The 105,171-nt window shown below is 36.6% G+C and carries 96 protein-coding genes, 2 tRNA genes and 3 rRNA genes (1 of these 101 cut by a window edge); 67 read left to right on the top strand and 34 right to left on the bottom strand.

Features of this window, described 5'->3' with window-relative positions; all coding sequences use genetic code 11:
- Positions 1-322 precede the first annotated feature (322 nt).
- From SFA27_RS20430 to SFA27_RS20385, 10 genes are all read left to right on the top strand, one after another.
- A 16S ribosomal RNA gene (locus SFA27_RS20430) occupies positions 323-1,839 on the top strand.
- A 196-nt stretch (positions 1,840-2,035) separates the two neighbouring features.
- A tRNA-Ile gene (locus SFA27_RS20425) sits at positions 2,036-2,109 on the top strand.
- A 92-nt stretch (positions 2,110-2,201) separates the two neighbouring features.
- Positions 2,202-2,275: transfer RNA gene (locus SFA27_RS20420), tRNA-Ala, on the top strand.
- A 153-nt stretch (positions 2,276-2,428) separates the two neighbouring features.
- Positions 2,429-5,186: ribosomal RNA gene (locus SFA27_RS20415) — 23S ribosomal RNA — on the top strand.
- 156 nt (positions 5,187-5,342) lie between these two features.
- A 5S ribosomal RNA gene (gene rrf / locus SFA27_RS20410) occupies positions 5,343-5,450 on the top strand.
- The 16S, 23S and 5S rRNA genes sit together here with 2 tRNA genes alongside, the layout of an rRNA operon.
- Before the next feature lie 921 nt (positions 5,451-6,371).
- Positions 6,372-7,538, top strand: coding sequence for a T9SS type A sorting domain-containing protein (locus tag SFA27_RS20405; protein ID WP_407294559.1), 1,167 nt, complete (start codon positions 6,372-6,374; stop codon positions 7,536-7,538).
- 126 nt (positions 7,539-7,664) lie between these two features.
- The gene (locus SFA27_RS20400; protein WP_407294557.1) at positions 7,665-10,319 is read left to right on the top strand and encodes a 4-alpha-glucanotransferase; all 2,655 of its coding nucleotides are present in this window, start codon (positions 7,665-7,667) and stop codon (positions 10,317-10,319) included.
- A 139-nt stretch (positions 10,320-10,458) separates the two neighbouring features.
- Entirely contained in the window at positions 10,459-11,436 is a 978-nt protein-coding gene (locus SFA27_RS20395; protein ID WP_407294555.1) for a hypothetical protein, read from the top strand.
- 187 nt (positions 11,437-11,623) lie between these two features.
- Complete coding sequence (locus tag SFA27_RS20390; RefSeq protein ID WP_264519597.1) at positions 11,624-12,073, top strand: hypothetical protein; 450 nt, start codon at positions 11,624-11,626, stop codon at positions 12,071-12,073.
- 127 nt (positions 12,074-12,200) lie between these two features.
- Positions 12,201-12,710 (top strand): ferritin, encoded by a 510-nt coding sequence (locus SFA27_RS20385; protein WP_047374012.1) that lies wholly within the window; start codon positions 12,201-12,203, stop codon positions 12,708-12,710.
- An 87-nt stretch (positions 12,711-12,797) separates the two neighbouring features.
- On the opposite strand, the gene SFA27_RS20380 is transcribed toward SFA27_RS20385, so the two are convergent.
- Positions 12,798-15,938 (bottom strand): UvrD-helicase domain-containing protein, encoded by a 3,141-nt coding sequence (locus SFA27_RS20380; RefSeq protein ID WP_407294552.1) that lies wholly within the window; start codon positions 15,936-15,938, stop codon positions 12,798-12,800.
- A gap of 182 nt (positions 15,939-16,120) precedes the next feature.
- Here SFA27_RS20380 and SFA27_RS20375 point away from each other — a divergent pair, with 182 nt between their 5' ends.
- The 4 genes from SFA27_RS20375 to SFA27_RS20360 all read left to right on the top strand — a co-directional run bounded on the left by SFA27_RS20375 (position 16,121) and on the right by SFA27_RS20360 (position 19,329).
- The gene (locus tag SFA27_RS20375) at positions 16,121-16,867 is read left to right on the top strand and encodes a hypothetical protein (RefSeq protein WP_047374044.1); all 747 of its coding nucleotides are present in this window, start codon (positions 16,121-16,123) and stop codon (positions 16,865-16,867) included.
- Positions 16,868-17,686 (top strand): hypothetical protein, encoded by an 819-nt coding sequence (locus tag SFA27_RS20370; protein ID WP_264519595.1) that lies wholly within the window; start codon positions 16,868-16,870, stop codon positions 17,684-17,686. It begins immediately after the preceding gene.
- A gap of 12 nt (positions 17,687-17,698) precedes the next feature.
- Positions 17,699-18,511 (top strand): carboxypeptidase regulatory-like domain-containing protein, encoded by an 813-nt coding sequence (locus SFA27_RS20365; RefSeq protein ID WP_407294549.1) that lies wholly within the window; start codon positions 17,699-17,701, stop codon positions 18,509-18,511.
- A gap of 83 nt (positions 18,512-18,594) precedes the next feature.
- Positions 18,595-19,329, top strand: coding sequence for an SIMPL domain-containing protein (locus tag SFA27_RS20360; RefSeq protein WP_047374007.1), 735 nt, complete (start codon positions 18,595-18,597; stop codon positions 19,327-19,329).
- Between the two features lie 53 nt (positions 19,330-19,382).
- On the opposite strand, the gene SFA27_RS20355 is transcribed toward SFA27_RS20360, so the two are convergent.
- From SFA27_RS20355 to SFA27_RS20335, 5 genes are all read right to left on the bottom strand, one after another.
- Positions 19,383-19,895 carry a GNAT family N-acetyltransferase gene (locus tag SFA27_RS20355; protein WP_047374005.1) on the bottom strand — a complete coding sequence of 171 codons (513 nt, stop codon included), beginning with the start codon at positions 19,893-19,895 and terminating at the stop codon, positions 19,383-19,385.
- Positions 19,896-19,898: 3 nt separating this feature from the next.
- Complete coding sequence (locus tag SFA27_RS20350; protein ID WP_034695702.1) at positions 19,899-20,120, bottom strand: PspC family transcriptional regulator; 222 nt, start codon at positions 20,118-20,120, stop codon at positions 19,899-19,901.
- Between the two features lie 93 nt (positions 20,121-20,213).
- Positions 20,214-21,470, bottom strand: a complete 1,257-nt coding sequence (locus SFA27_RS20345) for a DUF2851 family protein (RefSeq protein WP_407294546.1) — start codon at positions 21,468-21,470, stop codon at positions 20,214-20,216.
- 28 nt (positions 21,471-21,498) lie between these two features.
- The gene (gene bshA, locus SFA27_RS20340; RefSeq protein ID WP_047374001.1) at positions 21,499-22,647 is read right to left on the bottom strand and encodes an N-acetyl-alpha-D-glucosaminyl L-malate synthase BshA; all 1,149 of its coding nucleotides are present in this window, start codon (positions 22,645-22,647) and stop codon (positions 21,499-21,501) included.
- Between the two features lie 4 nt (positions 22,648-22,651).
- A complete protein-coding gene (locus SFA27_RS20335; RefSeq protein ID WP_407294543.1) occupies positions 22,652-24,370 on the bottom strand; it encodes a glycoside hydrolase family 3 protein in 1,719 nt (572 codons plus the stop codon).
- Between the two features lie 116 nt (positions 24,371-24,486).
- On the opposite strand from SFA27_RS20335, the gene SFA27_RS20330 reads away from it, so the two are divergent.
- Complete coding sequence (locus SFA27_RS20330; RefSeq protein ID WP_047374000.1) at positions 24,487-25,035, top strand: hypothetical protein; 549 nt, start codon at positions 24,487-24,489, stop codon at positions 25,033-25,035.
- Between the two features lie 267 nt (positions 25,036-25,302).
- On the opposite strand, the gene ribA is transcribed toward SFA27_RS20330, so the two are convergent.
- The 8 genes from ribA to SFA27_RS20290 form a co-directional block, all read right to left on the bottom strand.
- Entirely contained in the window at positions 25,303-25,899 is a 597-nt protein-coding gene (gene ribA, locus SFA27_RS20325; protein WP_047373998.1) for a GTP cyclohydrolase II, read from the bottom strand.
- 18 nt (positions 25,900-25,917) lie between these two features.
- Entirely contained in the window at positions 25,918-26,376 is a 459-nt protein-coding gene (locus SFA27_RS20320; RefSeq protein WP_047373996.1) for a hypothetical protein, read from the bottom strand.
- Entirely contained in the window at positions 26,373-26,987 is a 615-nt protein-coding gene (locus SFA27_RS20315; RefSeq protein WP_047373995.1) for a DUF4254 domain-containing protein, read from the bottom strand. The genes SFA27_RS20320 and SFA27_RS20315 overlap by 4 nt, the downstream gene beginning before the upstream one ends.
- A gap of 15 nt (positions 26,988-27,002) precedes the next feature.
- Complete coding sequence (locus SFA27_RS20310; protein WP_407294540.1) at positions 27,003-27,215, bottom strand: twin-arginine translocase TatA/TatE family subunit; 213 nt, start codon at positions 27,213-27,215, stop codon at positions 27,003-27,005.
- Between the two features lie 31 nt (positions 27,216-27,246).
- Entirely contained in the window at positions 27,247-28,809 is a 1,563-nt protein-coding gene (locus tag SFA27_RS20305; RefSeq protein ID WP_047373993.1) for a peptidoglycan DD-metalloendopeptidase family protein, read from the bottom strand.
- Complete coding sequence (locus SFA27_RS20300; protein ID WP_047373991.1) at positions 28,806-29,657, bottom strand: DUF4292 domain-containing protein; 852 nt, start codon at positions 29,655-29,657, stop codon at positions 28,806-28,808. Before SFA27_RS20300 ends, SFA27_RS20305 begins: the two co-directional genes overlap by 4 nt.
- Positions 29,658-29,763: 106 nt before the next feature.
- Positions 29,764-30,780 (bottom strand): sugar phosphate nucleotidyltransferase, encoded by a 1,017-nt coding sequence (locus SFA27_RS20295; protein WP_047373990.1) that lies wholly within the window; start codon positions 30,778-30,780, stop codon positions 29,764-29,766.
- Between the two features lie 133 nt (positions 30,781-30,913).
- Complete coding sequence (locus tag SFA27_RS20290) at positions 30,914-32,341, bottom strand: oligosaccharide flippase family protein (RefSeq protein ID WP_407294537.1); 1,428 nt, start codon at positions 32,339-32,341, stop codon at positions 30,914-30,916.
- Between the two features lie 100 nt (positions 32,342-32,441).
- Between SFA27_RS20290 and SFA27_RS20285 the strand changes: the two genes are divergently transcribed.
- Entirely contained in the window at positions 32,442-33,779 is a 1,338-nt protein-coding gene (locus SFA27_RS20285; RefSeq protein ID WP_264519588.1) for a dihydroorotase, read from the top strand.
- A 324-nt stretch (positions 33,780-34,103) separates the two neighbouring features.
- Complete coding sequence (locus tag SFA27_RS20280; RefSeq protein ID WP_407294535.1) at positions 34,104-35,054, top strand: tetratricopeptide repeat protein; 951 nt, start codon at positions 34,104-34,106, stop codon at positions 35,052-35,054.
- A gap of 119 nt (positions 35,055-35,173) precedes the next feature.
- On the opposite strand, the gene SFA27_RS20275 is transcribed toward SFA27_RS20280, so the two are convergent.
- The 3 genes from SFA27_RS20275 to SFA27_RS20265 form a co-directional block, all read right to left on the bottom strand.
- The gene (locus SFA27_RS20275) at positions 35,174-37,471 is read right to left on the bottom strand and encodes a GH92 family glycosyl hydrolase (protein ID WP_407294532.1); all 2,298 of its coding nucleotides are present in this window, start codon (positions 37,469-37,471) and stop codon (positions 35,174-35,176) included.
- Positions 37,472-37,548: 77 nt separating this feature from the next.
- A complete protein-coding gene (locus tag SFA27_RS20270; RefSeq protein WP_407294530.1) occupies positions 37,549-38,232 on the bottom strand; it encodes a response regulator transcription factor in 684 nt (227 codons plus the stop codon).
- A 2-nt stretch (positions 38,233-38,234) separates the two neighbouring features.
- Entirely contained in the window at positions 38,235-39,497 is a 1,263-nt protein-coding gene (locus SFA27_RS20265) for a sensor histidine kinase (RefSeq protein ID WP_407294528.1), read from the bottom strand.
- A 157-nt stretch (positions 39,498-39,654) separates the two neighbouring features.
- Here SFA27_RS20265 and SFA27_RS20260 point away from each other — a divergent pair, with 157 nt between their 5' ends.
- The 9 genes from SFA27_RS20260 (at position 39,655) to SFA27_RS20220 (ending at position 48,059) form a co-directional block, all read left to right on the top strand.
- Positions 39,655-40,065, top strand: a complete 411-nt coding sequence (locus SFA27_RS20260; protein WP_047373981.1) for a DUF1573 domain-containing protein — start codon at positions 39,655-39,657, stop codon at positions 40,063-40,065.
- Positions 40,066-40,241: 176 nt separating this feature from the next.
- On the top strand, positions 40,242-41,123 hold the full coding sequence (locus SFA27_RS20255) for an SDR family oxidoreductase (RefSeq protein WP_047373979.1): 882 nt from the start codon (positions 40,242-40,244) through the stop codon (positions 41,121-41,123).
- An 84-nt stretch (positions 41,124-41,207) separates the two neighbouring features.
- Positions 41,208-43,148: a M1 family metallopeptidase gene (locus SFA27_RS20250; RefSeq protein WP_407294525.1), complete on the top strand. Its 1,941-nt coding sequence runs from the start codon at positions 41,208-41,210 to the stop codon at positions 43,146-43,148.
- Positions 43,149-43,510: 362 nt separating this feature from the next.
- A complete protein-coding gene (locus SFA27_RS20245) occupies positions 43,511-44,398 on the top strand; it encodes a DUF2589 domain-containing protein (RefSeq protein ID WP_407294523.1) in 888 nt (295 codons plus the stop codon).
- Positions 44,399-44,413: 15 nt separating this feature from the next.
- Entirely contained in the window at positions 44,414-45,112 is a 699-nt protein-coding gene (locus SFA27_RS20240; protein WP_264519582.1) for a hypothetical protein, read from the top strand.
- Entirely contained in the window at positions 45,112-45,690 is a 579-nt protein-coding gene (locus tag SFA27_RS20235) for a hypothetical protein (protein ID WP_047373974.1), read from the top strand. The genes SFA27_RS20240 and SFA27_RS20235 overlap by 1 nt, the downstream gene beginning before the upstream one ends.
- Positions 45,691-45,702: 12 nt before the next feature.
- Positions 45,703-46,965, top strand: coding sequence for a S8 family peptidase (locus tag SFA27_RS20230; RefSeq protein ID WP_407294520.1), 1,263 nt, complete (start codon positions 45,703-45,705; stop codon positions 46,963-46,965).
- Entirely contained in the window at positions 46,962-47,165 is a 204-nt protein-coding gene (locus tag SFA27_RS20225) for a hypothetical protein (protein ID WP_047373970.1), read from the top strand. The genes SFA27_RS20230 and SFA27_RS20225 overlap by 4 nt, the downstream gene beginning before the upstream one ends.
- Before the next feature lie 66 nt (positions 47,166-47,231).
- Positions 47,232-48,059, top strand: coding sequence for an endonuclease/exonuclease/phosphatase family protein (locus SFA27_RS20220; protein WP_047373968.1), 828 nt, complete (start codon positions 47,232-47,234; stop codon positions 48,057-48,059).
- Between the two features lie 6 nt (positions 48,060-48,065).
- Here the strand turns inward: SFA27_RS20220 and SFA27_RS20215 are convergent, their stop codons facing one another.
- Positions 48,066-48,752, bottom strand: coding sequence for a response regulator transcription factor (locus SFA27_RS20215; RefSeq protein WP_407294517.1), 687 nt, complete (start codon positions 48,750-48,752; stop codon positions 48,066-48,068).
- The gene (locus tag SFA27_RS20210) at positions 48,742-50,064 is read right to left on the bottom strand and encodes a sensor histidine kinase (protein ID WP_407294515.1); all 1,323 of its coding nucleotides are present in this window, start codon (positions 50,062-50,064) and stop codon (positions 48,742-48,744) included. Before SFA27_RS20210 ends, SFA27_RS20215 begins: the two co-directional genes overlap by 11 nt.
- A 118-nt stretch (positions 50,065-50,182) precedes the next feature.
- On the opposite strand from SFA27_RS20210, the gene SFA27_RS20205 reads away from it, so the two are divergent.
- The 3 genes from SFA27_RS20205 (at position 50,183) to SFA27_RS20195 (ending at position 55,534) form a co-directional block, all read left to right on the top strand.
- Positions 50,183-51,016 (top strand): GLPGLI family protein, encoded by an 834-nt coding sequence (locus tag SFA27_RS20205; RefSeq protein ID WP_407294513.1) that lies wholly within the window; start codon positions 50,183-50,185, stop codon positions 51,014-51,016.
- 176 nt (positions 51,017-51,192) lie between these two features.
- On the top strand, positions 51,193-53,562 hold the full coding sequence (locus SFA27_RS20200; protein ID WP_407294511.1) for an outer membrane beta-barrel family protein: 2,370 nt from the start codon (positions 51,193-51,195) through the stop codon (positions 53,560-53,562).
- A gap of 106 nt (positions 53,563-53,668) precedes the next feature.
- Positions 53,669-55,534, top strand: a complete 1,866-nt coding sequence (locus SFA27_RS20195; RefSeq protein ID WP_407294509.1) for a M1 family metallopeptidase — start codon at positions 53,669-53,671, stop codon at positions 55,532-55,534.
- A 36-nt stretch (positions 55,535-55,570) separates the two neighbouring features.
- On the opposite strand, the gene SFA27_RS20190 is transcribed toward SFA27_RS20195, so the two are convergent.
- From SFA27_RS20190 to clpB, 8 genes are all read right to left on the bottom strand, one after another.
- Positions 55,571-56,983, bottom strand: a complete 1,413-nt coding sequence (locus SFA27_RS20190; protein WP_407294507.1) for a phosphatase PAP2 family protein — start codon at positions 56,981-56,983, stop codon at positions 55,571-55,573.
- 104 nt (positions 56,984-57,087) lie between these two features.
- Positions 57,088-58,101: a zinc metalloprotease gene (locus SFA27_RS20185; protein WP_407294505.1), complete on the bottom strand. Its 1,014-nt coding sequence runs from the start codon at positions 58,099-58,101 to the stop codon at positions 57,088-57,090.
- Positions 58,102-58,601: 500 nt separating this feature from the next.
- The gene (locus tag SFA27_RS20180; RefSeq protein WP_047373958.1) at positions 58,602-59,615 is read right to left on the bottom strand and encodes a zinc metalloprotease; all 1,014 of its coding nucleotides are present in this window, start codon (positions 59,613-59,615) and stop codon (positions 58,602-58,604) included.
- A 248-nt stretch (positions 59,616-59,863) separates the two neighbouring features.
- The gene (locus SFA27_RS20175) at positions 59,864-60,505 is read right to left on the bottom strand and encodes a response regulator (RefSeq protein WP_407294503.1); all 642 of its coding nucleotides are present in this window, start codon (positions 60,503-60,505) and stop codon (positions 59,864-59,866) included.
- Positions 60,502-61,233, bottom strand: coding sequence for a sensor histidine kinase (locus SFA27_RS20170; RefSeq protein WP_407294501.1), 732 nt, complete (start codon positions 61,231-61,233; stop codon positions 60,502-60,504). Before SFA27_RS20170 ends, SFA27_RS20175 begins: the two co-directional genes overlap by 4 nt.
- Before the next feature lie 32 nt (positions 61,234-61,265).
- On the bottom strand, positions 61,266-61,913 hold the full coding sequence (locus SFA27_RS20165; RefSeq protein WP_407294499.1) for a hypothetical protein: 648 nt from the start codon (positions 61,911-61,913) through the stop codon (positions 61,266-61,268).
- A gap of 26 nt (positions 61,914-61,939) precedes the next feature.
- Positions 61,940-62,497 (bottom strand): hypothetical protein, encoded by a 558-nt coding sequence (locus tag SFA27_RS20160; RefSeq protein ID WP_407294497.1) that lies wholly within the window; start codon positions 62,495-62,497, stop codon positions 61,940-61,942.
- 499 nt (positions 62,498-62,996) lie between these two features.
- Complete coding sequence (gene clpB / locus SFA27_RS20155) at positions 62,997-65,591, bottom strand: ATP-dependent chaperone ClpB (protein ID WP_407294495.1); 2,595 nt, start codon at positions 65,589-65,591, stop codon at positions 62,997-62,999.
- 313 nt (positions 65,592-65,904) lie between these two features.
- On the opposite strand from clpB, the gene SFA27_RS20150 reads away from it, so the two are divergent.
- The 19 genes from SFA27_RS20150 to SFA27_RS20060 all read left to right on the top strand — a co-directional run bounded on the left by SFA27_RS20150 (position 65,905) and on the right by SFA27_RS20060 (position 82,503).
- Positions 65,905-66,537, top strand: a complete 633-nt coding sequence (locus SFA27_RS20150) for a TetR/AcrR family transcriptional regulator (RefSeq protein ID WP_407294493.1) — start codon at positions 65,905-65,907, stop codon at positions 66,535-66,537.
- Positions 66,538-66,708: 171 nt separating this feature from the next.
- The gene (locus SFA27_RS20145; protein WP_407294491.1) at positions 66,709-68,025 is read left to right on the top strand and encodes a phenylacetate--CoA ligase family protein; all 1,317 of its coding nucleotides are present in this window, start codon (positions 66,709-66,711) and stop codon (positions 68,023-68,025) included.
- Positions 68,025-69,110, top strand: coding sequence for a 2Fe-2S iron-sulfur cluster-binding protein (locus SFA27_RS20140; protein WP_407294489.1), 1,086 nt, complete (start codon positions 68,025-68,027; stop codon positions 69,108-69,110). Before SFA27_RS20145 ends, SFA27_RS20140 begins: the two co-directional genes overlap by 1 nt.
- Before the next feature lie 77 nt (positions 69,111-69,187).
- Entirely contained in the window at positions 69,188-70,126 is a 939-nt protein-coding gene (gene paaA, locus SFA27_RS20135) for a 1,2-phenylacetyl-CoA epoxidase subunit PaaA (protein ID WP_407294487.1), read from the top strand.
- A gap of 113 nt (positions 70,127-70,239) precedes the next feature.
- Positions 70,240-70,521, top strand: a complete 282-nt coding sequence (gene paaB, locus SFA27_RS20130) for a 1,2-phenylacetyl-CoA epoxidase subunit PaaB (RefSeq protein ID WP_002981782.1) — start codon at positions 70,240-70,242, stop codon at positions 70,519-70,521.
- A 111-nt stretch (positions 70,522-70,632) separates the two neighbouring features.
- A complete protein-coding gene (paaC, locus tag SFA27_RS20125) occupies positions 70,633-71,382 on the top strand; it encodes a 1,2-phenylacetyl-CoA epoxidase subunit PaaC (RefSeq protein ID WP_407294485.1) in 750 nt (249 codons plus the stop codon).
- 6 nt (positions 71,383-71,388) lie between these two features.
- Positions 71,389-72,198, top strand: a complete 810-nt coding sequence (locus SFA27_RS20120) for an alpha/beta hydrolase (RefSeq protein ID WP_407294483.1) — start codon at positions 71,389-71,391, stop codon at positions 72,196-72,198.
- A gap of 3 nt (positions 72,199-72,201) precedes the next feature.
- Positions 72,202-72,666, top strand: a complete 465-nt coding sequence (paaD, locus tag SFA27_RS20115) for a 1,2-phenylacetyl-CoA epoxidase subunit PaaD (RefSeq protein WP_047373936.1) — start codon at positions 72,202-72,204, stop codon at positions 72,664-72,666.
- A gap of 142 nt (positions 72,667-72,808) precedes the next feature.
- Positions 72,809-73,609, top strand: coding sequence for an enoyl-CoA hydratase/isomerase family protein (locus SFA27_RS20110; RefSeq protein WP_047373933.1), 801 nt, complete (start codon positions 72,809-72,811; stop codon positions 73,607-73,609).
- Between the two features lie 93 nt (positions 73,610-73,702).
- The gene (locus SFA27_RS20105) at positions 73,703-74,833 is read left to right on the top strand and encodes a 3-hydroxyacyl-CoA dehydrogenase NAD-binding domain-containing protein (protein WP_047373931.1); all 1,131 of its coding nucleotides are present in this window, start codon (positions 73,703-73,705) and stop codon (positions 74,831-74,833) included.
- Between the two features lie 269 nt (positions 74,834-75,102).
- Positions 75,103-75,411 (top strand): hypothetical protein, encoded by a 309-nt coding sequence (locus tag SFA27_RS20100; protein ID WP_264519563.1) that lies wholly within the window; start codon positions 75,103-75,105, stop codon positions 75,409-75,411.
- 9 nt (positions 75,412-75,420) lie between these two features.
- Entirely contained in the window at positions 75,421-75,834 is a 414-nt protein-coding gene (locus tag SFA27_RS20095; protein WP_047373927.1) for a PaaI family thioesterase, read from the top strand.
- Positions 75,835-75,864: 30 nt separating this feature from the next.
- The gene (locus SFA27_RS20090; protein WP_407294479.1) at positions 75,865-76,560 is read left to right on the top strand and encodes a DUF6624 domain-containing protein; all 696 of its coding nucleotides are present in this window, start codon (positions 75,865-75,867) and stop codon (positions 76,558-76,560) included.
- Between the two features lie 51 nt (positions 76,561-76,611).
- On the top strand, positions 76,612-77,817 hold the full coding sequence (pcaF, locus tag SFA27_RS20085; RefSeq protein ID WP_407294477.1) for a 3-oxoadipyl-CoA thiolase: 1,206 nt from the start codon (positions 76,612-76,614) through the stop codon (positions 77,815-77,817).
- Between the two features lie 76 nt (positions 77,818-77,893).
- Entirely contained in the window at positions 77,894-78,487 is a 594-nt protein-coding gene (locus tag SFA27_RS20080) for a transferase hexapeptide repeat family protein (protein ID WP_047373921.1), read from the top strand.
- A gap of 81 nt (positions 78,488-78,568) precedes the next feature.
- Entirely contained in the window at positions 78,569-79,396 is an 828-nt protein-coding gene (locus SFA27_RS20075) for an alpha/beta hydrolase (protein ID WP_407294475.1), read from the top strand.
- Positions 79,397-79,407: 11 nt separating this feature from the next.
- A complete protein-coding gene (locus tag SFA27_RS20070; protein WP_407294473.1) occupies positions 79,408-79,683 on the top strand; it encodes a hypothetical protein in 276 nt (91 codons plus the stop codon).
- An 8-nt stretch (positions 79,684-79,691) separates the two neighbouring features.
- The gene (gene paaZ / locus SFA27_RS20065; protein ID WP_047373915.1) at positions 79,692-82,187 is read left to right on the top strand and encodes a phenylacetic acid degradation bifunctional protein PaaZ; all 2,496 of its coding nucleotides are present in this window, start codon (positions 79,692-79,694) and stop codon (positions 82,185-82,187) included.
- Between the two features lie 154 nt (positions 82,188-82,341).
- A complete protein-coding gene (locus SFA27_RS20060; RefSeq protein ID WP_264519556.1) occupies positions 82,342-82,503 on the top strand; it encodes a bacteriocin-like protein in 162 nt (53 codons plus the stop codon).
- 56 nt (positions 82,504-82,559) lie between these two features.
- On the opposite strand, the gene SFA27_RS20055 is transcribed toward SFA27_RS20060, so the two are convergent.
- Positions 82,560-83,237, bottom strand: a complete 678-nt coding sequence (locus SFA27_RS20055) for a CPBP family intramembrane glutamic endopeptidase (RefSeq protein WP_407294470.1) — start codon at positions 83,235-83,237, stop codon at positions 82,560-82,562.
- A gap of 233 nt (positions 83,238-83,470) precedes the next feature.
- On the opposite strand from SFA27_RS20055, the gene SFA27_RS20050 reads away from it, so the two are divergent.
- Together SFA27_RS20050 and SFA27_RS20045 are read left to right on the top strand one after the other, a co-directional pair.
- Positions 83,471-84,241 (top strand): DUF4241 domain-containing protein, encoded by a 771-nt coding sequence (locus SFA27_RS20050; RefSeq protein WP_407294468.1) that lies wholly within the window; start codon positions 83,471-83,473, stop codon positions 84,239-84,241.
- A 2-nt stretch (positions 84,242-84,243) separates the two neighbouring features.
- The gene (locus tag SFA27_RS20045) at positions 84,244-84,939 is read left to right on the top strand and encodes an SMUG2 DNA glycosylase family protein (RefSeq protein WP_407294466.1); all 696 of its coding nucleotides are present in this window, start codon (positions 84,244-84,246) and stop codon (positions 84,937-84,939) included.
- Positions 84,940-85,015: 76 nt separating this feature from the next.
- Here the strand turns inward: SFA27_RS20045 and SFA27_RS20040 are convergent, their stop codons facing one another.
- Together SFA27_RS20040 and SFA27_RS20035 are read right to left on the bottom strand one after the other, a co-directional pair.
- Positions 85,016-85,837, bottom strand: a complete 822-nt coding sequence (locus SFA27_RS20040; protein ID WP_407294464.1) for a T9SS type A sorting domain-containing protein — start codon at positions 85,835-85,837, stop codon at positions 85,016-85,018.
- A gap of 35 nt (positions 85,838-85,872) precedes the next feature.
- Positions 85,873-86,424, bottom strand: coding sequence for a phage tail protein (locus tag SFA27_RS20035; RefSeq protein WP_047373909.1), 552 nt, complete (start codon positions 86,422-86,424; stop codon positions 85,873-85,875).
- 253 nt (positions 86,425-86,677) lie between these two features.
- Here SFA27_RS20035 and SFA27_RS20030 point away from each other — a divergent pair, with 253 nt between their 5' ends.
- The 13 genes from SFA27_RS20030 to SFA27_RS19970 all read left to right on the top strand — a co-directional run bounded on the left by SFA27_RS20030 (position 86,678) and on the right by SFA27_RS19970 (position 98,339).
- Positions 86,678-87,442, top strand: a complete 765-nt coding sequence (locus SFA27_RS20030; RefSeq protein ID WP_407294461.1) for an enoyl-CoA hydratase/isomerase family protein — start codon at positions 86,678-86,680, stop codon at positions 87,440-87,442.
- Between the two features lie 425 nt (positions 87,443-87,867).
- The gene (locus SFA27_RS20025) at positions 87,868-90,810 is read left to right on the top strand and encodes a SusC/RagA family TonB-linked outer membrane protein (RefSeq protein WP_407294459.1); all 2,943 of its coding nucleotides are present in this window, start codon (positions 87,868-87,870) and stop codon (positions 90,808-90,810) included.
- Between the two features lie 11 nt (positions 90,811-90,821).
- Positions 90,822-92,324, top strand: a complete 1,503-nt coding sequence (locus SFA27_RS20020) for a RagB/SusD family nutrient uptake outer membrane protein (protein WP_407294457.1) — start codon at positions 90,822-90,824, stop codon at positions 92,322-92,324.
- A 179-nt stretch (positions 92,325-92,503) separates the two neighbouring features.
- Positions 92,504-93,121 (top strand): hypothetical protein, encoded by a 618-nt coding sequence (locus SFA27_RS20015; protein ID WP_407294454.1) that lies wholly within the window; start codon positions 92,504-92,506, stop codon positions 93,119-93,121.
- A gap of 94 nt (positions 93,122-93,215) precedes the next feature.
- Positions 93,216-93,506 carry a transcriptional regulator gene (locus SFA27_RS20010; protein ID WP_047373901.1) on the top strand — a complete coding sequence of 97 codons (291 nt, stop codon included), beginning with the start codon at positions 93,216-93,218 and terminating at the stop codon, positions 93,504-93,506.
- A gap of 65 nt (positions 93,507-93,571) precedes the next feature.
- A complete protein-coding gene (locus SFA27_RS20005) occupies positions 93,572-93,862 on the top strand; it encodes a hypothetical protein (RefSeq protein WP_407294451.1) in 291 nt (96 codons plus the stop codon).
- A 33-nt stretch (positions 93,863-93,895) separates the two neighbouring features.
- Positions 93,896-94,225 (top strand): hypothetical protein, encoded by a 330-nt coding sequence (locus tag SFA27_RS20000; protein ID WP_407294449.1) that lies wholly within the window; start codon positions 93,896-93,898, stop codon positions 94,223-94,225.
- Between the two features lie 11 nt (positions 94,226-94,236).
- A complete protein-coding gene (locus tag SFA27_RS19995; RefSeq protein WP_407294447.1) occupies positions 94,237-94,722 on the top strand; it encodes a Coq4 family protein in 486 nt (161 codons plus the stop codon).
- A 12-nt stretch (positions 94,723-94,734) separates the two neighbouring features.
- A complete protein-coding gene (locus tag SFA27_RS19990) occupies positions 94,735-95,028 on the top strand; it encodes a hypothetical protein (protein ID WP_407294445.1) in 294 nt (97 codons plus the stop codon).
- 66 nt (positions 95,029-95,094) lie between these two features.
- Complete coding sequence (locus SFA27_RS19985) at positions 95,095-96,465, top strand: DUF4153 domain-containing protein (RefSeq protein ID WP_407294443.1); 1,371 nt, start codon at positions 95,095-95,097, stop codon at positions 96,463-96,465.
- Between the two features lie 6 nt (positions 96,466-96,471).
- Positions 96,472-97,176 (top strand): DUF1361 domain-containing protein, encoded by a 705-nt coding sequence (locus SFA27_RS19980; RefSeq protein ID WP_407294441.1) that lies wholly within the window; start codon positions 96,472-96,474, stop codon positions 97,174-97,176.
- A gap of 51 nt (positions 97,177-97,227) precedes the next feature.
- On the top strand, positions 97,228-97,767 hold the full coding sequence (locus SFA27_RS19975; protein WP_047374027.1) for a hypothetical protein: 540 nt from the start codon (positions 97,228-97,230) through the stop codon (positions 97,765-97,767).
- Between the two features lie 59 nt (positions 97,768-97,826).
- The gene (locus SFA27_RS19970) at positions 97,827-98,339 is read left to right on the top strand and encodes a hypothetical protein (protein ID WP_062672154.1); all 513 of its coding nucleotides are present in this window, start codon (positions 97,827-97,829) and stop codon (positions 98,337-98,339) included.
- Positions 98,340-98,421: 82 nt separating this feature from the next.
- On the opposite strand, the gene SFA27_RS19965 is transcribed toward SFA27_RS19970, so the two are convergent.
- The 4 genes from SFA27_RS19965 to SFA27_RS19950 all read right to left on the bottom strand — a co-directional run bounded on the left by SFA27_RS19965 (position 98,422) and on the right by SFA27_RS19950 (position 101,851).
- A complete protein-coding gene (locus tag SFA27_RS19965; RefSeq protein WP_407294439.1) occupies positions 98,422-100,080 on the bottom strand; it encodes a S8/S53 family peptidase in 1,659 nt (552 codons plus the stop codon).
- A gap of 253 nt (positions 100,081-100,333) precedes the next feature.
- Entirely contained in the window at positions 100,334-100,927 is a 594-nt protein-coding gene (locus SFA27_RS19960) for a hypothetical protein (protein ID WP_047373886.1), read from the bottom strand.
- A gap of 10 nt (positions 100,928-100,937) precedes the next feature.
- Positions 100,938-101,387 carry a D-aminoacyl-tRNA deacylase gene (dtd, locus tag SFA27_RS19955; RefSeq protein ID WP_047373884.1) on the bottom strand — a complete coding sequence of 150 codons (450 nt, stop codon included), beginning with the start codon at positions 101,385-101,387 and terminating at the stop codon, positions 100,938-100,940.
- Between the two features lie 8 nt (positions 101,388-101,395).
- On the bottom strand, positions 101,396-101,851 hold the full coding sequence (locus SFA27_RS19950; protein ID WP_047373882.1) for a hypothetical protein: 456 nt from the start codon (positions 101,849-101,851) through the stop codon (positions 101,396-101,398).
- A gap of 109 nt (positions 101,852-101,960) precedes the next feature.
- Between SFA27_RS19950 and greA the strand changes: the two genes are divergently transcribed.
- The 4 genes from greA to SFA27_RS19930 all read left to right on the top strand — a co-directional run.
- Positions 101,961-102,431: a transcription elongation factor GreA gene (gene greA, locus SFA27_RS19945; protein ID WP_047373880.1), complete on the top strand. Its 471-nt coding sequence runs from the start codon at positions 101,961-101,963 to the stop codon at positions 102,429-102,431.
- A 55-nt stretch (positions 102,432-102,486) separates the two neighbouring features.
- The gene (locus SFA27_RS19940) at positions 102,487-102,876 is read left to right on the top strand and encodes an HIT family protein (RefSeq protein ID WP_002981730.1); all 390 of its coding nucleotides are present in this window, start codon (positions 102,487-102,489) and stop codon (positions 102,874-102,876) included.
- A gap of 68 nt (positions 102,877-102,944) precedes the next feature.
- The gene (gene clpX, locus SFA27_RS19935; protein WP_309436509.1) at positions 102,945-104,132 is read left to right on the top strand and encodes an ATP-dependent Clp protease ATP-binding subunit ClpX; all 1,188 of its coding nucleotides are present in this window, start codon (positions 102,945-102,947) and stop codon (positions 104,130-104,132) included.
- 74 nt (positions 104,133-104,206) lie between these two features.
- Positions 104,207-105,171, top strand: the beginning of a protein-coding gene (locus SFA27_RS19930) for a T9SS type A sorting domain-containing protein (protein WP_047373875.1). 1,018 nt of this gene lie beyond the right edge of the window; 965 of the gene's 1,983 nt are visible here — the first part of the coding sequence; its start codon is at positions 104,207-104,209; the stop codon falls past the right edge of the window.

Below are 105,171 nucleotides of genomic sequence, written 5' to 3'. Positions count from 1 at the left end.
ACTTAAAAACTTTTGACAAAAAAAGTTGTGAGATTAAAAAGAGTTTGTATCTTTGCAGTCCCAAATAAAGGGAGCGCAGGAGTTGATGGATTGAGGTTAATGAAGAGATTAAGGTTACTTAAAAAACTTTAAAATTTTCTTCAGAAACATTTGGTCAATTAAAAATAAAGTTTTACTTTTGCACTCGCAAATACGGAGCGACACTGACAGAGAGATTGCTTCGTTAAAAAGCGGAAGATATAAAGATCATTGACATACAATATAACAACCAAGTAAGGAAAAACTAAAGCGTTAAGAAACTTTGAGTGAGTCAGACAAACATACAATGGAGAGTTTGATCCTGGCTCAGGATGAACGCTAGCGGGAGGCCTAACACATGCAAGCCGAGCGGTATTGTTTCTTCGGAAATGAGAGAGCGGCGTACGGGTGCGGAACACGTGTGCAACCTGCCTTTATCTGGGGGATAGCCTTTCGAAAGGGAGATTAATACCCCATAATATATTAAGTGGCATCACTTGATATTGAAAACTCCGGTGGATAGAGATGGGCACGCGCAAGATTAGATAGTTGGTGAGGTAACGGCTCACCAAGTCTACGATCTTTAGGGGGCCTGAGAGGGTGATCCCCCACACTGGTACTGAGACACGGACCAGACTCCTACGGGAGGCAGCAGTGAGGAATATTGGACAATGGGTGAGAGCCTGATCCAGCCATCCCGCGTGAAGGACGACGGCCCTATGGGTTGTAAACTTCTTTTGTATAGGGATAAACCTACTCTCGTGAGAGTAGCTGAAGGTACTATACGAATAAGCACCGGCTAACTCCGTGCCAGCAGCCGCGGTAATACGGAGGGTGCAAGCGTTATCCGGATTTATTGGGTTTAAAGGGTCCGTAGGCGGATCTGTAAGTCAGTGGTGAAATCTCACAGCTTAACTGTGAAACTGCCATTGATACTGCAGGTCTTGAGTGTTGTTGAAGTAGCTGGAATAAGTAGTGTAGCGGTGAAATGCATAGATATTACTTAGAACACCAATTGCGAAGGCAGGTTACTAAGCAACAACTGACGCTGATGGACGAAAGCGTGGGGAGCGAACAGGATTAGATACCCTGGTAGTCCACGCCGTAAACGATGCTAACTCGTTTTTGGATTTTCGGATTCAGAGACTAAGCGAAAGTGATAAGTTAGCCACCTGGGGAGTACGTTCGCAAGAATGAAACTCAAAGGAATTGACGGGGGCCCGCACAAGCGGTGGATTATGTGGTTTAATTCGATGATACGCGAGGAACCTTACCAAGGCTTAAATGGGAAATGACAGGTTTAGAAATAGACTTTTCTTCGGACATTTTTCAAGGTGCTGCATGGTTGTCGTCAGCTCGTGCCGTGAGGTGTTAGGTTAAGTCCTGCAACGAGCGCAACCCCTGTCACTAGTTGCCATCATTAAGTTGGGGACTCTAGTGAGACTGCCTACGCAAGTAGAGAGGAAGGTGGGGATGACGTCAAATCATCACGGCCCTTACGCCTTGGGCCACACACGTAATACAATGGCCGGTACAGAGGGCAGCTACACTGCGAAGTGATGCAAATCTCGAAAGCCGGTCTCAGTTCGGATTGGAGTCTGCAACTCGACTCTATGAAGCTGGAATCGCTAGTAATCGCGCATCAGCCATGGCGCGGTGAATACGTTCCCGGGCCTTGTACACACCGCCCGTCAAGCCATGGAAGTCTGGGGTACCTGAAGTCGGTGACCGTAACAGGAGCTGCCTAGGGTAAAACAGGTAACTAGGGCTAAGTCGTAACAAGGTAGCCGTACCGGAAGGTGCGGCTGGAACATCTCATTTTAGAGCGTCATTAGACGATAAACAAAATTAGTACGCAAGTACAAAGCACTTACTTAAAGTTCAAGCTTTAGTTTTTTGTTTGGTTGGTTATATAAAAAAATACAAAACCCACTAGAAATTAGTATAGGGAAAGAGATTGAGAAATGAAGAAGAGGAAAAGGAATAACTTATTACTCATCACCCATTACTCATACAAAGTCTCGTAGCTCAGCTGGTTAGAGCGCTACACTGATAATGTAGAGGTCGGCAGTTCGAGCCTGCCCGAGACTACTAATTAAAGGAGTTAGGATGTAGGTTGCAGATATTAGGGAATAGCATATAAATGGTATGAACTAGCAACAGACAACTATCAACTACTAGAGGGGGAATTAGCTCAGCTGGCTAGAGCGCCTGCCTTGCACGCAGGAGGTCAAGGGTTCGACTCCCTTATTCTCCACAGTTTTGGAAGATTGATTTAAAAGTTACGGATGGAGCCAAAAACAACATCTGTTCATCAATTGGACAAGAAGATATTAAGATCATTGACATTAACGGTAAAGACATCACAAAGAGAAAACCGAGCGCATAAAGCGCTTGAGTAACCAATAGGAAAGAAATCGTTAAGGGCGTATGGCGGATGCCTAGGCTTTCAGAGGCGAAGAAGGACGTGGTAAGCTGCGAAAAGCTGCGGGGATTGGCACACACGAATTGATCCGCAGATGTCCGAATGGGGCAACCCGTCTGGTTGAAGACCAGTCATCCCTTAGGGGAAGCAAACCCGGAGAACTGAAACATCTAAGTACCCGGAGGAAAAGAAATCGAAGAGATTCCGTAAGTAGTGGCGAGCGAAAGCGGATTAGCCCAAAAGTCGTTATATGTTTAATAGAATGTTCTGGAAAGAACAGCCGTAGAGGGTGATAGCCCCGTATATGAAAGGCATATATTGATGATAAATGAGTAGGGCGGGACACGTGAAATCCTGTCTGAATATGGGGGGACCATCCTCCAAGGCTAAATACTCCTGAAAGACCGATAGTGAACAAGTACTGTGAAGGAAAGGTGAAAAGCACTTCGAATAGAAGGGTGAAATAGAACCTGAAACCGTACGCCTACAAGCGGTCGGAGCAGCATTAAGCTGTGACGGCGTGCCTTTTGCATAATGAGCCTACGAGTTAATTTTACTAGCGAGGTTAAGGTATTAAGTACCGGAGCCGGAGCGAAAGCGAGTCTGAATAGGGCGGATAGTTAGTAGGATTAGACGCGAAACCTTGTGATCTACCCATGGGCAGGTTGAAGCTCTGGTAACACAGAGTGGAGGACCGAACCGGTTGACGTTGAAAAGTCTTCGGATGACCTGTGGGTAGGGGTGAAAGGCCAATCAAACTGGGAGATAGCTCGTACTCTCCGAAATGCATTTAGGTGCAGCGTCGTATATAAGTTTATTAGAGGTAGAGCTACTGATTGGATGCGGGGGTTTCATCGCCTACCAATTCCTGACAAACTCCGAATGCTAATAAATGTTCTACGGCAGTGAGGGCATGGGTGCTAAGGTCCATGTCCGAGAGGGAAAGAACCCAGACCAACAGCTAAGGTCCCAAAATATATGTTAAGTTGAAACAACGCGGTTGGACTGCATTGACAGCTAGGATGTTGGCTTGGAAGCAGCCATTCATTTAAAGAGTGCGTAACAGCTCACTAGTCGAGCGGTCCGGCATGGATAATAATCGGGCATAAACATATTACCGAAGCTATGGATTTATATTTTAGATATATCTGGTAGGAGAGCATTCTATTTGCGCCGAAGCAGTATCGTGAGGTATTGTGGAGCGGATAGAAAAGAAAATGTAGGCATAAGTAACGATAAAGCAGGCGAGAAACCTGCTCACCGAAAGACCAAGGCTTCCTCAGCCATGCTAATCAGCTGAGGGTTAGTCGGGACCTAACGCGAACCCGAAAGGGGTAGTGGATGGACAATGGGTTAATATTCCCATACTTGCTCACACTAAAAAGGGGACGGTTGGATGTAGCTGCTAAAGACTGACGGAATAGTCAAGGCCTAGCCTTCGGGCGAAGCTGCTGTAGTGTAATCTGATCCAAGAAAAGCCGAAGTGAAGCAACCCGTACCAAAACCGACACAGGTGGTCGAGGAGAGAATCCTAAGGTGCTCGAGTGAGTCGTGGCTAAGGAACTAGGCAAAATAGTCTCGTAACTTCGGAAGAAGAGACGCCATCAGCAATGGTGGCCGCAGTGAAGAGGCCCAGGCGACTGTTTATCAAAAACACAGGACTCTGCTAAATCGAAAGATGCTGTATAGGGTCTGACACCTGCCCGGTGCTGGAAGGTTAAGGAAGGTGCTTAGGGTTAAACCGAAGGCATTAACTGAAGCCCCAGTAAACGGCGGCCGTAACTATAACGGTCCTAAGGTAGCGAAATTCCTTGTCGGGTAAGTTCCGACCTGCACGAATGGTGTAACGATCTGGGCACTGTCTCAGCCACGAGCTCGGTGAAATTGTAGTATCGGTGAAGATGCCGATTACCCGCAATGGGACGAAAAGACCCTGTGAACCTTTACTATAACTTCGTATTGACTTTGAGTAAGTAATGTGTAGGATAGGTGGGAGGCTTTGAAGCTTGCACGCTAGTGTAGGTGGAGCCAACGTTGAAATACCACCCTTTACTTACTTGGAGCCTAACTTCTTTTAGAAGGACATTGCGTGGTGGGTAGTTTGACTGGGGTGGTCGCCTCCAAAAGAGTAACGGAGGCTTTCAAAGGTACCCTCAGCACGCTTGGTAACCGTGCGTAGAGTGTAATGGCATAAGGGTGCTTGACTGTGAGACCTACAAGTCGATCAGGTGCGAAAGCAGGACATAGTGATCCGGTGGTTCCGTATGGAAGGGCCATCGCTCATAGGATAAAAGGTACTCCGGGGATAACAGGCTAGTCTCCCCCAAGAGCTCACATCGACGGGGAGGTTCGGCACCTCGATGTCGGCTCGTCACATCCTGGGGCTGGAGAAGGTCCCAAGGGTTGGGCTGTTCGCCCATTAAAGTGGCACGCGAGCTGGGTTCAGAACGTCGTGAGACAGTTCGGTCTCTATCTATTGCGGGCGTTAGATGTTTGAGAGGGCTTGATTCTAGTACGAGAGGACCGAATTGAACAAACCTCTGGTGTATCAGTTGTACCGCCAGGTGCACCGCTGAGTAGCTACGTTTGGAAGAGATAAGCACTGAAAGCATATAAGTGCGAAACTCGCCTCAAGATGAGACATCTTTTAAGGGTCGTTGGAGATGACGACGTTGATAGGCTACAGGTGTAAAGACAGTAATGTCATAGCCGAGTAGTACTAATTACCCGTAGATTTATAGTCTATGGTTACTAATATAAACCAAGTGCTTTATGTGCATTGAAGGTTTTGTCTTTGTGAAAGTTTTTATCGCTTAAAACAGGTAGCAGATGGTAGCTATCAGGGAGCAGGAATGCCTGTCACCTATAACCAACATCCTGCAACCTTATATACCTTCTTTAGGGTGGTTTTAGCGGTGGGGCTCACCTGTTCCCATTCCGAACACAGAAGTTAAGCCCACCAGCGCCGATGGTACTGCGAAAGCGGGAGAGTAGGCCGCCGCCAGTTTTTATTTTATTTTTAAAAAATCCTTTATCTGATGATAAAGGATTTTTTTTGTTATATACCTAATCCAGCTAAATAAGCAACTACATCCCAAAAACATAAGTAATGAGCAATAAGTAATGAGCAATAAGTAATAAACAATAGTCATCACTCATCACTATGTCATCGCAGATGTTATTATTACCTATTCATCATCCATTACTCATTACTGATTATTCATTACCCATTATTGCTTTTCTCTTCCTGATCTTCCTGCTGACTTCTTATTTGTTGTCTCCATTACCGTTTATCACCCCCGGTTTGTCACTCCGCAGGAGTCTAAACAACCAATTTTAAAGTTCTATCATCAACCATATCTAAGATTACCAAATCACTTAAGTATTAAAAAAAACTGTAGCGATATTCCTTTGAATCCTTTAGACCCTAATAAATGTGGCTGGATTCCTACGGAATGACATAGTTGGGATATTAGATCTTACTATGTAAAATTGACTCTTCCTAATCTGGATGGGCCCCGCAACTTATAACTCATAATTAATAATTCATAATTCATAATTCATAATTTGTTTTAGCCTAGCCCCGATAGCAATGGCTACCCCGCAACTTGGGTTAGAGAGCATGTGGGTTTGAGTGTGGGAGCGCAATGGCGTGAGGAGTATGAATGGATAGCGGGTGAATGCTCCTGAAATATAATAAACCATGAGTCATTTATTACTTCTTAATTATTATGTATAATTTAGGCTATTAATTATTTTTATATTCTTCTATCAACTGATTAAACAGGATGAAGAAATGACTGACAAGAGCTGTTTATTCATTAATTTATCATCAACTTTATTCAAATAGCCGGGATTTTTGTTTTTTAACTTGAAAATTGTGTAACTTAGTCATATCAAAATGATTACGAATCTAAAAATATATAATATGAAAAAACATTTATTCCCTCTATTTTTATTGTTATTCGGTGTGAATGCACAAGCACAGCAAGATTTCTTTGCGATTGTAGGAAAAGAGACTCAGAGTATTACTTTCAATGATTTTCGGGCAATTGATGCAGCAAATGGAACTTCTGGTGAGAAAGTTTTTACAGCTGATTCTTCAACCAAAGTATTTTCGCAGGCTAGAAGAGGTATTGTAGCTGAAGATAAAAACTCTTACAGTAATTCTCAAGCAATAACTATGGCTGCCCTGGCTTATGATTCTTCAAATAATAATCTGGTGTATATGCCGATGTTTTCCTCTAATATCTATATTTTAAACCCACAGACTAAAGAGATTACACTGGTAGAAAATACTGTTGCAAGAGTATCGTCATGTGATATCAATTCTCATATTACAAGAATGGCAACAGGGTATAACGGTAGTATTTATGCTGTGAATAATGCCGGGACACAGTTTCTGGAAATTAGCAAAAAAGCTGGACAATATATAGTAAATGATCTTGGGATTATCAAGGATGTTCCATCTAACGGTAGAAATTCATTTACAGCTATGGAAACGGGGTTTGGCGGAGATATGATTGCTGATGCAGATAATAACTTCTATGTTTTTGCAGCTTCAGGAAATGTTTTTAAGGTTCTGACAAAAGAACTGAAAGCTAGGTTTGTTGGTAAAATTACCGGAATTCCGAATAACTATTCTGTTAATGGATCCGCTGTAAATGCCCAGGGAAAAGTGGTGATTGCAAGTGCAAAAGGAGCTGCCTTATATGAGGTAGATCTTGCCACTTTACAGGCTAAGCAGCTTCCTGGAGAACAGGGATTGCATATTTATGATTTGGCAAGTAAATATTTTGCAAATGATAAAGCTTCCGGGATCAATGCTATGGCAGCCAATCTGGATATTTATCCTACAAAGGTGGATGAGCATTATATTAACGTTCATGCTAATAAGAATCTGAAAGGTAATATTAAACTGAATATTTTCGATATGTCAGGAAAAAATGTGATGACTCAGGATCTGTCTGTAAAAGATGCTTCGATAGATGAGAAAGTATATCTTAAAGGATTGGTGAGTGGAGCTTATATTGTAAATATTACTGATGAAGCCGGGAAAACAATATTTAATAAGAAGATTCTCGTAACAAGATAATTACAAAATATATTTAAGAATATGAAGACCTTCTCAAATTGATTTGAGAAGGTTTTTTAATGATTATTTGATATTTAATAAGTTTTATTTTTCGATATTAAAATGTATTTTTATAAAAAAATATAGATGAAACTATACTTTAATGTAGGATATATTGTAAAGGCTGGAGAAAATTTGCAGTTGGTCATTGGAGAAGAGGGAGGAGCTGCAGTACATATCCATACAATGTTTTATGCTGAGAATGGATTGTGGAAATGTGAAGTTGATAATTTCTCAAAATCGATTTCTTATCAATACCGTGTGGTCAATGAAAAAGGCAATGTATTAAGAGAGGAATTTGTTCCGCATCATCTTAGTTTTCCTCATAATTATAAGGAATTTATAGTTTTTGACGAATGGAATAACAAAAATTTCCCCGAAAACTATTTAAACAACAAGATTCTTTACAATAAACTGCATGATTTTGTTCCCGAAAAAATAACGGTTTTAAAAAAACATACCCATCTATTCAGAATAGAAGCTCCTATTTATAATCCGGATTGGAGGATTGTACTTTTTGGAAGTACGGCATCCTTAGGAAATTGGAGTTATGAAAAAGTTATTCACCTGCATCAGACAGATTTCGGAATGTGGGAAACTTCTGTAGAAATTCCGGAGAATGAATTTATCCAATTCAAATACTGTATTTTTGATACTAAAGAAAATAGAGTTATTGATGTAGAAACCGGAGAAAACAGATTTACGGTTGCTAATCTATTGAGTGATGTTCTGCAGATTGTTTCCAATCATTATTTTAGATTTAAAGGGTATCAGATGTATCATGATGCCGGAGTTGCTGTTCCCGTATTCTCATTGAGAAGCGAAGACGGATTTGGTGTAGGAGAATTTGCAGACATTAAAAAATTAGCAGATTGGACTAAAGAAACGAATCTTGGTATTATTCAGATTCTTCCGATCAATGATACAACAGCGAATTATTCCTGGACAGATTCCTATCCATATGCCGCGGTATCTGTTTATGCTCTGCATCCACAATATATTTCTTTAGAAAAGCTTGATTACTCTTTACCTAAAAAATTAGTTGAAGAGTATTTATCTGAAAAAGAGAACTTAAATGCTTTGGATCTGATTGATTATGAAAGAATGATCGAAGGTAAATGGAAATATCTTACAGCGGTTTTCTATGCAGAAAAAGATAAAATCTATAAAGACAGAAACTTCAAAAAATTCATCAAAGATAATGAGCATTGGCTTGTTCCTTATTCTGCATTCTGTGTATTGAGGGACAAATATAAAACACCCAATTTCACTGAATGGAAAACCCATAAAAAATATATTGCAGGAAAGATCTTACAGTTTTTTACAACGAAAAATAAAGATTATGATATCTCAATGCTTCATGCCTGGGTACAGTATCAATTGCATGTACAGCTGAAAGATGCTGTTGATTATGCCCATAACCTGGGAATTTCGTTGAAGGGAGACCTTCCGATTGGAATTTACAGATATTCAGTAGAAGCCTGGACAGAGCCGGAATTATTCGGAATGGACTTTCAGGCAGGAGCACCTCCTGATCAGTTTACAGAACTGGGACAGAACTGGGAGTTCCCTACTTACAATTGGGAAGCTATGAAAGCAGATGATTATAGATGGTGGAAAAACAGGTTCAAAGCGCTGGAACAGTATTTTGATGCAATGAGGATAGATCATATTCTTGGTTTCTTTAGAATATGGAGAATGCCTGTTTCAGCCGTACAAGGGATTTTAGGATACTTTTATCCGGCTGTTCCTATTGTCGCGGAGGAATTTAAGGCATGGCAGATTCCGTTTAGTTTTGACAGATATTGTAAGCCTTTTATCAACAATCAGGTCTTATGGGATTATTTTGGAAAAGATAGCGGAAAAGCCCTCGAATTTATGAACCGTAATGCAGACGGAACCTATATCTTCAAAGAAGAATTTGATACCCAGAGAAAACTGGTTAATTTCTTTAAGAAAAAATCTTATGGCCCGCTTGAAGAGCAATTGATTTCACTATGTGCCAATGTTTTGTTTTTAACAGAAGAGAGAAATGGTAAAACAGTTTATCATCCAAGATTTAATGTATACAATACAGAGTCTTACAAACATCTTCCGGAATTGGAGCAGAAAAGCATTTATGACCTGTACCATGATTATTTCTTCAGAAGGCAGGATCATCTTTGGTCTGAAAAAGCCATGGAAAAACTTCCTGTTATCCTGAATGCTACCAAAATGCTGATCTGTGGAGAAGACCTAGGAATGGTTCCGGCATGTGTACCAATTGTAATGGACGAATTAGCGATCATAGCTTTGAAGGTACAGCGAATGCCTTCTGAAAATATTCCGTTCTATAATCCCAAACATGCAAATTATATGAATGTAGTGACAGCATCTTCACACGACAGTTCAACCCTGAGACAATGGTGGAAAGAAGACCCTACCCTTACACAAAAATATTTCAACCAGCAGCTTATACAGTATGGTAAAGCACCTGCTGATCTGAATCCTCATCTTGCGGAGATCATTATGAAACAGCATTTATATAATGAAGCTATGCTGGCTATCTTCCCGATTCAGGAATTTCTGGCAACAGATGCTGAGCTTACCAATAAGAAAATTGATAATGAAAGAATTAATAATCCAGCAGTTTTCCCACATTATTGGCGCTACAGAATGCACATAAAGCTGGAAGACCTTAAAAAGAAAGAATCTTTCAATGAAAAGATTGCTTTTTGGGTAAAAGATAGTGGTAGAATGTAAATTTAACACTTGATTATCAGTTAGTTAATAATAATTTAAAAGAAGTTTGATCTTAAGATTTAACTTCTTTTTTTTATTTGTATCAAAAAGATAGAATTAAGATATTCTGCTATATATTAACCAATTAACGACTATAGAGATGAAAAAAATATTTTTAGGATTAGCTTTTGGGTTGGGCGTTTTGACGTCAGCTCAGCAGTATCCGAATAATGGTTGGGGTGATGATGGTTATTATCAGAATGGAGATGGTTATTACAGCGATGAAGATGACAGAAATTATTTCCCTGACGATTATTATTATAATTATCCTCAGGATTATTATCCAAGTGATTATTATCAGAGCTATTATAACGACTACAGAGGAAGTATCATTAATATTGACTGGAACGGATTTTTCGTACAGAACAGATTAAACCGCTGGCAGGTAGATCAGATTATGAGACTTAATAATCTGTACGCAAGTTTTACAACATGGAATAATTTCTACCGATATAATCCGGACAGATGGTACTATGACAGGTTTTATGCATTGGAAAGAATTTTAGGACCAAGAGTGTTTGTTGTTTTCCAAAATAACTATTACAGAGGTTCAAGTCCTATTGTGTATTTCCAGAATTACAGAAGATCATATTATGTACCGAGATATACTGTAATGCCAAGATATAGAAATATCAATATCAATATTTACAGGGTAGACAGATCAAGATTCCGTAGAATGGATAACCCAACTTTTGATATTGTCAGAAGAGACAATAGAGGAGGAAATGGTTTCAGAAATACGAGAACCGAAAACTCAGGCGGCTTCCGTGATAATAATGGCGGTTTTAGAAGCAGTAATGAAGGCAATAGAGGAAACGCCGACAATAACGGAGGTTTCAGAAATAATAACGGCGGAGGATTCAAAGGAAATTCTGACAATAATGGAGGTTTCAGAAACAATAACGGCGGCGGTTTCAGAGGAAATAGTGAAATGAGAAGAGAAGCTCCTAGAAGAGAAGATAACGGCGGATTCAGAGGAAATGGAGGAGGCTCCAGACAAAGATCTGAAAGTTCTGCTCCAAGACAACAGAACCGTGGTAATAATGGAGGCTTTAGAGGCAGCTTAGTAAAGAATTAATTTTCATATATTATATTTAAGTGGTGTGAAGGGCAGGTTTTTATAATCTGTCCTTTTTTTTGTTTATTTATTAATTTATTTTTATTAAAATTTAACATTATTTGTGAATTCACCAATTTAACTTATGTTTTAATTAATAATCAAAAAGGTATAATAACAAAATAACAATTAATTAAATTTTAAAAAGATGAAAAAATTAGTTTTAGCAATAGCATTTATCGGAATGGGAAGTTTTGCAATGGCACAACAGACTACAACTCCACAGGACAGACAGGCAAGAGCCGTAGAAATGAAACAAAAAATGGAGCAGAAACAACAGGAACGTCTTGCAGAAATGCAGAAAGACCTTAATCTGAACCAGTCTCAGGTAGCTCAGATAAAAGATCTTCAGGACAAAAGAAATGCTGAAAGGAAAGCTGAGTTCGAGAAAAATAAAGGAGACAGACAAGCGAAGATGCAGGAGATGATGGCCAAAAAAGCACAAATGGATGCTGACATGAAAAAAATTCTAAACCCTGAACAATATGATAAATGGCAGGCTGACAGAAAAGCAAAAGCAGAAAAAATGAAGATGGCAATGAAAGAAAGAAGAATGATGAAAAAGCCGATGAATACGGGAGCTGCTGACGTAAAATAACAGCTTGTAATTTTAGTTTTTTAATGTGTTAAGGATGGATGTTTTTCCATCCTTTTTGTATTAATTTTATTTAAAACTTTTGATTTCGGGCTTTTATTCCCTATTTTTGACTATAAATTTAATACTTATGGTTAGCGAAAAAATTGCAAAATTAATTAACGAACAAATTGCCCACGAACAATATGCCGCTCAATATTATCTTTCAATGTCTGCATGGTTTTCCGGAAAAGATCTGGATGGAATTGCCAATTATTTCAGAGTGCAGAGCAAAGAAGAATTGATGCACGCAGATAAAATGTTTGATTATTTGAATGATGTAGGCGGGGAAATTATCATCGGAGAAATTCCAAAACCTCCACATGAGTTCGAAAATGCAACAGATATTTTTGAGAAAGCATTGGCACATGAGAAAATAGTAACTAAAAGTATTTTCAATATTGTAAAAAATGCAAACGATGAAGGAGATTTTGCAACAACGTCATTCCTACAGTGGTTTATTAACGAACAGGTAGAAGAAGAAGCAAGCGCTTCTCAGTACGTAACGAAAATCAAAATGGTATGTGATAATCCATCAGCTCTATATCTTTTTGACCAGGAATTGTCTCAGAGAGTATTTGTTCCTGCTACAACAGCCTAAGACTTAAACTTCTTAAAATATAAAACCGCTATCCAAATAGCGGTTTTTATTTTTATCTGAAAATCTATTAAGGTCGGATTGGAAAATCTACAGATAAATAATCTGAGTTTTCAGAACTTTTTTACCAAGACGCTCAAGAATATTTTTATAACCTTCTACCTGTGCCTCATCTTTGGTTTTCTGCTCACCAGTCTTAAAATCAACAATGATATAACCTTCTTCACTTTTTAAAATACGGTCAGGTCTGAAGATATGACTTTCCCCGTTTTCAGAAATCATAATATCTTTCTCGTTGATCACTTCCCATTTTTCATCAAAAAATTCAGCATAAGTTTTTACGATTTCCTCTAAAGTGAACTGTATTTCATTCTTTTCCTCCAAAGTGATCTGACCTTCCAGAGCATATCCTTCCAATACCTTTCTGATATCTTTTTCAGTATTGATCTTCGATAAAAGCTCATGTACAAAAAGTCCGATTCTCACCTTTTCATTTCGTACCTGATAGTTTTTAGAAGGAGTTGCAATCTTGATAGAAGTGCTTTTTTCATTGACATTCTTCAGATTCTGGATATTCTGTGTTTTAAAAGATGAACTTTTATCTTTCGAGTACTTTTTCAACATTTCAGGATTCACTTCATATACATCAAACTCATCAGCCTGTTCCGGGTTTTTTGTTTGAAGGAATTCAAGAAGCTCAAGATTATTAGAGGTCTTATTCGCTTTCTGAAGATAGAAAAACAGCTGCTCAACAGGTCTTGTTGTAGCCACATATTGCAGGCAAAGCCTGTCAATCATATTTTTATAAGAGTTTTTAGTGTTGAAAAACAAAATTTCCTCATCATAAACTTCCAGATTCTTATTAAACTGATTGATATTGACTGATTTTAAAGCTTCATTCTCATTCGTATCAAACCAGTTGGTAAATTCATTATCCCGGTTTTTATTAATCATAGGAATGAATACAATAGGGAACTCCAGCCCTTTGGACTTGTGAATAGTCATGATCTGGATTGCATCAATATTTTCTGAAGCCTGAATGGTATAAGAAGATGCTTCTTCATCCCAATATTTCAAAAACTCTTTCGTACTGGCGCTCGCGTTCTGAGTGAAGTTAAAAAGCATTTCCAGGAAGTTCAGTAAAAAGTCCGTCTCTTTGTTTTCAACAGAAAATTCGTTGATGTAATATTCTATGAAATTATACAGATTAAACCTCGGGAAATTATCCTGCCTAAGCTGTAGTGAATATTTCTCCTGAATATATTGAAGAATCTCTTCATGGCTTTCAATATCCAGAATTTCTTTCATGTTTAAAGTAAAATCCGGCATTTGAATTTTTCCCAGAGTATTCAGATGATACATCATCATAATCAGACAATGCTTGTTCTTAGGATTAAGTTCCCATCGCAGAAATTCAATAACAGCCTTTAAGGTATTGGAAAGTTCCAGTGTAAGACCTTTATCAGAAATTGTTTTAATATTCGTTTCCTCACCGCGGTATTTAACTTTTAAACTTCCCAGTTTTTGAGAGTAGCTGAAAATATCAAAATTTCCACGGCAGAGAATAGTGATATCAGAAAATTTAAAACCATTATCCAGACATTCCTGGATGTCTTTCCGCATTCTTTCTGAAGTATCATTATAAAACTCTTCATTGGTAAGATTGTCAATCAGGTTCACCTTTACCCGTCCATCAAACTTTGATTTTGGACTTTGTTCAGCATCTTCCCCGAAAATGTTCTTATGCTCTTCCAAAAGCCCTTCAGAATGGAAACGGTACAGCTCATTGTTGAACTGTACAATATTTCTGGCACTTCTCCAGTTGTCCTTTAATACAAGAAGATCAGCTTCCTTCGGTGAAAATTCTTTTTTGTTGATAATATCCAGCATCAGTTTACTTTCTCCACCACGGAATCTGTAAATACTCTGCTTGGGATCGCCTACCAATGTAAATGAAGTATTTTCCGTAGAAACACTATGATCTCTCAGCGGAACAAAATTCTGCCACTGCAGTTCTGATGTATCCTGAAACTCATCAAAGAAATAATGCTGAAATTGTGATCCTACCTTTTCATAAATAAAAGCAGAAGGCTCATTCTTAAGATTTTCATTGATCAGAATATTAAATTTAGAAAGAAGAACAAGATCATTTTCCTCCTCAATTTTTTGAAGCTCATCCTGAATATCCTTATTTACCTTTAAGGGTAGAAGAGCAGACAAAACTTTCTCTTTCTTTTGAGTCTCAATGTACAGAAGGATGAGTTTCATTCTGTTATCAAGAAGCTGCTCAAGAATCTCAAAAATTTCAGACTCTTTATGCTTTGACTTGGAAGATGCTCCTTTTCTGTAATTGTTGATGACAGACTCTTCCTGAGTGGTAGGGAAAGGAAAACCGGTTCTTTTCTGTTGGTAAAAATCTATGACCTTCATAAAGAAACCTCCGATTCCGTTTTTGCCCTGGGCAAAATCTTCGATATCAATATTTCTGGATTTGAATAATTCAATAGAACTGGCCGCAAGTTCTGCAGACAGTTTTTTATTGAAAACAATTTCTTTACGAAGTGTATTTTTTATATTCTCATAATTCGCATCGTCAAAACTCTTATTGCTTTTCAGATGCTCATAGTGAATATCCTTTACAAATTCTTTTGCCGAATCATAAAGGTTTTTATTTAGATTAATCCTTTCGTTGTTCTCAAGACTATAATCTACATAATCCATGAAAGAATTGGAGATCGTTTCATTTTCTCCGATCTGGTCCAGCATTTTATCCACCGCTTCTATCAAAAAGGGCTCAGCTTCAATTTCAAGATTAAAATTTTTAGCCAGTCCCAATTCATAAGAAAAGCTTCTTACAAGCCTTGAATTAAAACGGTCAATGGTTCCGATATTCAATGTGGAATAATTGTGGAGAACATAATCCAGCAGCTTCTTAGAACGGTGATGAAGTTCATCAATTGTAATTTTTAGCCCTTGTTCTTCAAAAGCTTTCTGGATATTTTTCAGATCTGTATTCTCTGCATAGTCTTTAGCAGAGAAATTTCCCAACCATGATAAAATTCTTTCCTTCATCTCGTTCGCTGCCTTATTGGTAAAAGTCAGAGCGAGAATATTCCTGATCGACTGCTGTTGATTAGGATAGCGGAGACAGATCATCAGAAGCCTTTGTACCAGGGCATATGTTTTCCCGGATCCGGCAGAAGCATTGATGACTGTGTAAGAATTTTGCATTGTAAAAAGAGAATTGAGACTGCAAGTTAGCTAAAATTTAAAAGAAACTTTAACAATTTAATCGGGCTATTTAACAGTTTGGAAGGCAAAAATCAAAAAGAAATATTAAAACGCGTTAACTGTGGTTAAACTTATGGTATACATTAAAAATAATTTTAGCTTTGCTTTATAAAAAACAGCCAGTGAAACTCAAACTATTCTTTTTTTTATCCTTTATTTTTTTTATCCATACCCATGCCCAAAATTATATATTCGGAAGGATTACTTCTGAAGACGGTGCTGAAATGCAGGATGTGAATGTAATCAACATCCGGACTGATGAAATGGTGGTTTCAAACATAGATGGTCATTTTATGATTTCCGGAAGACAGGGGGACGAATTACGTTTTATAAAAGCAGGGTATGAACGGCTGGTGAGAAAAGTTTCTCAGGAAAATGTACAGTCTCCTATGAATATAAGCCTTGTTCGCCAAACCATTCAGATTCCTGAAGTGGAAGTGAAGCAGGGACTTACCGGAAACCTGAAAATAGATTCAAAACTCTATAACAAACCTAAAAAGGTAGAAAAACTGATTAAAGATATAGATCGTTATATCGCTCAAAAATCTGATCCAAGAATATTGGCAGCCAAGCCCGGAGAATTTGTACAGCCAAAAGGGCAGGGGTTCTCTATAGGAAAAGTGAAAGACAAATGGGATGATGTAGATCTGATGCAATATATCAGAGCAAGTCTTGGAGATGATTATTTTACCAATCTTAAGATAGAAAAACCTCTGATAGACCATTTTATTTACTATGTTTTTGCTGGTGGTTTTGAGAGAAAAAAAATACTGAAGTACGGCTTCTGCAGTGATGCAGATCTGAATAGGTTCCAAAGTTTTGTTCTGACAAGAATTTCATCCTACCGTGCCCCACAAACTCAAAGATAGATGGAAATAAGATATATTGGAAAGGTTTTATTTCTTGTGCTGTTTTGTATCACTTCGGAATTGTGGGCACAGCAAAAAATATCAGGAAAAGTGATCACAGGGGAAGAACTTGATTTGTCTCCTGTACTCATCGTCAATATTTCGGAAGGCAAAAGCATGTTAAGTGATATGTCCGGGAAATTTGAAATGGAAGCAAAAGAGAATGATGAGATCAGATTTGTAAAGGAAGGATACTACCGGGTTGATAAAAAGGTTACTGGAGAAGATTTCAACTCTGCGCTGAATATCATTCTGAAAAAAATGGAGATTCAGATCCCTGAGGTAAAGATAAAATATAGACCTACAGGAAATCTTGCGAAAGATAATCAGCACTTGAATGAATCCAGAAAGCTTCAGTCTTTGAAATCAGATATGGAGGAGTATATGAAAAGTCCGCTTAATCAGCCTTTGCCCACTAATACAATTTCAAAAACTTTTACAGGACATGATTACAATGCGGGGCAGGTAAACCTGTTTGGCGTATTTAATGCTGTATCAGGCTTGGTAAAGAAAGCAACAAAACCCAAAATTACCAAAGCGAATTACAATGAAACCCAGGATTTCCTTAAGAGAGTAAAAAATCAGGTCAATCTGAGTTTTCTGAAAAAATACGGAATGGATGAAGAACAGATTGATGCTTTTCTTCTTTATGCGGAAAAAACACGTTCACTGGCAAAAAGATACAGAAAGGATTTTCAGATAAGTGTGGTAGAATATGAACTTAAAATCGCCTTTGGAGAGTACAGTAAAACAAATAAACTGGAAGGAACTAAAGAATAACTTTAATAAAAATTGAATTATTTCATTAAAAATATAAAAACATTGGGGCAGAGAAAATTTCTTCTTTTCCTTATGCTTCTGTGCAGTACTTTTATTTTTTCTCAGCAGACAGTAACCGGGCGAGTAGTGGATGATAATGGGGAAAACTTGAGTAAAGTAATTGTTATTAACATGTCTTCCGACAAAAAAATATATTCTGATTCAGAAGGTGTGTTTTCTATAGAAGCCAATCCCAATGATGAACTGAGATTTGTAAAAGAAGATTTCAACAGAACATCCAGAAAAGTTCTTATCAATGGTATTAATCCTCCCTTATTCATTACACTTTATCAGATTCCGAGAGATGTAGGAGAGGTAAAGATCGTAAAAAAGCTTACCGGAGATTTGGGAGTAGATTCCCGGATTGTGGCAAAAGTAGATAAAGGAGAACAGGTGAGAGATGCTGTAGGACTTCCGCAGCCGGTTGGAAAAATGAGAGAGAAGCCTGCAGAAGTGAAAAGTGTTCTTTTGCCCATACTCTTAGGAAACCTGAATGTTCAGGGAGTATATGATCTGATAAGCGGTAAAGCCAGAAGGCAGAAAAGACAATATAGATATGATGACCTCCAGGAGCACATTGCCTGGATTCGGGATAGGATAGATGATGATTACTTTGTAAAAGCCGGAATTCCTGCTGACAGAATTTCAGAATTTATTCAGTTTTCATTTTTAGCGAAGCCTCAGGTACGAACCTATGTAAAAGCAAAAAATCTTTCTGGCGTAATGCTGAGATTAGAAGAAACGGCACCTCTTTTTATAGAAAGACTGAAAGAGAATGAAAAGTAGTTCAAATGTTAAGAAAATCTTAAAATATTGGAATAGAAATTGATACAATCTTTATCGTAACAACAACTCAATTCACAAGTTTTATGAATAAAAATATATTTGCAGTAGCTATTGCCGCGCTAGGTTTTATAATCGGGCTTGGATTTTTAGGAAATGCCATTAAAAACAGAAACAAATCTGAAAATACTATTTCCGTAACAGGGCTTGGTACAAAACAGTTTACATCAGATCTGATCACCTGGTCCGGAAGTTTTTCCAAAAATAATGCTGATCTGAAATCGGCTTATGATGAGCTGGCGACAGACCGAAAAGTAATCAATGACTATCTGCTTTCAAAAGGGATACAGCAGAAAGAGATTGTATTTTCTTCCGTAGATATCCAAAAACAGTTCAGAAGTTATAATGATGCCAACGGAAATTATGTACAGGGAGAATTCTCCGGTTATAACCTTACCCAAAAAGTCTCTATTGAAAGTAAAGAAGTCGGCAAAATAGAAAATCTTTCCAGAAATATTACGGAAATTATCAATCGCGGAATTGAATTCACCTCTTCTTCACCAGCCTATTTTTATACTAAATTGGCTACCGTAAAGCAGGAAATGATTGCCAGTGCAACAAAAGATGCCAAAGAACGTGCTGAGAAAATTGCTGAAAACTCAGGGAGCAGTTTGGGAAACCTAAAGAAAGCAACAATGGGAGTAATCCAGATTACAGCGCCCAACTCTAATGAAGATTATTCCTATGGAGGAACTTTCAATACCTCTTCCAAAGAAAAAGAAGCCAGCATCACAATAAAACTGGAGTACGAGGTAAATTAAATATAAATATCAATAAAAGAAAAACGCCGGAGAAAGATTCCGGCGTTTTTCTTTTATTGATAAATAATATCGTAAATTTCTTTTTTGGCTTCTTCTACATTTTCAGGAGTGTAGTTAGCAAGCAACCATAAATTCAAAGACTTTTTCCCTTCTCCATAACTTGGCTGAATATGAGTATCATCAATTAGACTGAAATTATTTCTCTGATAAAAAGAATAGCGTCTTGCAGCATCTTCACTCAAATCTGCAGGTTCAATTTCTAAAATGACACCTGGATAGTTTTCTGAAATGTGATTGATGATATGAGAACCCAGTTTCTTACTTCTGAATGCTTCAAATACTTCAAAATGCTCTACAAAAACAAAAGTGCTGAGCTCCCACAAGATGAGGTAGCCAATAGCTTCCGATTCATGAATGACAGACATAAACTTTACATGCGGATTTGAAAATAAACCCTCAAACTGTTCTTTGTCTCTTTGTTCGTCTACAGGAAAAGTAGTTGTGTAAGAAGCATAGATTTCCTTTATTCTATGATCCTCAGCAGATGTGATCGGTAAAAATTCCATAGTTTATAAATCAAAGACACTTGGTCTCCTGGTGATGAAAATATCTTTAATCCAAAGCGTGAATGCCAATCCTAAATAGATCAGAAAGAAAAAGCCTGCTGTGGCAAAAGTAGAGTAAATGAAGAAAATTCTCAATTTAGATACAGGAATCCCCAGTTTGGCACCCGTTCTTGTCAGTACACCAAACCACTCTCTTTCCATTTTATGACGGATATTACTCAGCATTTCCAGATTGTTATTTAAAAGTTTAAATCCAATACTGCAAGTTAAGGAATTTTTTTGATAAGGTTTTTGTGTAATGATATCTATTAAAGAAAGCTATTCTTTTAAAAGGTTAAATCCAATACCACAGGCTAAACAGTTTTTTACTTCACAATGGGTTTTGTGATGATAGATCATGCTTTGGCTTTCCAATGCATTGGTAATGTTCATGCCAAGTTTTTCCCAGCTTTTAATGATGGTGTTTTTTTCAGCTGAAACAGTTTTGTACAGTTCAATAATTTCATCTGCAATTTCTTCGCGATGGTATTTGTGATAAGTATACTTTAGAGGAAGGACAGTATTTAGAATAAGAAGATCCATAAAATCCTTGCTCAGTGTTTTAGGCTGTACTTTTGAAATATTTCCGAAATTAAAATGAAAATCCCAGTATTCAGAGGCTTTTACAACTCTGAAGATGTTATATAGCTGATTTGCATTCCTTGCTTCCATAATCTTAGAGAATAGATTCTGATGTTTGTAAAGGTCTGCCAACTGGGACAATCGGATGGTAGGAAAGTTTGGAGGTCTTAATCTTAAAAACTTAGGATGAAATTTCAGATCTGAAATCGAAAATTTGGCTTTAATAAAATCAAATTCTCTTTTCCATATTTTCATCTGTCCGTCCTGTGGCTTCTCTAGCCATCCCGAAATTCCGAAGAGTAAAGCTTCGTGCTGAAGAGGATTCTGCCGGATTTTATTAATGATGCTGTAATCCACACTTTCAGCAATCTGCCGAAAAATATGAGCATTTACTTTTAATCCGAATGAATAAGCAAAACTGTGAAATAAAACGGCTTCAAAATTATTTTTATACCGGATTAAACTTTGTTCAAGTTCTTCAGATTTTTCGTCCAGTTTTTTCAGAATGTTCTCTTCATGGAAATTTACAGGTACTTTTTTCGGATTGAATATATTTTCACAGGCAATAAATTCGTTTTCATTAATGAGTTTTTCATATTTCAGTATGATATTTTCATCAATATGATATTTCAGCTCCAAAGTTGGAACATGCTTTCCGGTAAGTTCCTGAATTTCTATGTCATGCTGAAATACAACATGCAGAATGATATTCTGATAATTGGGATCCTGGGAATGATTGTGGAAAATCCAGTCTGAGGAACGAACATGCAGTTCTATATTTCCTGCGAGAAGTAAGCGGTTGATTTTGATTTTAGCATCCAGAAAATCGGGGCCGGCATTTTTATTCCATTTTCCAAAATGGATGATCTCAACGGAATTCCCTTCAATATCCTTGAAGTCAAAATTTTTGAAAACCTTATAGTTCCAAAGATATTGAAGTAGTTTTTCCGTCATAAGTGTGACGATAAATATAATAGAAATATTATACTTTCGTCAGCTTCTTATTAAAGTTTTCTATAGTCGTTCTATACATTTTCTCATAGATAGGAAGAATGTTTTTCAAATCGAATTTTATAGCCTGATCTTTCGCGTTTTGCTTCATTTTGGTTAAAAGTTCATCATTGCTCAACAGCTTAATGGTATAGTTGCTCATCGCCTCTACATTTCCGATTTCAGCAAGATATCCTGTTTCTCCCTGAATATTCACCTCAGGAATTCCCCCTGCGTTGGAACTGATTACCGGAGTATAAGCAGCCATAGCTTCCAAAGCTGCCAGACCAAAACTTTCCTGCTCCGAAGGAAGAAGAAATACATCCGAAAGCTGTAAGATTTTATACAGATCATTCACTTTTCCTAAAAGACGGATTTTGGAGATAAGATCCGGGTTTTCTTCCAAAAACTGATTGACCTTTTCCATATCAGGGCCTTCACCAATGATGATCAGTTTGGATTTTACCTTTTTCTCCACATTCTTAAAGATCTGAAGTACTTCATCCACACGTTTTACAGGACGAAGGTTCGATACGTGGATCAGAATCTTTTCATCAGGATTGGCAAACTGTGTTCTCTGGCACTCAGAGCAGTCATCAAATTCAGAATTGTCAATAAAATTGGTAATCACCTGAATTTCTTTTTTGATGTTGAAAAATTGAAGCGTATCTTTTTTCAGACTTTCAGAAACTGAAGTAATAGCATCTGACTGGTTGATTGAAAATTCTACTGCATGTTTATAACTTGGATGCTGGCCTACAAGGGTAATATCTGTACCGTGCAGAGTAGTCACCAGCGGAATATCATTATTGTCTTCCTGAAGCATTTGCTTTGCTGTAAAAGCTGCATACGCATACGGAATGGCATAATGTGCATGAAGAAGATCCAGTTTATAAAGATTAACAACCCTGTAGATCATTGAGCTTAACGCAATATCATAAGGCTGATACTGGAAAAGAGGATAGGTCTGAACATTTACCCTGTGGAAGAAAATATTCGGGTTGGTAATGTCTAATCTTGCAGGAAGTGCAGAACTGATGAAATGTACTTCATATCCTTTATTGGCAAGAGACATTCCTAATTCTGTTGCTACAATTCCGCTTCCTCCATATGTTGGATAGCAAAGTATGCCTATTTTCATTAGATTATTGTTGTTTTGATGTTGTATTATTTGCTGAGGTAACTGTAGTAAGATCAATGCCCATTCCTGGTTTCAGCTGATCATTAACCAGTACAGGAAGTTTTCCCCATATTTTTGTTTTTCCGTTTAGAGCATCTGCAGCAGCATTCATTGAATCATCATTATTTTCATAAGAAACAAGAACCGTTGACACTCTTGAAATATCAATATCCTTTAATGCGTAAGCACTTCCAAATACATTGAGAATTACATTTTGATTTTTGGTAAGATCAGAAAGCACCTGCTTAGATTCTGCTGAAACTTTATAAGGTTTATAAGCCGTTGAATTATCTTTATGGAAACCGACAATTACTGTTGATCCTGCTGGAATAGTATTTATTTCACCTGCTTTTTTGATCATTACATTGTTACCTAACCTGCTGGCGAACGTCTGATAAGGGGCTTCTTCCAAAGGAACATAATAAATCTGTTTTCCTGTAAGAGGAAGTAATTTCTTTTCATCCTTTAATAAAGTCAATGCATTGGAATAAAGATTCTGTACCAGCTGGATATGAGAATTATTATTTAAATCTGTATTGATATTTTCCGGATTTTTTGGTGTGTATTGTGTCAGGCCAAGGAAATACTTGGTTAATAAGATTTTTTTCACACTTTCTTCTACTCTGGACTGAGGAATTTCCCCTTTATCAATGGCTTTCTGAATCAGTTTTTTACCTTCAGAAACACCTTGTGAGAAAAGCATAATGTCATTTCCTGCTTTAAAAGCCATAGCATCCAGTTCTCCTGGCTTGTATTTATTGGCTACAGCACCCATATTTAAAGCATCGGTGATGATTAAGCCTTTATACCCCAGCTTGTCTTTCAATAATCCGGTAATGATATTTTTAGAAACAGAAGCGGGAATTCCTTTCCCTGATTCTAAGCTTGGAACATATAAATGAGCAACCATTACTCCGCCGATTCCTTTATCCATCAATGCTTTGAACGGTGCAAGTTCTACTGTGTTGAGCCTTTCTATCGAGTGGGAAACTACAGGAAGATCAAGGTGTGAGTCTGTGCTGGTATCTCCGTGCCCAGGGAAGTGTTTAATTGCTGCTAAGATATTATTATCCTGAAGACCATTAGAGTAGGACAGGGCAGAGCTGATGACATTATCTACTTCAGAACCAAAACTTCTGTTCCCAATGATAGGATTATTAGGATTGGTATTGACATCCACTACAGGAGCAAAATCCCAGTTGATTCCCATTCTGTGACAATCATCAGCAATTTTTGCGGCCATCTGATACACAAGGTTTTTATCCTGAATAGCCCCTAATGTCATTGCCCATGGAAATTTGTGAGCAGTGGCTATTCTCTGGTATAGCCCCCATTCGGCATCCATACCAATCATCAAAGGAACTTTTGATTTCTGCTGAAATTCATTGACCAGATTGATTTCCCTTGCAGCATCATCCTGCATTAAGATCAGACCTCCTATTTTATCATTTGCAACAATATTTCTTACCTGGCTGATATAATCTTCACCTTTATTGGTATAAAGTGCCACAATAAAAAGCTGTCCTAGTTTTTCATCCTGAGAAAGATTTTTATAGGTTTTGTCAACCCAGTGCTGAGCCTTTTTCAAATCTTCCTTAGAAGCATTTTTGGGCTGATATTGGGCGTTCACCTTAGGACTTATCAATGCGACAATAAAGAGTGAAGTATATAATAATTTCTTCATGACTTTTTGAATAAGAACAAAAATACAATTAAAAAAATGAGGAAAACAAAGTTTTTGAGATTTTTGGTATATGATTTGAATACGCAATATAAATAATAACTAAACTTTAATAAGAAATGAAAAAAATACTTCTCTTTTTATTCCTGGGTGCTGTAGGATTTACCGCTTATAGCTGTGATAATAGTGATGACACTGTAGTACAGGGAACAGATTATGATACAATAAACCAATCATTTGATATATCTCCTACTTTTACAAAAGTAACTGACAATCTTTACAGATGGAGTGATGATTTTAACAAGCCATTAGTGCAATCAGATATGGTTCTTATCTATATGCAGATTGGAACAGATGGAGATTCTCCTGTCTGGAAACTTCTTCCCTATACATCTTATGTGGGTAACGCAAATAATGATGCTGTAGATTATATTTTTGATTTCAGTAAATATGCTGCTACTATTAATATTAATTCTACTGCTGCATTTAGTTTAACAGCTAATCCATCATACTATCAGAATAAAAAATTCAGAGTTCTTATTCTTCCTGCAAACGGAACAGGAACAGGTGGTGCAAAAACAGCTAAAGGTAATGTAGTAGATTACAACGATTACAAGAGTGTAATTAAATATTACAATATTGACGAGTCTAAAATCAAGACTAAATAATTTAGAATATCTTTTCAGTTTTTTATAATTAAAAAAGCTCCGGGAGAATATCTTCCGGGGCTTTTGATTTATAGATGATCAATTAATGATTCTATATGGCACCATAATTCAAGTATCGTCTATAAAGAGATGAAGATGAGGTCCTGTTAAATTGTTGGCCTATTTGAGTGTTTTACGTATGAAATCTGTGGTCTGAATCAAAATGAGAATTTCTTCAGGAATAGTAAAAATAAAAAAGCTTCAGAATTTCTGAAGCTTTTGTTTTATCTAGTTATCATTGTCATCCAGTAGATGTCCAAAGAAATCTTTTTTTGTTTGCAGATATCCTTTGCTTATTTCGTTTGCAGGAATCTGTAGCGGTACTCTTGAATTAAGATGAATATTGCTGTCTACCACATATTTTACCTTTTCAGGATTATTGGTCAGAAGGTTGATATCTTTTACATCCAGCAGATTAAGGATTTCAATGGCTACGCCAAAGTTTCTGTCATCTGCAGGAAGTCCCAGTTCAAGATTGGCTTGTACGGTGTCTAGCCCTTTTTCCTGTAGAGAATATGCCTTCAGCTTGTTGATGATCCCGATGTTTCTCCCTTCCTGGCGAAGGTAGATGATAATTCCACCGTTTTCATGGATATATTTCATTGCAGCATCCAATTGTTGGCCGCATTCACATTTTTTTGAATGGAAAACTTCTCCGGTAATACATTCTGAATGGAAGCGAACATTAACAGGTTTTGAAAAATCTGTATTTTCAGCAACAATGGCCATATGAGGCATCCAGTCGTTTGCGTTTTCGGAGAAAGCTATCATTCGGAAAGTACCGTGCTCTGTAGGAACATTGGCTTCCGCCTGAATTTTAATCATTGATAGTTCAATTGGTTTTTAACTTCCTGGCAAAGCATCTTCAATAACAGAGATATTGGTTTTTAAACGAACCAGATATCTGTTGAGAACTTCATCGTCATCTCTGTCAAGATTCTGTCTTAGCTTTTGAATTTTTTTGTATGATTTTTCGAAGCTTTTAAGGGCTCTGCTCTTACCGGCAGAATTACTGGCATCAATAGCATATAAATAATTCTGAAGACTGTATTTCAAACTGGTAACCTCATCGTTCAACCCATTATTTTTAAACTTGGGAAAAGTGGAGATCATATTTGAAATTTCAGAAGCATTTACATTTTCTTTAATATTGATATTAAAATTCTTCTTTGAGCCTCTGTCGGAATCAGAACCTTTGGTATCACTATAAAAATTATTTGACAACGGGGAAAGATTTAGCTTTTCCGTTGCGCAGGAAGATGTTAATATGATAAGTACTCCAAGAAAAATTAGTCGTTTCATTTCTGTTGCCCTTTTTGATAAAGGATTGGGTTAAGACTTTCATCGTTATACATTTTCATTTGTTTGTATACTTTCATCTTAACGTTACCGTTCTCAATATCAGCAAGCAACTGATTTATAGAAGTAGACAGATCCTCTTTCTGAGTAAGCAGAACATCCAGTTTAGCCTGGCAGTTGTTTCTGTGTTCTTCAGAAGCAGATTCTCTATTCGCTTCTAACGACATATGATAAACCTTTAATGCAAGAATTGATAATCTGTCTACTGCCCAAGCGGGAGTTTCTGTATTTATTTTTGCTTCAGATTTAGGAGTTATATTTTCAAACTTAGTAAGGAACCAGCCGTCAATATATTCTACCAGATCAGTTCTTTTCTGATTGGAAGCGTCTATTGTTCTCTTGAGTTGAAGAGCTTCAGCCGGATCAATATTTTCATCTCTAATTATATCTTCCAGATGCCATTGAACGGTATCAATCCAGTTCTTTGCATACAAAATCCGTTCCAAACTATTTTTTTCGAACGGGTTATTAATTAGAGTGTTAACATCATCAGACACGTGATAGTCTTCAATAGCCTGATTGAAGACTTTCCATGCAGTCTCAGTAAATTTCATTAATTCTAAGGAATTTTAGTTGCTTGGAGAATTATTATCGTTCGACGTTGGGTTTTTTTCAGAACCTGGCTTGTCTTCTTCTTTTACTGCATCTTTAAATTCCTTGATTCCTGAACCTACTCCTCTCATTAATTCCGGAATTTTCTTTCCTCCAAAAAGCAACACTAAAAGTATTGCTACGATAAGGATATGTTGCCAAGATAAGGCAAGTATTGTTAGTGTATTCATCTCTTAAAATTTTTGCAAAGTTACACTTTTTTTAATATGAAATCCAACCTAATGGATCAACTGGTGTACTTCCGTTCCATACTTGGAAATCAAGTGTATAAGCGCCATCAAAATCCTGGGCTATAGTACCGATTGCTGTTCCTGATGAAACCTGCTGTCCTTTGGACACATTAGCATTGGATAAGTTGGAATAAATAGTAAAATACCCTCCGTGTTTGATAATAACGGTTTTGGTACCGTCACTGCTTGCTACCACCGAAGATACAGTTCCCGGGAATACAGATTTAGCACGTGTACCTGAAGGTACAGAAATTTTAATACCGGTGTTATCTTCAGAAATATTTTTGAAAACCGGGTGCTGCTGTCTTCCGAAACGGTGTGTGATTTGTCCGGCTCTGTCAGCAGGATAACCAAGTCTTCCTCTGTTGTCTGCAAAGCTGTTTCCGGTAGCGGTAGAAACTCCGTAGCTTGTCATTGCTTTTGTTTCAGCAGCTTTTTTCTCTTCTTCTTTTCTCTTCGTAAGGGCTGCTTCTGCGGCTCTTGCTGCTGTCAATTTATCTGCAGCTTCTTTAGCTCTTGCATTGGCTTCGTCTGAGGCTTTTTTGGCAGCTATTCTTCTGGACTCATCTCTTGCATTAGCTTCTGCCTTGGCAGCATCTTCACTACGTTTTCTTTCTTCTTCGGCTCTCTTCGCCGCCAGATCTGCAGCTCTCTTAGCTTCTGCTTCTGCAAGTCTTCTTTCTCTTTCAAGGGCTTCTGCTCTTGCTTTAGCTTCCGCTTCAATTCTTGCTTTTTCTCTTTCAGCAGCTATTTTTGCCAAACGTATTTTTTCTGCTTCTGCTTTTCTTCTTGCTTCCTCTTCTGCTTTAGCAATTCTGATTTCCTCAGCAATAATAGCTCTGATCTGCCCTTCCAATGCTTTAGACTGAACTTGTTTTTGCTTAAGTTCAGCTGTTAGTTTAGATTCGTTTTTCTTGAAATCGGTTACCAATTGCTCTTTTTGAGCTCTTTCAGCATTGATCGTCGCTAAATCCTTCTGTTGGTTTACCAGAAGGTTTGCTTTCTCTTTTACAGAGTTTTGTCTTTGTGCAATTGTTTTCTTGATCAGGTTGGCCGCATTTGTAATTTCAGCAGCTTTTTTATCCTGGTAATCTGAATATTGTTTCAGGTACTGTACTCTACGTATACCTTCCCCCAGATTTTTGGCAGAAAGAATAAAAGTTACTTTGTTCTGTACTCCTTTATTTTTATAAGCATTCACCAAAACCTCAGCATAGTTTTTTCTCAATACAGCCAGTTCTTTATTCTGACGGTTGATTTCCAGCTGACGTAAATAGATATCATCCTCAATGAATCTTTTTTCTTTCTGGGTATTATTATAAACCTTCTCTCTTAAAACCAACTTTTGGTTCACACTGGAAAGATAGGCTATAGAAAGCTTAGATTCACTTCTGGTTTTGGCTAAATCGGAATTTATTTGTGCAATTTGTTTTTTAAGTTCGGCATTCTGCTTCTGCAGCTGTTCTTTGTTCTGCTGTCCCTGGTGCAGTCCAAACATCAAAACACCTATTAAAAAGCTAAATTTTTTAATCATTTAATCTCAATTTTCTTATAACTGGATGGTACAGAATAAGGTGTTTCCATCCTCGAAAAGTCAAATTTCGTGTTTTCCATTAAAATCTGACTAGATTTTGAGCCTTTTATAATTATTTTAACATTTTTTGGAAGACGGATTCCTTCGTATTCATTCCAGTCACTATAAGAAACATCAAGTTCGTCTGAAGACAAAATATCTTTTAAGTTTACGGACAATAAATCGTAATTGGTATCGTATTGAAGTGCAATTTTATACTCTCTGTTTTTTTCGTCCGTCGTAATTTTCTGATTGATATTGGAAACCATTTTAAATCCTTGTGCATTCTGCGTAAGATCAAATTGTCTGTCATTTATTTTAACAAAAGTCCTTCCTAGCAGGATTTTTTCCAAAGATTTATAATCAATGAAATTAACGTTCAGTAAATTATTAAGATAATCAAAGTCGGAATCTATATAGGTTTTATTGATCTTATCCTGACCTTTTATTCCTTCAGGAGTAGCAATACCTCGGGCCGCATTGATGAATAATGCTCTGAGATTCATCCATACCTTTTTATCATTTTCAATATAGACAGTAGCATCCAGAGTAGGAACATAACTTCCTGTTTCTACACGAACTTTACTGTCAATTTTGATTTGCTCAAATTTGGGTGGAATCAATACATGTTCGTAAAAAGTGAGTTTGTCTCTCACCGGCTGGTTTACATCTTTTGGATCTCCATTGTCTTTATCTACTGTTGTAGCAATACTGTCCCGTGTCTGATCTGTATCATTTTGAACTTTGGTACGGGTTTTACAGGATGATAAGGCAAGAAGCAATAAAAGAAGGGGAATCCAATTTTTCATGTATTTATCTTTAATTAAAAAATACGGTGCAATATTAACGCCAAACCACACAAAATGTTTTGTGTGGCCTGATGATATCTTGTTAAGTTAAATAACTTCTATTCTTTTATTTAGATAGAAAATCTAAAACGGAATAGTCTCCCAGAGAAATTTCTCTGGCCACTCCGAAATATTGTGCAGAATTACCGATCATAGAATTAGAAAGGTTTCCATGATTTATTCTGGTGTTTTCCTGAATCAGAGAGTTTTCAATATTAGAATTAACAACCGTTGTATTGTTTCCTAATGAAACTCCAGGTCCTACTTTTGAATTGGAGATTTTCACATTTTCACCAATAAAACATGGCTGAATGATCAAAGAATTTTCAATCACAGCAGAAGCAGGGTGATTCATCATTTCCTCTCTTTCATATTCAAGGATTTTGCTGTTGGTTTCTACCGTGGCATTTTTGTTACCACAGTCCATCCAGTCGTTTACTTTTCCAAGGGTAAACTTGGCACCTTTAGCTCTAAGGTTTTCAAGTGCTGTTGTCAATTGATACTCACCTCCGTTTTTAATATCATTGTCCATGATATAGTTGATCTCTTCCATCAGTTTTTCAGCACTGTTGAAATAATAAATACCGATGATGGCAAGATCTGAAACATAAGTAGTAGGTTTTTCAACAAAATCTGTGATAAAACCGTAGTTGTCTAATTTTACAACTCCGAAAGCAGATGGATCTTCCACGCTTTTTACCCAGATCACTCCATCAGAATTTTTGTCTAATTGGAAGTCTGCACGGAAAAGGGTATCTGCAAAAGCAATAACAATGTCTCCCTGCATAGATTGCTCAGCACATTTGATGGCATGAGCGGTACCAAGAGGGTCGTTCTGATAATATATGCTTCCTTTTGCTCCCAGCTTTTCAGCAATCTGAATAAGGGATCTTTCGATCTCAGGGCCAAAATCTCCGATGATAAAGGCTACCTCTTCAATATTTTCTCCTGCAACTTTAGCAATATCTTCCACCAATCTCTGTACGATAGGTTTTCCTGCAATAGGAATAAGCGGTTTTGGAACTGTCAGTGTATGGGGACGTAATCTGGAACCACGTCCAGCCATAGGAACAATAATTTTCATAAATTATATAAAAAATTTTATAGTTATTTTAATAATTTGGTTAAAGATAATAATTAAAACCTTTGTTGGGATATGATTTATATCTTTTTAATATTTGAATAGGTTTGTTTACTATCAAAATAAAGACCAAAGTTTAATTCTTTCTGATTCTCGATAAAATCAAGTCTTTTTCGGAATAAATCAAAATTCCTGTAAAGATCAAGAATAGTATATTACTTGTTAAAATGTTATAGTTGAGATATTTTACAATGATAAAGCTAAAGATCCCAAGTAATATAAGGAAGAAGGACATTTTCTTCATTCTGTAAGGAATGGGATAATATTTCTGGCCCAGCAGATAAGATACAATCATCATAATAACGTAGGCTCCGAATGTAGCCCACGCAGAACCGATCATGCTGTGGTAATAGTTTAAGGCTAAAAGGTTGAGGGTAATGTTTATTCCTGCTCCAAGCCATGAAATAACAGTACCTACACTGGTTCTGTCCGTTACTTTATACCAGGTGGAAAAGTTATAATATATTCCGAAGCAGAGATTGGCAATAACAATAATCGGGATGATATCTATAGCGATCCAGTAAGATTTGTTGGGAATGAAAACGTCTTTCAACCAAGAGATATTGGCAATGATTCCTAAAGCGACAGCGCAGGCAAAAAAGGAAAAGTATTCTGCTACTTTGGCATAAGTCTTTTTAGCATCACCTTTATCCATTTGTTTAAAAAAGAAAGGTTCAATACCCATTCGGTATGCGGTAACAAATAAGGTCATTAGTACAGCCAGTTTATAGCAGCCGCCATAAGCCCCGGCTTCTTCGTCTGAAATATGATTTCTCTGAATGGACTTATCAAAGTTTTCATTGACCATAAAAGCCAGACCTGCCAGCATGAGCGGAAACGAATACTTAATCATACGCCCGAACAAAGAGGTCACAAACTGAAATCTTACTTTTAATATAATAGGGAGCAGCAATAGAACCCCCAGAGCACTTCCCGCCAGATTACTGAAGAACGGATAGTCTACATTTTGGTCCAATCCAAAACTTTTGGATATACTTTCCGGAATCCAGAAGAATAATGCCGCTGTAAAAACAGCCTGAAATATAGCCTGAACAACTCTTACTGCGGAGTATTTGATGGGTTTATTATGAAAACGAAGCCAAGCAAATGGGATCACTAATAAATTGTCAAAAAAACCAATTAAAGCAAACCATCTGATATATTCCGGGTTATCATGATAGCCTAAATAATCTGCAATAGGCTGATTGAATAAATAACATAATGCAAGGAAAATAGTTGAGGTTGAAAATAAAAACCAGAACGAAGTATTGAAGGTCTTTTTCTCATTATTCTCTTCAGCAGAAAACCGGAAATACGCCGTTTCAAAACCGAAAGAAAGTATAATATTAACAAACGAAATCCATGCGTAAAGCTGGGTGAAAATCGCAAAACCTTCATTGGGAATTTTATAAATCAAAAGTGGATTAAGGATGAATAAAATAATTCTGGGTGCTATAGCTCCCGCTCCATAGATGATTGTCTGCCCTAATAGTTTCTTATACAAAGTCGAAATTTTTTACAAATGTAAAACTTTAAGCATTCGTTTGGTGATTTTGGGGTGAATTAAAACATAAAATCTTAATTTTACGGGGAAATAAATTGAAATGAAAGTTCTTATAAAAAATGTAAATATCGTCAACGAAGGAAAAGTCTTTGAAAGCGATATCTTAATAGAAAGTGACTTAATCTCCAGAATAGCTGCGGACATTTCTGAAGATGCAGATCAGATCATTGATGGTTCGGGAAAATATCTTCTTCCGGGAGTCATTGACGATCAGGTGCATTTTCGTGATCCGGGACTTACCCATAAAGGAGATATTGAAAGTGAATCAAGAGCTGCTATTGCAGGTGGAGTAACCAGCTTTATAGATCAGCCTAACACAGTTCCTAATGCTGTTACCCAGGAACTCCTAGCGGACAAATACGAGCTTGCTTCCCAAAAAGCTTATGCCAACTATGGCTTTATGATGGGAGGAACGAATGATAATCTGGAGGAGGTTTTAAAAACAAATCCGAGAAATGTTCCCGGGATTAAATTATTCTTAGGTTCATCTACAGGAAATATGCTGGTAGATAATCCGGAAACACTGGAAAATATTTTCAGCAATACCCAAATGCTGATTGCTGTTCACTGTGAAGATGAAGCTACAATCAGAGCCAATACTCAAAAATATATGGATGAATATGGGGATGATATTCCTGTGAAATTCCATCACTTGATCAGAAGCGAAGAAGCATGTTATAAATCTTCATCTAAAGCTATTGAGCTTGCGAAAAAAACAGGAGCCAGACTTCACGTTTTCCATCTTTCAACTGCAAAGGAAATGGAACTTTTCAGAAATGATATTCCTTTAAAAGATAAAAAGATCACTGCTGAGGTGTGTGTGCATCACCTTACTTTTACCAATGAAGATTATGAAACAAAAGGCGGACTTATCAAATGGAACCCGGCTGTAAAAACTCAAAAGGATAAAGATGCCCTGTGGGAAGCATTGCTGGATGACAGAATTGATGTGATTGCTACAGACCATGCTCCGCATACTGCAGAAGAAAAAAATAATGTGTATACAAAATGTCCTTCAGGGGCACCTTTGGTACAGCATTCATTGGTTGTGATGCTTGAAAATTATAAAAACGGCAAGATATCTCTTGAAAAAATTGTTGAAAAAATGTCTCATAATCCTGCCATCCTTTTCAAAGTTGAAAAAAGAGGTTTTGTGAGAGAAGGATATAAAGCAGATTTGGTTTTAGTTGATCTGAATGAAGACTGGACGGTTTCCAAAGATAATTTACTGTACAAATGTGGTTGGAGTCCTTTGGAAGGAATGAACTTCCACTCTAAAGTTACCCATACTTTTGTCAACGGACATCTGGTGTATGATAATGGTATTATTGCTGAGGAGAAATTTGGAGAGAGATTGCTTTTTGAACCTAGAGATTAATAAGACGATATTTTTAAAATTATAAATTCAATAGGAGCGGGCTTTAGCCCGCCCTCTTTATTTATAGATATTCCATTGGCCTTAGCTAAAATTTATCTAACACTCAAAGATTACAAGATTTAGCATATGATTAAACTTATCCTTTTTGAAGTCTTTTAAATTTCCAGATAATTTAAATTTATGTAGTTTCGCGCAGAAAAAAAATTACCAATATCTATGTATAAATTCTTTTTGATTTTATTTTTATCAATTTCATTACAGCTTAGTTCACAAATCAACACACAGTTGCTTTCAAATTCATCCTGGACAAGTGTAAAATCGAGTATGTTGGATGGAAGCAGGGATTTGTTCCAAAAACCATCCAGTTTTTTAGTATGGAAAATTAATGGTAATAATCTTTGTGAATATATTGATCCTTGGTATTTGGAGAGGAAAAATTGTGTGAATGTTAAGATCGAAAAAAATGCAATATGGATAGCTGATAAACCAGTTTATGAAATTGAAAAGTTGACATCTGATTCATTAATTGTTATAGAAAAACCAGAGGGTGTTACTTTTCCTGATAAAATAAGAAAGAGATGGTTTGTAAAAACCTCAGAGGTTTTGAAAGATTTTACAGATAGGGCAACTGGTGACTCGATTATAATTACTTCCCGAAACGCAATGCCATCATTGAAAAGAGGAATAAATTTTGAGCTTCTTGAAAGCTATTCAAGAAAAAAGTATACTCTGGATTTCGAGACACTAGGAGAAATCAGGATTTTTCCTAAAAAACAAAAGGTTGAAGTAACCGTGGACTCTAAAAAGCAGAATAAAGATAATCAGGCAGCTATTGAATTTTTTAAAACTACGCTGGAAAAAGATTATAAAGTATGGGATCTAACGGGCTTTGATAGTTTTGAGAAAATTATTATTCCTTACTATCTCAAGGCTAAATTAGAAGAGGGTAATGCCGGTAGTATTGCTTTTTTTTGCAAAGTTTCTTTTGAAAAAGATGAAAGAACTGTAGTAAGAATAAAAGATAAATTTGTGTCTGCAGAAAATTTCAATAAGGGTTTAAAAGCCATCAACAGCCAAAAATTTGATAATGCAGTTTACTTTTTCAATAAAGCTCATGAAGATGATAATACAAACACGGAAGCATTGTATAATATAGCTTCAATTTCAATAGCTCAAAACAAAACAGATATTGCATGTACTGCATTAAAAAAATTAAAAGATCTGGAACAAACCGAAGGAATCAAACTGTACAATGAAAAATGTTCAGGAAAATAATAATCAATAGTAGCGGGCTTTAGCCCGCTCTCTTTATTTTTAGCTCTCGCAGATCTGAGAGATTGCGCAGATTTCTAAACCCGATCATCTGCTCAATCCGCAAAATCTGCGAGAATATCTTATCTTTTCGCTTTATTCCCCATATAAAAAGTAAGCTTTCCACCATTCATAATGTCAGAATGCTTCAATGTGAAATTCCTGATTTCCTTTCCATTCAAAAGAACCTTTTGGACATATACATTTTTCGGACTTTGATTAATGGCTTCAATTTCAAAAGTTTTCCCGTTTTCCAGACTCAATACAGCGTTATCAATGGCAGGGCTTCCAATAGAATAATCTTCAGAGCCGGGAGCTACAGGATAAAAACCTAATGAACTTAGGATATACCATGCACTCATTTGCCCCGCATCATCATTTCCTCCCAATCCGTCTGGTGTTGCTTTGTATTGCATTTCCAGAATACGGCGGATTTGTGCCTGTGCTTTCCATGGCTGCCCAGCCCAGTTATAGAAATAAGCAACATGGTGGGCGGGTTCATTTCCGTGAACATATCCGCCAATAATTCCTTCGCGGGTAATATCTTCAGTGTCTGCGAAAAACTCATCAGGTAAATGCATGGTGAATAACTCGTCAAGTTTTGATGCAAACTTCTTTTTTCCACCCATCATTGTGATCAGTTCATCCGGATTTTGCGGAACAAAGAAACTGTAGTTCCATGAATTTCCTTCAATAAAGCCTTGTCCGTGAGTACTTAATACATCAAAATCTTTTTTAAAGCTTCCATCTGCCAGACGTGGACGCATAAAACCGATTGTAGGATCAAAATTATTTTTCCAGTTTTCAGATCGTTTGATAAACTGATTGTAAATTTCTGTTTTGTTCAGATGTTTTGCCAGTTGAGCAATCGCCCAGTCATCATAGGCGTATTCCAGCGTATTGGAAACTGAAGTTCCATTTTTTTCTGCCGGAATATATCCAAGATCAATATACTGTCCGATTCCTTCGTAATTTCTTTTGCTGGCAGTTTCTATACATGCTTTTAAAGCTTCTTCAGGATCACCATCATAATTTCCTTTAATAATCGCATCGGCAACTACACTTACACTGTGATATCCGCTCATACACCAGTTGTCGTTGGCATAATGTGACCAGATAGGCAGCATTTTCATAGAAAACTGATTATAATGAGCCATCATGGATTTTACCATATCACCATTTCGCTTAGGTTGAATTATATTAAAGAAAGGATGTAGTGTACGATAAGTATCCCACAACGAAAATGTTGTATAATTGGTAAAACCGTCTGCTTTATGAATATTTTGGTCCAACCCTTTATATTCTCCATTGATGTCCATATAAGTGGTGGGATTAATAAAGGTATGGTACATGGCCGTATAAAAATTAGTCTTTTCCGTATCAGAACCTTTGATGACAATTTTGTTTAATTCCTTATTCCAATTGTCCTGAGCTTGAGCTTTAGCCTGATCAAACGTCATATTTCCGGTTTCTTTTTCAAGATTTTCCAAAGCATTGGTCTGGCTTACGGGAGAAATGGCAAGCTTTACTTCAATCGCTTCGTTTTCATTAGTGTCAAAATCAAAAAACATTTTCAGATTCTTTCCTGCAATCTCAGGGAAATTCTGATTTTGGTCAAATTTTCTCCAAAATCCTTTATAGACTTGCTTTTCATCATAATTTTTCTGGCCATAGGATTTAAATGGTTTTGAAAACTTCACTGCAAAATAAACAGTTCTGGTTCTTGCCCAGCCATTCGTCTGGCGATATCCGGTGATGGTATTTCCGTTTTCTACACGAATGTATGTCCAGACATTTTTTCCGTCATAATTATAAATACCGGCCATCAGATCAAGAATAATATGAGCCTGGTCAGACTTCGGGAAAGTATAGCGGTGAATTCCCACTCTTGGTGTTGCTGTCAGCTCTGCCAGAATGTTATGGTCATCCAGTTTTACTTTGTAATATCCGGCTTCTGCTATTTCGTTTTGATGAGAAAATCTGCTTCTGTATCCATTTTCAGGGTTGGAAGCTGTTCCGGGATTCAGTTGAAGTTTTCCAACAGTGGGCATGATCAGAAAATCTCCGAGATCAGAATGCCCCGTTCCACTGAAGTGAGTAGAACTGAATCCTACAATGGTTTTATCTTCATAGCGGTAACCTGCACAGTATTTATAAACTTCGCCGTTATATTTTCCGTTAAGTTCATAAGAAATGGTGTCTGTCTCAGGGCTTAGCTGTACCGCACCAAAGGGAACTGTAGCTCCGGGATAAGTATGGCCCATCTTTTCGGTACCAATCAGCGGATTGACGTACTGTATTAGTTTTTCAAATTTTTGGGCATGAAAATGTGCACTTAAAAATACTAGAGAAAGAAAAACAATAGGTTTGTGATTTTTCATTAATGACAATTTTTCAAAGTTTAAAATTAATTAAAATCATCATTTGCTGTTGTGTTTTAGATAGATTCGGGCACTATTTATTCTTTTTCAGAAAAACGAAAACCTATTCCATGCAGATTTTCTATTAAAACATTCCGTTCTTCGGCAAGTACCTTCCGCAACCGGGAAATAAATACATCAAGACTTCGCCCCATAAAATAGTCATCATCACCCCAGATTGCTTTCAGAATGTCCTGTCTTTTGACAACCAGGTTTTTGTGACAGATAAAATACAAAAGCAGGTCAGATTCTCTTTGGGTAAGGGTAATGTTATTTTCTATGCCTTGCAGCGTATAGTTTTTGGGGTCAAAATCATACTTTCCGACTTTGTATTTTAGAGGAGAAGGATCTGTTTTCTTGGTGCGTTTCAGGAAGACTTCAATTTTCAGCATAAGTTCCTCAATACTGAATGGTTTTACCAGATAATCATCAGCACCTATTTTAAGCCCTTTGATTCTGTCTTCTTTCAGAGCTTTTGCAGAAATGAAAATAATAGGGATTTCAGAATTTTTACTGCGGATCTGCTCGGCAACTTCAAATCCGTTCATGCCGGGCATCATAATGTCCAGCAGACAAATATCAAAATTTTGGCTGTTAAATGCTTCCAGGGCAGATTCACCATCAGAATAACAGCTGATATCATAATAACTTTCCAGACTGTCTTCCACCAGAAAAGCTATTGTTTTGTCATCTTCGGCATATAAAATTTTAGATTTCTCCATACTTATACATGATTATTTGAAAACGGAAAAAACAGGGTAGTCGTAATTCCTTTGTCTTCATTATTTTCCACAGAAATTTTCCAGTGATGCTGCTGAACTACTTTTTTTACATAAAATAATCCCAACCCAAAACCATTCACTTCTTCACTTCTTTTGGTGTGTACCCTGTAAAATTTTTCAAAAATATGAGGAATATTTTTAGCAGGAATCCCCATTCCGTTGTCTTTAAACTTTAAATATAAGCCTTTTGAATCTTTATAAGCCGAAATTTTAATTACAGGTTTTGTTTCACAATACTTGATGGAGTTATCCAAAAGGTTATAAATGATGTTGGTAAAGTGAAATTCATCAGCCATTACTGAAGTACTGTTTTCAATATCAATTTCGATGCAGAGGTCTTTATTTTTGTGCTGTATACTGTCTGCAATCTCCTGAATAAAAGGGAGCAGCAGGATTTTTTGAGATTTTAAAGATAGCCCTGCTGCATCGTTCTTCGCAATATTCAATATTTTCTCAATATGATTGTTGAGCTTGTGGCTTTGATTGATGATAATAGAGGTATAGGTCTGCAGTTTTGAGTTTTCCATCACCATTTCCTGTTTATTGAGTGCTTCAGATGCTAAAAGTATCGATGATAAAGGAGTTTTAAACTCATGAGTCATATTGTTGATGAAATCACGCTGCAGCTCCGAAAACTTCTTCTGCTGAATAATGGTATAAATAGAATAAACATATACCAGAAGAATGATGATAAGGGCAAATGTAAGAAGATACCAGAATCTTAATGAGCTGATCAGATACGTTGTTTTATCAGGAAAACGTATAGAAAAGTAATAGATCAGATTTTTGTGTTTGGGAAAATTGATCACTTTATTGCTGGGACTTTCCTGGTGTGAAGTCATATACTTTCCGTAAACCATTTTATCACTGTGACAGTTATATAAGGCATATACGTAATCTGTATTGATCTGAAAACGGGTAAATTCTGTCTTCAGATAGTATTCAAGAACGACGGGATGAAATTCATTATTAATATTAACTACATAATAGTCATTGGCAATATTCTGTACAGGGTTTTCGGTATAAGATGTCTTTCCTCCGGAGAGTTTTTCTGCAACCTCCATTAAGGCAATATTTACCTTTTGATTGAACTTCTTATCTTCAAGATTATAAGCCTGGCGGGTCCACATCAGCTGAGCTATTAAAATTCCGATAATAGCTACGAACCCCAGTGTTATTATAATATTGAGTTTTTTTATTTTCATTTCCTGAAACAATATTATCCAAAAATATCTATTTATCTTTTATCATTAACAACTCATTAACAAATGTTAGATAGCGGTTAACAAGTTGTAATCATGGTCTGCTTTACATTTGTTATATCGAAAAATAATTAGTTTCTAACTATTAAAATGTATACTCATGAAAAAATTAAAAATCACAGCTCTTTTAGCCATTTTGGCATTCTCTCCTTTTTATGCTAATGTACTTTCTACAGACGCTCCATCTATTGTGAAAATGGTAGCTGATGCTATTAAATGGAAATCAGAATCTATAGATGTGGGAAATATTCCTCAGGGAAAACCAAAATTGATCAGATTTGAATTTACCAACACAAGTTCAAAACCTATCATTATTCAAAATGTAGCTCCTTCATGTGGATGTACTACAGCTGATTATACAAAAACGCCTATCCAGCCAGGAAAAAAAGGATTTGTAGAGGCTAGCTATAATGCAGCAGCAAGTGGTCCTTTTATGAAGACTGTAAATGTTACAACAAGTGACAGCAAAACTCCTAAAACACTTTCATTCAAAGGAGTGGTTACAGCTTAATAGATTGTTTTTTTAAGATAAAAATAGCCTGATAATTGTTATCGGGCTATTTTCTTTTTTGAATAGTTTGATCTATTTTAAGAATAATATCAGGAATAACTATTTGTAGCATTATTTATCAATTTATTTTAAGGGATTGCATTTCAATATTTGTTATTTTTAAGAAAAAATATTTTATGAGTCTATATACACAACCTATGCTGCGCGAAGGTGCACTAAAAGATAAAGTAGCGATTGTAACAGGAGGCGGAAGCGGTCTTGGAAAAGCGATGACCAAATACTTTCTTGAACTGGGCGCCAAAGTAGTGATTACTTCCAGAAATCTGGAAAAACTACAGACAACAGCTAAGGAACTGGAAGATGAAACAGGAGGTAAAGTACTGTGTGTGGCTTGCGATGTAAGAAATTGGGATGAAGTGGAAGCAATGAAAGAAGCTACCTTAAAAGAATTCGGTAAAATTGATATTTTATTAAACAATGCCGCCGGAAATTTTATTTCTCCAACGGAAAAACTGACTCACTCTGCTTTTGACTCTATTCTGGATATCGTTTTAAAAGGAACAAAAAACTGTACCCTTTCTATAGGAAAACACTGGATAGATTCTAAAACTCCGGGAACTGTACTGAATATTGTAACAACATACGCATGGACAGGTTCTGCCTATGTAGTACCATCAGCCTGTGCAAAAGCGGGAGTTTTGGCGATGACCAGATCTTTGGCAGTAGAATGGGCAAAATACGGAATCCGTTTCAATGCGATTGCTCCAGGGCCTTTCCCTACAAAAGGAGCTTGGGACAGACTTCTTCCGGGAGACCTTCAGGAGAAATTTGATATGAAGAAAAAAGTTCCGTTGAGAAGAGTAGGAGAACATCAGGAGCTTGCCAATCTTGCGGCTTACCTGGTTTCAGATTATTCAGCGTATATGAATGGGGAAGTGGTAACAATTGATGGTGGAGAATGGCTTCAGGGAGCAGGAGAATTTAATATGCTTGAAGCAATTCCTCAAGAAATGTGGGATGCTTTGGAAGCAATGATTAAAGCAAAAAAATCAAATTAAATTAAACTTATATTAAAAAAACTCCCGGATGTGTAACAAATCCGGGAGTTTTTTTTACCTATACAGTAAAATAATACTTTTCACATGAATTTTAAACTTCCAACCCTTGTTTCCACTGTTGCAGTGATCCTGTTTTCAGGTTCTGTACACGCACAGGAATCCCCCAAATATGATTATGTAGAAGCATTTAAGCCGTTTTTCTATCCGCAGACAGGTTCGGCAACCCGTTCTGCAAGCGGACAGCCGGGACATGCTTATTGGCAGAATTCAGCAGACTATCATTTGAATGTCAGCTTGAATGAAGATAAAAAAGAGATTACCGGTACAGCACAGATTACCTATACCAACAACAGCCCGGATAAATTAGGTTTCCTTTGGCTGCAGCTGGATCAGAATCTGTTTGCAAAAGATTCCAGAGGAAACGGTGTAGTTCCGCTTTCGGGAAGCAGAAATGGAGCTCATGGCGAAGAATTTAATGGCGGATATAAGATTAAATCAGTAAAGCTTGATGGAAAAAGAGAAGTAAAATATACCATTACTGATACAAGAATGCAGATTGATCTTCCAAAGGAACTGAAAGCCAATGGAGGTGTTGCCAAAATAGAAATTGAATATTCTTTTGTTTCTCCTGACTACGGTTCAGACAGAATGGGGATTCAGGATACCAAAAACGGTAAAATATTTACCATGGCACAATGGTATCCGAGAATGTGTGTGTATGATGATGTATTGGGATGGAATACTCTTCCATATCTTGGAGCGTCAGAGTTTTATTTAGAATATGGGAATATTACAGCGAATATCACAGTTCCGGCCAATCATTATGTGGTAGCCTCCGGAGAACTTCTGAACGAGAAAGAAGTGTACAGTAAAGAAGAAATCAACAGATGGAATGAAGCAAGAAACAGTGATAAAACAGTAATGATTCATCCTGAATCTGAAATCGGTAAAAATAAAGCTTCCGGTACAAAAACATGGAAATTTAAAATTACACAGGCCAGAGATTTTGCCTGGGCGTCTTCTGCCGGATTTATTTTAGATGCTGCTAAAATTAATCTGCCTAGCGGAAAGAAATCCTTAGCTATCTCGGCTTATCCTGCTGAAAGTGCCGGAGAGAAAGCTTGGGGAAGATCTACAGAATATACCAAAGCAGCCATAGAGCATTATTCAAAGAAATGGTATGAGTATACCTATCCGGCTGCCACCAATGTAGCAGGAAATGAAGGCGGAATGGAATATCCGGGAATTGTGTTCTGTCATATGGATTCTAAAGGAGAAGATCTTTGGGGTGTTACAGACCACGAGTTTGGACACAACTGGTTCCCAATGATCGTAGGATCTAATGAAAGACTTTTCGCATGGATGGATGAAGGATTTAATACATTCATCAACGGACTTTCAACCGAAGCTTTCAATAAAGGCGAATATTATCGTAAACCGAATCTGGCAAGATCAGGACCTTATCTGTTGACAGACAGCCTGGAACCTGTAATGGTAGGACCGGATAATATGAAAGAAAGAAGTATCGGAGCTTTGGCTTACTATAAACCGGGAACAGGCTTGGATGTTTTGAGAGAAACGATTCTCGGACCTGAAAAATTTGATAAAGCATTCAGAACCTATATAGACCGATGGGCTTTTAAACATCCTACACCATGGGATTTCTTCCATACAATGGAAAATGTTTCCGGAGAAGAACTGAACTGGTTCTGGAGAGGATGGTTCTTTAACAAATGGAAAATTGACCAGGCTGTTAAAAATGTAAAATACATTAACGGAGACTTTAAAAACGGAGTTCAGATCACTGTTGAAAATATTGGACAGCTGCCGATGCCTACAACAGTTCAACTGAAATTCAAAGATGGAACGGTACAAACGGTGAATATCCCTGTGGAAGTCTGGAAAAGAAATACAGAATGGACATTCAAGGTAGATTCTAACAAGGAAATAGATGAGGTGAAGCTGGATCCGAATTCTGCTGTTCCTGACATCAATCTGGAAAACAATAGCAAAAAACCTTCATAGAGATATTGGATTTATATCTGGTAATTTAAATGTAACGCAAAGATCTGATATCCGATGTTTAATTTTTTAAGGGAGCAAAGATGGAATCAATGGAATTGATTCTTGCTAAGCGTAAGCATATTCATGTAGCTTAATCAGCATTTCTTAGCCTATTTAAAATTAAGAAGATTCATATAACCTTTGCGTTTATGACAGATAAACAGCAGCAAAATATACCTGTTACAAAAGCCTGAGCTTACAACCGTAAGTTCAGGCTTTTTATTTTAGGGTGTTTTTCCGGTGCAGGTGAAGGGGTTCTCCTGCAATGTTTTGGTGGTCAGTGATATAATTTTGTCCTACAATTTTAATCAAAAACAAAAAACATGGAAACATTAAAATCAGTGCTTGAAGCAAGCCACGCCAAAAAAACAAAAAATGAGTTAATTGATCTCTTATCGGGAGTAGAAAAAGTGCTTACCCCTGCAGTTTATGAAAAGGTATCAGGAATCGAGATTTCGGAATTAAGTTCACTGACCAATAAGGAACTTCTAAATATCTTAGAAGATTTCAAAAATAATTATGATGCAAAATGGGAAAAATCCTTTTCCGGAGTTTCTTCAGAGATCATGAAGCTTATTGCCGGTAAAATGGCTGCCGATGAAGAGATCTTCAGAACTTCAGATGCTGCCAGTGCAGATTTTGCTGCTGAATTGGGAAGTATAGACTTTGCTACCATCATTGGCGGACCGTTGGATGCTTGTGTAAAAGCACAGTCTAATGCCTCTATTGCTACCGTTAATTTCATCAATGAAGTTGGGTTTGAGCTTACAGATCCGGCCAATGCTGCCAGTCCTAAAAAACTGAGAATGGCAGAATTCAAATACAAAAAAAATATTCCGAATCCGGATTTTAAAGAAGATGAGCCGGTAAGTGTTACCAATCCTAAAACGATTCCGAATGATGTAGAAATTTCAGTGCCTTTTATTGCATTGCTGAATGTTCCAAGCTTCAGAATTGAAACCTGTGAAGTAGACTTCAATGTTAAACTTAATTCTACTTACACGAAAGACGTAAGTGACGAATTTGGTATCAATGCCGGAGTTTCCGGAGGATGGGGACCTGTAAAATTCAAAGTGGATGTGTCTTATAAAAGAACTTCCAGTACAGGAATCAAAGTGGAAAAAGAATACTCTCTTGGGGTAAAAGTACGTGCAACCAATGACGAAATGCCTGCCGGACTTGAAAAAGTACTTGGACTTCTTTCACAATAATATATTTTACGAAAGATGATAAAACTATCAGATTACCTGGATTATCTCAACAACGAGATAATTCAGGCTCGTAAAAAAGCAGACGAAAATGCAGTTCTTATTGCCAAAGAATATGCCCGTCATGAATACCTTAAATATTTCAAGGTTCCACGATATGCGCTTCCCAGTGTAAAGATGGACATTCCGATCAAGATTACGGATATAGATTCAGACACCAAATATAATTTTAAACTGAATCAGGATCAGTTTGTGACTGAAATAAATGAGAGAATCCGTCTGGTAAATAAAGAAAAAAGACTGAATATTCCTGAAATCAGTAAAAGACAACTCCAGACCGAAGAGTTCAAAACGTTGTTCAGTACACTGGAAAAAAATGATCAGAAATTCGGTAAGCTTCCTGCCAATGAAGTGCTTAAACTAGATCTCAGAAAGAAAGTTCAGGTTCTTAATTCCGGAATCTTTAGACCTCAGGATGGAACTACAGAAGAAGAAACCGATGAGCTGAAAGAAATCTTTTCAAAGGTTCTGCTGAATAAATATACATTGGTTAATGCCAAACTGAACAGCATTTATATTGATCCCAACACAAGTGCAGCAGAAGATAAAGACAAACTATTCATCAACCTTCATGTGGAAATGGAGGAAGAAGGAATCAGGATTGTGTCATACAAAGATAAAGACGGTAATGAAATAGAACAGATAACTTTTGAGTAATGCAGGAACTTATTCACTTTACGGTACAGAAAATCAAAGAACTGCTGGAGCATTTCAATGAAGTTCAGGCTTTGTACCTGTCCAAATCATTTGACTTTGATGCCCGGCTTGATGTATTTCTCAATGAAGTTCTGGAATATTTCCGTACCAAAGGAAACACCAGCCACGAATCTGAAGTTTTAAAGATTATGAATATGATTTCCACCGTTAAAAGAGGTTTTAATCCTATTAAAATGGAGAAAATAATAACAGGAAGACGAGAACTTCTCGGAGGATTTTCATTCAATGGCATGGAAAGTATGTATGATATTCTGATGGAAATATATACTAAGGAAAATAAAAAGCTTGACGATGCGGAAGAACTTATTTCAGGAATCATTGTCTCATTATATCAGAATGGTATTCTGGATGATGAAAAGCTGAAAGACATGAATTCTGTTCCTAAAATTGAACGTTTCTGGACTTCACTGGTTGAGCAGAATACAGCCATATCAGGAATTAATAAAAAGCTCAGACTGACCATTATTCCAGAAGATATTTTCCTTATTCTGGAAAAAGTATTTCTGAAATTAATTTAAAAAAAGATCATTATGGAAACCGGAAGATATATTGTTTTGCTGCAGGATCAGCAGAAAAATGCACTCAAAAAAATAGAGAAAGAGCTGGAAGTGAATATTACTTCTTCAGAATTGCTCTCCAAAGAAAACCGTTCCTATGAAATTATTGATCAGGACAACGGTGTGCTTTACAAAAATCTGGGCATTCTTGTGGTGGACAATATGGATGAAGATCAATTGAAAAGTGCCGTGAAAAATGAATCAAATTCTATTGTATACTACGAAAAAGAAAGAGAATTTTTCCCTGCAGATGAATTACAGCTGATCAAAGAACTTAAAAAACAGTCTGCCGGACTTGCAGAAAAGATTTCAGAACTTGAACAATATATCACCAGTAAGCCTTTACCTCAAAAATCATTCGTTGAATTGGAATGGGGATTACAAGCTATTGGGCTGGAAAAAACCAACTATACAGGAAAAGGTATTGATATTTGCATTCTGGATACAGGGCTTGAAACTTCCCATCCTGATTTTTCCTCTGAAGAAATTGAAGGCAAATCTTTCATAGATGGTGAAGACTGGAACCGGGATCCCAACGGACATGGTACGCACTGCGCGGGAGTGGCTACAGGAAATATCAGAAGTGATAACGGAAAACGCTATGGAATTGCCAGAGATTGTAATCTGAAGATTGCAAAAGTACTCGCGGATAACGGAAGAGGAACTACCAGCAGCGTGATTGATGCGATAGACTGGGCGATCACGAAAAAATTCAGAATATTATCTCTTTCACTGGCATCTCCGGTGAAACTTGATGATCAGCCTTCCGTCCTTTTTGAAACCATTGGAGAAAGAGCATTGGAAAACAACTGTCTTATTATAGCTGCTGCAGGAAATGACAGCAATAGGCCGCAGATTCCGCAACCCGTTTCAATGCCGGCCAATTCAAAATCAATTATGGCGGTAGGAGCTATTGACAGCCAAATGAAGATAGCCAGATTTTCAAACGCAGGAATCAATCCGTCTACTGGAGGAAATATCAATGTCTGTGCTCCCGGAGTGGATATTATCAGTGCTTACCCAAAAAACGCAAAGAACAAATCTAACCTGTATTACAGTATGAGTGGTACAAGCATGGCAGCACCGCATGTTTCCGGGCTTGTTGCTTTGTATATGGAACAGTTTCCCGACAAATCAGCAAAAGAGATCTGGGAACTGATTGAAAAGAAGGCAAGGCCTATTGAAGGCATAAAATACAGAGATATTGGTAACGGTTTAATACAGGTATACTTATGATCACTTATCTCGCAGTTTTAAAGAAAGATATAAATTTTAAAAAGCTTGAAGCGCTTCTCAAAAGTAAAGACATAAAACTGGTCTCTCACTACAAAACCATAGGAGTTGTAAAGCTTGAAAGCCCGTTGCCGGTTTCGGAAGCTGAACTTCAGGAGTATTTTATATCCATAGAAGAAGAAAAAGATAATTTAACAATATAATCACATCAATAAAGCTTTTCTGTCACAGAGAAGTTTTATTTTTGTCTCTTACTGATAAAATAACATATGAATTTCAGATTTTCAATGGTGTTTCTGATGTTTTTTGCATTAGGATTTTCACAGGACCTTACCGTAATGAGTTTTAATATCAGACTGAATGTAGAGTCAGATAAAGACAATGCATGGCCAAAAAGAAAGCAGGACGTTGCTGATCTATTGACCTATTATCATCCTGATTATTTCGGAGTACAGGAAGCTCTTCCGGAACAGATGAAAGATATTAAAACAGGATTAAAAAACTATGACTATATAGGAGTAGGAAGAGATGACGGCAAAGAAAAAGGCGAATTTTCTGCCATCTTCTATGATACCAATACACTTGAAGTAGTAAAATCAGGAACGTTCTGGTTATCTGAAACTCCGGAAAAACCTTCAAAGGGCTGGGATGCTGCACTAAACAGAATCTGTACTTATGCGGTATTTAAAGATAAAAAATCGAAGAAAGAATTTCTGGCAATGAACCTTCATTTCGATCATGTAGGAAATGTAGCAAGAGTAAAATCTTCTGAACTGATTCTGAAAAAGATCAAAGAACTGAATCCAAAGAATCTTCCGGTAGCGCTGAGCGGAGATTTTAACCTGACAGATGATTCTGAACCTATTAAAATTCTTTCCCAGAATATGAAAGATACGTTCTACCATTCCGAAACCAAACATTACGGTCCTGTAGGAACGTTTACAGGCTTCAACGTCAATGAAGTTCCGAAAGACAGAATCGATTATATTTTTACACAAGGCTTTAAAATAAGATCTCACCGACACATTAATGACAGAAGAGAAAATCTGTTGTATCCATCAGACCATTTTCCAGTGATTGTGAATCTTTCCCTATAAAAAAAATCAATGGGTTGGAAAATCAACTTCAAATCCAATTCCTCTCAGGGACTGGATTTTTATTTGAGGATCACTGTTGAAATATTTACGAAGCCTGCTGATAAACACATCAAGACTTCTTCCGGTAAAATAATCATTGGTTTCCCAGAGATTATCCAGAATGTTATCCCTTGTAATGATAGATCGGTTGTATTTCAGAAGATACAGTAGGAGCTCCTGTTCCCGTATGGTCAGCCGGTTGTTTCCGTTAGGATGTGACAACAGAAGTTTAGTGGTATCCAACGAAAACGCTCCGATTTTTATTAGACTTTCTGTAACGGCGGGAAGTGTTCTCTTCAGAATATTTTTAATTCGCAGAACAAGTTCTTCAGGATCGCAGGGTTTCGCAATATAATCGTCGGCACCTATTTTCAACCCGGTCAATCGGTCAATTTTTTGATTTTTGGCTGTTAAAAATAACAATGGAAAATTACTTCTTTCTTTGATGATCATTTTCGCCAGTGAAAAACCATCTAAATTAGGCATCATCACATCCAGTATTCCTATCTGAAAAGGAAAATCAGCCTGAAGCAATGGTACTATGTCTTCAGGATTCTGAAACCAGCTGACTTCAAAATCTTCCAATTCAAGATAATGCTTAAGAATCATTCCGAAATCCGGATCGTCTTCTGCCAGAAGGATTTTAGTTTTCATAAGGAATTGATATTTTAAAAGTACTACCTGTATTAAGCTGGCTGGATACGTCTATTTTGCCACCATAATTGGCAACGATTTTCTTCACAAAATAAAGCCCCAGTCCAAGCCCTTTGCTATTGTGAATATTGTTGTTCTGTATTCTGTAGAATTTTTCGAAAATATGATTAAGTTCTTTCGTTTCCATACCCTGACCATTGTCATAAACTTCGATTTCTAAGTGTTGAGAACTGTTGCAGATATTTATTTTCACAGCAGAAGCTCCATACTTTACACTGTTCTCACAAAGATTTTTAATGACTGTTTCCATCAGGTTTTTATCAAAAGGAAGCTGGTGTGAGACTGAATTTGTAAGGTTAAAATCAGTATCGGAATAAGTAACAGCAAGATCCTGAATGAAAAAGTTCCAGTCTTCAGGTTGTATGGCTGTCATTTCATCCGGTATTTCATCTTTATGAAGTTGGTACATCAAGCTTTCAAGCCTGGAAATCTGCCTTTCGATAAGAGGAAGCGTTTCCGGATTCCATTCTTTTTTTAATGCTTTTGAAGCTATTTTTAAAGTAGCGATCGGAGTTTTAAACTCATGTGAAATGTTATCCACAATGGTGTGGAGAACTTCCACCTGCTTTTGCTGCCGGATCAGATTTCTAATTGTGAAAATATAAAGCAGAAGAACTCCCGAAAGAAGAATCACACAGCAAATAATCAATAACGTAAGCTCTTTGAAAACAATACTCTTGATATTTCTGATCTCAAAATCTGTTTGGGTTTTAACAAGAAAAGTATTTCTTTTTTCAACCTGCCCTTCATCCGAATCATCTCTTTTAGATGTTGAGGTTTCCCAACTTCCATTACTTGCAATACGGGGATTTTTAAGCTTATCCTGTGTCTCAAAAATAACAATTGGTTCTGTAATTACTTTTGTGCTGTCTGGAAGATGAACAATAGACAAGTACCGGATTCTGGCAGAAATCTCATAACCGTCTTTCTGGTAGCGGCTGTTGATATAATGAATCAGTCTTTCTCTGGCAGATTTTCTGTTTTCTATAAAATAATTCAGAAAATCCTTTTTGTTGATCTCCTTATTATGATACCTTATAATGATGTTCTGGAGAGAGTCATCATTTCTTTCTTTCACCTCCTGGATGTCTTCAAGACTGTCTGTAAAATGGGTAAGCCCGTCATTCACGGATCTGTAGATATCCCTTTCTTTTACCTGATAGGTCTTATACATAAAGTAGATCTGTATTCCCAGTAAAAGCAGGAACAGAGCAGCAAAAACCGAAATCAGAATTTTACTCTTGGCTATCATTGAAACAAAGATAAAGCTTTACCATTTTACTGAAATAATATTTTTATCATTAACCTTTTATTAACCTGATGATTAGTGTGTTTTTTGGTAATTTTAGAAAATAAAAAACTATTAATTAATGAAAAAGATATTCATTCTTCTTGTTCTGTTATTTGGGATGATCATCAATGCTCAAACACATCGTTTTATATATGAACTTCAATACAGAATAGAACCTAACGGTACAGGATATGATAAAGAAGAAATGGTGCTGGATATCAATCCGGAGGAAGTAAAGTTTTATGAATTTGAATTTTTAACGAGCGATTCTCTGAATATTCTTCATGGAGGAGTTTCTTCTCAGCATACCAGCCAGTCCGGACAGACTATTATCCGAAAAAGAAATTCCAATATAAATAAAAACTTTGTTCAGATTATGATGATGCCGTATTATTATGTTTTTGAAACGGAGAATAATATTCAATGGAAAATAGAGGCTGATACTAAAAAGATCAACAATTATAAATTGCAAAAAGCAACTGCCATGTTTGGAGGAAGAAACTGGACTGCCTGGTTTACTCCGGATATCAACATTCCTGAAGGACCATATAAATTTAGAGGACTTCCGGGATTGGTTCTGTATGTGGAGGATGATAAGAAAGATTTTATATATTCTTTCTCGCGAAATAGTAATCTCTCCAAAACATATGATACAACAGGCTTTCTCGAAAAGCATTATTCATTGGCTCCTATTGCCATTGACTTTAAGAAATGGGTGAAACTGAATCTGGAGTTTTATAATGATCCTTATGCCAGAATGAGAACCGAATTTCAACCGGACTGGAATGTACGCATTAATGGGCAGCAAATCAAAAGTAAAGAGGAGTTCGCAGGTTTGACCAAACAAACACAGATAGACATCAAAAAATATTATAATCCGATAGAACTGGATAAAGCAATTCCTTATCCATAGAAACAGACTCTATTGATTTTAAACCCTGAATTTGCGAGTTCAGGGTTTATTATTTTAAAGAAAAAGATATTAACCCATCATTAACCGTCTATTAACCGAAATTCTCCTTTTCAATACAGAATTTTGTCCCCATAAAACAGAACAGTGATTTTGTTTGAGAGGATAAAAAAATAGCCATGTATAAAATTCTTTTTTTTCTGTGTTTTTCAGCCTTGATTCTTGCCCAGAAACAAAAAACTGGAGGTACAGTGGTGAATATCGAGAATGAAAAACTTTCATCAGTAAAGGTAGAAGTGTATAATGCTCAGAATGCATTAATCAAAGAATTAAAAACAGACGAAAATGGGAAGTTTGTACTGGAGAACATAGCAGAACAGGATGTAAAACTGGTGATTAAAAATCAGGGATACTCTTTATTTGAGAAAAAGATTGATCTGAAAGAACCTGAGCCCCTGAATATTGTTCTTAAAAAAGAACCCCAGGAAATAGAAGGCGTTGTAATGACCAAGCGCAAGCCTTTGGTGAAAAGAAAAGTAGACCGCCTGGAATTTAATGTTGAAAACAGCAATATTTCATCACTCAATGCCTGGGAAATTCTAAAAAATACACCCAGTGTCACAATAAATAATGATGTACTCGGAGTAAAAGGAAGTACCGGAATTTTGGTGACTATTAATGATAAAAAGGTAATGCTGACAGGAGATGAACTGAAAAATCTTCTGGAAAATACACAGGGAGATGAAGTGAAGTCAGTAGAAGTGATTACCAATCCACCTGCGAAATATGAAGCTTCAGGAAGTGCAGTACTGAATATCGTTCTGAAAAAGAATAAAATTGAAGGTTACCGCGGAATTCTCTCATCCAAATATGTACAGACACAATATGCGAAAGGCGTTTTTGGTCTTTCCCAATATTATAAAAAAGATAAACTTTCCATTATGGGGAGCTATTATAGAGGGCTGGGGACGTACTACCGGGAAGGAACAGACTATGTGAACTACCCGGAAAGCCAAACCCGATGGGTCAGTACGATGAACAGGAAGGATAAAAACAATAACCAGAATACCCTGAATTTTAATGTGGAATATGAATTGGACAGTTTGACCAATGCAAGCCTCAACTACTCAGGGTATTTTTCTCCAAAATCCTTCGGAACCTACAATGTCCCTACACTGATCTATAATAGTCAGGATATCGTAGAATCTAATTATACCACAGTCAATGATCACCGCTCACGTTCCATTAATAATTCTGTAAGTTTTCAGATAGATCGGAAGCTGAATAAGAAAAGCAATCTTTCATGGATTAACTATTTTACCGGAAACAATGCCGATAAATTTCAGAATGTAATCACCGATCTGAACTTTGCAGGCCAGCCTCCAAAAGAAGATAATTTTCTTACAAAGAACAAAGCGGATGTTCAGCTATATTCCACTCAGTTTGATTATCAATGGAAAGATGATAAACTGGAGCTGGAATCCGGAGCAAAATATAGTTTTGTAAAGACAAGCAGTACACTTGATTTCTCTGATAATGAAAATGGAACACTGCAATACAGACCTGAAAAGAGCAGTATCTTTGATTATAAAGAACACAATTTTGCCCTGTATTCTTCATTAGCCTATAATATTGGAAAATGGAACTTCAAAGGAGGGCTTCGTGCAGAAATGACAGATCTTGAAGGTGTAGTCTCTGAACCTTATGAATTGAATAAAAGCAATTATTGGAAATTTTTCCCCACTTTTTATGCACAATATACCACAGAAAATAAACAGGAATTCGGTTTCTCTTATGGGAAAAGGATCAGCAGGCCTTCCTATTCATGGTTGAATCCTGCGAAATCTTACTACAATCTGTTTTCATATTATCAGGGAGATCCAAAATTAAAAGCAACAATTACTCATAATCTCAATCTTACCTATTCCTGGAAAGACTGGAATCTGGATCTATATTACCGGAAAGAAATATATCCATCTATGGAAATTTCATATCAGGAACCAAGCACCAATAGTCTCATCTATTATTTTACCAATATTGAAAAAGGAGAAGCTTTCGGATTAAGCCTGTATAAAAATTTTCAGGTCAAACCATGGTGGAATATCATCATGTCTGAAAACCTTGAACACAACGAAAATTTTTTCAAAGGAACAGACGGAATGCTATATAAAAATAAAGTCTGGAACTGGGTATCCAATATCTCAACCAGTTTTACCCTGAATAAAAATAATGATTGGAAAATGGAAATGGGACACCGATACTATTCTCCCGGAATACAAGGGACTTTCAGGATTTCTGCTGTCTGGTCGGCATATTTTGTAATGAACAGAAAGTTCTTTAATAAAAAACTGGAAGCAAGTCTTATATTCACTGATATTTTCAGAACAACAGGTCAGAAAGTCAGTACAAAATACGCGAATCAGGATAATTATTTTCTCGATTATACGGATGCTCAAGGCATTTCGTTTTCATTGAAATTCAATTTTGGAAATCAGTCTGTGAAAAATGCAAAAACAATAAAGAAAACTGCCGAACAGGACAGGCTGTAGAATAATATGATAGAAAAGTCATTGCTATAAAATATTATTACAAAAGAAATGATCTTCTGGTGTCACATTTTCGTTATTTTTGATACCTATTTTTAAAAAGGTCATTATGAAGAAAATTTTTTCCGGAATGCTGATGGTCGTTTCCTTATTACAATTGTCTGCACAGGAACTATATATGCCGAGAAATATCAAAAAAGCGTATGAAAATGGAACCCGCGATATCTCCGGAGCGCCAGGTAAAAACTATTGGCAGAATAAGGGAGCGTATAATGTGGATGTGAAGGTGGATGCCAATACAAAAATGGTTTCCGGAAAAGAAACCATTGTCTATACGAACAATAGTCCGGATAATCTGAATGAACTGGCTATACGTTTTGTGAATAACCTTCATAAACCGCAGTCACCAAGATCAGGATTTGTGTCTAAAGATTTTCTGTCTTCAGGACTTAAAATTAAATCTTTCATTGTAAACGGAGCAAAATATGATATCAACAGTGATGATTGGAGTACTGTTGAAAAAGTGAAATTAAAAACAGCTTTAAAGCCTAAATCAAAAGCTGAAGTAAAAATTGAATGGGAATATCCGCTTTCAGTACAAAGTGGGAGAGAAGGACAGATAGACCCTGAGACATTCTATGTAGCTTATTCTTTTCCAAGAATTTCTGTATATGATGATTACAACGGATGGGATATGCTTCCACACTCAGACAGACAGGAGTTTTATAACGACTTCAATGACTATAGCTTTGCCATCACCGCGCCAAAGAATTTTGTAGTTTGGGCAACAGGAGATTTCCTGAACCCGGAAGCAGTACTTCAGCCTGAGTATTTAAAAAGATATAAAGCTTCATTAAAAAGTGATAAAGTAATGAAGATTGCTACTGAGCAGGAAATGAAGTCGGGAAAAGTGACCAAACCCAATAAATGGAATGTATGGAAATTTAAAGCCAGCCACATCACCGATTTCTGTTTTGCAATGAGCAGCCATTATGTGTGGGATGCAGCAAGTGTTCAGTTAAAATCAAAAAGAGCAAGTGTTCAGGCAGGATATAAAAATGGTGCGAAAGATTTTGAACATTATGTTGACTGGATGCGTTATAACCTTGATTGGTTCTCTAAAAACTGGCCTGGAGTAGAATATCCTTACAACGTAATGACCGCTATTCAAGGATATGCAGATATGGAATATCCAATGATGATCAATGATACCAGTATTCCTGATGATCTTCAGGATGCAAGGCTGACAGCAGATCATGAAATTGCTCACACTTATTTCCCTTTTTATATGGGAATCAATGAAACGAGATATGCATTTATGGATGAAGGCTGGGCTACCACCCTAGAATATCTTATAGGAATTGATGAAAACGGAGAAGCAGCAGCTAAAGAATTTTATAAAAACTTCCGTGTTAAAAAATGGATCAATGATCCTTCAGCCGAACAGGACCAGCCAGTGATTACGATGAGTACACAGGTGAGCGGTGCCGGATATGGAAACAATTCTTATGTAAAAGCCTCTCTGTCTTACCTGGCCTTGAAAGATTATTTAGGAGACGAACTGTTCAAAAAAGCATTGCATCATTATATGGATAACTGGAATGGAAAGCATCCGGTTCCATGGGATTATTTTAACTCTATGAACACCGGATCAGGGAAAAATCTGAACTGGTTCTTCCAAAACTGGTTTTATACCAATAATTATATTGATTTAAAAGTAACAGGTGCATCACAGATTAATGATATGCTTACAGTAAATGTAGCCAATGTAGGTGGTTTTGCAATTCCGTTTGATGCTCTATTGTCATATGAAGACGGGACTACAGAAAAACTGCATTTCTCTCCTTCCGTTTGGGAAAAAGATCAGAAACTTACTGATCTTGTTATTCCTATTAAGAAGAAAGTAAAATCTGTAAAGCTGGATGGAGATCTGTTTATGGATTATACTCCGGAAAATAACCAGAAAAACTTATAAAGTAAAAGCCTTCAGATTCTGAAGGCTTTTGTATTTTTAAAAATAGGCGGTTAATCTCAAACCTAATGTAATATAATTGATTTTTTCTTTAGCAATCAGGTTGTTAAGTTCCTGATCCAGCTCAGTGCTTTCTTTGATCTCATCACTGAAATAATACCGGATCGTGGAATTGATCTGATTATAATCTGTATAGAAAGTAAGACCCAATCCCGGATTGAATTTGTAGGTCATAGCAGCTCCTGTATTCCATCGGAAAGCAGGTTTGGGTTTATATCGGGCGATCTGCAGTTCGTGATTAGGAGCATCAATATCATTTCCTTTTACAAATACTTTTCCACTGGCAGTAGCGGCATACCCTCCGGTGAGCTTTAAAGTAAGCTGCCATTTATCTGAGAATTCATGAGAAAAATATGGGCCAATACCTGCAGCCAGAAAGCCCATAGATTGTGTTTTAATTTCATGGTCCCCAAAATCCTGTCCGTCATCAAAGGTTATTCTTTGAGATTTAATAGGAAAGCTGCTGAAGGCTACATCTGCACCCACACCCCATTTTTTTGAAAAGAAATAAGCTCCCTCCAGTCCGCCTTCAAAACCGATTTGTTTTTTGTCATCCAGTTCAGATTCCCTCAGGAAATTGGTTGTACCTAGTGCGGTGCCCATCTTCAGGGCGAGAAAAGACGGATAATCATTTCCTTGTATTCTCGATAAGATACTTAAATTGTCTCCTTTATTTTTATAAATTTTATCAATAAAAAAATACCCCAGTTCTGTTGATATAATTCCAATACCAGCTCCGGCAAGAATATCCGGAACCCAGTGTCTGTTATTTAAATTTCGGCCAAGTCCGGTAATAGCGGCGGAACCATATCCTGCAATACTATAGGCTGGGTTTACCATACCATATTCTTTGTGCAGAAAACTAGCATTGGTAAAAGCCATTGCAGCATGTCCTGATGGAAATGAATTGTTTTTGGATCCGTCCGGACGTTCCACTTTTGCAGTATATTTAATAGAATTCACTAAAATAGCCATGATGGCTAAGCTTGTACCATAAGATAAGGTTGCTCTTCCAATATTATTGCGTCCCTTTACACCTGCCAGTTTTAATCCGTAAACTGTGGCAGCTGGAGCATACTGAAGATAATCATCAAATTTGAACTTGAAATTGGGAAGGTATCGGTTTCGTACCTCGCGGATATTCTCTTTCTCTCCCCATGTTGCAGCAGCAGCGGTAAAAAGAAGGGCCGGAGCTACTGATTTTTTCATCCATTCTTTTTTGAAAAAAGGAGTCTTATTCTGAAATACACAGTCGGAAGAATTTATAAGTGCGATATCCTCCATCAGATTCCTGGCTTGGATGGTATCCTGTGTTTTAGTTTTGATGGTATCCTGAGCTTTAATACAGTATAAATGCAATAGTATTCCTGATGCTAATGCTAATTTTTTCATCGTAGTGGTGCTGAAATTTAAGTCAGGTAAAAATATTAAAAAAATCTATCCCAAAAATTGAGATAGACTATTTTAATGTTTTTATAATATTTAAACTGAATTGATTATCTTAATCCAGATCTAGGTCCGGATGCTGCTACTACGGCCTGCATTCTTGTTTTTTGATTAGCAGAGAACATTACCATGGATTTGTCATCCACATAATCCATATAGTTCATAAACATTTGAGAACGGCTTACTCCTCCACAAGCTCTGTTCAGAGGATAGGTGGGATTTCCATAGTTAGGGCCTGGAGACACAGGTGTATCATTAGAGTAATCTGTCTGGCAGCCTGCATCGGAAGATCCCCAAAGGTGTGGAAGATTTAGATAATGCCCTACTTCGTGAGTTACTGTTCTTCCTAAATTGAACGGAGCAGAAGCACCGGTTTTTCCTATATACTGATATCCAATTACAAGACCATCATACCATTCTCCTGCATTTTCAGGATAATAAGCATAGCCTAAAGTTCCAGGTTGGTTATTTTCGTCAAGGATTGAATTAACTACCCATATATTCATATTTTTAGTCACATCAGTAGCATCAATACCACCTGTGCTCGCTTTTTTCATTTGTTCAAGATCAGATCTCCATCCTGTTTTTGTACTTTGTTTACGGTTGGTAGCTACTAATTTGAAACGGATTTTTACATCTCCTGCTGCCACAGGTTGAAATGCAGAAGGAATTTTATTGATATCAGAATTGGTGGCACCATAATCAGCATTCAACACAGCAATTTGTTCCGCGATTCTTGCATCGGAAACATTTTGAGCGGAAGTGTTGTAAATTACATTAAAAACCACCGGAATCTCAACAGTTCCATCTGCCAGAACTTTTCCTACTTTAAGATTTTCTGCAAATTTTTCAGTACCGGATTCAATATCAATCATTTTTTGCTTTAGTGCAGGATTTTTCAGGAGCATTGCCTGTCTTATTCCTTCCGAAGCACAGCCTCTTTTGAGAGCACTTGGAGCAGAAGATTCCTGATCCACGGGTGTTTCATTTTGATTAGATAAGTTGTCAGTGTTACATGCCGACATAAAGCCCAGGACAAGGGCTCCAAATAGGATTTTTTTCATATCGTTATAATATAATTTGGTTGTGGATGTGAAATTATATTATTTAAAATTGATATGCAAGTTATTTTGTAAAATAATTGATAAATACCTATTGAATAAGTGTTTTTATTGATGTTATTTACGTTTTAATGGTTTTGTTTTGAATTTTAATCAATTTGAATTAATTATTTTATATTTCACATTTATGTGTGTTTTTAAGCGTAAATAATTTTATACCCTATATAATTTGTAGGATATTTTTCTTTAAACAATTCATAAAGAAAATACTTTAAAAAATATAATTGGAGTGTTGTATTTCATGCATTGTTCTCTTTTTAAGTTTGTTTTGCTGATTATGTGTTTTTTATATGAAATAATATAATGTTATTGAGGCTTTTTTTGTATGAATAAATTACTGAGCTAATGCATAGATGGTATTCCTGAATTTTAATCATAAAAAGGTAAAAAAAAATCTATCCCGTTGTGGGATAGATTCTAGAACATATGTGAAAGAATAGGTCTTAATACACTCTCAATCCGGATCTTGCTCCAGAAGAAGCTGTCACAGACTGCATTTTTGTTTTTTGTCCTGCGGTAAACATATAGAGTGAATTATCATCAGAATAATCCATATAATTCATAAACATGACAGACCTTTTTACTCCATAGCAAGTATTGTAAAGAGGATAAGTTGGTTTTCCTGTGTTGGCTGTTGTTTGGGTAGGTGTATCTGCAATCAGATCATCACCACAATTGGTATCTCCCCAGATATGTCTAAGCCCTAGATAATGTCCAACTTCGTGAGTAGCAGTTCTTCCAAGATTAAATGGAGCAGAAGCACCTGTTTTTCCAACATAAGGAGCGGCAAGTACCACACCGTCTTTCCATGTTCCGGCATCTTCAGGAAAAGTAGCATATCCAAGAATATTTCCTTGTGGGTCTGGCATACTTCCAACGATCCAAATATTGAAATAGTTTGTAGAGTTAGTAGCGTCAATACCTCCTGTAGAGGCTTTTTTCATGGTGTTATTTATTCTGTCTGTTTTACTCCACGATGTTTTGGTAGTTGCTTTTCTTATGGTATTTACCAGTCTGAATCTTATTTTCGCATCCCCTGCCTTTACCCCCTGAAATTCTGTAGGTATTAATGATGCATCACTGTTTGTACCTCCATAGTCAGCATTTAAAACAGCAATCTGTTCTGCGATTCTTGCATCAGATACATTCTGTGCTGTTGTTTTATAAATTACATTTACAACTACCGGAATTTCAACAGTTCCATCTGCAAGAACTTTTCCTAAAGCAAGATTATTGGAGAATCTTTTTGCATTAGCTTCAATTTCGTCTACCTTTTGTCTGAGTGCAGGATCTTTTTGTAGTGCCTCTTGTCTCATTTCTTCTGATGGACAAATTCTTTTTGATGCTAATGAAGAAGTTTCCTGTTCAGCTTGTACTTCATTTTGATTGGTCATGTTGTCATTGTTACATGAAGACATTAATCCAAGAGCAAGAGCTCCAAATAATAGTTTTTTCATATCAAAATCATTTTGTTTGAGGATGTGAATTTATATTATTTGAAATTGATATGCAAATATTTTTGCCATTTCTTTATCGAATTGATTGTTTTTAAGTGGATGTATTAGTTTTAATTCATTTTTATGTTAAAAACTTTAAATTTTAATCAATTTGATGAAGTTGTTATTGTGTTTTTTGTTTTGATTATTTTTTTATGAATTCTTTTCGTTTAAATTCATCTTTTTTATGAATTTTTTCAAGATGGATTTTAGTTTGCAAAACCATTTTTAATAGCAAAAACCGCGAGCCCGACACGGGTTTTTAAATCCAGTTTTTCACAAAGCTGATCGCGATAGCTTTCTACTGTTCTTGGGCTGCAGCACATTCTGTCTGCAATTTCCTTATAGCTGAGTTCTGTTACGGTATATTTAAGGAATTCTTTTTCTCTGTCTGAAATTCTTATAGCGATTTCAGTTTCAGTTTCTTTATTCAGGTTAGAGAAAATAATTTTAGAAGCCCAGTCCGGATAAAAGAAGCCGTCGCTGCTCAATCGGGTAAGTGCTGTTTCCAGATCTCTTGGATGGGTGTTTTTTAAAAGATAACCTTTTGCTCCGCTTTTGATCATCTTGATTACACTGTTGTCGTCACCCTGCATACTAAGTGCCATGATTTTAATGGCAGGATGATTTTTTGTAAGCCAGGCAGCAGTTTCAAAACCGTCCATAATAGGCATGCTGATATCCAAAAGAATGATATCCGGAATGGTATTTCCTTCTTCAATTTTTTGGATAAGATCCTTCCCGTTTTCACACACATAGATAACTTCAAACTCATTGAAATTGCCAATAATGCCTTCCAGGGCTTTTGCAATAAGTATATGGTCGTCAACAATTACAATAGATTTCTTCATGACTGTTTTTTTAAGATAATATTGATGCGGGTTCCTGTATTTTCCTGGCTTTCCATATGAAAATTTGCTCCTATGATTTCAGCTCTGTTTTTCATATTGGTAAGACCTATTCCGTTGGATTTAATCTGTGAAGTATCAAACCCGATTCCATCATCACGGATATCAAGCTCCCAAAGGATATCTTCTGAAGTGTTCAGGCTGATAAATATATTTTTACAATGAGAATGTTTTATACTGTTCTGAATAAACTCCTGAGTAATTCTTAGTAGAACGTTTTTATGAACAAAACCTAAATCCAGTTGTTTGAAATTATGTTCAAAGCTGACCATACACTTTTTAAAGGAATTGGTATTGTCTACTTCTTCCTGTATTAAAGTTACAATTTCCTTCTGGTTGATGTTGTCATCCGTTAATGTTTTTGATAAGCTTCTAAGGTCCTGCAGAGATTGATTAATAATCTGTGAAACCTGGTCAATTCTTTCACTTGCTTCAGAAACTTTGTTTTCATAAAGCATTTGTTGTACATAAAGACTTACAAGGGTAAGTTTCTGGCCAATATTGTCATGCAATTCCCGGCCAATCTGCTGCATAGTGGCCTGCTGGATTTCTAGTTGGGTAGACAGAAGTTCTCTTTGATGAAGTTCATTTTTTCTTTCAATTTCATTTAAGTACTCTTTTTTTCGTTGCCTGTAATTCCGGATATAAATAAATACAGCTATTACAAACATCAAAAAAAAGATGTTGAATGAAATAAGAGTTATTAAGAGTTCTGTTTTCTCCATATGAATGAACTTGCAAATAAAATATACATAACTGCTCCTGAAACCTGAAAATATATAAAATAAATATCCCAGATATCTATATATTTCCACAAAAGAGAGTTAAATGTCATAAATGGTAGATTGGCTATATAAAAAAGTGTTACTCCCAGATTGATATAAAACATTTTGTTTTTACTGAAATTGAGAATCTCGGATGAATTGACTTGCTTATAATACTCCATAATGACAAGAGCCATTAAGAGCAGGCAACCTATATTGTAATTGAAAGAAAAGATTACTTTCTTTTCCGGGAAAAAAAGTGCCCTGAGAATATATGTTAAAAGATACGTCCCTGTTAAGATATAGAACAGTTTTGTTTTCTTCAGAGATTCTTTTGCATACAGCCAATAAAAAAATATAAACTGCAATGGAATCACAAAATAATTGTGAAAATTTATTCTGTCTATTCTAAGTGGCTTCTCTCCCCATTTTACAGCCGATTCACATAGAAAAATGAGAATCAGATAAACTGCCAGGTATTTCCAATGCTGTTTTTTGACACGGTTATAATAAATCAGTGAGGTTAAAGCTGCAAAGGCTTCTCCCCAATACATGAATGAAGAAAAAATTTTTTGAATCTCAGTCATATTGTGTTTAAGAATGTGAATGGTGATTAATAAGATGTGCCCATTGGAGGTGATGGTGGAATAAGTGTTCCACTATTTTCTCCAAGCCCAGTATCATCACCTTGAGTACCTCCGCCACCATTACCATTGCCGGATGGAGTGAAATTGCGTGAATTTAATGCTAGGCTTGAATTTTCTCCATCTGTCTGGAAAGGATTAAAATCAAAATCAACAATTTCTCCTGTTTCACTTGCTTTTTTCAAAGTTGGTATCATCACTAATGTATGTTTTTCGGCATATGCTACGGGAACAGGATGTGAATCCATAATAGACCAGTTTTCTGCCTTTGGATAAGTGGCATAATAAAATCTAATGCCTAAATCTTCTGTAGAGGTAGCCGGGTTCACTTTGGCAGCTTCTGCTTCAATGGTGGCAATGAAGTTTTTTAATTTCGGAAGGTCAAACCAAATGGAATGTGCATCTTCTATCCCTAAAGAGGTATTGATCACATTTAAATGATTTTGACGGTAATTGTCAATCAGAGCCTGGATAAGACTATTTGACATTATTCCAGGTTGTAGCGGATTGTTTGATTCTGTATTCATAGCTTAGCAATATTTTACGGATGAAATTCAATTAATATGCAAATTTCGGAAAAAATATGCTAGAAAATGTATTAGTTAATAGGGAATTATACTGTTATTTTTACCGTGTTTTTACGGATTGTATGTAAAGTATAGCAATTTAAAGGTAATTTAAACGCGGTTTTACTCTAGAGAAAAGCGGAGAAAGTACTTTTCTCCGCCTGTTCTTTAAATACAAGGGTACTTTTTCCAATCTCTGCATACGAGTCCTGCTGTACAACAAAGACCGGTGGGACAACTCCAGTCCTCACCACACATAATAGGGAATGGTTCAATTCCACCATCAATTTTCTTTAAATCATTTCTTTTTAGCTTTTTCATACTGATTTTGTTTTAGTTATTAGTAGCGTAAATACAATGTTATTTCACTTAATAAGGATAAAATAATTTAAAAAAATAAGTGCTGCAGATCGCTCTACAGCACTTATTCACAAAAATAATGTATATGAAAAAAACTATTTTATTGCTCAGTAGGTCTGAAAACCAAACCTGTTTCTACGAAGTAATCCAGAGTAATTCTGTCTCCGTCGTTTACATTTCCTGCAAGAATCTCTTTTGACAGTTTATTTAATACTTCCTGCTGGATCACTCTTTTCAACGGTCTTGCTCCGAAAGCAGGGTCGTAACCTTTCTCCATCAGATAATCTACTGCATCCTGAGTGAAAGTCATAATGATGTTTCTTTTAGATAACATTTCATTAAATCCTCTCAGTTGGTATTGAACGATTTTTCCGATTTCTTTTTTTCTTAAAGGCTGGAACAGTACAATCTCATCAATTCTGTTCAGGAATTCCGGACGCAGCGTCTGTTTCAAAAGATCAAAAACCTCGTCTTTTGTTTTATCTACAATTTCATCCTGATTTTCCTCAGTAAGATTTTCAAAATTCTCCTGAATAAGGTGTGAACCTAAATTCGAGGTCATAATGACGATTGAATTCTTAAAATTTACTACACGCCCTTTATTGTCTGTCAGACGACCATCATCCAAAACCTGAAGTAAGGTGTTGAAAACATCTGGGTGTGCTTTTTCAATTTCGTCCAGAAGCACTACGGAATAAGGTCTTCTTCTTACAGCTTCAGTCAGTTGTCCGCCTTCATCATATCCTACATATCCTGGAGGCGCTCCTACTAATCTCGAAACACTGTGACGTTCCTGATATTCACTCATATCAATTCTGGTCATGTTGTTCTCGTCATCAAATAAGAATTCAGCCAATGCTTTTGCCAGCTCGGTTTTACCTACTCCGGTTGTTCCTAAAAATAAGAATGAACCAATAGGCTTTTTATCATCGCTCAATCCGGCTCTGTTTCTTCTGATAGCATCTGCAACCGCCTGAATAGCCTCATCCTGTCCAACCACTCTGTGGTGTAGTTCAGACTCAAGATTCAATAACTTATCTCTTTCGGACTGTAATAATTTGGTTACAGGAATACCTGTCCATTTACCGATTACTTCAGAGATGTTTTCTGCAGTAACCTCTTCTTTGATCAGCTCATTCTGATGATTCTGCATTTCCAGTTCTACTTTGCTGAGCTCTTCTTCTTTTTCACGAAGTTTTCCGTATTGGATCTCCGCTACTTTTGCATAATCTCCGGCTCTGGAAGCTCTCTCAGCTTCGTGTTTCAGAGATTCAATATCTTTTTTGATCTGGGTAAGATCTTCACTTTTCTGTTTTTCTTTCAGCCATTTCGCATTGATTTCATTTCTCTGTTCGGAAATTTTAGCAATATCCTCCTTCAGATGATCAATTTTTGTCTGATTGCCTTCTCTTGAAATAGCTGCCAGTTCAATTTCCAGCTGCATCAGCCTTCTGTCCAGAACATCCAGTTCTTCCGGCTTGGAATTGATTTCCATTCTCAGTTTGGCAGAAGCTTCATCGATAAGGTCAATCGCCTTGTCCGGTAGAAAACGGTCTGAAATATATCTTTGAGACATTTCCACAGCCGCAATAATTGCTTCATCTTTGATTCTTACCTTATGGTGAGCTTCATATTTATCTTTAATACCACGAAGGATCGAAATTGCAGATTCAGTATCCGGTTCTTCCACCATTACTTTTTGGAAACGTCTTTCTAACGCTTTATCTTTTTCAAAATACTTTTGATACTCGTTCAAAGTAGTCGCTCCAATGGCTCTCAATTCGCCTCTTGCTAAAGCAGGTTTTAAGATGTTGGCTGCATCCATTGCTCCTTCACCACCTCCGGCACCCACCAAAGTATGGATTTCGTCGATGAAAAGTATAATCTGTCCGTCAGATTTGATGACTTCATTCACAACAGATTTTAAGCGCTCTTCAAACTCACCTTTATATTTTGCTCCGGCAATCAGAGCTCCCATATCCAATGAGAATAAAGTTTTATCCATCAGGTTTTCAGGAACGTCACCGTTGATAATTCTGTGGGCTATTCCCTCCGCAATGGCTGTTTTACCTACACCCGGTTCCCCGATAAGGATTGGGTTGTTTTTTGTTCTTCTGGAAAGGATCTGTAAAACCCTTCTGATTTCTTCATCACGTCCGATTACCGGATCCAGTTTGCCTTCTGCTGCTAATTCGTTGAAGTTTTTAGCATATTTATTTAAGGATTGATAAGTCTCTTCCGAACTTGCAGAAGTAGCTTTGCTTCCTTTTCTTAATTCTTTGATAGCGCCTTCAAGCAGATTTTTGGTTACCCCCATATCTTTCAGCATTTTGGATACTTCAGAGCTGGTTTCCAAAAGAGATAACCATAAATGTTCAATCGTTACATATTCATCACCCATTTTCTTGGCGATATTAGGAGCATCCAGTAATACTTTGTTGGCAGATTGTGAAAGGTAAATGTTTCCTCCCTGTACTTTTGGGAGTTTTTCTAAATTTTCACGGTTGCGCTCTCTTACTAAATTGGCATCTGCTTCAGATTTTTTAAGTAGGAAAGGCGATATATTTTCATCCACCTGAAAGATTCCTTCAAGGAGATGTTGAGGTTCGATACTTTGGTTGCCTAGTTCCATAGCAACCTGTTGTGCTGCCTGGATGGCTTCCTGTGATTTTACAGTATATTGGTTCAAGTTCATATCTTATATATTTTTGGTAATGATTTGTTCAAAGTTTAGTTTAAAAAAACATCAAGAAACCAAATTTTGAGGCTCAGTTTCTTAATGCCATCAATTATTTAATCATTTATTCGATGACTGTATCGCAAAAAGTGTTCAATTATTAAATTTACAAAAAAATAGGACAAATTTTCCGGATATTGTATTTTTAACGGAAATTTAACTTGACAAAATTTCCGATTTCGTAATTATTTCTCTGAAATCAGGAACAAAAAGTCATAACAGGTGAAATGATCTAACAGTGAAACAGAAGATGAGGAGTCTTTTTCATTTTATGATTAAAAAACAAGCAGTTTGGATCAGAATAATTACTTTTGCATTTTACCAGATGGAACTAAAAGAAAAACAGAGAAAAATATTAGACGTAGCAGTAGAGCTTTTCAAAGAGAAAGGGTATATGGGAAGTTCTGTAAGAGACTTGGCTACGAAACTCAATATCAAGGCAGCATCACTGTATGCACATATCCGTTCAAAGGAAGAAATTTTGGAATGGATTTGTTTTGGCATTGCTCAGGAGTTTTTTGATGAACTTCAGGAAGTAAAAAATACAGACATTGCTCCAAGAGAAAAATTGAACCTTTTACTGGATAAACACTTATCCGTTGTTCTTAAAAACCGTGACGTCACTCATATTTATTCTAATGAATGGCGACATCTGGAAGAAAAACTTCCCGAATTTGTAGAATTAAGAAAAAACTATCAGCAGGAAGTTGAAGAACTGATTTCCGAGATCTACAAAGCTGAAAACTGGGAGCTGAAATCACCATCATTTACTACAAGATTTATCCTTCATACTTTAAACAATTCCTATTTCTGGTTCAAAAGAAGCAGCGATTCTACTGATGCAATTACAGATGAAATCAGAGAGAAAATCCTATTTGGTCTTATTGGAAATCAGAAGATATAGTCTCTCACAAGTAGAATCATTAATACATTTTACATTATACTTTTTACAAGAAAAGAAATCCCAACTTATTTTTCTTATTTAGAATCATTCAAAATATGACAAAAGTCATAAAAATTTTGCCAGCTTATAAAATCTTTTTAAATTTACACCTAACAAATGTTAGTTAGTTTTATGGATTTTTCAGTTGAATATCTGGAGCTGGGTCAGTTGAGACAGCTTCAATCCGACCGGTTGATCAGCCTGATCAGCTATTTGGGGGAGAAGTCGGAATTTTATAAAAAGAAATTTGATGAATTGCAAATATCTCCACAGGAAATAAGGTCGATTGAAGATATCACGAAACTTCCTATTACTTACAAGCAGGATTTAAGAGATAACTATCCATTTGGTTTATTTACCGTTCCTAAAAATGAGCTTCAACGTATTCACTGTTCAAGCGGAACAACAGGAAAACCAACAGTGGTAGGATATACCAAAGAAGATGTGGACCTTTTCAGCGAAGTTGTAGCAAGATCTTTAAATGCTGCAGGAGCGAAACCGGGAATGCAGCTGCACAATGCCTATGGTTACGGAATTTTTACAGGAGGATTAGGGCTTCATTACGGAGCTGAAATGTTGGGAATGAGCGTTCTTCCTATTTCGGGAGGAATGACAGCGAGACAGGTAGATTTGATTGTAGATTTTAAGCCGGAAGTAATCTGCTGCTCTCCATCATATGCTTTGACTATTGCAGATGAATTTGCCAGAAGAGGAATTTCTGCAGAAGAGATCAGTCTTAAATATGCTGTGCTGGGTTCAGAGCCATGGACGGAAATTATCAGAGGCCACATTGAAGAAAGATTAGGGGTTCATGCAACCAATATTTATGGGTTGAGCGAAATTATCGGACCAGGAGTTTCAATGGAGGATTTCGAAGAAAAAGGAGGATCTTATATCTGGGAAGATCATTTTTATCCTGAAATTTTAGATCCGGTTACCAAGCAGCCGGTTCCTTTTGGAGAAGAAGGTGTATTGGTGATTACAACGTTAACGAAAAAAGCAATGCCGCTTCTTCGTTACTGGACCAATGATATTACAAGTCTTTACTATGATGAAAATGCCAAAAGAACAATGGTGAAAATGAAACCCATTGTCGGGAGAGCAGATGATATGCTGATTGTGAGAGGTGTAAATGTCTATCCAAGCCAGATTGAAGAGGCTTTCTCTTATGTGGAAGGAGTAGTACCTAATTATTATTTAACACCTATTGAAAAGGAACATATGTGTATCGCTTTGGATATTGATGTTGAAATAGATGATGAGCTGGTAAAGACACAAAAAATAGAAGCAAATACCGATGATTATTTTAATTTTGTCGGGAACTTTGGAAAAAACATAGAAAACGAAATAAAAAAACGGGTAGGAATTACAACGAAAGTGAAAGTTCATACCCAGGACAGCCTGCCGAAGTGCGAAGGTGGAAAAATTAATAGAATACTTAAAAAATAATGAATTCATTTTATAAACTTAAAACAGTTAAAGTTCAGAAAGACACTTCCGAAGCAGTCAGTGTGGCGGTGGAAATTCCTGAAGAACTGAAAGATAAATTCAGATTCAAACAAGGACAGTATCTGAATTTCCGAATGATGATCAACGGGAATGAAGAAAGACGTTCTTACTCTATCTGTAATGCTCCGAGTGAAAAGAGCAATACGCTAGAAGTATTGGTAAAGCTGCTTGAAGGTGGAAAAGTATCAGGCTATTTCAATGAGCATCTTCACATGGATGAAATACTGGAAGTAATGCCTCCGATGGGTGGTTTTAATACCTCTTATCATCCTACCAACGTAAAGACTTATGTTGGTTTGGCAGCAGGAAGCGGAATTACCCCTGTTTTATCCAATATTAAAGAAAGCCTTTATCAGGAACCCAACAGTAATGCTTACCTGTTCTATAGTAATAGAAGCATGAATCATATTTTAAGAAAAGCTGAAATTGATAGGCTGGTAGAACATTTCAATGGCAGACTGAAGGTGATTTATCTGGTAAGCCGTGAAAAACACGAAGATCCTGTTTTTGAAGGAAGAATTTCTTCCGAAAAATTAGAGCAGCTATTTGAAAGATACACAGATATTGATGTAAAAGAAGCTACTTATTTCATTTGTGGACCTGCAGAAATGATCAAAGGCATCGCAGACTATCTGAAAAAAGATAAAAAAGTACCTGCCATTCAGGTGTTATTTGAATATTTCACCGCTCCTGATGAAGAAAATACGGAGGAAATGAGTGATGAATTCAAGGCAATTGCCAACATTGAAAGTATGGTAACGGTAATCATTGATGATGATGAATATTCGTTCCACCTTAATTCTAAAAAAGAGAGTATCTTAGATAAAGCATTGAAAGACAATCTTCCTGTACCTTTTGCATGTAAAGGAGGAGTGTGCTGTACGTGTAAAGCGGAAGTTTTGGAAGGAGAAGTTTTCATGGAGAAAAACTACGCACTTACCGAAGAAGAAGTAGCCAGAGGCTTCGTTCTTACCTGTCAATGTCACCCGACAACCAATGTGGTGATGCTTAATTATGATGTTTAAATTGTATTAACGATTGAATGTAAAATGTATTCATGAATACATTAATACTTTTTACATTTTACAAAAAAACAAAAAAAATGGACTTAGAAAAATTTGTACAATACGTACATGACGAAAATAAAGTAGAACCAAAAGATGTAATGCCGGATGATTACAGAAAACTATTGGTTCGTCAGATTTCACAGCATGCCCATTCTGAAATTGTTGGAATGCTGCCGGAAGCCAACTGGATCTCCAGAGCACCTTCATTGAGAAGAAAAATGGCTCTTTTGGCGAAAGTTCAGGATGAAGCAGGCCACGGGTTATATCTTTATTCTGCCACTGAAACTTTAGGAGACGGAAGTATCAGAGCAGACAGAGATGCTACTTATGATGATATGCTGGAAGGAAAAGCAAAATATTCAAGTATCTTCAACTATCCTACTTTGAGTTGGGCCGATATCGGTGCAATCGGTTGGTTGGTAGATGGTGCTGCGATTATGAACCAGGTAATGCTGATGGGGAATTCTTATGGTCCTTATTCAAGAGCAATGGTAAAGATTTGTAAAGAAGAATCTTTCCATCAAAGACAGGGATATGAGATTCTTATGGCATTGTGCCGCGGTACAAAACAACAGAAAGAAATGGCTCAGGCTTCATTAAACCGTTTCTGGTGGCCGGCTCTGATGATGTTTGGGCCTAATGATGACAGCTCACCAAACTCTAAGATTTCTATGAATTATAGAGTAAAAAGAGAAAGTAACGACAGTCTTCGCCAGAGATTTATCGATGTTACCGTTTCTCAGGCTGAATTCTTAGGATTAACTGTTCCGGATAAAGACCTGAAATGGAATGAGGAAAGACAGCATTATGATTTCGGAGAACTTCCCTGGGATGAATTCATGGAAATCTTAAAAGGAAATGGACCTTGCAATAAAAAGCGTATCGAAACGAAGAGAAAAGCGCAAAGAGAAAACTCTTGGGTAAAAGACGCTGCGGCGGCTTTTGCAGAAAAACAACAAAAAGAAATAATATAATAATGTAACAATATACCAATGTAAAAATGTAACAATCAATTTGTCATGCTGAGCTTGCCGAAGCATCTCATTGGTGAAGTGGTACATTGATACATTGTTAAATTAATCTGACTATGGCAAATTTAGATATGTGGGAAGTGTTTATTCAGACTAAACCGGGATTATCTCACAAACACGTTGGAATTGTACAGGCACCAACAGCAGAAATGGCTTTGCAGAATGCAAGAGACGTTTATACAAGAAGAAAAGAAGGAACTTCTGTTTGGGTAGTTCCAAGTAAATACATTGTGACTTCGGAAGGGGTGGATAAGGAAGCTTTCTTCGATCCGGCTGATGATAAACTATACCGTCACCCAACTTTCTACGAAATTCCAAACGATGTAAAAAATATGTAGAAAACTGTATTAATGTAAAAAGTATTAAAGTAAAATGATACATTTTTCGAAAATTTATTTTACAAATCATTAATACATTTTACATTGAGTCATTTTACAAAAAGAAAAACAATGAACCCATTATATAATTATTTATTAAAACTAGCAGACGACAGTTTCATTATGGGACAGCGTTTGTCTGCATGGTGTGGTGAAGGTCCTTATTTGGAGGAAGATATTGCATTGACAAACATTGCATTGGATGAGCTTGGACAGGCTAATAACTTTTATGTTTATGCTTCAAGAGTGATTGACAACGGTAAAAATGAAGATGATATCGCATTTTTAAGATATGAGCATGAATATCTAAATGCACACTGGACGGAACTTCCAAACGAAGATTATGCTCAGACTATTCTGAAAGTATACGTTTTTGCAGTATATCAGAAACTGATGTACGAGGCATTGTCAAACTCTGCAGATGAAGAACTTTCGGCTATTGCTCAGAAATCACTAAAAGAAGTAAGATATCATTATACTCATGCTGCATCATGGATGAAAATCTTCGCCCAAGGAACAGAAGAAAGCAAATCACGTGTTATAAAAGCAATTGAAGATATCTGGGAATATACAAAAGGGCTTTTTGCTAAAACAGAAGGTGAAGATGATCTTATTGCTTTGAACGTTGTTCCAAATGCAGATGCTCTTTACGAAGAATTCCTTGCCATTACCAAGAAAGATTTTGCAGATTTCGGTTTAGAATATCCTGAAAATCCTTTCATGCAGCCGAAGTCAAGAACGGGATATCATACAGAGTATTTCGGATTTATTCTTTGTGAACTTCAGTATATGCAGAGAGCGTATCCTGGATGTACCTGGTAATAGGTTATGAAGAAAATGCTTCTGCGGATATTGGCTTTTTTTCTTACAGCATATGTGATATTATGTGTCGGGATCTATTTCTATCAGGAGAAAATCATTTTTTATCCTGAAAAGTTACCGGAAAACTACAACTTTAAATTTGACGGTGATTTTGAAGAAATAACTATCAGAACGCAGGATGATAAGCATTTGAACGCTGTACTATTTAAAGCTCAAAACCCAAAAGGAGTCATCTTTTATCTTCATGGAAACGGAGGATCAATAAAAGGCTGGGGAGATGTAGCTCAGTTATATCGCAGTATGAATTATGATACATTTATACTTGATTACCGGGGTTACGGAAAAAGTGAAGATAAAATTAACAGTAAAGATCAGCTTTTTTCGGATGTTGAAAGTGCTTACAAAGAGTTTTTGAAAAGATATCCGGAGAACAAAATTATTATTTTGGGATATTCTGTAGGAACAGGACTTGCTGCAAAATTAGCATCTATGCATAATGCAAGATTATTGATTTTGCAGGCACCTTATTACAGTATGGAAGATGAAATGGGTCAGAAATTCTCATTTCTTCCGAAGTTTTTACTGAAATATAATTTTGAAACTGGTGAATATTTAAAAAATGTTAAGTCGCCAGTAGTTATTTTTCATGGGGATAAAGATGAGGTTATTAACTATAAAGCGTCTTTAAAACTTAAGAATAACTTTAAAAAAGGTGATAGCCTGATTGTATTAAAAAATCAGGCTCACAACGGAATAACAGATAATTTGGATTATCAGAACGGAATGAAAGTAATTCTTGATTCTGATAAAAAATAAAATATGAATCAGCTTTTAGATTTATTAAAAACAATTCCCGATCCGGAAATTCCGGTTATTGATATTGTGGAATTAGGAATCGTAAGAGACGCACAGGTCACAGGTGAAAATACATGTGAAGTGATCATTACGCCCACTTATTCTGCCTGTCCCGCTATGTTTACCATTGAAGAGGATATTATCAAAATGATGAAAGAAAACGGATGGGATGCGAAAGTAGTAACCAAGATGTTTCCAATCTGGACAACAGACTGGCTGACTGATGAAGCAAGAGAAAAACTTCGTGTTTACGGGATCACACCTCCTGAAAAAGGAGCAGATGAACACCATATCGGAAAACCGAAAAAATGTCCGCGTTGCGGTTCTGAACATACCAAACAGATCAGCAGATTTGGATCTACTTTGTGTAAGGCATCTTATCAATGTTTAGACTGTTTGGAGCCATTTGATTATTTTAAATGTCATTGATGAGTTATTCATCAATCCACAACAAACTTTACGGCTATGCAAAGCATAACGAAGGAATTGTTAGATTGTTAAATTATTAGACTGTTACATTAATTTATATTGTTAAATTAGTGCGTTGTTAAATAATAAATTAATAAAAACTATGTATACACAACTTGATATTGAAACGCATTTTGACGGGAAGCTTAAAATCGCATATCTTAATCAGCCGGAAACAATGAACGCCCTTACCAAGCCGGCTTTATCAGATCTTAGAGATTTTGTTAAAGAATGCAGCGAAGACGAAACGGTAAGATGTGTTGCCATTTCCGGAAGAGGAAGAGCGTTCTGCTCAGGTCAGAATCTGGATGAAGCTTTTGTGGTAGGTAAAGAACACCATGATCATGACATCATCAGAAAAATTGTGGTAGACTATTATAACCCTTTAGTGTTAGAAGTTACCCGTTGCAAAAAACCGGTTATTGCTTTAGTAAACGGTCCTGCAGTAGGAGCTGGAGCGATGTTGGCTTTAATTTCTGACTTCGTTTTAGCGAATGAGAAAGCATATTTTGCTCAGGCATTTTCAAATATCGGTTTAATTCCTGATACAGGAGGAACTTACTTTTTACCGAAGCTTTTAGGTAGACAATTGGCCAATTATTTAGCATTTACAGGCAAGAAATTATCTGCAGAAGAGTCTAAAGCTCATGGCCTTGTGGCAGAAGTTTTCACTGAAGAAGAGTTCGTGCCAAAATCTATGGAAATTCTTGAAAGAATGGCAAACATGCCGACAGCAGCTCTTAAGCTTACAAAAAAAGCTTTTGCCAGTTCTTATACCAACACATTGAAAGAACAGCTTGAGCTGGAAGGAGATCTTCAGCAAGAAGCTGCAGGCACAGAAGACTTCTTTGAAGGAGTAAATGCCTTTTTACAGAAAAGAAAACCTAATTATAAAGGAAAATAAATTCGTATTAATGTATTCATGTAAAATGTATTAATGATTTTTAAAACGATTTACATGAATACATTTTACATTAATACATTGTACAAATAAAGAATGAATATTGGAATTATCGGTGCCGGAACCATGGGAATCGGCATTGCACAAGTAGCCGCAACGAACGGATGCAAAGTATGGGTGTATGACGCCAACGCAAAACAAGTAGAAACGGCAACGGTAGGTTTAGAAAAAACCTTGACCAAGTTGGTTGATAAACAAAAAATTTCGGCAGAAAAAATGACTGAAATTTTAGCTAATATTTCCATTGCTACGGAATTGAAGGATTTCAAAGATTGTGAACTCATCATTGAAGCCATCATAGAAAATAAAGAGATCAAAACCAAAGTGTTTACAGAACTTGAAAATTACGTTTCAGAAAGCTGTATTCTTAGTTCCAATACTTCATCTATCTCTATCACCTCTCTGGGTGCAGAACTAAAGAAACCGGAGCGTTTCATCGGAATTCACTTTTTTAATCCGGCTCCATTGATGCCTTTAGTAGAAGTTATTCCATCCTTATTAACAGAAAAAACATTAGCAGAAAAAATATACAACCTCATGAAAGAATGGGGAAAGACTCCTGTTATTGCCAAAGATATTCCCGGGTTTATTGTTAACAGAATTGCCAGACCTTATTATGGAGAAGGCTTAAGAATTGTTGAAGAAAACATCGCAACACCGGAACAGGTGGATGATGCCATGAAAACCCTGGGTAACTTCAAAATGGGACCTTTTGAGTTGATGGATCTTATTGGAGTGGATGTGAATTTTGCCGTAACAACCACAGTTTACAAAGATTATTTCTACGACCCGAAATACAAGCCATCTTTATTGCAGCAAAGAATGTCTGAAGCAAAACTTCACGGCAGAAAAACAGGAAAAGGTTTCTACGATTACAGAGAAGGAACAGAAAAACCTGTTGCCCAGAAAGATGATGCTTTATACCAGCAGATCTTTTTAAGAATCATTTCCATGCTGATCAACGAAGCTGTTGAGGCTAAAAGATTAGGGGTTGCTAATGACGAAGATCTTGAACTGGCAATGCAGAAAGGTGTAAACTATCCGAAAGGATTATTAAGCTGGGGGAAAGAAATCGGGTATGCAAAAATCTCCGAGACCCTTCAGAGCCTTTATGAAGAATATCAGGAAGAAAGGTACAGACAAAGTCCTTTGCTAAGGAAACTATAAAAATCAGCAGCATTTTATGATGAGTAGGTCAAGGAGGAAAACACCCATAACAGGAGTTACAACTGCAGAGACAGAAAAGGAAAATAAAAGAGATGCTAATCGAAAATTAAGAAGACTGAATAAAATCAAAATTCACAAAAGAGATTATGATTTGTTTCAGCTAAGAGAGATATCAAATGTTTGGGCTTTTGATAAAGATGGTAAACATTATGTAAAGAATCCCGGCAAAAGATTGTTAATGAAGTAAAAGAAAAAGATATAGGTTTTTCATGAATATAGATGAATTCAGGGCTGAGCTTGAGACCAGGCTTTTAATTGAGAAACAGTATTTAACTCAGGAAGCTTCCTCTGTTGATGAGCAGGAAAGACTTGAGCTATTAGGAAAGTTTAATGAAAAATATAAAGAGCTGATCAAAAGATTAGCCAATGAAAGCGGAATTGATCTAAACGAATCCTATCCCTCTGAAAATTCATCAGACTCAGAAAGTCTTTCATACGAGCAGGTCATTTTGGGTAAAACAATGAATGTTTACGACAGGTTGTCCGATGAACTGTATGAAGAAATAACAAACATATAATTAACAGAAATGAATCCAAGACAAGTAGCAGATTATATGTTCAATCAGGATTATTTTTCCCAATGGATGAATATCAAAATGATTGAAGTAAAAGAAAATTACTGTTTAATAGAAATGCCTATCAAAAAAGATATGATTAATGGGCTTAAAACAGTTCATGGCGGAGTTACTTTTGCATTTGCAGACTCTGCACTGGCATTTTCTTCCAACAATACCGGAGATGCCGCTGTAGCATTGAACTGTATCATCAATTTTACCAAAGCAGGAAAAGAAGGCGATGTTTTCAGGGCAGAAAGTGTGTTGGTAAATGATACAAGAAAAACAGCCGTTTATGACATTCAGATTACCAATCAAAATCAGGAGCTGATAGCAAAATTTGTAGGAACAGTCTACAAAATCGGGAAAAAAGTAACAGACTTATAAAAACTAAAATCAGATATTAAATTAAGCAAAATGAGAAAAATAATTGCACTGCTTTTTGGGATTTCAACTCTTCTGATCAATGCTCAGCAGAAAGTGAATGAAACTTTGAAAAAAGAACTTGATGATATCATGAAGATGGATCAGGGATACAGAATGCTTTTCGATCCCGAAATAACTCCGGAAAAAAGAGAGCAGCTCTTGACAACCCTGAATATTGACAAAGAAGAGTTCAAAAAGAAAGGCTGGCAGATGGTTGCAGAACACGATAGTCTGAACGTGCAGAAAATAGAAAATATTATTGCTCAATATGGCTATCCCGGAAAAACACTTGTAGGAGAACCTACAAATCAGGCCGCTTGGTACGTAATCCAGCATTCAACCAAAATTGGAAAATATCTGCCACTCATTAAAGAAGCTGGAAAAAAGAAAGAGATTCCCTTCACCTGGGTTGCTATGATGGAAGACCGATACCTGATGAATGAAAACAAAGAACAGATCTACGGAACACAGGGAAAAGGAGAAATGACAAAAGATAAAGACGGAAAACAAATCTTTGTCAATTTTGTATGGCCTGTAAAAGATCTTAAAAATGTAAATAAAAGAAGAAAAGAAGCAGGGTTTGATTACACCTTTGAAGAAAGCGTCCAAAGAATGTATGGAAAGGATTTCAAATACGAGCCCTATACCTTAAAACAGGTTTTAGAACTAAGAAATAAAAACAAATAAATCTGGAATTGTTACACGGTTACATTACTGGATTATTACATTAAAATATTTATGAACAACGTATACATCATAGACTATGTCAGAACTCCCATCTCAAAACTGCAGGGAGGATTATCAGAAGTAAGAGCCGATGATCTGGCTGCTATTGTTATTAAAGAAGTAGTAGCAAGAAACCCTGAAGTTCCTGTTGAAGAAATTGAAGACGTTATTTTCGGATGTGCCAATCAGGCAGGAGAAGATAACAGAAACGTTGCAAGAATGGGACTTTTACTGGCAGGTCTTCCTTACAAAATTGGAGGTGAGACTGTTAACAGGCTATGTGCTTCAGGGATGTCCGCTGTAGCGAATGCATTCCGTTCTATTGCAGCAGGAGAAGGAGAAATTTATATTGCAGGAGGAGTAGAGCATATGACACGTTCTCCTTATGTGATGTCAAAACCAAGTGCTGCTTTCGGAAGAGACAGCCAGATGTTTGATACTACTTTCGGATGGCGTTTTATCAACCCTAAAATGAAAGAATTGTATGGGGTTGACGGAATGGGAGAAACTGCAGAAAACTTAGCAGATATCCATCAGATCAACAGAGAAGATCAGGATAAATTTGCCCTTTGGTCCCAGCAGAAAGCTACAAAAGCTCAGGAAAGCGGAAGATTGGCAGAAGAAATTGTAAAAGTTGAAATTCCTCAGAGAAAAGGAGAGCCAATTGTTTTTGAAAAAGATGAATTCATTAAACCTACTTCATCTATAGAAGGTTTGGCAAAACTTCGTCCTGCTTTCAGAAAAGAAGGAACAGTAACAGCCGGAAATGCCTCAGGAATGAATGATGGTGCTGCTGCTTTGATTTTAGCAAGCGAAGAAGCCGTTAAAAAATATGGTCTAAAACCAAAAGCGAAAATTCTGGGATCTTCCGTAGCTGGTGTTGAACCAAGAATCATGGGAATCGGACCAGTAGAAGCAGCTCAAAAGCTATTGAAAAGACTGAATCTGTCTCTTGAAGATATGGACATCATTGAGTTAAATGAAGCATTTGCTGCACAGGCACTGGCTGTAACAAGAAGTTTAGGGCTGAAAGATGATGATTCAAGAATAAACCCGAACGGAGGTGCTATTGCAATCGGTCACCCACTGGGGGTTTCCGGAGCTAGAATTGTAGGTTCTGCAGCAATGGAACTTCAGAAGCAGGATAAAAAATATGCATTGTGTACTCTTTGTATCGGTGTAGGACAGGGATATGCAATGGTCATCGAAAAAGTATAATTAATTTGAAAGGATAAAGATATTAGAGTCAGAAAAATGTCTGACATCTGATATCTGCTATCTGAAATCTAAAAATATGAACATCTACTCATACCACGGGATTCGTCCCATTATCAAACCATCTGCTTACATTCATCCGCAGGCAGTCATTATCGGGAATGTAGAAATAGGTGAAGAAGTATATATTGGTCCCAATGCGGTAATCCGTGGTGATTGGGGGAAAATTATCATTAAAGACGGAGCCAATGTACAGGAAAACTGTACCCTTCACGTCTTCCCGAATATAGAAACCATACTGGAAGAATCTGCACACATAGGACATGGAGCCATTATTCATTCAGGACATATTGGGAAAAACTGTTTGATCGGAATGAATTCAGTCGTAATGGACAAAGCTTATATCGGCGATGAAAGTATTGTCGGAGCATTAGCTTTTGTACCGGCTAATTTCAGATGTGAACCAAGAAAGCTGGTGGTAGGAAGCCCTGCGAAAGTGATTCGTGATGTTTCCGATGAAATGATTCACTGGAAAACAGAAGGAACAAAATTATATCAGGAACTGGCAAGAGAAGGAAAAGAAGCTATTCTGCCTTGTGAACCTTTTACAGAATATGTTCAGCAGATCCCAACCAAAATTGTGGATTACAGCATCTGGGATGATATAAAATAAAAGTATAACTTATTTTGAATAATTGCAGATAATCAAACCCAACGGGTTTTTAAAACCCGTTGGGTTTAACAAAAAATAAATATGATTAAAAAAATTGCACTTGTATGCAGCATGATGTTGGCGATGAATAGTGTGGTATCAGCGCAAACTGTTACTACAAAGCCGCTTACAATAGGAGAAGTGAGGACGATTAAGTCCAAAACATTGAATGAAGACAGAACGTTGAATATTTATCTTCCACAGGGATATGATAAAACAAAAGCATACCCGGTGATCTATTTGCTGGATGGAAGTATGAATGAAGATTTTATTCACGTTACAGGATTAGTACAATTCTTTAATCAGATGTATTCCATGCCGGAAACCATTGTGGTAGGAGTTGCTAATGTAGACAGAAAAAGGGATTTTACTTTTCATACAGATTTAAAAGACCTGCAGAAAGATTATCCTACAACAGGGCATTCTGATAAGTTTATAGCATTCCTTGAAAAAGAATTAAAACCTTATGTGGAAAGCCAGTTTAAAACTACAGACAAATACCTTTTCGGTCAGTCTTTGGGAGGGCTTTTGGCAACAGAAATCTTATTGAAGAAACCGGAAATGTTCAATAACTATTTTATCATCAGTCCAAGCTTATGGTGGGATGATGAAAGTCTTTTAAAACAGGCTCCACAGCTGCTTTCAAAATCTCCGGATACAAAAAAGTTTGTCTATGTTTCTGTAGGAAAAGGAGAACATCCGGTGATGATAAAAGATGCTGAAGCTTTCTACGATGTTTTGAAAAAAGCAGGAAAGAAAAACTGGACATTAGAATATAAAATGATGGAAACAGACAATCATGCAACCATTCTTCACAGAAGTTTGTATGAAGGGCTAGTGAAAATGTTTCCTTATCAGGAACCGAAATAAATCAGTTCTCATTGGTAAACATTCTGAAGAAATATTGGATTGTAGTATTGATTTTTATAATCATTGTGAATGCTTTGGGATTTCACTTTGCAAAAGAGTCAATAGGAATTTCAGATGCTTTGGAACACGTGGAATCAGATGAGGTAATTGCTAATCTAAAGCAAAAAGACAATTTCTATACTTTGTTTGTTGAAATTGTTATCATTTTAGACTGCTGGCTGGCACTTTTTATTCCTTATCTGATTATTAGAAACTTTATTAAAAAGAATAATCTAAGCAAAAAGTAAAAAACTATATGGAAAAGTTAAAAAACTATATCTATGGACAATGGGTAGAAGGTACCGGAAACGGAGTTCCTTTGTACAATGCCGTTACAGGAGAACAGGTAGCTGTTTCCGATACAGAAGGGCTTAATTTTGAACAGGCTCTTGACTACGGAAGAACCGTAGGATATAAAAACCTTTCTTCAATGACTTTCTACGACCGTGGAGAGATGTTGAAAAAAGTAGCACTTTACTTGTTGGAAAGAAAGAAAAAATATTACGACTTATCATACAAAACAGGAGCTACCCACGTTGATTCTTGGGTGGATATTGAAGGAGGTTTCGGAACGTTCTTTACCTATTCCGGATTGGCAAAAAGAATGCTTCCCAATACTTCATTTTGGGTAGATGGAGACACTCAAAAGATTTCTGCTAACGGGACTTTCTTAGGAACCCATATTTTAACCCCTAGTGAAGGTGTTTCTGTACAGATTAATGCTTATAATTTTCCGGTATGGGGAATGTTGGAAAAACTATCTACTTCCTTATTGGCGGGTGTTCCTTCTATTGTGAAACCATCACCTTTCGGATCTTACCTTACCAATGCGGTATTTCAGGATATGATTGAAAGCGGAGTATTGCCAGAAGGAGCTGTTCAGTTAGTGTGCGGAGAGCCTGGGAATATTTTAGATTATGTACAGGATGGAGATTCTGTATTGTTTACAGGTTCAGCCCATACAGGAAGAAAATTAAAATCGCTTCCGTCTATTGCAGGGAATGCTGTTCGTTTCAACATGGAAGCAGATTCATTGAACTGTTCTATCCTTGGACTGGAAGCAAAACCGGGAACGCCTGAATTTGATTTATTCATCAAAGAGGTTCGTAACGAAATGACCACGAAAGCAGGGCAGAAATGTACTGCAATCAGAAGAATTATCGTTCCTGAACACTTAATCGGTGATGTTCAGAATGCTTTGTCTAAAGCTTTAGATCAAACGAAAATCGGAAACCCATTAAGCAGAGAAACCAAAATGGGATCTTTGGTGGGAAGACAGCAGTATGAAGAAGTTCTGAGAAAAGTAAATCTATTAAAATCAGAAACAGAACTTGTCTATGACGGAAAACACGAACTGATAGATGCCAACTATGAAAATGGAGCATTTATGAGTCCGAAACTATTCCTGAACGATAAGCCTTTTGAAAAAAATATTTCTCACGATGTAGAAGCTTTCGGGCCGGTATCTACATTAATGCCATATAAAGATGCTGAAGAAGCAGCTGCACTGGCAAAAAGAGGAAAAGGAAGTTTGGTAGGTTCTATCATTTCTCATGACGAGAACTTTATTGCCGAAACTTCATGGAAAATGGCTTCCCAGCACGGAAGAATCTTTGTACTGAACAGAGATAACGCGAAAGAAAGCACAGGTCACGGTTCTCCACTTCCTACATTGATGCACGGAGGTCCTGGTAGAGCAGGCGGCGGAGAAGAAATGGGCGGTCTGAGCGGTCTTCATTTCTTCCTGCAGAAAACAGCTATTCAGGGATCACCGGATGTACTGAAAGCAATCACAAAAATCTATCAGCAGGGAGCAGAGAAAAAGTTTTCAGACAAACATCCTTTCCAGAAATATTTTGAGGAAGTAGAAGTGGGAGATTCTTTAGAAACAGCAGGAAGAACAGTTACTGATGCAGATATCGTCAATTTCTCCAATGTTTCATGGGATCATTTCTATGCCCATACTGATGCAACAAGTTTAACAGGAACAATCTTCGATAAAACTGTAGCTCACGGATATTTTATCCTTTCAGCAGCAGCAGGATTATTTGTTTCGGGTAAAAAAGGACCTGTTATTGCCAATTACGGACTGGAAGAATGCAGCTTCTTCAAGCCTGTATATGCTGGAGATACCATTACTGTTTATTTAACGGCAAAAGAAAAAATCAACAGAGGAGTAAAAGGAAGAAACATTCCTTCCGGTGTTGTAAAATGGCTGGTTGAGGTTGTGAACCAAAGAGATGAGGTGGTTTGTGTAGCAACAATATTAACATTGGTAGCAAAACAGTCCCCTTTCATCGATCTGAATGTGAAAAATGTTCAGAAAATGTTGAATGGCTTGACTGAAAGTACTCCTGCACTTTGGGGAAAAATGTCTCCACAGCAGATGATAGAACATCTTGAGCAGGCTGTATTGGTAAGTTTTGGAGAGCCAGAAGCAGAAAAATGCTTTACTCCGGAAGAAAATCTTGAAAAATGGCAGGATTCTCTTTACAATCACAGAGCAATGCCGAAAGAATTTACCGCTCCGTTCCTTCCGCAGGATGGTTCGCTTCCTGAACTTACCCACAAGAATCTGGAAGCTGCAAAACTATCATTCATGGATAATGTGAAGAAATTTGTGATCTATTACAAAGAAAATCCACAGGCAGAACATATGAATTATGTATTCGGAAAACTGAATAAAGAAATGTGGGAACTGATGCACAAAAAGCATTTTACCCACCACTTCCAGCAGTTTGGATTGATTTAATTCAGTAAAATATAAGTTCAAAATCCCTTTCAGTAATTGGAAGGGATTTTTTAATGGATGATTATTCTTGACAAGGATCAGAAAAAATGATTAACTTTAATAGGCGAAATCCGAAAAGCATATAGAGTAGGAGAGAATATCAAAACTGACCACTATGAAAAACTTAAAAAAACTTTCAAGACATGAGTTGAGATCTTTTAAAGGAGCCGGACCAAACTGGTCTTGTGCCCTTAATCCTTGTCCTCCCGGAACCTGTTGTCTTCCTGGAAGATGGCCTGATATTGCCAGAGCATGTTATATATGTGCTGACTCTTAGACTTCTTTAACTTAAAACAATACATAAAGCTGCTATTCCCATGATTGGCGGCTTTTTTATAATTTCTTTTTAAACTTAAAATATCCAAATATTAAAAGGGGTAACGCAAATATCTGAAACAAAAAAACAAGCAGTGATGGAATTCCTTCCAGATGGCCTTCATTGGCTTTCATGAAGAGTTGTTTGCCCAGAGGTCCGTTCGAGAATATGAGAATATTAAACAAATTCCAGCCCAGGTGCAGGCCTATCGGAAGATATAGAGATTTTGTTTTAGCAAACGATACAGCCAGCATCCATCCAAAGATAGCGGTCATCACAAAAATAATTCCCATTTGAAAAGGGTTTCCAAATGCATTATAAGAAAACCAGTGATAAATTCCGAAACAGACTGCAGAAAAAAGACAGGCTTTAGTATTTCCCCATTTTTCAATAGCAAGATAAAGCAAAGCACCTCTGAAAAGCAATTCTTCAAATAATACAGACTTCAGAACCCACCATGAGCTCATTAATGCTGCTGAAAATGTTAGTTGCTTGTTCAGTATCCAGGTGTTATTGATGAATGCGGTTGTCATAATATGATAAAGGCTACAAATCCCGGTGGCCAATAGAAAACCGATGCTCCATTGCATGAGTCTTGTTGAATTGGGCTTAAATCCTAAAACAGAAAGATCCCTTTTGGCCATGAACTTAAGGAGAAGCCATGAAATGATAAGCTCAATGATAATTCCAATCATAGGTTAAAAGTTTTTGATAGAACGAAAGTTCTATTTTATTGAAAACGAATATAATAAAAAAATAAGCATCAATTAATAACGAAAAATGAAAGCTAGAAAATATGGTGATACAGCTCTTTCTGATAAATAATTTATATAAACTGATTTTAGACTTAGCTATTTTCTATGCATTAATAGGCTCTTTCTTTTCCAAAAAACACTATTTTTAAAATTCAATCATAAAATAAAGAACAATGAACGAAAGCTGGATGCAAAAGTGGGAAGAAGTAAAAGACATTCTTATCTCACCGGTAGATATTGAAACGTATTTTACTTCTGATGAAATTCTGGGTCAGAAGATGGAGACCATGGAAATCGGAAATGTTTCTCTTCCTTCCGGCAAAGTGGTGGTAAGAGATCCTTTGGTTTCTCTAAATGCGAATCAGTCACCTTATTTTATTCAGGCTCCGAAAGGAGATTTTCCTGTGACCATAGCCGTGGTAAAATCTGAAGACTGGGGAGACAGATATGCTGTTGTAAAAGTTGAATTTACCAAAGAAAAGCCTGTTGTTTACAGAGAAGCCTTAGTAGGTATTGAAGAGCTGGAGGATGTAACTGAAGATGATTTTTTTGGTTTTGGGGTGGATGCAGGCCTAGGTTGTATTGCTGATAAAGAAGTACTTCCTTTTGTAGATAAATTTGTAGATGGGCTCAATGTTGATAATGTTTATGATGATTATTTCGCCGGTCTTTTCTCACAAAGCTATAAAGATCATCCCACCAATCAGAGGGAAGCAGGTGACTGGATCAATTGGACAATTCCGGGTACCAATCATCAGATTCCAATGTTTGCAAGTGGTTTTGGTGATGGTACTTACCCTGTGTACTTTGCTTATGATGCTAACGGAGAAATTTGTGGTTTATATATTCAGTTTATTGATATTGAACTAGCTTTAAGTGACGAAGATGAGGACGAAGACGATGAAGATGATCAGCCTGAAAATTTTGTTTTTCTTAAAAATTAAATATGAATACAACTTTTGCAGATCAAGTCATTGAGTTTAATAAAAATCTAAGCTATACAGGAACTCTTCCTGAAGGATTTGAAGTCCTGAACCCTTATTTGGATAATCCCGAAACATTGATGGTCATGCAGAAGTTTTATCATAAATACTATGATGATTCGGCTCAGAGAAAATTTATGATTGGAATCAATCCAAGCCGTCATGGTGCAGGTGTCACAGGCGTTCCGTTTACCGATACAAAAAGACTCGAAAGTATCTGTGGTATAAAAATGGAATCTGCCCGTACTCATGAAGTTTCTTCCGTTTTTATGTATGATATGATTGAGGAATATGGTGGTACAGATCTCTTCTATAAAGATATTTATATCAATTCTCCGTTTCCGCTGGCTATCGTAAGAAAAACAAAAAGCGGATGGCTTAATGCCAATTATTATGATGATAAAGAGCTGTTCGAGGCTGTGAAGAGTTTTATGATTGAATCTCTGAAGAAACATATCAGTCTCAATCTGGATACCTCGGAGGTTTTTGTACTGGGTAAAAAAAATGCTGACTTTATTTCAAAATTAAACAAAGAAGCAAAATTGTTTGATACCATAACTGTTCTGGAACATCCCAGATACATTCAGCAGTATAAATCAAAAGAAAAGCAGCTGTATATAGACAAGTATATTCTGGCATTGAAAAAACAAATCCCTTAATAAAACAATTAAGGGATTTGTCATTTATGAATTAGAATCTTTATGGGATATGGAACTTATGTGAAATTTCCTGAAATTAGTTTTTAATAACTTTTGTTGATTCTGCTGCTGTTTTGAGTATATAAACTCCTTTGGGAAGATCTGAAATATTGATTTCATTATTTCCTCGCTGGGTTTGTACCGTTTTCAGCATTTTACCGTCTACACTATAGATTTTGGCTTCACCGGCTTTCTCTGTTGTAATGGAAAGAGGTCCGTTGGTTGGGTTAGGATAAACTGTCAGGTCTTTTTTTATGCTTTTAGTTTCCGAAGTACCCAATACCAGATTACTGTCTTTTACCCATGTGAAGGCGTCCAGGCCTACATATCTGAATGCTCCACTGACCGTTAGTTGCAGTTCATCAATAATGATATTGGAGTAATTTTGGCCGTTTAAGTTGGTAAGATCAATCAAAGTATATCCGTTTGTACTTCCTAAACTTGTTGCGAACCCTGTAGATTTTGTTTGGGTAAATTTTGTTACTCCGCTTAGTTTTCCGGTTACGGTAAGTGTTCCCGCTACATTGAGGTCAAGATTCAATGCAGAAAGATACATCCAGAATCTGTTTACTTTAAACAGATTAGAAGTGGTTTTAATGCTGAATGACGGCGGAAATTGAGTGTCATTGGAATTGTCAATGTATCTGTTGTCATTCGCTGTTCCACTCCAGCCTGTTCCCGGGTAATTTCCTTGAATATCAAAGACACTTACATGCGAAATGATATTGAAAATGACTCCATTGTCTGTGAAGCTTGTACTTCCGTGCGATTCCGTTTCAAATTGTTCTGTACTGGTCTGCCCGAATGAAAAAATTGAAATGAGCAGACTACAAATTGTAAAAAGAGTAGTGCTTTTCATGATTTTTTGTTTTAAATATTAGGTTATTATGAATGTTAATCTCTTGGAGGATAAATACCTTCAACACAGATGATATAATTTAAGCCAAGATAAGGAGGCATGTTATTTACGGGTAAATTTTGTCCTACAAAAGAGATGCTTTGCGCGTTGATAGCAGTGTCAGGATTAGAGTCATTGACAAAGCTTGATACTACATTGAAATCTCTACCTACCTGTGTTCCTGAGATAGCAATAGATGATAATGCTGTAGGTGTTGATGAATTGGCATTCTTATTAGCAACTTTCAGTTGAAACCCACCAGCGATGCTTGGAAGGTTTGAGGTTAAAAGAGTATTCTGTGTAGTACCAGATACCACTCCCAAAGGATAAAACTGGTTGGCATTTACATTTCCAGCTCCTAAAGCCATACGCCCTTTTAAGTTTGGCAGAGCGAAAGTAGAGATACCATCTCCGCCGTAAGTTGTGCCTAAAATAGAGAATAAGGCAGAATTTCTTGAAATGCTTATTAAGCTTCCGTCACAAAACATCCAGCCTCTAGGTGCGAAATTTCCTGCAAATAATTTTACAATTCCAATGTATTCATCCATGATAATGATTTTTAGTTTTAGATTTCTTACTCTGTTATTGGCTTTTCAGATTCCGCCATTGATTATTATTTCTTACTCCAAAGGAACGATTAATAAAAAATGAGTGCTAGAGTAGAAAATACCAAATTACTTACTCCGTATTTCTACGTAACAAATCTTTATAAAAGGTAGGTTAATAATGGAAATTATCTCTTTTAAGTTTCTCTGAAAGAGCTGTATTTCGTATTTTTGTAAGAATCCAATAAAAATAAAAATGAGCGAATTTGTAGCATCAGAAATTAAAAATAATATTGCTGAGATCAGTTTCGGAACACCCAAAAGTAACTCTCTTCCGGGGGCAATTTTAGAAAAACTGGCAGAAACCATTCTTGAAGAAGGTGCGAAAGATGAGGTGAAAGCTATCTTAGTTAAAAGTGCAGGTGAAAAAGCATTTTGCGCCGGAGCAAGTTTTGATGAGCTTTTAGCCATTGAAGAGCTGGAAGCTTCCACACAATTTTTTGGTGGTTTTGCAAAAGTTTTAAATGCTATGAGAAACTGTGGCAAAATTGTAGTAGTAAGAGTTCAGGGGAAAACAACCGGTGGAGGAGTTGGAATTGCATGCGGTGCAGACTACTGTTTTGCAACAAAAGATTCAGCTTTAGCACTTACTGAGATCAATCTTGGAATAGGGCCTTTTGTAATAGGACCTTATGTAGAAAGAAAAATCGGAAAGTCTCAATTTTCAGCGATGGCTATTGATGCAGACTTCAGATCTGCTGAGTGGGCTGAGCAGCATAATATTTACCATTCCGTGTCAGCTTCTATTCAGGAGATGGATGAAAAACTGGAAACATTTTTACAGACTTTGGCATCAAGAAGCAGCGATGCTTTAGCATTAATTAAAAAAGTTTCATGGGAAGGTACAGATCATTTCAATGAACTAATGCCTGCAAGAATTCATATGAGTGCAAGTCTTATCCTGGAAGATTCTGCTAAGAGAAACATTGAGTCTATTAAAGAAAGGTTGAGAGCAAAATAATTTTCCTCTTAATTATTAAAAAATAGTTGGATTTTAATCCACATGCCATCCGGAGAAACATTTTGTTTCTCCGGATTTTTTTATGCCTTCTATTATTTAAATATAATCCTGTTGAAGATATTTATTACTGTTGATTTGTAATTGATTTGTTTTTATGTTTTTGCGTTTAATTGTATTTATTTGTCAAATTAATTATTGTTTTGGTTTTATATTGTTATTAATTTAACTGTTTTTGGCTTATTTGTTACTTTTTAAAAATCTAATTTAACCAAATTTTAACATATTTTTTTAACAAATAACAAAGTATTAATTAAAAATTTAAATCAATTGAATTTAATTAATTTAAATACTGTTTTCTTTGTGTTTTTAATAATATTTATTACATATATTTGCCTTCATACTGTTAAAATATGTTAAATATGAAAATGAAATTAATATTGAGTACTGCTGTGCTGTTCTTTGTAGGAGGGCATCTGGTGGAAGCTCAAAAAACAAAACGGGATACAATACCCCAGGATACTAAGATTGATGAAATCGTTGTAGTGGCCTATGGTAGCCAAAAAAGAGAAACCATGGTAGGTTCCAATACCGAAGTAAAGGCCAAACAATTTGCAGACAGACCTATCACGAGTATCGGACAGGCTTTAGATGGAGCCAGTGCAGGGGTTAAAGTAAGTACCGGTACAGGACAGCCGGGAAGTTCACCAAGTATTCAGATCCGTGGGATAGGTTCTTATGGTATTACAACAAATCCTTTATACGTAGTAGATGGAACCATATATACCGGTTCTCTTGCTGCGATCAACCCCAATGATATTGCGTCATACAATATCCTGAAAGATGCTGCTTCCACTTCCTTGTATGGTTCTGCAGCAGCCAATGGTGTTGTTTTGATCACTACAAAATCCGGTAGAAAAGGAAAAGATGCATTCAACTTTAGCATGAGTACCGGAGCGGTAGGAAGATCAATTCCTGAATATGACAGAGTAAATGTTCATCAGTATTATCCTCTTATCTGGGAGTCAATAAGAAATGGCAGAATGACCTCAGTACCTGGTACAACTATAGCTGATGCCAATGCTTATGCTACAGCACAGTTGATTTCGGGAGTTTTGAAAACCAATGTTTTTAATGTTCCCGATAATCAGTTAGTTGTAAATGGTGTTTTAAATCCAGATGCAAAACTTAAATATACAGATTTAGACTGGCAAAAACCTTTGATGAACACAGGTTTCAGACAGAACTATGAATTGAATTATAGTGGAGGAAGTAATACAACAACATACTTTTCTTCAGTAGGATATACCAATGAAACAGGATACCTTATCAAATCAGATTTTGAAAGATTTACAGCAAGATTAAAAGTAGATTCACAAGTTAAAAGCTGGTTGAAATTAGGAACAAGCATCAGTGGAGTATCTTCTAACGGGAACAATTCCGTAGAAGGTGTGGATAACAATTCTGCTTATATCAACCCATACAGATGGACAAGAACAATGGGGCCTATTTACAGTCCTTATGCTCATGATCCTAACACATTTGCAACGCTTTATGATAGCGCAGGGAATATAATGTATGATGCAGGAAGTGCCAGAGGTGCTGATGCTGCAGCTGGAAGAAACGTAATCCAGGAAACTCTTTTAAATAAAGATCTTTCTAAAAACTATTATATCATTTCCAGAGCATATGCTGAAATCAAAGTAGATCCTTACCTTACTTTATCTACAAACGTAGGATATGATATCAGAAATAACAGAAGAAGTACATACGGTAACAAAATTATCGGGGATGCGGCTCCTGGAGGTTCAGCAGAAAAATACAGCTTTACTGAACAAACATTTACCTGGAACCAGCTCCTGAACTACAAAAGAAAATTTGGAGATCATAATTTTGAATTCCTTCTAGGGCATGAAAACTATAAATTCATGTATGAATATCTGTATGGATATAAAAAGGGCCAGATCGTAGATGATAATGACGAACTGGTTAACTTTGTAACTCCATCAACGCTTACATCACGTACAGACAATTACAGAAAAGAAGGAGTCTTTTCAAGATTAAATTATGATTACAAATCAAAATACCTGCTTTCAGGATCTATCCGTTGGGATGGTTCATCCAGGTTTGCTAAAGATGTAAGATGGGATTCATTCTGGTCTCTTGGTGCAGGATGGAGATTGAAAGGAGAAGAGTTCTTAAGCAATTCTAACCTTATCAGTGAATTGAAGCTGAGAGGTTCTTATGGTGAAGTAGGAAATGACAGAACAGACAGTTATTATATGTATAAAAGTACTTATACTTTAGGGTATAATAATGCTCAGGAACCGGGAATTTTATTTGGGTTTTTGGCAGATCCTTCAATCACCTGGGAGGCTAACAAACAAACCGATGTAGGTATTGATTTTGGATTCTTAAATAATAGAATTACTGGGTCTGTAGAATATTATAACAGAGTTACTGAAGATCTGATCTTCCCTGTTCCACTGCCAGTTTCTGCAGGGGTTCCGGATAATACAATCAGCAGAAATGTAGGGACAATGTATAACCGCGGATTTGAGTTCACTGTTAATGCAGACATTATTAAAAATCAAAACTTCACATGGAATATTAACGCCAATGCATCTACGCTTAAAAATCAGATTACAGAACTTTCTAATGGCATCACGGAAATTATCAACGGAACGAAGAAAATCTCTGTAGGGCACTCAGTATATGATTATTGGCTAAGACAGTGGTATGGGGTAGATCCCGCGGATGGCTCACCTTTATTCCTGGTTGCTGATGCTTATGCCAATACAACAGCTGCTGATATCAGAACGGTGAATGGAGAAAAAGTTACCACCAATTTCAATAAAGCAAAATATGACTATTCTGGTACAGCAATTCCTGATTTATTCGGAAGTTTCGGAACAACAATTACGTATAAACAATGGTCATTATCTGCAATGTTTACGTATCAGTTAGGAGGAAAGACATATGACTCCAATTATGCAGCATTGATGTCCAGCTACTCACAAGGAGGAGCTTTAAGTACGGATATTCTGGATAGATGGACTACTCCGGGGCAGATCACGGACGTACCTTCATTGAATTCTTCAACATATACAAGTTCAAATGCGGCTTCATCAAGATGGCTGATAAGCTCAGATTTTCTTACATTCAGGCAAGCTACCTTAAGCTATAGTTTCAGTCCTGAAACTTTATCTCAGCTTGGAGTATCCGGGTTAAGAATTCTTGTTTCCGGTGAAAATTTATGGAGTAAAACAGCAAGAAAAGGTTTGGAACCGGCTCAGGCATTCAACGGTACAGCGTCAAACAGATATACTCCGGCGAGAGTGGTAACGATAGGATTTAATGTGTCATTTTAAATAATTAAGTAATGAAAAATATCAAAAAACAATATATAAAATGGGCTGTTGTGCTTTCAGTCTTTACAGGAATGGTTTCATGTGAGAGTGATTATCTTGAAGCGGATCCTACTACTGCGGCTTCTGAAGAAGCAGCGTATTCAAGTTCTGCTAACCTTATGGCCATTGTCAATGGAATGCATAGAGATATGTACTACAGACAAAGTGATCAGGGACAGAATGGTCAGGGTGGAATTATGATTATAATGGATGCTTTGGCAGATGACCTTGTTTTTCCATCTACAGGAAATGGCTGGTATGTCTCAGCTGTAAGATGGCAGGATCAGGTAAATGATAATGCGTCCAATGATCTTTATCCTTACCAGTTTTATTATGCATTAATCAGAAATGCAAACTTGGTTATTGCTAATGGTCCTTCAGTTCCTGCACCTACTGCAGCTGATGCAGCTACAATTAAAACAGCCATTGGTGAAGCATATGCTTTCAGAGCTTTCTGTTATTATATGCTGGTTCAGATTTATGGTAAAAGATATGTGCCAGGTGGTAATAATATCCAATTGGGTGTTCCTATCAGATTAATTGCTAATGAAATTCCTTTGGCAAGAAATACAGTAGAAGAAGTGTATACCCAGATCAATAAAGACCTTGATGAGGCTGCAAGCAGATTGGCAGGGGTTAACAGAGCTACAAAATCACATTTTAATGATAAAGTTATTTTAGGATTAAAGGCTAGAATTGCATTGACGCAAGGGAATTATGCGGCAGCTGTGACTGCAGCTCAAGCGGCTCGTGCAGGATTTCCATTGATGGATAATGCTACTTATAATGCCGGCTTTAATAATTTGGCAGGCAATGGAGAGTGGATGTGGGGAGCTACCATTATCGCAGATCAGGGAGATACGTTTTCAAACTTTGGAGCATATATGTCAAGAAACTTTAACTCTACAAATATTCGTCAGGCTCCAAAAGCGATTAACAGTAAATTATTACTTTCATTCCCAGCTACAGATGTAAGAACTAAGAATTTTGATCCAACAGGAGCGCATACAGCGCTTGCTTTACCTTCAACATATTCTAAATTCCCTTATACAAGTCAGAAATTCCTTGCTGCAAGTCAGGCAGACAGTAGAGTAGATGTTCCTTATATGAGATCTGCAGAAATGTATCTTATTGAAGCAGAAGCTTTGGCCAGATCAGGAAATGAAGCAGGATCAAAAGCAGTTTTTGATGTGTTCGCAAAAAACAGAAATCCTTCTTATACGGGTGCTGTTACAACAGGTGCTGCCTATATCACAGAAATTCTTAACAGCAGAAGATTGGAGTTTTGGGGTGAAGGTTTTAGATTCTTAGATCTGAAGAGACTAAACCAAGGTTTAGACAGAACAGGTGCTAATCATTCTTCTGTAGTGACCAATAACGTGATGACAGTTGCTAATACCGATTTACGTTGGGAATTCCTTATTCCGAGAACTGAGATCAATGCCAATCCATTGATTGTTCAGAATCCTTTATAAAAACAACAAATTTTAATATATCTTGAGAAAACCCTACTTCTGGCGGGGTTTTCTTTTTTTTATATATTTCTACAAGGAAGCAAACGATGAAGTTTCAATCAAAAAATATTTTCAAAATTTAATAGTACTATTTGGAGGATTGAAAATAAATTATAACTTTGTAATTCAAAGTTCTTTTTATGGAGACAAAAAACTATCACGAAGACTTATCCCATATCCGTTCCATGATGGAGCGGTCTTCCAGGTTCATTTCTTTAAGTGGGTTGTCCGGAGTTGTTGCCGGATTAACGGCAATTATTGGGGCTATATATGTGTATTTTGTTTTTCAGAGGGAAGGAATCAGTTATTTTGATGGAGACAGAAACATTCTCGGTCCGGCACTAGTTAAAGAGCTGGTGTTGATTGGAATCATAATTCTGGTTGTTGCTATCCTCAGTGGTTATGTTTTTACCGCCAATAAAAGCAAAAAGAAAGGGGTGAAGATCTGGGATGTTACTACAAAACGGCTTTTGATTACCTTTGCAGTGCCTTTGATAGCAGGGGGAGTATTTTGTCTCGCTCTTCTTTATCATCATCTTTTCGTTTTTATTGCTCCGGCTACTCTTATTTTTTACGGATTGGCTCTGGTAGCAGCAGAGCGCTATACATTAACGGATGTAAAGTATTTAGGATATCTTGAAATTGTTTTAGGGCTTATTTCTTTATTCTTTTTAGGATGGGGATTGTTGTTCTGGGCAATTGGTTTTGGAGTTTTGCATATTGTATATGGATTGATTATGCATAAGAAGTATAAATAATGATGAGGATATAATTTTGCTGCTAATTGCAGAATCAAGGTAATAGGTGTGCTGTTGTAAAAGCAATGGTTGTGGATAATTAAGATAAAAGAAAATGATCAAAATAAATCAACTCAATAAAGAATTCGAAAGCCGCGTAAGATTGGGCATTATGTCCGTTCTTATGGTTAACGACTGGGTTGATTTTTCAGAAATGAAGGCATTGTTGGAAATTACAGATGGAAATCTTGCCAGTCACAGTAATGCATTGGAGAAAGCAGGTTATATTGAAGTGAAAAAAGAATTTGTGGGTAAAAAACCCAAAACATCTTACCGCGTTACACAGAATGGAAGACAGGCATTTACCGAACATTTGGATGCTCTTGAAAAATTATTGGGACGATAGTCCTATATTTTTTTGAAAATTAACTTTGAAATGCAAAGTACTTTATAATTTAAATCTTAAATAAAATGATCACACAAAAACAAAAAACAATCACAATTTATGCCCTGCCATTGGTTTTGCTGTGCATTCCATTGGTTGGAAATCTAGTGTCTAAAGAAATTAACTGGTCAGGATCCGATTTTCTGATTGCAGGAGCTTTGCTTTTTACAACCGCTTTTCTTATCAATTTGGTCAGAAACAGAGTTAAAAAACAAAGTCAGAAAGTAATGATATGTATTTTCATTTTGCTGGTTCTTGTGTTAGTATGGCTTGAACTGGCAGTAGGGATTTTCGGAAGTCCGTTTGCAGGAAATTAAACGTTTGGTTTTCTCATTAACTCATAAATGATTATGAAAGATTCAGAAATAATAAATCAAAAAATAATAAAGAACCAGGAAATTCTATACTTCGGAAAGTCTCTGTTTGCCTTGTGTTTGGTGCTGGGGAGTATGTGCCTTATCGGGTATTTGACAACAAGGATGGAAGAATTTGCAATAGGAGGCTATATGTTGTTGGTATTCGGAGCATTTTTGAACATACTGGTGATATTGGGACTGCTGATCTATGGTTGTGTATACAGATCGAGATTGAATGAATGTCTGAAAGCCATTGGTATCCTTCTGATCAATATACCCATTGCCATTCTTTATACAGCCATAGGACTTAATAGTCTGCATTAAATAAATACACTATGAAAAAAATACGCGTTCAGTTTCTGCTTTTTGTATACGACAAAACTCAAAAACTATACAGGAAATACTTTAAAAAGAAAAAAAGACAATGGCAGTTCAATGAAAAACAGCTGCTGGAATTTCAGGAAGATTCTCTGGGCAGAAAACTTGGCGAATTCTACAGAAAGCATGGCTTTTCAATGATCCCTAAAATGGAGAATCACGATGTACACCACCTTATTACAGGTTGTGGAACTAACTTCGAAGATGAAATCGCCATGCAGTACCTGCTCTTAGGGAATGGTAAGCTCAATGCACATCTCCTGGCGGCAATCGTATTGGGAACAATTATTCTGCCTGAATATGCGAAAATTTATATCAAAGCCTATAAAAAAGGACAGAATATGCGCGCCTTTTATCACTGGGATTTTGAAGAACTGCTGGGCCAGAAGTATGAACACGTAATGGATTTTATTCAGCAGAAAGAAACTATTGTTCTTCATTAAAACGGTTGTCTGATGGGTAAAGTAAAATTCAGTCCGTTAGGAGAAAAAACATTTTTGATCTCCTTTTTATCAGGTACATCTTTAATGCTCTTGTTTTGGATTACAAAGGCCGACGTTCTTATAATACTGGGATTTTATTATGTGCTTATTGCTGCCGTCGCCAATCTGCTTATCACTTTATATGAACTTATGGAATACCTGAGTGATGTTTCAGAAAAGAAAAGTAACGGAAACTCTGTCCTCTTATTGTTGCTTAATATCCCTATTACTTTTCTATATCTCACCCTATTCTTTAATTTTTTCTAATCTCTACATGTGGCACATTCAATCTTTCAATCCTTTAAATTTTTCAATCTTTAAATAATTAACCTCATGAAAACACATCATTATATATTTCTCACCGCCATCCTGTTTGTCATTGTCTTTTATGATCAGGATGTCGGGCTGAACCTTGGAATTCTGGGAATCATCTATGCAGTATTAACCCTGCTTAAAACTCTGGAGAAAAATAAAACCAAAACTCTGTATGTTCTTTTGGGAACAAGCATCCTCTCAAGTATTGCATTTGCCTGGTTTGGAGATTTTCCATCATTTATTGCAGTAGTAAGCTCATTACTTTTGCTGGGGTATAAATCAAAGAACAGAAGATTGAAAATCCTATTTTTGATTCCGGTTTTTATTGTGAACTGCTGCACTTCATTCTGCCGTTTTTTCAGTTTTGATGAGTGGCTGCCCAAAAAGAATGTTCCCGGATTATGGCAAAAGACATTAGCTTTCATTTTAATTCCGCTGGTGCTGGTTTCCGTTTTCTTTGGAATTTATTCTGCCGGAAGTAATCATTTTGCTGCCCTTTTCACAGATTATGAATTGGATATTAATCTATGGCAGGTATTCTGTCTCTCGGTTTTAGGATTTTTTATTGCCTTTAACTACTGGAACTATGCTGTAGAAAAACTCATCTACAAAAACAATCATTTTTTGGATAATGATTTTCAAAAAGATTCCCGGATACCGAAGGCTACCTACTCCTTTCTTGATCTCAGTGCCGAAAGAATGAGCGGAGTGATCTCTTTTGTTTTGCTGAATATTTTGCTGATCTTCTTCATTATTACATACAATTATGAACAGTTTTATGAAGCGGTAAAAACACCCGTTCAGCTTTCCGAAGAAACCCATGAAAGAGTGAATGCCGTAATTATGTCTATCATAATGGCTATTCTGGTCATCATGTTTTACTTTAAATCAGGATTCAATTTTGATCCGAAAGCGGGATTGCTGAAAATTTTAGCCAAAATCTGGATTTTCCTCAATGCAATACTTGTCATATCAGCAGCAGTTAAAAATTATGAGTATATCGTCAATTATGCATTCACTTATAAAAGATTAGGAGTATTTGCTTTCCTGCTTTTATCATTGGTTGGTCTGGCTTTGACGTTTATTAAAATTCAAAAACAGAAAAGAAACATTTTCCTTGTCAATACCATGGTTTGGTATTTTTATGGAACCATTTTAGTGTGCAGTTATTTCAATTGGGGAGGCTTCATTACTTCCCAGAATATGAAAAGAAAAGATTTTGCGGTCAATTATCATTTAACTTCTATAAACTTCAGTGAAAAAGCCCTGTTGAGATATGCAGACGAAAAAAATGATCTGAAACTTAAAAAGGCTTTGCAGACGAAAGTGAAAAAGGAAACCTCCAAAACATTCCTTTCAAAGATTATCTACTATCAAACCATTCAATAGCTGATCATGAAAAAAATCGTTGCATCTTCAAGGTTTAAAATCAATATATTGTTGATATTAATGACTGTATTCTGTTTCAGTCTCTCAGCTTTCAGATACTATATCAGCGATACAAAGGTGTTTTTGTTTCTCAACTGGAATCTTTTTCTGGCATGGATTCCTTTACTCCTGAGTTCTTTTATTCTTGCTTTTAATATCAAAAGTAAAATATCACTTATCTTTATTATTATAGTCTGGATATTGTTTTTTCCCAATTCACCCTATATTCTCACAGACCTCTTTCATCTGAGGGCAAGAAATTCTATCCCGATATGGTATGACCTGATTGTTATTCTTTCCTATGCCTGGACGGGGCTGATCTGTGGTTTTATAAGTCTTAATGATATTGAAAAACGCCTTTCTGAGTATGGCAAAAGAAATAGCATCAGTGGGGTGATTGTATTCTTTCTTTTCATGAGCAGTTTTGGAGTATATCTGGGAAGATTTCTGAGATGGAATAGTTGGGATGTACTCAATAACCCTTTCGGTCTGTTCTCCGATATCATAGTACGGTTAATTTATCCGATGGAATATACTAAAACATGGGGAGTCACTGTTCTGATGGGAATTATGCTCAATTTTATGTATTTTACATTCAAATGGGCAGGAACAAATGATGAAAAAGAATTACAGCCGGAAAATAAATCATTCAACGGATTGGAACAGTTTTAGCATTTAATAGAGCTCACCAGAATGGTTGGTACATTCTTAAACTTAATTATTATGAAAAAAAGCTTATTGTTGATTCCATTGATTATTATTTCATGTAAAAAAGAACCTGCCGTGACAGCAGTTCAGGACAAGGATTCTACCATTGTAACAGAAATGCCGGATTCTGTTGTAAAAGCAGATTCTGTAGCATTGAGAAAAAGAGATTCAATTGTTAACAATGCTCCGGCTACCAAAGAAGTTTTGCGTAAAGGCGTAATGAGAAATGAAAAAGAAGGACAGATCATAAGAACAGCCGATGCTACTCAGCTTCCTTTTACTTTGGGAGAAGAATTTAAAAAAGATGATCAGGAACTGATCTTAAAACTGACACATTACGACCGCCCGAATATCAAAGCAAAAATTTCAACCAAAGAGAAAGATTTCAATATCCGTTTCAATCAGATCAAACTTCCTAACGGCGACTACGATGGGCCTTTCGGAAGAGAAATTACTTATGACACTCCGGGAAAAGGTGAAGTATGGCTGATTATCGGGAAAAGTAATATGGCTTCCGGAAATACCAAAGGAAGTTTTACGGTAACTGTGGAATAAGCCCAAATCAATTTGGTACAATTTCTGCAAACTAAATTCTAAGTTTAAAATTTACAATTATGAAAAATATAGTTCTAACAGCAATGGCCGCTTCAGCTGTACTCGTAAGTTGCGGAACCGTACAGTCGCTGGTTCAGAATACATTTCCATACACAACGAATGTTTTGGTGTCTACAGGCGTTCCTGCAGATAAAGAAGTTTCTTCCACTGCAACCGCTACCAATGTACAGACATGGTTCGGAGGAAATAACAATGCAAAAATTAAAGATGTAAGAATCTCAGATGCAAAAATTTCTGTTGCTTCCCCTTCGGGCGGAAATCTGAGTGCATTCAAAACCGTTAAAATATATGTTTCATCCAACGGGACGGGAGAAAGACTGGTAGCATCACGCTCCAATATTTCTACCAACTCTTCCAGCTTAAATCTGGATCTGAATGATACAGGTTTTCTGGATGAAATTGTAAAAAGTTCAGGATTAACGGTGAGAACAGTCTATGAATTGAAGAATCAAACCTCTTCAGACATGAACATTAAAGTTGCCCTGAATTTCAGCAGCGTTCCTGCGAAATAACCGGATAAAAATTGATAATAAAAACCCTCTTTCAGTAGGCTGAAAGAGGGTTTGATGTGAAGTAAAATGTATAAAAATCTTTTTATAGTTTTGTCAATTTCTCAACCACTCTTCTTTGGCCTTCATTGATATTGATGATATACTGGCCTGTCGGCAGTTGGGAAATGTCAATTTTTTCATCAGGTAAAACAGAACTTTTGATCACGGTACGCCCCTGAAGATTGATGATCTCAAAATCCAGTTTTTTGTTTTCTGCACTTTGAATAGCAATAGTACTGCTGGATGGATTAGGATAAATTTTAACCTCCAGCGGAGATAATGTTTTTACAGGGATAGCAAACTTACTTTCCAGTTGCAGTATCGCATTTTTTACATTAGGAAGAGGTCCGATTTTCTGACCGGTTACAGTTCCTCCCTGTGGAATTCCAGTAGAAATCAATAGATTTTTCATCGCAGATGGTGTTAAATTCTGACCAGTAGTCTGACGATAGAAAGACTGAATTAAAATAGCAGCAGAAGATACTACAGGTGTTGCAGAACTTGTACCGCTGAAATAATTATAAGTCCTGTTATTATCATTGTCATATTTGGCATAAGAACCATAACCTGCAGCAAGAACGCTGCTTCCCCAGCCCTGAACATCCACTCTGTTTCCATAAGTACTGAAACTTAACTTTGAATGAGTAGTATTAGGAGATCCTGCTCCTACAATAATGGCACCGCTATTTCCTCTGCCAAGATAAGTTGCATAAAACGGATCATCCAGATTCTGATTCCCGTTACCCGCTGCTGCAATGATGATAATTCCTGAATCAGTAGCAGCTTTGGTAAGATCCCAGATCACCTGATCATATTCTGCAGGACAGTACTGGCCGTCTTTTCCTCCGGTCTGCATTTCATACAGAATAATATCACCTGCCTGAGAAGCGTTTATAGATCTGCTCACAGCAGAAGCTCTGTTATATCCTACAGTAGTCCATTCCATATATCCTTTTATTTCTGAAGTACTGTAGGCCGCTCCTGTAAGCCCGATATTATCTTTTATTGAACCTAAAATACTCACCACAGCAGTTCCGTGGTCGCGGTAGTTATTATTGGCTAATCCTGCATTCGGGGAATATCCGGGTTCCAGCTGTATAGAATTTTGATTAGAAAGCATTTCGTGAGTTTTGTAGAAACCATATTCCACATCCCTTACACGGATATTCTGTCCGGTGATTCCTCTTGACCAGGCATATTTTGCATTGATTCCCGGATTGTCATTCAGATAAGTCTGAATGCTTTCCAGATCAGGTGTTGCTACAAAAGCATTTACCAAGGGAGGTTCAATAGGAGCAGCACTCATCACAGATACATATTCAATTTCAGGAAATCTTTCAAGACTGTGAATGATTTTCTGAGTGGTTTCTTCATTTTGAAGAGGCAAATCAGCTTTATAAATTCTCTTCAGTTTTTCGACAGATTCTGAGGAGTTTCCAATTGCTTTGCTGCTTCTGGCCATTTCATCAAGTTTGTTGTCTGTAAAATCAAGATCATACTTAAATGAAATTTTATTTTCTCTTGAAAATCTTTCCAGATCAGCATTTCTGCTGAATGCCGTTTTTTCTGAATTAATGCCTTTTGAAAAGCATACATAGATAACTGAATTTTGATCATTAGCCATTTTGGTCTGGATGTCCTGACCAAAAGACAGGGAAGAGCAGAACGCAAACAATGCGAAAAAGTTGATTTTTGTTTTCATACAATTTTGTTAAATGGTTGTAAATCAGTTTTGATTTATATCAAAATTAATAATAAAATAAAAACAAATCACATTTTTGTGAATTTATTTTCGTTTTTTTTATTTATCCCTTATGTATAAAGACTTTTAGTGAGGTTTATAATAAATTTCAAAGATTTTAATACCTGTGAGGTTGGGAAAAATGAATTTGTATGATTATAAAAAACCATCCAGGATCACTGAATGGTTTTGTTGAGGTATATAGTTTTAATTTTTAAAGATCATCAAACCAATTTAATTTGTTCTTATGGTAAATCAGTTTCTTTTTGTTCATAATCTGATATTCAATACCAATGCTATCATTATTGACACTCATAAGTTTAGCATCCTGAATAGGCCGCGTTTTTTCATATAATGTTTCGGAAGAAGGCTCAGATACCTTATCAATGATTTCTGAATAGGGAGTTCTTAAAATTTGTTTTTCAAAAATCCCCTCTTTCTTGTAAATCGTGATGAGTGGATTGTACAGTACTCCCGGACGGCCTCTTTCTAATCTGTAAGTATCATCAAGCTGAATTCTCTGCTCACATCCAATGGTGGAGAAATAATGAACAATTCCAAAAAAAGGAATCATCATGGGTAAAATACTAAGAATGATTCCTGATATCAAAAGACCAAAGTATATTTTAATCACTTTTTTCTTCCAAAATCTGATAATAATAAAAATGGTCATCAATAGCCAAAGCCAGTTAATTATTTTATCAATATAATATCCAGCGAAACTATAGTTGTTCAGACTTAATACTATTCCAAACAGAAAAACTAAAGTCACTGCCAGATAAGCAATGACTATATTTTTGTTATTCATCTTCTATACTTTAGCTTTTGGTAACCGAATCCATTACGATTGTGACAGGTCCGTCGTTGATCAGGGAAACCTTCATGTCTGCTCCGAAGATTCCACTTTCTATCTTTAATCCAGATTTAGCAATTTCTTCTTTAAAATAATCAAAAAGAGGTATAGCTTTATCAGGTTTTGCGGCTTTTATGAAAGACGGGCGGTTGCCTTTTTTGTAATCTGCAATCAAAGTAAATTGGCTGATGCAAAGGATTTCTCCTGAAATATCCTTCACAGAAAGATTAAGCTTACCCTCCTCATCTCCAAAGATCCTTAGGTTTAACACTTTCTGTACAAGCCAGTCCGCATCTGTTTTTTCATCATTTTCATCCACACCTACCAGCAGCATTAGTCCTTTTCCGATTTCACCAACAATTTTTCCGTCTACTTTTACACTGGCTTCAGAGACTCTTTGTATAACGATCTTCATTTTATATTCTAATAGTAAACAGTTAAAGTTTTGCTTGGAGCGTCATAATTGTAAGGATAGGTTTTAGGCGGTAGAGACGTTTTAGCTCCTGCCTCCGGCTGTCCCGTACTTAAAATCCATCTTGTGTTGTCCTGTGGGCAAATAATAGCAATATTGTCCTTTACCTCTAGGGTTGTATTATTATCAGGGCATATGTGAGGAGCATTCCTGTCATACACCTTAAATCCACTTGCTGTTCGGACAATAATCAGTCCTCTTGTTCCGGACTGCTGTTCATTCACATAAATCCAGCCGTTAATATTGTTCAAAGCGTAGTAGGCAGGCAGGTTTAGATTGAGGGATACATTAATAGGAGTATTGGGGAAACAGTTCACCGTATCTTCTCTGCTTCCACAAGAGTTTATAGTTAAGTTACTGAAAACCAATATACTGAAAATAGATAAGATTGAAAAAGTTTTTTTCATTTCAATTTAAATTTTTATATATTTGTAAAAATTAAACGATTACAACACGAAAACATTGTCCGGCAAATGTCGGATTATTTTTTTATACTAAAACTAAATTTTGAAAATTATGGCAAGCTATGTAACTAAGGAGGGCCTAGAGAAAATGAAAGCTGAGCTGGAACAGTTGGAAACTGTAGAGAGACCAAAAATCACTCAGCAGATCGCAGAAGCAAGAGATAAAGGAGATTTGTCTGAAAATGCAGAATACGATGCAGCTAAAGAGGCTCAGGGGATGCTTGAAATGAGAATTTCCAAGCTGAAAGACGTTATCTCTACTTCTAAAATTATAGACGAAAGCCAATTAGATACTTCAAAAGTTTCCATCTTAACAACAGTGAAACTTAAAAATAATGCTACCAAGCAAGAGCAGGTATTTACATTGGTACCGGATAACGAAAGTGACCTGAAAACAGGAAGAATTTCTGTAAACACTCCTATCGCAAAAGGTCTGTTGGGGAAAGCTATTGGCGAAACTGCCGAAATTACTTTACCGAACGGAAACAAACTGTCTTTTGAAGTATTAGACATTTCTTTATAGTCTGATACAGTTTTTATTTCTAAACTTCTAATATCTAACCCTAACTTCTGATACAATGAGCACTATATTCACAAAGATCATCAATGGCGAGATTCCCTCTTATAAGATTGCAGAAAATGAAAACTTTATTGCATTCTTAGACGCAATGCCTTTGGTGAAAGGACATACTCTGGTAGTTCCGAAAAAAGAAGTGGATTTGATTTTTGATCTTGAAAGTGAAGAATACAAAAACCTTTGGGGATTTGCCCAAGAGGTGGCCAAGAAGATCAAAACTGCAATTCCATGTGTAAGAGTTGGAGTAGCGGTGGTAGGACTTGAAGTTCCTCATGCACACATCCATCTGATTCCTTTAAACAAGATGGAAGACATGAATTTTAGAAATGAAAGATTAAAATTAACGAACGAAGAATATACGGAGATTCAAAACTCAATTATTAATTCTTAACAACCAGAAAATCGTAAAAAAGTAATTTTTTACGATTTTCTTTAACATATACATATATATTATATCATATGAACTCAAACCAATGTTCTTTCTGTGGCAGAAAAAGAAATGAAGTACAGATGCTGATTTCTGGCCAGAATGGTTTTATTTGTGAAAATTGTATAGAGCAGGCCCATGCTATTGTAAAAGATGGTGCATCCAAAACAGGATATTCACCTGCCGACAGTATGGCTGAACTTAAAAAGCCAAAAGAGATCAAAGAATTTCTTGATCAGTATGTGATAGGTCAGGATCAGGCAAAAAAACAGCTTTCTATTGCTGTATATAATCATTATAAAAGATTACTCCACGCTCAGGACGAAAACAGAGAAGTGGAACTTGAAAAGTCGAACATCATCATGATAGGGGAGACGGGAACAGGTAAAACTCTTCTTGCAAAAACGATCGCGAGAGAACTGAACGTTCCTTTCTGTATCGTAGATGCCACTATTTTAACGGAAGCAGGATATGTAGGAGAGGATGTTGAAAGTATTCTGTCCAGACTTTTGATGGTAGCAGATTATGATGTGGAAAAAGCTGAAAAAGGAATTGTGTTCATTGATGAGATTGATAAGATTGCAAGAAAGTCCGATAACCCAAGTATTACAAGAGATGTTTCCGGAGAAGGAGTACAGCAGGGATTATTGAAACTGCTGGAAGGAAGTATCGTCAATGTTCCGCCGCAGGGAGGTAGAAAACATCCGGATCAGAAATATATCCAGGTCAATACTCAGAATATCTTGTTTATTGCTGGTGGTGCTTTTGACGGAATTAAAGAGATTATTGAAAGAAGAATGAACAAGCAGGCGATAGGCTTCAGTTCTGAGAAAATCAATAAAACAGGTGAAGACGAATATATATTAACAAATATTAATGCAATTGATCTTCGTACTTTCGGATTAATTCCGGAACTTTTAGGAAGATTTCCAATCATCACTTACCTCGATAAACTCACAAAAGAAACCTTGGTAAGAATTATGAAAGAGCCAAAAAATTCAATTGTGAATCAATTTGTGGAACTTTTCAAGATGGATGGTACGGATTTGGTAATAACAGATGGTGCAATTGAAAAAATCGTAGAGGAAACTATTGAAAAAGGATTAGGAGCAAGAGGGTTGAGAGGTACTACCGAAAAAGTTCTAGAAGACTATATGTTTTCAATAGGAGAGGACAAAGAGATCATCTTGACGGAAGATAATGTTTTGATTAATAGATAAAATATTTTTTTTTTAAGAAAAATAATAATACCTTTGCGGGTGAAGATTGTATTAACACACAAATAATTTATACAATGAGAAAAAGTTTATTTGCTATAGGTCTTTTAGCAATTAGTTACTCTGTTCAGGCGCAGATACTATGTCATGTTGACACTAATGCTAATATGTATGTGAGCGAAGGCACCCTAGTTTATAGCGGTGGAGGTGTACAGACAAGAGGTAATGGTCTTTTGGACGTACATGGAAATATCATGGTTGTAGGATCTGCTACAGATAGTTTTAAGACAATTGATGCTGGCGGTGCTGATAAAACTGACGGTGGAAATATCATCTTAAGACTTAACACTCCTGCTTCTTTTGCTACTTCCACGTATGGTCAGCTGTACATTGACGGATTATCCCAATCCAACATTTCTGGTGTTGTCACCAAAGAATACAGAACTACTAGTAACGGTAGCGGGAATTATTTCCAGCAAGTTGCTTTGCCTTTCTCTGGTAAAGCTTTCAATTCATTATCTACTGAAGTTGGCAAAACTTTCAATACCGGAAGGTATGATAATCCAATTCTTAAATGGGATAATGCTAATGCTGTTTCTATTACTACTTTGAATCTAGCTCCTACCTCGACTACTTGGGATCCTTCAGGTTATTATATGCTAAAGGTTAAAAATAATGACTGGAATCCAAGTGCTCCTGCATCAGGAAACGTATTCAATATTAACGGAAAACCATATGCACCGTATGCTGGAACTGTATCATTACAGAATGCAGGAAAATCTAACGTAGGTGCTTCCAATGTTGTATTCGGAACTAATGGTAATGCTCTAAACCAATACAACGAGAAGTACAATACTTATCTTGATGATAGTTTTGAGTTTACTACAAACCCATGGTCTGGAACATTCGGACAAAATTTCTACCAATTCGGAAACCCTTTCCTTACCAATTTAGATTTAGCTAATATTGGATATACTGAAAGTGTTACAGGATCTGATGGAAATGCTGTAAGAAACATCTGGGGTATTGAATATGACCCAGG

The sequence above is a fragment of the Chryseobacterium sp. HR92 genome, assembly GCF_045689405.1.
Lineage (GTDB): Bacteria > Bacteroidota > Bacteroidia > Flavobacteriales > Weeksellaceae > Chryseobacterium > Chryseobacterium viscerum_A.
This window is presented reverse-complemented; position numbering and strand designations above follow the sequence as displayed.

What these genes read in the sequence shown, in the direction of transcription:
- SFA27_RS20380 (WP_407294552.1), bottom strand. Translation starts at nt 15,938, where the DNA reads ATGCAAAATTCTTACACAGTCATCAATGCTTCTGCCGGATCCGGGAAA.
- SFA27_RS20385 (WP_047374012.1), top strand. Translation starts at nt 12,201, where the DNA reads ATGGTTAGCGAAAAAATTGCAAAATTAATTAACGAACAAATTGCCCAC.
- paaA (WP_407294487.1), top strand. Translation starts at nt 69,188, where the DNA reads ATGGACTTAGAAAAATTTGTACAATACGTACATGACGAAAATAAAGTA.
- SFA27_RS20100 (WP_264519563.1), top strand. Translation starts at nt 75,103, where the DNA reads ATGAATATAGATGAATTCAGGGCTGAGCTTGAGACCAGGCTTTTAATT.
- SFA27_RS20280 (WP_407294535.1), top strand. Translation starts at nt 34,104, where the DNA reads ATGTTGGATGGAAGCAGGGATTTGTTCCAAAAACCATCCAGTTTTTTA.
- SFA27_RS20120 (WP_407294483.1), top strand. Translation starts at nt 71,389, where the DNA reads ATGAAGAAAATGCTTCTGCGGATATTGGCTTTTTTTCTTACAGCATAT.
- SFA27_RS20090 (WP_407294479.1), top strand. Translation starts at nt 75,865, where the DNA reads ATGAGAAAAATAATTGCACTGCTTTTTGGGATTTCAACTCTTCTGATC.
- SFA27_RS20080 (WP_047373921.1), top strand. Translation starts at nt 77,894, where the DNA reads ATGAACATCTACTCATACCACGGGATTCGTCCCATTATCAAACCATCT.
- SFA27_RS20270 (WP_407294530.1), bottom strand. Translation starts at nt 38,232, where the DNA reads ATGGAGAAATCTAAAATTTTATATGCCGAAGATGACAAAACAATAGCT.
- SFA27_RS20220 (WP_047373968.1), top strand. Translation starts at nt 47,232, where the DNA reads ATGAATTTCAGATTTTCAATGGTGTTTCTGATGTTTTTTGCATTAGGA.
- SFA27_RS20145 (WP_407294491.1), top strand. Translation starts at nt 66,709, where the DNA reads ATGGATTTTTCAGTTGAATATCTGGAGCTGGGTCAGTTGAGACAGCTT.
- SFA27_RS19980 (WP_407294441.1), top strand. Translation starts at nt 96,472, where the DNA reads ATGAAAAAAATCGTTGCATCTTCAAGGTTTAAAATCAATATATTGTTG.
- SFA27_RS20140 (WP_407294489.1), top strand. Translation starts at nt 68,025, where the DNA reads ATGAATTCATTTTATAAACTTAAAACAGTTAAAGTTCAGAAAGACACT.
- greA (WP_047373880.1), top strand. Translation starts at nt 101,961, where the DNA reads ATGGCAAGCTATGTAACTAAGGAGGGCCTAGAGAAAATGAAAGCTGAG.
- SFA27_RS20300 (WP_047373991.1), bottom strand. Translation starts at nt 29,657, where the DNA reads ATGAAAAATTGGATTCCCCTTCTTTTATTGCTTCTTGCCTTATCATCC.
- SFA27_RS20390 (WP_264519597.1), top strand. Translation starts at nt 11,624, where the DNA reads ATGAAAAAATTAGTTTTAGCAATAGCATTTATCGGAATGGGAAGTTTT.
- SFA27_RS20175 (WP_407294503.1), bottom strand. Translation starts at nt 60,505, where the DNA reads ATGAAGAAATCTATTGTAATTGTTGACGACCATATACTTATTGCAAAA.
- SFA27_RS19985 (WP_407294443.1), top strand. Translation starts at nt 95,095, where the DNA reads ATGAAAACACATCATTATATATTTCTCACCGCCATCCTGTTTGTCATT.
- SFA27_RS20190 (WP_407294507.1), bottom strand. Translation starts at nt 56,983, where the DNA reads ATGAAAAAATTAGCATTAGCATCAGGAATACTATTGCATTTATACTGT.
- SFA27_RS19975 (WP_047374027.1), top strand. Translation starts at nt 97,228, where the DNA reads ATGAAAAAAAGCTTATTGTTGATTCCATTGATTATTATTTCATGTAAA.
- SFA27_RS20275 (WP_407294532.1), bottom strand. Translation starts at nt 37,471, where the DNA reads ATGAAAAATCACAAACCTATTGTTTTTCTTTCTCTAGTATTTTTAAGT.
- SFA27_RS20330 (WP_047374000.1), top strand. Translation starts at nt 24,487, where the DNA reads ATGAAAAAAATACTTCTCTTTTTATTCCTGGGTGCTGTAGGATTTACC.
- SFA27_RS20000 (WP_407294449.1), top strand. Translation starts at nt 93,896, where the DNA reads ATGAAAGATTCAGAAATAATAAATCAAAAAATAATAAAGAACCAGGAA.
- SFA27_RS20370 (WP_264519595.1), top strand. Translation starts at nt 16,868, where the DNA reads ATGGAAATAAGATATATTGGAAAGGTTTTATTTCTTGTGCTGTTTTGT.
- SFA27_RS20215 (WP_407294517.1), bottom strand. Translation starts at nt 48,752, where the DNA reads ATGAAAACTAAAATCCTTCTGGCAGAAGACGATCCGGATTTCGGAATG.
- SFA27_RS19965 (WP_407294439.1), bottom strand. Translation starts at nt 100,080, where the DNA reads ATGAAAACAAAAATCAACTTTTTCGCATTGTTTGCGTTCTGCTCTTCC.
- SFA27_RS20055 (WP_407294470.1), bottom strand. Translation starts at nt 83,237, where the DNA reads ATGATTGGAATTATCATTGAGCTTATCATTTCATGGCTTCTCCTTAAG.
- SFA27_RS20025 (WP_407294459.1), top strand. Translation starts at nt 87,868, where the DNA reads ATGAAATTAATATTGAGTACTGCTGTGCTGTTCTTTGTAGGAGGGCAT.
- SFA27_RS20315 (WP_047373995.1), bottom strand. Translation starts at nt 26,987, where the DNA reads ATGAAATTTACTGAGACTGCATGGAAAGTCTTCAATCAGGCTATTGAA.
- SFA27_RS19995 (WP_407294447.1), top strand. Translation starts at nt 94,237, where the DNA reads ATGAAAAAAATACGCGTTCAGTTTCTGCTTTTTGTATACGACAAAACT.
- SFA27_RS20010 (WP_047373901.1), top strand. Translation starts at nt 93,216, where the DNA reads ATGATCAAAATAAATCAACTCAATAAAGAATTCGAAAGCCGCGTAAGA.
- clpX (WP_309436509.1), top strand. Translation starts at nt 102,945, where the DNA reads ATGAACTCAAACCAATGTTCTTTCTGTGGCAGAAAAAGAAATGAAGTA.
- SFA27_RS20005 (WP_407294451.1), top strand. Translation starts at nt 93,572, where the DNA reads ATGATCACACAAAAACAAAAAACAATCACAATTTATGCCCTGCCATTG.
- paaB (WP_002981782.1), top strand. Translation starts at nt 70,240, where the DNA reads ATGGCAAATTTAGATATGTGGGAAGTGTTTATTCAGACTAAACCGGGA.
- paaD (WP_047373936.1), top strand. Translation starts at nt 72,202, where the DNA reads ATGAATCAGCTTTTAGATTTATTAAAAACAATTCCCGATCCGGAAATT.
- bshA (WP_047374001.1), bottom strand. Translation starts at nt 22,647, where the DNA reads ATGAAAATAGGCATACTTTGCTATCCAACATATGGAGGAAGCGGAATT.
- SFA27_RS20020 (WP_407294457.1), top strand. Translation starts at nt 90,822, where the DNA reads ATGAAAAATATCAAAAAACAATATATAAAATGGGCTGTTGTGCTTTCA.
- SFA27_RS20180 (WP_047373958.1), bottom strand. Translation starts at nt 59,615, where the DNA reads ATGAAAAAACTATTATTTGGAGCTCTTGCTCTTGGATTAATGTCTTCA.
- SFA27_RS20265 (WP_407294528.1), bottom strand. Translation starts at nt 39,497, where the DNA reads ATGAAAATAAAAAAACTCAATATTATAATAACACTGGGGTTCGTAGCT.
- SFA27_RS20350 (WP_034695702.1), bottom strand. Translation starts at nt 20,120, where the DNA reads ATGCTGAGTAATATCCGTCATAAAATGGAAAGAGAGTGGTTTGGTGTA.
- SFA27_RS20110 (WP_047373933.1), top strand. Translation starts at nt 72,809, where the DNA reads ATGTATACACAACTTGATATTGAAACGCATTTTGACGGGAAGCTTAAA.
- dtd (WP_047373884.1), bottom strand. Translation starts at nt 101,387, where the DNA reads ATGAAGATCGTTATACAAAGAGTCTCTGAAGCCAGTGTAAAAGTAGAC.
- SFA27_RS20165 (WP_407294499.1), bottom strand. Translation starts at nt 61,913, where the DNA reads ATGACTGAGATTCAAAAAATTTTTTCTTCATTCATGTATTGGGGAGAA.
- SFA27_RS20255 (WP_047373979.1), top strand. Translation starts at nt 40,242, where the DNA reads ATGAGTCTATATACACAACCTATGCTGCGCGAAGGTGCACTAAAAGAT.
- SFA27_RS19990 (WP_407294445.1), top strand. Translation starts at nt 94,735, where the DNA reads ATGGGTAAAGTAAAATTCAGTCCGTTAGGAGAAAAAACATTTTTGATC.
- SFA27_RS20320 (WP_047373996.1), bottom strand. Translation starts at nt 26,376, where the DNA reads ATGAAACGACTAATTTTTCTTGGAGTACTTATCATATTAACATCTTCC.
- SFA27_RS20050 (WP_407294468.1), top strand. Translation starts at nt 83,471, where the DNA reads ATGAACGAAAGCTGGATGCAAAAGTGGGAAGAAGTAAAAGACATTCTT.
- SFA27_RS20395 (WP_407294555.1), top strand. Translation starts at nt 10,459, where the DNA reads ATGAAAAAAATATTTTTAGGATTAGCTTTTGGGTTGGGCGTTTTGACG.
- SFA27_RS20305 (WP_047373993.1), bottom strand. Translation starts at nt 28,809, where the DNA reads ATGATTAAAAAATTTAGCTTTTTAATAGGTGTTTTGATGTTTGGACTG.
- SFA27_RS20030 (WP_407294461.1), top strand. Translation starts at nt 86,678, where the DNA reads ATGAGCGAATTTGTAGCATCAGAAATTAAAAATAATATTGCTGAGATC.
- SFA27_RS20040 (WP_407294464.1), bottom strand. Translation starts at nt 85,837, where the DNA reads ATGAAAAGCACTACTCTTTTTACAATTTGTAGTCTGCTCATTTCAATT.
- SFA27_RS20185 (WP_407294505.1), bottom strand. Translation starts at nt 58,101, where the DNA reads ATGAAAAAAATCCTATTTGGAGCCCTTGTCCTGGGCTTTATGTCGGCA.
- SFA27_RS20405 (WP_407294559.1), top strand. Translation starts at nt 6,372, where the DNA reads ATGAAAAAACATTTATTCCCTCTATTTTTATTGTTATTCGGTGTGAAT.
- SFA27_RS20360 (WP_047374007.1), top strand. Translation starts at nt 18,595, where the DNA reads ATGAATAAAAATATATTTGCAGTAGCTATTGCCGCGCTAGGTTTTATA.
- SFA27_RS20225 (WP_047373970.1), top strand. Translation starts at nt 46,962, where the DNA reads ATGATCACTTATCTCGCAGTTTTAAAGAAAGATATAAATTTTAAAAAG.
- SFA27_RS20045 (WP_407294466.1), top strand. Translation starts at nt 84,244, where the DNA reads ATGAATACAACTTTTGCAGATCAAGTCATTGAGTTTAATAAAAATCTA.
- SFA27_RS20150 (WP_407294493.1), top strand. Translation starts at nt 65,905, where the DNA reads ATGATTAAAAAACAAGCAGTTTGGATCAGAATAATTACTTTTGCATTT.
- paaZ (WP_047373915.1), top strand. Translation starts at nt 79,692, where the DNA reads ATGGAAAAGTTAAAAAACTATATCTATGGACAATGGGTAGAAGGTACC.
- SFA27_RS19940 (WP_002981730.1), top strand. Translation starts at nt 102,487, where the DNA reads ATGAGCACTATATTCACAAAGATCATCAATGGCGAGATTCCCTCTTAT.
- SFA27_RS19970 (WP_062672154.1), top strand. Translation starts at nt 97,827, where the DNA reads ATGAAAAATATAGTTCTAACAGCAATGGCCGCTTCAGCTGTACTCGTA.
- SFA27_RS20335 (WP_407294543.1), bottom strand. Translation starts at nt 24,370, where the DNA reads ATGAAGAAATTATTATATACTTCACTCTTTATTGTCGCATTGATAAGT.
- SFA27_RS20235 (WP_047373974.1), top strand. Translation starts at nt 45,112, where the DNA reads ATGCAGGAACTTATTCACTTTACGGTACAGAAAATCAAAGAACTGCTG.
- SFA27_RS20015 (WP_407294454.1), top strand. Translation starts at nt 92,504, where the DNA reads ATGGAGACAAAAAACTATCACGAAGACTTATCCCATATCCGTTCCATG.
- pcaF (WP_407294477.1), top strand. Translation starts at nt 76,612, where the DNA reads ATGAACAACGTATACATCATAGACTATGTCAGAACTCCCATCTCAAAA.
- clpB (WP_407294495.1), bottom strand. Translation starts at nt 65,591, where the DNA reads ATGAACTTGAACCAATATACTGTAAAATCACAGGAAGCCATCCAGGCA.
- SFA27_RS20245 (WP_407294523.1), top strand. Translation starts at nt 43,511, where the DNA reads ATGGAAACATTAAAATCAGTGCTTGAAGCAAGCCACGCCAAAAAAACA.
- SFA27_RS20310 (WP_407294540.1), bottom strand. Translation starts at nt 27,215, where the DNA reads ATGAATACACTAACAATACTTGCCTTATCTTGGCAACATATCCTTATC.
- SFA27_RS20240 (WP_264519582.1), top strand. Translation starts at nt 44,414, where the DNA reads ATGATAAAACTATCAGATTACCTGGATTATCTCAACAACGAGATAATT.
- SFA27_RS19960 (WP_047373886.1), bottom strand. Translation starts at nt 100,927, where the DNA reads ATGAATAACAAAAATATAGTCATTGCTTATCTGGCAGTGACTTTAGTT.
- SFA27_RS20095 (WP_047373927.1), top strand. Translation starts at nt 75,421, where the DNA reads ATGAATCCAAGACAAGTAGCAGATTATATGTTCAATCAGGATTATTTT.
- SFA27_RS20400 (WP_407294557.1), top strand. Translation starts at nt 7,665, where the DNA reads ATGAAACTATACTTTAATGTAGGATATATTGTAAAGGCTGGAGAAAAT.
- SFA27_RS20260 (WP_047373981.1), top strand. Translation starts at nt 39,655, where the DNA reads ATGAAAAAATTAAAAATCACAGCTCTTTTAGCCATTTTGGCATTCTCT.
- SFA27_RS20205 (WP_407294513.1), top strand. Translation starts at nt 50,183, where the DNA reads ATGAAAAAGATATTCATTCTTCTTGTTCTGTTATTTGGGATGATCATC.
- ribA (WP_047373998.1), bottom strand. Translation starts at nt 25,899, where the DNA reads ATGATTAAAATTCAGGCGGAAGCCAATGTTCCTACAGAGCACGGTACT.
- SFA27_RS20060 (WP_264519556.1), top strand. Translation starts at nt 82,342, where the DNA reads ATGAAAAACTTAAAAAAACTTTCAAGACATGAGTTGAGATCTTTTAAA.
- SFA27_RS20355 (WP_047374005.1), bottom strand. Translation starts at nt 19,895, where the DNA reads ATGGAATTTTTACCGATCACATCTGCTGAGGATCATAGAATAAAGGAA.
- SFA27_RS20250 (WP_407294525.1), top strand. Translation starts at nt 41,208, where the DNA reads ATGAATTTTAAACTTCCAACCCTTGTTTCCACTGTTGCAGTGATCCTG.
- SFA27_RS20295 (WP_047373990.1), bottom strand. Translation starts at nt 30,780, where the DNA reads ATGAAAATTATTGTTCCTATGGCTGGACGTGGTTCCAGATTACGTCCC.
- paaC (WP_407294485.1), top strand. Translation starts at nt 70,633, where the DNA reads ATGAACCCATTATATAATTATTTATTAAAACTAGCAGACGACAGTTTC.
- SFA27_RS20170 (WP_407294501.1), bottom strand. Translation starts at nt 61,233, where the DNA reads ATGTTTGTAATAGCTGTATTTATTTATATCCGGAATTACAGGCAACGA.
- SFA27_RS20035 (WP_047373909.1), bottom strand. Translation starts at nt 86,424, where the DNA reads ATGGATGAATACATTGGAATTGTAAAATTATTTGCAGGAAATTTCGCA.
- SFA27_RS20345 (WP_407294546.1), bottom strand. Translation starts at nt 21,470, where the DNA reads ATGACGGAAAAACTACTTCAATATCTTTGGAACTATAAGGTTTTCAAA.
- SFA27_RS19950 (WP_047373882.1), bottom strand. Translation starts at nt 101,851, where the DNA reads ATGAAAAAAACTTTTTCAATCTTATCTATTTTCAGTATATTGGTTTTC.
- SFA27_RS20195 (WP_407294509.1), top strand. Translation starts at nt 53,669, where the DNA reads ATGAAGAAAATTTTTTCCGGAATGCTGATGGTCGTTTCCTTATTACAA.
- SFA27_RS20160 (WP_407294497.1), bottom strand. Translation starts at nt 62,497, where the DNA reads ATGAATACAGAATCAAACAATCCGCTACAACCTGGAATAATGTCAAAT.
- SFA27_RS20075 (WP_407294475.1), top strand. Translation starts at nt 78,569, where the DNA reads ATGATTAAAAAAATTGCACTTGTATGCAGCATGATGTTGGCGATGAAT.
- SFA27_RS20230 (WP_407294520.1), top strand. Translation starts at nt 45,703, where the DNA reads ATGGAAACCGGAAGATATATTGTTTTGCTGCAGGATCAGCAGAAAAAT.
- SFA27_RS20210 (WP_407294515.1), bottom strand. Translation starts at nt 50,064, where the DNA reads ATGATAGCCAAGAGTAAAATTCTGATTTCGGTTTTTGCTGCTCTGTTC.
- SFA27_RS20285 (WP_264519588.1), top strand. Translation starts at nt 32,442, where the DNA reads ATGAAAGTTCTTATAAAAAATGTAAATATCGTCAACGAAGGAAAAGTC.
- SFA27_RS20105 (WP_047373931.1), top strand. Translation starts at nt 73,703, where the DNA reads ATGAATATTGGAATTATCGGTGCCGGAACCATGGGAATCGGCATTGCA.
- SFA27_RS20200 (WP_407294511.1), top strand. Translation starts at nt 51,193, where the DNA reads ATGTATAAAATTCTTTTTTTTCTGTGTTTTTCAGCCTTGATTCTTGCC.